This window comes from Arthrobacter sp. 754, assembly GCF_040548695.1.
GTDB lineage: Bacteria > Actinomycetota > Actinomycetes > Actinomycetales > Micrococcaceae > Arthrobacter.
In genome coordinates this window covers 1-115,343 of sequence record NZ_JBEPSC010000004.1, presented here as the reverse complement: position 1 = coordinate 115,343, position 115,343 = coordinate 1, and the positions used below count along the sequence as shown (strand labels likewise).

General features: G+C 65.9%; 100 protein-coding genes, 5 tRNA genes and 1 riboswitch (1 of these 106 running past the window's edge). Of the genes, 60 read left to right on the top strand and 45 right to left on the bottom strand.

The annotated features are described in order from the left end of the window. Together ABIA70_RS12620 and ABIA70_RS12615 are read left to right on the top strand one after the other, a co-directional pair. Positions 1-461 carry the 3' portion of an SDR family NAD(P)-dependent oxidoreductase gene (locus ABIA70_RS12620; protein WP_354147910.1) on the top strand. The gene continues 373 nt to the left of window position 1, outside the view, so only the last 461 of its 834 coding nucleotides appear in the window; the start codon falls outside the window, past its left edge; its stop codon occupies positions 459-461. Beyond that, positions 458-1,705, top strand: coding sequence for an acyl-CoA dehydrogenase family protein (locus ABIA70_RS12615; RefSeq protein ID WP_354147909.1), 1,248 nt, complete (start codon positions 458-460; stop codon positions 1,703-1,705). Before ABIA70_RS12620 ends, ABIA70_RS12615 begins: the two co-directional genes overlap by 4 nt. On the opposite strand, the gene ABIA70_RS12610 is transcribed toward ABIA70_RS12615, so the two are convergent. Together ABIA70_RS12610 and ABIA70_RS12605 are read right to left on the bottom strand one after the other, a co-directional pair. Further along, positions 1,702-2,556 (bottom strand): DUF1684 domain-containing protein, encoded by an 855-nt coding sequence (locus ABIA70_RS12610; RefSeq protein WP_354147908.1) that lies wholly within the window; start codon positions 2,554-2,556, stop codon positions 1,702-1,704. The two genes, ABIA70_RS12615 and ABIA70_RS12610, sit on opposite strands and share 4 nt — an antisense overlap. Next, positions 2,553-3,164, bottom strand: a complete 612-nt coding sequence (locus ABIA70_RS12605; RefSeq protein ID WP_354147907.1) for a TetR/AcrR family transcriptional regulator — start codon at positions 3,162-3,164, stop codon at positions 2,553-2,555. Before ABIA70_RS12605 ends, ABIA70_RS12610 begins: the two co-directional genes overlap by 4 nt. A gap of 127 nt (positions 3,165-3,291) precedes the next feature. Between ABIA70_RS12605 and ABIA70_RS12600 the strand changes: the two genes are divergently transcribed. The 3 genes from ABIA70_RS12600 to ABIA70_RS12590 all read left to right on the top strand — a co-directional run bounded on the left by ABIA70_RS12600 (position 3,292) and on the right by ABIA70_RS12590 (position 7,394). Further along, positions 3,292-3,972, top strand: coding sequence for an NADPH-dependent F420 reductase (locus tag ABIA70_RS12600; RefSeq protein ID WP_354147906.1), 681 nt, complete (start codon positions 3,292-3,294; stop codon positions 3,970-3,972). Positions 3,973-4,104: 132 nt separating this feature from the next. Further along, entirely contained in the window at positions 4,105-6,939 is a 2,835-nt protein-coding gene (gene ppc, locus ABIA70_RS12595; RefSeq protein ID WP_354147905.1) for a phosphoenolpyruvate carboxylase, read from the top strand. 149 nt (positions 6,940-7,088) lie between these two features. Next, positions 7,089-7,394, top strand: a complete 306-nt coding sequence (locus ABIA70_RS12590; RefSeq protein ID WP_354147904.1) for a hypothetical protein — start codon at positions 7,089-7,091, stop codon at positions 7,392-7,394. Between the two features lie 8 nt (positions 7,395-7,402). On the opposite strand, the gene ABIA70_RS12585 is transcribed toward ABIA70_RS12590, so the two are convergent. Together ABIA70_RS12585 and ABIA70_RS12580 are read right to left on the bottom strand one after the other, a co-directional pair. Then, the gene (locus ABIA70_RS12585) at positions 7,403-8,020 is read right to left on the bottom strand and encodes a DedA family protein (protein WP_354147903.1); all 618 of its coding nucleotides are present in this window, start codon (positions 8,018-8,020) and stop codon (positions 7,403-7,405) included. A gap of 53 nt (positions 8,021-8,073) precedes the next feature. Then, positions 8,074-8,694: a hypothetical protein gene (locus tag ABIA70_RS12580; RefSeq protein WP_354147902.1), complete on the bottom strand. Its 621-nt coding sequence runs from the start codon at positions 8,692-8,694 to the stop codon at positions 8,074-8,076. 171 nt (positions 8,695-8,865) lie between these two features. On the opposite strand from ABIA70_RS12580, the gene ABIA70_RS12575 reads away from it, so the two are divergent. Further along, positions 8,866-9,411, top strand: coding sequence for an O-acetyl-ADP-ribose deacetylase (locus ABIA70_RS12575; protein ID WP_354147901.1), 546 nt, complete (start codon positions 8,866-8,868; stop codon positions 9,409-9,411). Here the strand turns inward: ABIA70_RS12575 and ABIA70_RS12570 are convergent. Next, entirely contained in the window at positions 9,368-10,351 is a 984-nt protein-coding gene (locus ABIA70_RS12570) for an RluA family pseudouridine synthase (protein WP_354148303.1), read from the bottom strand. The genes ABIA70_RS12575 and ABIA70_RS12570 overlap by 44 nt on opposite strands. Before the next feature lie 159 nt (positions 10,352-10,510). Here ABIA70_RS12570 and ABIA70_RS12565 point away from each other — a divergent pair, with 159 nt between their 5' ends. Together ABIA70_RS12565 and ABIA70_RS12560 are read left to right on the top strand one after the other, a co-directional pair. Continuing rightward, a complete protein-coding gene (locus ABIA70_RS12565) occupies positions 10,511-11,182 on the top strand; it encodes a helix-turn-helix domain-containing protein (RefSeq protein WP_354147900.1) in 672 nt (223 codons plus the stop codon). Next, entirely contained in the window at positions 11,175-11,867 is a 693-nt protein-coding gene (locus ABIA70_RS12560; protein WP_354147899.1) for an SRPBCC family protein, read from the top strand. Before ABIA70_RS12565 ends, ABIA70_RS12560 begins: the two co-directional genes overlap by 8 nt. A gap of 29 nt (positions 11,868-11,896) precedes the next feature. Here the strand turns inward: ABIA70_RS12560 and ABIA70_RS12555 are convergent, their stop codons facing one another. Beyond that, complete coding sequence (locus ABIA70_RS12555; protein ID WP_354147898.1) at positions 11,897-12,472, bottom strand: TetR/AcrR family transcriptional regulator; 576 nt, start codon at positions 12,470-12,472, stop codon at positions 11,897-11,899. 79 nt (positions 12,473-12,551) lie between these two features. On the opposite strand from ABIA70_RS12555, the gene ABIA70_RS12550 reads away from it, so the two are divergent. Continuing rightward, positions 12,552-13,073: a DUF4188 domain-containing protein gene (locus tag ABIA70_RS12550; RefSeq protein WP_354147897.1), complete on the top strand. Its 522-nt coding sequence runs from the start codon at positions 12,552-12,554 to the stop codon at positions 13,071-13,073. Positions 13,074-13,154: 81 nt separating this feature from the next. Here ABIA70_RS12550 and yczR read toward each other — a convergent pair whose 3' ends face one another. After that, positions 13,155-14,777, bottom strand: coding sequence for a MocR-like transcription factor YczR (gene yczR / locus ABIA70_RS12545; RefSeq protein ID WP_354147896.1), 1,623 nt, complete (start codon positions 14,775-14,777; stop codon positions 13,155-13,157). A 61-nt stretch (positions 14,778-14,838) separates the two neighbouring features. Between yczR and yczE the strand changes: the two genes are divergently transcribed. Then, positions 14,839-15,576, top strand: coding sequence for a membrane protein YczE (gene yczE / locus ABIA70_RS12540; protein WP_354147895.1), 738 nt, complete (start codon positions 14,839-14,841; stop codon positions 15,574-15,576). A gap of 82 nt (positions 15,577-15,658) precedes the next feature. On the opposite strand, the gene ABIA70_RS12535 is transcribed toward yczE, so the two are convergent. The 4 genes from ABIA70_RS12535 to ABIA70_RS12520 all read right to left on the bottom strand — a co-directional run bounded on the left by ABIA70_RS12535 (position 15,659) and on the right by ABIA70_RS12520 (position 23,812). Continuing rightward, positions 15,659-16,573, bottom strand: coding sequence for an Fpg/Nei family DNA glycosylase (locus ABIA70_RS12535; protein WP_354147894.1), 915 nt, complete (start codon positions 16,571-16,573; stop codon positions 15,659-15,661). Then, entirely contained in the window at positions 16,566-21,632 is a 5,067-nt protein-coding gene (locus tag ABIA70_RS12530; RefSeq protein ID WP_502917210.1) for a DNA glycosylase AlkZ-like family protein, read from the bottom strand. Before ABIA70_RS12530 ends, ABIA70_RS12535 begins: the two co-directional genes overlap by 8 nt. Positions 21,633-21,800: 168 nt before the next feature. Then, positions 21,801-23,399, bottom strand: a complete 1,599-nt coding sequence (locus ABIA70_RS12525; protein ID WP_354147892.1) for an FAD-dependent oxidoreductase — start codon at positions 23,397-23,399, stop codon at positions 21,801-21,803. A gap of 62 nt (positions 23,400-23,461) precedes the next feature. After that, entirely contained in the window at positions 23,462-23,812 is a 351-nt protein-coding gene (locus ABIA70_RS12520) for a DUF4232 domain-containing protein (protein WP_354147891.1), read from the bottom strand. Here ABIA70_RS12520 and ABIA70_RS12515 point away from each other — a divergent pair. Beyond that, on the top strand, positions 23,805-24,128 hold the full coding sequence (locus tag ABIA70_RS12515) for a hypothetical protein (RefSeq protein ID WP_354147890.1): 324 nt from the start codon (positions 23,805-23,807) through the stop codon (positions 24,126-24,128). The two genes, ABIA70_RS12520 and ABIA70_RS12515, sit on opposite strands and share 8 nt — an antisense overlap. A 111-nt stretch (positions 24,129-24,239) precedes the next feature. Here ABIA70_RS12515 and ABIA70_RS12510 read toward each other — a convergent pair whose 3' ends face one another. Continuing rightward, on the bottom strand, positions 24,240-24,974 hold the full coding sequence (locus tag ABIA70_RS12510) for a YcnI family copper-binding membrane protein (protein ID WP_354147889.1): 735 nt from the start codon (positions 24,972-24,974) through the stop codon (positions 24,240-24,242). An 86-nt stretch (positions 24,975-25,060) separates the two neighbouring features. Further along, positions 25,061-25,681, bottom strand: a complete 621-nt coding sequence (locus ABIA70_RS12505) for a hypothetical protein (RefSeq protein WP_354147888.1) — start codon at positions 25,679-25,681, stop codon at positions 25,061-25,063. 179 nt (positions 25,682-25,860) lie between these two features. Between ABIA70_RS12505 and ABIA70_RS12500 the strand changes: the two genes are divergently transcribed. After that, positions 25,861-26,205 (top strand): hypothetical protein, encoded by a 345-nt coding sequence (locus tag ABIA70_RS12500; protein ID WP_354147887.1) that lies wholly within the window; start codon positions 25,861-25,863, stop codon positions 26,203-26,205. 106 nt (positions 26,206-26,311) lie between these two features. On the opposite strand, the gene ABIA70_RS12495 is transcribed toward ABIA70_RS12500, so the two are convergent. Beyond that, positions 26,312-26,401 (bottom strand) — tRNA-Ser (locus tag ABIA70_RS12495). A gap of 230 nt (positions 26,402-26,631) precedes the next feature. Here ABIA70_RS12495 and ABIA70_RS12490 point away from each other — a divergent pair. From ABIA70_RS12490 to ABIA70_RS12470, 5 genes are all read left to right on the top strand, one after another. Next, complete coding sequence (locus ABIA70_RS12490; protein ID WP_354147886.1) at positions 26,632-28,185, top strand: HNH endonuclease signature motif containing protein; 1,554 nt, start codon at positions 26,632-26,634, stop codon at positions 28,183-28,185. Positions 28,186-28,442: 257 nt separating this feature from the next. Next, entirely contained in the window at positions 28,443-29,600 is a 1,158-nt protein-coding gene (locus tag ABIA70_RS12485) for a zinc-dependent alcohol dehydrogenase (protein WP_354147885.1), read from the top strand. Positions 29,601-29,603: 3 nt separating this feature from the next. Then, the gene (locus ABIA70_RS12480) at positions 29,604-29,999 is read left to right on the top strand and encodes a 6-pyruvoyl trahydropterin synthase family protein (protein WP_354147884.1); all 396 of its coding nucleotides are present in this window, start codon (positions 29,604-29,606) and stop codon (positions 29,997-29,999) included. 2 nt (positions 30,000-30,001) lie between these two features. Continuing rightward, positions 30,002-31,150, top strand: coding sequence for a glycosyltransferase family 4 protein (locus ABIA70_RS12475; RefSeq protein WP_354147883.1), 1,149 nt, complete (start codon positions 30,002-30,004; stop codon positions 31,148-31,150). A gap of 99 nt (positions 31,151-31,249) precedes the next feature. Next, complete coding sequence (locus tag ABIA70_RS12470) at positions 31,250-32,431, top strand: DNA glycosylase AlkZ-like family protein (RefSeq protein WP_354148302.1); 1,182 nt, start codon at positions 31,250-31,252, stop codon at positions 32,429-32,431. A 9-nt stretch (positions 32,432-32,440) separates the two neighbouring features. Here ABIA70_RS12470 and tadA read toward each other — a convergent pair whose 3' ends face one another. Next, a complete protein-coding gene (gene tadA, locus ABIA70_RS12465) occupies positions 32,441-32,947 on the bottom strand; it encodes a tRNA adenosine(34) deaminase TadA (protein WP_354147882.1) in 507 nt (168 codons plus the stop codon). Positions 32,948-33,064: 117 nt separating this feature from the next. On the opposite strand from tadA, the gene ABIA70_RS12460 reads away from it, so the two are divergent. The 4 genes from ABIA70_RS12460 to ABIA70_RS12445 all read left to right on the top strand — a co-directional run bounded on the left by ABIA70_RS12460 (position 33,065) and on the right by ABIA70_RS12445 (position 35,667). After that, positions 33,065-33,856 (top strand): phosphatase PAP2 family protein, encoded by a 792-nt coding sequence (locus ABIA70_RS12460; protein WP_354148301.1) that lies wholly within the window; start codon positions 33,065-33,067, stop codon positions 33,854-33,856. 12 nt (positions 33,857-33,868) lie between these two features. Continuing rightward, a complete protein-coding gene (upp, locus tag ABIA70_RS12455; protein WP_354147881.1) occupies positions 33,869-34,504 on the top strand; it encodes a uracil phosphoribosyltransferase in 636 nt (211 codons plus the stop codon). Positions 34,505-34,568: 64 nt separating this feature from the next. Continuing rightward, positions 34,569-34,943, top strand: a complete 375-nt coding sequence (locus ABIA70_RS12450; protein WP_354147880.1) for a glyoxalase superfamily protein — start codon at positions 34,569-34,571, stop codon at positions 34,941-34,943. Between the two features lie 43 nt (positions 34,944-34,986). Further along, entirely contained in the window at positions 34,987-35,667 is a 681-nt protein-coding gene (locus tag ABIA70_RS12445) for an HAD-IA family hydrolase (RefSeq protein ID WP_354147879.1), read from the top strand. Here the strand turns inward: ABIA70_RS12445 and ABIA70_RS12440 are convergent. The 4 genes from ABIA70_RS12440 to ABIA70_RS12425 form a co-directional block, all read right to left on the bottom strand. Further along, a complete protein-coding gene (locus ABIA70_RS12440) occupies positions 35,648-36,091 on the bottom strand; it encodes a YdeI/OmpD-associated family protein (RefSeq protein WP_354147878.1) in 444 nt (147 codons plus the stop codon). The genes ABIA70_RS12445 and ABIA70_RS12440 overlap by 20 nt on opposite strands. A gap of 52 nt (positions 36,092-36,143) precedes the next feature. Next, positions 36,144-36,944 (bottom strand): aggregation-promoting factor C-terminal-like domain-containing protein, encoded by an 801-nt coding sequence (locus tag ABIA70_RS12435; RefSeq protein WP_354147877.1) that lies wholly within the window; start codon positions 36,942-36,944, stop codon positions 36,144-36,146. A 5-nt stretch (positions 36,945-36,949) separates the two neighbouring features. Beyond that, positions 36,950-37,109, bottom strand: a riboswitch (cyclic di-AMP (ydaO/yuaA leader). 91 nt (positions 37,110-37,200) lie between these two features. Beyond that, on the bottom strand, positions 37,201-38,733 hold the full coding sequence (locus ABIA70_RS12430; RefSeq protein WP_354147876.1) for a HAMP domain-containing sensor histidine kinase: 1,533 nt from the start codon (positions 38,731-38,733) through the stop codon (positions 37,201-37,203). Positions 38,734-38,740: 7 nt separating this feature from the next. Further along, complete coding sequence (locus ABIA70_RS12425) at positions 38,741-39,481, bottom strand: response regulator transcription factor (protein ID WP_354147875.1); 741 nt, start codon at positions 39,479-39,481, stop codon at positions 38,741-38,743. Between the two features lie 654 nt (positions 39,482-40,135). On the opposite strand from ABIA70_RS12425, the gene ABIA70_RS12420 reads away from it, so the two are divergent. From ABIA70_RS12420 to ABIA70_RS12410, 3 genes are all read left to right on the top strand, one after another. Next, positions 40,136-41,002 (top strand): winged helix-turn-helix domain-containing protein, encoded by an 867-nt coding sequence (locus tag ABIA70_RS12420; protein ID WP_354147874.1) that lies wholly within the window; start codon positions 40,136-40,138, stop codon positions 41,000-41,002. Between the two features lie 163 nt (positions 41,003-41,165). Next, positions 41,166-41,693: a SixA phosphatase family protein gene (locus tag ABIA70_RS12415; RefSeq protein ID WP_354147873.1), complete on the top strand. Its 528-nt coding sequence runs from the start codon at positions 41,166-41,168 to the stop codon at positions 41,691-41,693. A 50-nt stretch (positions 41,694-41,743) separates the two neighbouring features. After that, on the top strand, positions 41,744-42,748 hold the full coding sequence (locus tag ABIA70_RS12410; protein ID WP_354147872.1) for an EamA family transporter: 1,005 nt from the start codon (positions 41,744-41,746) through the stop codon (positions 42,746-42,748). Positions 42,749-43,283: 535 nt separating this feature from the next. Here ABIA70_RS12410 and ABIA70_RS12405 read toward each other — a convergent pair. From ABIA70_RS12405 to ABIA70_RS12385, 5 genes are all read right to left on the bottom strand, one after another. Beyond that, positions 43,284-43,937, bottom strand: coding sequence for a TetR/AcrR family transcriptional regulator (locus ABIA70_RS12405; protein WP_354147871.1), 654 nt, complete (start codon positions 43,935-43,937; stop codon positions 43,284-43,286). After that, positions 43,934-45,970, bottom strand: coding sequence for a YhgE/Pip family protein (locus ABIA70_RS12400; protein ID WP_354147870.1), 2,037 nt, complete (start codon positions 45,968-45,970; stop codon positions 43,934-43,936). The genes ABIA70_RS12405 and ABIA70_RS12400 overlap by 4 nt, the downstream gene beginning before the upstream one ends. Then, positions 45,967-46,659 (bottom strand): ABC transporter ATP-binding protein, encoded by a 693-nt coding sequence (locus ABIA70_RS12395; RefSeq protein WP_354147869.1) that lies wholly within the window; start codon positions 46,657-46,659, stop codon positions 45,967-45,969. Before ABIA70_RS12395 ends, ABIA70_RS12400 begins: the two co-directional genes overlap by 4 nt. Positions 46,660-46,726: 67 nt before the next feature. Further along, a complete protein-coding gene (locus ABIA70_RS12390) occupies positions 46,727-48,181 on the bottom strand; it encodes a dihydrolipoyl dehydrogenase family protein (protein ID WP_354147868.1) in 1,455 nt (484 codons plus the stop codon). Positions 48,182-48,305: 124 nt separating this feature from the next. Continuing rightward, positions 48,306-48,379 (bottom strand) — tRNA-Arg (locus ABIA70_RS12385). 275 nt (positions 48,380-48,654) lie between these two features. Between ABIA70_RS12385 and ABIA70_RS12380 the strand changes: the two genes are divergently transcribed. After that, a complete protein-coding gene (locus tag ABIA70_RS12380; protein WP_354147867.1) occupies positions 48,655-50,481 on the top strand; it encodes a phosphoenolpyruvate carboxykinase (GTP) in 1,827 nt (608 codons plus the stop codon). An 83-nt stretch (positions 50,482-50,564) separates the two neighbouring features. Here the strand turns inward: ABIA70_RS12380 and ABIA70_RS12375 are convergent, their stop codons facing one another. The 4 genes from ABIA70_RS12375 to ABIA70_RS12360 form a co-directional block, all read right to left on the bottom strand. Then, positions 50,565-51,725: a globin domain-containing protein gene (locus tag ABIA70_RS12375; protein WP_354147866.1), complete on the bottom strand. Its 1,161-nt coding sequence runs from the start codon at positions 51,723-51,725 to the stop codon at positions 50,565-50,567. 189 nt (positions 51,726-51,914) lie between these two features. Then, a complete protein-coding gene (locus ABIA70_RS12370) occupies positions 51,915-52,364 on the bottom strand; it encodes an RrF2 family transcriptional regulator (RefSeq protein WP_354147865.1) in 450 nt (149 codons plus the stop codon). Positions 52,365-52,384: 20 nt separating this feature from the next. Further along, positions 52,385-52,885: a hypothetical protein gene (locus tag ABIA70_RS12365; protein ID WP_354147864.1), complete on the bottom strand. Its 501-nt coding sequence runs from the start codon at positions 52,883-52,885 to the stop codon at positions 52,385-52,387. 7 nt (positions 52,886-52,892) lie between these two features. Next, entirely contained in the window at positions 52,893-54,311 is a 1,419-nt protein-coding gene (locus ABIA70_RS12360; RefSeq protein WP_354147863.1) for a phosphomannomutase/phosphoglucomutase, read from the bottom strand. 118 nt (positions 54,312-54,429) lie between these two features. Between ABIA70_RS12360 and ABIA70_RS12355 the strand changes: the two genes are divergently transcribed. Further along, complete coding sequence (locus ABIA70_RS12355) at positions 54,430-56,610, top strand: RecQ family ATP-dependent DNA helicase (protein WP_354147862.1); 2,181 nt, start codon at positions 54,430-54,432, stop codon at positions 56,608-56,610. Here ABIA70_RS12355 and ABIA70_RS12350 read toward each other — a convergent pair. The 3 genes from ABIA70_RS12350 to ABIA70_RS12340 form a co-directional block, all read right to left on the bottom strand. Further along, complete coding sequence (locus tag ABIA70_RS12350) at positions 56,534-58,015, bottom strand: MFS transporter (RefSeq protein WP_354147861.1); 1,482 nt, start codon at positions 58,013-58,015, stop codon at positions 56,534-56,536. The two genes, ABIA70_RS12355 and ABIA70_RS12350, sit on opposite strands and share 77 nt — an antisense overlap. A gap of 161 nt (positions 58,016-58,176) precedes the next feature. Then, a tRNA-Ser gene (locus ABIA70_RS12345) sits at positions 58,177-58,264 on the bottom strand. A 109-nt stretch (positions 58,265-58,373) separates the two neighbouring features. Then, entirely contained in the window at positions 58,374-60,725 is a 2,352-nt protein-coding gene (locus ABIA70_RS12340) for a prolyl oligopeptidase family serine peptidase (protein ID WP_354147860.1), read from the bottom strand. Positions 60,726-60,800: 75 nt separating this feature from the next. Here ABIA70_RS12340 and ABIA70_RS12335 point away from each other — a divergent pair, with 75 nt between their 5' ends. The 6 genes from ABIA70_RS12335 to ABIA70_RS12310 all read left to right on the top strand — a co-directional run bounded on the left by ABIA70_RS12335 (position 60,801) and on the right by ABIA70_RS12310 (position 68,599). Then, entirely contained in the window at positions 60,801-62,771 is a 1,971-nt protein-coding gene (locus ABIA70_RS12335) for an FAD/NAD(P)-binding protein (RefSeq protein WP_354147859.1), read from the top strand. A 501-nt stretch (positions 62,772-63,272) separates the two neighbouring features. Further along, a complete protein-coding gene (locus ABIA70_RS12330; protein ID WP_354147858.1) occupies positions 63,273-64,385 on the top strand; it encodes an ABC transporter substrate-binding protein in 1,113 nt (370 codons plus the stop codon). Between the two features lie 3 nt (positions 64,386-64,388). Continuing rightward, positions 64,389-65,273 (top strand): ABC transporter ATP-binding protein, encoded by an 885-nt coding sequence (locus tag ABIA70_RS12325; protein ID WP_354147857.1) that lies wholly within the window; start codon positions 64,389-64,391, stop codon positions 65,271-65,273. Then, positions 65,273-66,202: an ABC transporter permease gene (locus tag ABIA70_RS12320; RefSeq protein ID WP_354147856.1), complete on the top strand. Its 930-nt coding sequence runs from the start codon at positions 65,273-65,275 to the stop codon at positions 66,200-66,202. Before ABIA70_RS12325 ends, ABIA70_RS12320 begins: the two co-directional genes overlap by 1 nt. Before the next feature lie 49 nt (positions 66,203-66,251). Continuing rightward, on the top strand, positions 66,252-67,220 hold the full coding sequence (locus ABIA70_RS12315) for a TauD/TfdA dioxygenase family protein (RefSeq protein WP_354147855.1): 969 nt from the start codon (positions 66,252-66,254) through the stop codon (positions 67,218-67,220). After that, entirely contained in the window at positions 67,217-68,599 is a 1,383-nt protein-coding gene (locus ABIA70_RS12310; RefSeq protein WP_354147854.1) for an LLM class flavin-dependent oxidoreductase, read from the top strand. Before ABIA70_RS12315 ends, ABIA70_RS12310 begins: the two co-directional genes overlap by 4 nt. 304 nt (positions 68,600-68,903) lie before the next feature. On the opposite strand, the gene ABIA70_RS12305 is transcribed toward ABIA70_RS12310, so the two are convergent. Beyond that, a tRNA-Ser gene (locus tag ABIA70_RS12305) sits at positions 68,904-68,991 on the bottom strand. Between the two features lie 109 nt (positions 68,992-69,100). Here ABIA70_RS12305 and ABIA70_RS12300 point away from each other — a divergent pair. From ABIA70_RS12300 to ABIA70_RS12265, 8 genes are all read left to right on the top strand, one after another. Beyond that, the gene (locus ABIA70_RS12300) at positions 69,101-70,084 is read left to right on the top strand and encodes an NAD(P)H-quinone oxidoreductase (RefSeq protein ID WP_354147853.1); all 984 of its coding nucleotides are present in this window, start codon (positions 69,101-69,103) and stop codon (positions 70,082-70,084) included. A gap of 136 nt (positions 70,085-70,220) precedes the next feature. After that, positions 70,221-70,832, top strand: a complete 612-nt coding sequence (locus ABIA70_RS12295; RefSeq protein ID WP_354147852.1) for a PadR family transcriptional regulator — start codon at positions 70,221-70,223, stop codon at positions 70,830-70,832. A 253-nt stretch (positions 70,833-71,085) separates the two neighbouring features. Beyond that, the gene (locus tag ABIA70_RS12290) at positions 71,086-71,370 is read left to right on the top strand and encodes a DUF1540 domain-containing protein (RefSeq protein ID WP_354147851.1); all 285 of its coding nucleotides are present in this window, start codon (positions 71,086-71,088) and stop codon (positions 71,368-71,370) included. A 314-nt stretch (positions 71,371-71,684) separates the two neighbouring features. Beyond that, entirely contained in the window at positions 71,685-73,985 is a 2,301-nt protein-coding gene (locus tag ABIA70_RS12285) for a carbon starvation CstA family protein (RefSeq protein WP_354147850.1), read from the top strand. Beyond that, a complete protein-coding gene (locus tag ABIA70_RS12280) occupies positions 73,985-74,188 on the top strand; it encodes a YbdD/YjiX family protein (RefSeq protein ID WP_354147849.1) in 204 nt (67 codons plus the stop codon). Before ABIA70_RS12285 ends, ABIA70_RS12280 begins: the two co-directional genes overlap by 1 nt. 90 nt (positions 74,189-74,278) lie before the next feature. Then, positions 74,279-74,953, top strand: coding sequence for a bacterial proteasome activator family protein (locus ABIA70_RS12275; protein ID WP_354147848.1), 675 nt, complete (start codon positions 74,279-74,281; stop codon positions 74,951-74,953). Between the two features lie 8 nt (positions 74,954-74,961). Then, positions 74,962-75,438 (top strand): hypothetical protein, encoded by a 477-nt coding sequence (locus tag ABIA70_RS12270; protein ID WP_354147847.1) that lies wholly within the window; start codon positions 74,962-74,964, stop codon positions 75,436-75,438. Between the two features lie 62 nt (positions 75,439-75,500). Beyond that, positions 75,501-76,346, top strand: coding sequence for an aldo/keto reductase (locus ABIA70_RS12265; protein WP_354147846.1), 846 nt, complete (start codon positions 75,501-75,503; stop codon positions 76,344-76,346). Between the two features lie 42 nt (positions 76,347-76,388). Here ABIA70_RS12265 and ABIA70_RS12260 read toward each other — a convergent pair whose 3' ends face one another. Further along, complete coding sequence (locus ABIA70_RS12260; protein WP_354147845.1) at positions 76,389-76,574, bottom strand: hypothetical protein; 186 nt, start codon at positions 76,572-76,574, stop codon at positions 76,389-76,391. Positions 76,575-76,613: 39 nt separating this feature from the next. Beyond that, complete coding sequence (locus tag ABIA70_RS12255; protein WP_354147844.1) at positions 76,614-77,594, bottom strand: hypothetical protein; 981 nt, start codon at positions 77,592-77,594, stop codon at positions 76,614-76,616. Between the two features lie 205 nt (positions 77,595-77,799). On the opposite strand from ABIA70_RS12255, the gene ABIA70_RS12250 reads away from it, so the two are divergent. Further along, positions 77,800-78,555, top strand: a complete 756-nt coding sequence (locus ABIA70_RS12250; RefSeq protein WP_354147843.1) for a ZIP family metal transporter — start codon at positions 77,800-77,802, stop codon at positions 78,553-78,555. A 324-nt stretch (positions 78,556-78,879) separates the two neighbouring features. Here ABIA70_RS12250 and ABIA70_RS12245 read toward each other — a convergent pair whose 3' ends face one another. After that, a complete protein-coding gene (locus ABIA70_RS12245) occupies positions 78,880-79,782 on the bottom strand; it encodes a DNA/RNA non-specific endonuclease (protein WP_354147842.1) in 903 nt (300 codons plus the stop codon). A gap of 181 nt (positions 79,783-79,963) precedes the next feature. Between ABIA70_RS12245 and ABIA70_RS12240 the strand changes: the two genes are divergently transcribed. Then, positions 79,964-80,869: a CPBP family intramembrane glutamic endopeptidase gene (locus tag ABIA70_RS12240; RefSeq protein WP_354147841.1), complete on the top strand. Its 906-nt coding sequence runs from the start codon at positions 79,964-79,966 to the stop codon at positions 80,867-80,869. A gap of 596 nt (positions 80,870-81,465) precedes the next feature. Further along, positions 81,466-82,458, top strand: a complete 993-nt coding sequence (locus ABIA70_RS12235; protein ID WP_354147840.1) for a patatin-like phospholipase family protein — start codon at positions 81,466-81,468, stop codon at positions 82,456-82,458. 72 nt (positions 82,459-82,530) lie between these two features. Here the strand turns inward: ABIA70_RS12235 and ABIA70_RS12230 are convergent, their stop codons facing one another. Continuing rightward, positions 82,531-83,478, bottom strand: coding sequence for a DUF6454 family protein (locus tag ABIA70_RS12230; RefSeq protein ID WP_354147839.1), 948 nt, complete (start codon positions 83,476-83,478; stop codon positions 82,531-82,533). Positions 83,479-83,724: 246 nt separating this feature from the next. On the opposite strand from ABIA70_RS12230, the gene ABIA70_RS12225 reads away from it, so the two are divergent. Beyond that, a complete protein-coding gene (locus ABIA70_RS12225; protein WP_354147838.1) occupies positions 83,725-85,260 on the top strand; it encodes an alkaline phosphatase D family protein in 1,536 nt (511 codons plus the stop codon). 124 nt (positions 85,261-85,384) lie between these two features. Here ABIA70_RS12225 and ABIA70_RS12220 read toward each other — a convergent pair. The 4 genes from ABIA70_RS12220 to tmk form a co-directional block, all read right to left on the bottom strand. Beyond that, positions 85,385-85,457 (bottom strand) — tRNA-Thr (locus ABIA70_RS12220). A gap of 96 nt (positions 85,458-85,553) precedes the next feature. Continuing rightward, positions 85,554-87,122: an alpha/beta hydrolase gene (locus ABIA70_RS12215; protein ID WP_354147837.1), complete on the bottom strand. Its 1,569-nt coding sequence runs from the start codon at positions 87,120-87,122 to the stop codon at positions 85,554-85,556. A 22-nt stretch (positions 87,123-87,144) separates the two neighbouring features. Beyond that, positions 87,145-88,287 carry a DNA polymerase III subunit delta' gene (locus ABIA70_RS12210; RefSeq protein WP_354147836.1) on the bottom strand — a complete coding sequence of 381 codons (1,143 nt, stop codon included), beginning with the start codon at positions 88,285-88,287 and terminating at the stop codon, positions 87,145-87,147. Further along, a complete protein-coding gene (gene tmk, locus ABIA70_RS12205) occupies positions 88,284-88,940 on the bottom strand; it encodes a dTMP kinase (protein ID WP_354147835.1) in 657 nt (218 codons plus the stop codon). Before tmk ends, ABIA70_RS12210 begins: the two co-directional genes overlap by 4 nt. 65 nt (positions 88,941-89,005) lie before the next feature. Between tmk and ABIA70_RS12200 the strand changes: the two genes are divergently transcribed. Beyond that, complete coding sequence (locus ABIA70_RS12200) at positions 89,006-90,196, top strand: trans-sulfuration enzyme family protein (protein ID WP_354147834.1); 1,191 nt, start codon at positions 89,006-89,008, stop codon at positions 90,194-90,196. A gap of 9 nt (positions 90,197-90,205) precedes the next feature. Then, complete coding sequence (locus ABIA70_RS12195) at positions 90,206-90,559, top strand: DUF2516 family protein (protein WP_354147833.1); 354 nt, start codon at positions 90,206-90,208, stop codon at positions 90,557-90,559. Here the strand turns inward: ABIA70_RS12195 and ABIA70_RS12190 are convergent. Next, the gene (locus ABIA70_RS12190) at positions 90,544-91,416 is read right to left on the bottom strand and encodes a class I SAM-dependent methyltransferase (RefSeq protein WP_502917200.1); all 873 of its coding nucleotides are present in this window, start codon (positions 91,414-91,416) and stop codon (positions 90,544-90,546) included. The genes ABIA70_RS12195 and ABIA70_RS12190 overlap by 16 nt on opposite strands. Positions 91,417-91,495: 79 nt before the next feature. On the opposite strand from ABIA70_RS12190, the gene ABIA70_RS12185 reads away from it, so the two are divergent. Next, positions 91,496-92,242: a phosphoglyceromutase gene (locus ABIA70_RS12185; protein ID WP_354147832.1), complete on the top strand. Its 747-nt coding sequence runs from the start codon at positions 91,496-91,498 to the stop codon at positions 92,240-92,242. Between the two features lie 67 nt (positions 92,243-92,309). Here ABIA70_RS12185 and phoU read toward each other — a convergent pair whose 3' ends face one another. Then, complete coding sequence (gene phoU / locus ABIA70_RS12180) at positions 92,310-92,963, bottom strand: phosphate signaling complex protein PhoU (RefSeq protein WP_354147831.1); 654 nt, start codon at positions 92,961-92,963, stop codon at positions 92,310-92,312. A gap of 194 nt (positions 92,964-93,157) precedes the next feature. On the opposite strand from phoU, the gene ABIA70_RS12175 reads away from it, so the two are divergent. After that, the gene (locus ABIA70_RS12175; RefSeq protein WP_354147830.1) at positions 93,158-94,375 is read left to right on the top strand and encodes a sensor histidine kinase; all 1,218 of its coding nucleotides are present in this window, start codon (positions 93,158-93,160) and stop codon (positions 94,373-94,375) included. Continuing rightward, a complete protein-coding gene (locus ABIA70_RS12170; protein WP_108598564.1) occupies positions 94,372-95,052 on the top strand; it encodes a response regulator in 681 nt (226 codons plus the stop codon). Before ABIA70_RS12175 ends, ABIA70_RS12170 begins: the two co-directional genes overlap by 4 nt. Positions 95,053-95,176: 124 nt before the next feature. Here ABIA70_RS12170 and ABIA70_RS12165 read toward each other — a convergent pair whose 3' ends face one another. After that, entirely contained in the window at positions 95,177-95,722 is a 546-nt protein-coding gene (locus ABIA70_RS12165; protein ID WP_354148299.1) for a hypothetical protein, read from the bottom strand. A 270-nt stretch (positions 95,723-95,992) separates the two neighbouring features. Here ABIA70_RS12165 and ABIA70_RS12160 point away from each other — a divergent pair, with 270 nt between their 5' ends. The 5 genes from ABIA70_RS12160 (at position 95,993) to rlmB (ending at position 100,485) form a co-directional block, all read left to right on the top strand. Beyond that, positions 95,993-96,475, top strand: coding sequence for a CarD family transcriptional regulator (locus tag ABIA70_RS12160; RefSeq protein WP_026266570.1), 483 nt, complete (start codon positions 95,993-95,995; stop codon positions 96,473-96,475). A 153-nt stretch (positions 96,476-96,628) separates the two neighbouring features. Continuing rightward, positions 96,629-97,411, top strand: a complete 783-nt coding sequence (ispD, locus tag ABIA70_RS12155; RefSeq protein ID WP_354147829.1) for a 2-C-methyl-D-erythritol 4-phosphate cytidylyltransferase — start codon at positions 96,629-96,631, stop codon at positions 97,409-97,411. A 17-nt stretch (positions 97,412-97,428) separates the two neighbouring features. Continuing rightward, on the top strand, positions 97,429-97,911 hold the full coding sequence (gene ispF, locus ABIA70_RS12150) for a 2-C-methyl-D-erythritol 2,4-cyclodiphosphate synthase (protein WP_354148298.1): 483 nt from the start codon (positions 97,429-97,431) through the stop codon (positions 97,909-97,911). Positions 97,912-97,962: 51 nt separating this feature from the next. Further along, a complete protein-coding gene (gene cysS / locus ABIA70_RS12145) occupies positions 97,963-99,420 on the top strand; it encodes a cysteine--tRNA ligase (protein WP_354147828.1) in 1,458 nt (485 codons plus the stop codon). Positions 99,421-99,489: 69 nt separating this feature from the next. After that, positions 99,490-100,485, top strand: coding sequence for a 23S rRNA (guanosine(2251)-2'-O)-methyltransferase RlmB (gene rlmB, locus ABIA70_RS12140; RefSeq protein WP_354147827.1), 996 nt, complete (start codon positions 99,490-99,492; stop codon positions 100,483-100,485). Between the two features lie 165 nt (positions 100,486-100,650). Here rlmB and ABIA70_RS12135 read toward each other — a convergent pair whose 3' ends face one another. After that, the gene (locus ABIA70_RS12135) at positions 100,651-101,490 is read right to left on the bottom strand and encodes a carbon-nitrogen hydrolase family protein (protein ID WP_354147826.1); all 840 of its coding nucleotides are present in this window, start codon (positions 101,488-101,490) and stop codon (positions 100,651-100,653) included. Between the two features lie 137 nt (positions 101,491-101,627). On the opposite strand from ABIA70_RS12135, the gene glgX reads away from it, so the two are divergent. Genes glgX through ABIA70_RS12120 form a run of 3 tightly spaced genes read left to right on the top strand, consistent with a single transcriptional unit; the run spans position 101,628 to position 104,596 of the window. Continuing rightward, positions 101,628-103,739 carry a glycogen debranching protein GlgX gene (gene glgX / locus ABIA70_RS12130; protein WP_354147825.1) on the top strand — a complete coding sequence of 704 codons (2,112 nt, stop codon included), beginning with the start codon at positions 101,628-101,630 and terminating at the stop codon, positions 103,737-103,739. 15 nt (positions 103,740-103,754) lie between these two features. Further along, complete coding sequence (locus tag ABIA70_RS12125) at positions 103,755-104,231, top strand: ribonuclease domain-containing protein (RefSeq protein ID WP_354147824.1); 477 nt, start codon at positions 103,755-103,757, stop codon at positions 104,229-104,231. 8 nt (positions 104,232-104,239) lie between these two features. Continuing rightward, positions 104,240-104,596, top strand: coding sequence for a barstar family protein (locus ABIA70_RS12120; RefSeq protein WP_354147823.1), 357 nt, complete (start codon positions 104,240-104,242; stop codon positions 104,594-104,596). 5 nt (positions 104,597-104,601) lie between these two features. On the opposite strand, the gene glgP is transcribed toward ABIA70_RS12120, so the two are convergent. Continuing rightward, positions 104,602-107,220, bottom strand: coding sequence for an alpha-glucan family phosphorylase (glgP, locus tag ABIA70_RS12115; RefSeq protein ID WP_354147822.1), 2,619 nt, complete (start codon positions 107,218-107,220; stop codon positions 104,602-104,604). Between the two features lie 152 nt (positions 107,221-107,372). Here glgP and ABIA70_RS12110 point away from each other — a divergent pair, with 152 nt between their 5' ends. The 3 genes from ABIA70_RS12110 to ABIA70_RS12100 are packed head-to-tail and all read left to right on the top strand — an operon-like array spanning position 107,373 to position 114,947. Continuing rightward, the gene (locus ABIA70_RS12110; protein ID WP_354147821.1) at positions 107,373-109,454 is read left to right on the top strand and encodes an alpha-1,4-glucan--maltose-1-phosphate maltosyltransferase; all 2,082 of its coding nucleotides are present in this window, start codon (positions 107,373-107,375) and stop codon (positions 109,452-109,454) included. Beyond that, complete coding sequence (gene treS / locus ABIA70_RS12105) at positions 109,451-111,247, top strand: maltose alpha-D-glucosyltransferase (RefSeq protein ID WP_354147820.1); 1,797 nt, start codon at positions 109,451-109,453, stop codon at positions 111,245-111,247. The genes ABIA70_RS12110 and treS overlap by 4 nt, the downstream gene beginning before the upstream one ends. A 1-nt stretch (position 111,248) precedes the next feature. Then, positions 111,249-114,947 (top strand): 1,4-alpha-glucan branching enzyme, encoded by a 3,699-nt coding sequence (locus ABIA70_RS12100; protein WP_354147819.1) that lies wholly within the window; start codon positions 111,249-111,251, stop codon positions 114,945-114,947. Positions 114,948-115,343: the final 396 nt, after the last annotated feature.

Below are 115,343 nucleotides of genomic sequence, written 5' to 3'. Positions count from 1 at the left end.
TCAGCCGGGTAATCCAGGTCAACCTCATCGGCACGTTCAACGTGCTTCGCCTGGCTGCGGCGGCCATGGTTTCAACCGAGCCGGTCAGCACCGGACTGGGCGGTCCGGAGCGGGGCGTCATCATCAACACGGCGTCGGTGGCGGCCTTCGATGGCCAGATCGGCCAGCCTGCATACTCCGCGTCAAAGGGCGCCGTTGCCGCCATGACGTTGCCGTTGGCCCGGGAGTTCGCCCGCTCGCTGGTCCGCGTGGTGACCATCGCCCCCGGTATTTTCGAGACGCCGATGATGGCCACTCTTTCCCAGGCAGCCCAGGATTCATTGGGGCTCCAGGTCCCGCACCCGTCCCGCCTCGGCAAACCGGCCGAATACGCCAACCTGGTGGCCCACATCGTCGAAAACGCCATGCTCAACGGGGAAACCATCCGGCTCGACGGCGCCATCCGGATGGGCCCGAAATGAACATTGTTCCGGCCGAGGCGGCGGCGGGGCCGCGGCTCGAGGACCTGCCCACGGCCGACTTCTTCGAGTTCGAATCGCTCCTCAGCCCGCAGGAACGGACGAAGCTGGCCGAACTGCGCGGGTTCCTCGCCACGGAAATTGCGCCCTACGCCGCGGACTGGTGGAACAAAGCCGAGTTTCCTGCCCACCTTCTCCCCAAGCTCGCCGCCCTGGAGCTGAGCACCCCTGCGCAGCGCGGCTACAGCAACCTGTTTGCCGGCCTGGTCATCGCCGAGATGACGCGCGTGGACACCTCGATTGCCACGTTCTTCCTGGTCCACCATGATCTCTTTGTGGAGTCGCTTTTCGGTTTCGGCTCGGCGGACCAGAAGGCGCGGCTGCTGGCGGATGCCTCGAGCCTTCGCATCACCGGCGCGTTCGCGCTCACGGAGCCTGGCCACGGTTCCGATGTTGCCGGCGGGATGGAGACCACCGCACGGCGGATTTCCTCCCGGACAGGAGAACCCGGCGACGACGGCGACACCTGGGTGCTGAACGGCGCCAAACGCTGGATCGGGAACGGAACGTTCTGCGACTACCTGCTGGTGTGGGCCCGTGACGAGACGGGCGGCGGTACTGACGGCCAAGGTGCCATCCGCGGGTTCATCGTTGACGCTTCCTTGCCCGGGGTGACACGCAGCCGGATCGAGAACAAGATTGCCCTGCGGACGGTGCAGAACGCGGACATCGTGTTCCATGACGTCCGGGTCGCCGAAGCCGACCGCTTTGCCGGGATCAGCGGCTTCGAGGACACCAACCAGCTCCTGCGCGGATCGAGGATCATGGTGGCCTGGCAGGCCGTGGGGCAGCAGCTGGCCGCGTTCGACGTCGCCCGGCAGTACGCCGTCGAACGCCGGCAGTTCGGCCGGCCGCTGGCGAAGTTCCAGCTCATCCAGCAGCAGCTGGTCACGATGCTGGGCAACGCCGTCGCGAGCATGGGGATGATGGTGCGGATCGCCCAGCTGCAGGACGAGGGCGCCGCTGACATGGCGCAGGTGGCGCTGGCGAAGTCCTACACCAGTGCCCGGATGCGGGAGACGGTGGCGTTGGGCAGGTCAATCCTGGGCGGCAACGGCATTGTGACCGATTACCGGATGGCCAAGATTTTCTCCGACGCCGAGGCTATCTACACCTACGAGGGCTCGTTTGAAATCAACACCCTCATCGTGGGCAGGGCCGTCACTGGCGTCTCTGCCATCGTCTAGAAAAACGCGGGCTCTTTCTCGCCGGCCTCGATCCGGTAGTCCAGGCTGTTGTTCTTCACCGGCATGGGGCAGGTGCCGTACGGGGTGAAGGCGCTGGGGTAGTTGATGGCCCGGTTGAAATCCAGGATGACCGTCCGGTTCCCCAGTGCATCGACGCGGGGCCGGGGGGTGGAGACCTTCCGCCACTCAGCAGTTGCTTGTTCCGGCGGGGCTGCCCCGTTGGTCTCGTCGTGGAACGTCACAGTCAGGGCGCCGAGCTTTTCCTCCTCAGCCTGCAGGTGGAATTCGTGGTCCTTGCCCGGCAGCCGGAAAACCACCTCGCCCACCGAGTAGTGCACGCCGTCCACCAGGGGGTTGGCGGTGCCGATCGGGATGACTACCGGCTCGGGATAAGGCTTATATTCGGCCTCGATCACCAGTTCCGGGTTGTAGTCGAAGGTGGGTACGCCGTCGAAGCCGGTGAGCACCGGGGAGGCTGAATCGCGGGTGCGGATGGCGTACCGGTCCGCGCGCATGGCCAGCTCCACCACTACCTGCCGGCCGTCGGCGCCGCCGAACTGGACCCACATCAGGGACTCCTCATCGGCGAGGGTGGCAGTGATGGTCCCGTCAACCGCTCCGCCCGTCTCCACCTGCGTCAGGCCGTCCTCCGCAGCGGCGGTGAGGGTCGCCGTCGTACCGTCCGTTGACCACAGGCCCGGTGCGAGTTCGACGGCGGCGGGCCGGGTTTCGAGCCACTGGAAGGAGGTGAGGGTCAGCCAACCGTGGGGAGCCGCAAGGGCCTTCTCCCGGTTGGCGCGGAAACGCTGCCAGCGTTTCAGCTGCGCCTCGTCGGGTTCCGGTGCGTTCACGGTTTCGCTCCGAGGCTTACGGATACAAGCTGCGCTGCGGTGTTGCGGGCCGTCAGGGCGGACGCCGGGTCACCATCGAGCACGCCGCTGGCCAGGCCGCCGTCGAGCACCAGGGCAAGGCTGCGGGCCAGCTGTTCGGGTTCCGGGGCGCCGGCCTGGACGGCAAGGTCCCGGATCCAGGCGCTGATCTTCTTCTTGTGCGCCACGGTCCGGTCGTGGACGCGGGTTCCGCTGGGAGACTCAGCGGCGGCGTTGATGAAGGCGCAGCCGCGGTAGCCGTCGCGGCGGCAGGCGGTGGCCAGGGCATCGAACAGCCCCACGAGCTGGTCAGCGGGGTCGGGGCCGGCGGCTTCCGCGGCGGCGTGGAGCTGCCCGGTCCAGACGCCGTCCACCTTCTCCAGATACGCGAGGATCAGGTCATCCTTGGCCGGAAAGTATTTGTAGAACGTGGCCTTCGCAACCCCGGATTCGGCAATGATCGTATCGATCCCGGCGGCCCGGAGTCCCTGGGCATAGAACAGCCGGAAGGCGGTGGCGAGGATCTTGTCCTTGGCCCGGCCGGCCGGCGTGCGGGCAGGCTGTGGTGTCCGGAGGGCCGTCGACTTCATGGCTCCATGGTACACAGACAAGTCTGTCCATACCTTCGAAAACCTTGCCGTAGACAGATCTGTCTGATAGCGTCATGGCCAACCGGTAGACGGACCTGTCTACCCCACCGCTCGGAAAGAGGACCACATGAAGATCGCCGTACTTGGAACCGGAAGCGTCGGACCCGCCATGGCAGCTGCATTGTCAGAGCTCGGCCACGACGTCGTGATTGGAACCCGTGATCCCCAGGCCACGCTGGCGCGCACCGAGCCCGGCGCGACCGGCGGGCCGGCATTCTCCGAATGGCACGCATCCCACCAGGAGATCGGCGTCGCCACCCTCGCCGAGGCAGCGGCGGCCGGCGAGCTGGTTGTCAACGCCACCAACGGCACGGCCTCCCTCGAAGCCCTCACCGCCGCCGGGGCCGAGAACCTTGCCGGGAAAATCGTGATGGACATCGCGAACCCGCTTGATTTCTCCAAGGGCTTTCCGCCGTCGCTTAATCCGGTCAATGACGACAGCCTGGGCGAGCAGATCCAGCGCGCCTTCCCGGCAGCCAGGGTGGTCAAGACGCTGAACACCATGACCAACACCGTCATGGTTGATCCCATGCATGTGGCCGGAGGAGACCACACGGTGTTTGTTTCCGGCAACGATGCCCAGGCCAAAGAGGAAGTGACGCATCTCCTGAAGGCGCTCGGCCACACGGATGTTCTCGACCTCGGCGACATCACCACCGCCCGCGGCGCCGAAATGATCCTGCCCCTTTGGCTGCGCGTCTGGGGAGCGCTGGGGACCGGCGAGTTCAATTTCAAGGTGGCCCGCTAAGGACCGCGTCACATGATCTGAGACAGATTCCGCACGGGGGCCACGTGCGGGTAGCATCGAAAGCCAGTAACGTGGCTCACAGTATCCAGCGCAGTGTACGAGCCAAGTCCGAACCCTCGAAAGACAGTTTCCATGGCTAACACTGCAATGAATCCCGCTACCGACCTCGCCTCCGAACTCAGGGCCGATGTCCGCCGTGTCTCCACACTGCTGGGTGAATCCCTGGTACGGCAGCACGGTCCAGAGCTTCTTGGGCTCGTCGAGCAGGTCCGCCTGCTGACCAAGGAATCCAAGGAGGCCGCCCGCGGCGGGGCGGACGCCACCGGGCCGTGGAGTGCGCACGACGTCGTCGAACAGGTCCGTGAGCTGCTCGGCTCCCTGCCCATCGAGCAGGCCACGGACCTGGTCCGGGCATTCGCGTTCTACTTCCACCTGGCCAACGCAGCGGAGCAGGTCCACCGCGTCCGCGGGCTGCGGACCAGGCAGGAGAAGGACGGGTGGCTGGCCAAAGCCGTCACCGAGATAGCCGCCAAGGCGGGTCCCGGGGTTCTCCAGGAAGTGGTCAACGGACTGGACGTCCGCCCCATCTTCACCGCCCACCCCACCGAGGCCTCCAGACGTTCAGTGCTGGATAAGATCCGGAAGCTTTCCGACGTCCTTGCCCAGCCCACCAAGGAAGGCACCACCGCGCGTCGCCGCCAGGACCGGCAACTCGCGGAGGTCATCGACCAGATGTGGCAGACCGACGAACTCCGCCAGGTCCGGCCCACCCCTGTGGACGAGGCCCGCAACGCCATCTATTACCTGGGCGGCATCCTCACCGACGCCATGCCCGAAATGCTGACGGAACTCTCCGAACTGCTGGATGAGCACGGCGTGAGCCTGGCCTCCCAGAACGCCCCCATCCGGTTCGGGTCCTGGATCGGCGGGGACCGCGACGGCAACCCCAACGTCACGGCCGCGGTCACCAGGGAAATCCTCCAGATCCAGAGCCAGCACGCCATCCGCATCAGCATCGGGATGATGGACGGACTGATTTCCATCCTCTCCAACTCCACCGCGCTCGCCGGAGCGGACCAGAACCTCCTGGACTCCATCGAGGCCGACCTGAAAAAACTTCCGGGCCTTGACCGCCGGGTCCTTGAGCTCAACGCGCAGGAGCCCTACCGGCTCAAGCTCACCTGCATCAAGGCCAAGCTGATCAATACCGGTAAGCGCATTGCCGCGGATTCCAGCCATGAGCACGGCCGCGACTACAGCGCTACCGATGAGCTGCTGGCCGATCTCGAACTGCTCGAACTCTCACTTCGCAACCATTCAGCCTCGCTTGCCGCGGACGGCGCCCTTGCCCGGGTCCGGCGTGCGGTGGCCTCTTTCGGCCTGCACCTGGCGACGCTGGACATCCGCGAACACGCCGACCACCACCATGACGCCGTCGGCCAGCTGATGGACCGGCTCGGCGGCCCCGGCCTCCGGTACGCCGAACTGAGCCGCCACGAGCGCTTCGACGTTCTCGGCTCTGAGCTTGCCTCGCGCCGGCCGCTGTCCGGCCACCCGATTAAGCTCGACGGCGTCGCTGACGGAACGTACGACGTCTTCCGCGAGATCCGCCGCGCCCTGCGAACGTACGGCCCGGACGTCATCGAGACGTACATCATTTCCATGACCCGCGGCGCCGACGACGTCCTGGCCGCGGCAGTCCTGGCCCGCGAGGCCGGCCTCATCAACCTGTTCGGGGCTGCACCGTACGCCAAGATCGGCTTCGCGCCGCTGCTGGAGACGGTGGAGGAGCTGCGTGCGTCGGCGGAGATCGTGGATCAGCTGCTGTCCGTTCCGTCCTACCGTGACCTGGTCCGGCTGCGCGGCGACGTCCAGGAAATCATGCTGGGCTACTCGGACTCCAACAAGGAATCGGGCGTCATCACCAGCCAGTGGGAGATCCACAAGACCCAGCGGAAACTGCGGGACGTTGCGGCCAAGCATGGTGTCCGCGTCAGGTTGTTCCATGGCCGCGGCGGTTCCGTGGGCCGCGGCGGCGGACCCACCTATGATGCCATCATGGCCCAGCCCAACGGCGTCCTCGAAGGTGAAATCAAGTTCACCGAACAGGGCGAGGTCATCTCGGACAAGTACTCGCTGCCGGAACTGGCCAGGGAAAACCTGGAGCTGTCGCTGGCCGCCGTGCTCCAGGGTTCGGCCCTCCACCGGGATCCGCGGACGTCGGATGACCAGCGCGAACGGTACGGGCACGTTATGGAGATCATCTCCGACGGCGCCTTCGAGAGGTACCGGAAGCTTATTGACGATCCGGACCTGCCCGCGTACTTCCTGGCCTCCACGCCGGTGGAGCAGCTGGGCTCGCTGAACATTGGCTCCCGCCCGTCCAAGCGCCCGGATTCCGGAACCGGCCTTGGTGGCCTGCGCGCCATCCCGTGGGTGTTCGGCTGGACCCAGTCCCGGCAGATCGTCCCCGGCTGGTTCGGCGTGGGCTCCGGCCTGAAGGCGGCCCGTGAGGCCGGGAACTCGGCCCAGCTGGTGGAGATGATGGAGGGCTGGCACTTTTTCAAGTCGGTCCTGTCCAACGTGGAGATGACGCTGGCCAAGACGGATATGGACATCGCGGGATATTACGTGTCCACCCTGGTCCCGGAGGAGCTGCACCACATTTTCCGGGCCATCCGTGAAGAGTACGAACTCACGGTCACCGAGGTCCAGAACCTTACGGGTGAGCACGTCCTCCTCGACGCACAGCCCACGCTGAAGCGCTCGCTGGAGATCCGGGATCAGTACCTGGATCCGATCAGCTACCTGCAGGTGGAACTGCTCCGCCGCGTGCGGGCAAACAACCCGGCAGAAAAGCGTGCCGAAAGCGAAGGCATCAGCGGCGCCGAGATCGACGAGCGCCTCCAACGGGCCATGCTGATCACTGTCAACGGCGTGGCCGCCGGCCTGCGCAACACCGGCTAGCCGGGACGCTCTGGCACTTCCCGCGGGTTTTCCGGCGATGCTCTCGCACTTTCCTGAAGAAAGTGAGAGAGGGTTAGGAAGTTTCCTGCATCAAGTGATAATCGTTTGGAATCTTGGGGACGGGAAACCTGCCCGGTAGGGTTGGCGGCATGCCTTCGTTCCAGACCCGCCTGAAAATCACCGGACTGAAGCCTGGCAACCCGCCCGAAGCGGTGATGGCCGCTGCCGTGGAGGCGCTGGAGACCCGCCACCATGTGGAGTCCAACCAGCTGGAGCTTGCCGGCGGAGTCCCGCAACTGAACCTCCGGTTCCTCGTCGAGCCCACCGAGTACAGCGGCGAAAACCAGCAGGCCCGCGAGTCGGCAGCGATGATGCGCGACGCCGTCGAACGCGTTGCGCTGACCGGCTCCCTGACGGTTCTCCGCCGCAACCGCGGCCGCTGGGCGCCCGTGTAGCCGGCGGTTCAGTCTTCGGGGGCCGGCTCGTCCACCGGTGAGCGGTTACCCCGCCGGCGGGTGACAATGATGCCGACGACGATTCCGATCACCAGCCCAAGTCCCACCCCGATCAGCGAACTCGCCCAGAACGGCAGTTTGGTGGCGGATCCCGTGAAGTAGCCCAGGCCCACCAGCCAGCTCGCCCACAGGACGGCGCCCAGGCCGGCGCACAGGCTGAAGCCCCGTGCGGAGACGTCGGCGATTCCAGCTGCCGCGGAGGTTGCCAGCCGTCCGCCGGGGATGAAGCGTGCCCCGATGATGGTTCCGTAGGTGGAGGAACGGCCGGCTTTGGCGATGGCCTCATGCATGCCTACGTGGATCCTGTGCCCCCAGCGCCAGCGGTCAAGGACGTGGCTGAGCCGGCGCTTGAAGAGCTGGAAGACCACGATGTCGCCGAGCCAGGAAGCCAGTGCCGATAACGCTGCCACCAGGAAGACGTTGGCCCTGCCATCGGCCGAGAGGGCGCCGCCGGTGATCACCACCATCTCGGAGGGGATGGGCGGGAAGATGGCGTCGCCAAGGACTACGGGGACGATCCAAAAGTAGATCGCCGCTCCCCAGCTGTCGGCATTGCCAAAGTCCATGGCCACAAAGTACCGCACTTTCCGCGGTAGGACGGCCCCAGCCTGGCGGCAGCTTACCGACGATGGCTGAGGTGCCGGGCAGCCAGCAGATACCAGTAAGGCCACGCAACCCAGGCAGCGGCCCCTACAGCAATGCCGGCCCCGCCGAGGCCCCAGCGGATCCAGGCCGGTGCCTTCTCGACGGCGGCCAGCGCGGCAACCGGCAAAGCAGCCACCAAGGCACCGCCGATCGCCTGTCCGAGCTTCGCCAGGTCGCGTGGATACTCCCGTGACTCCAACAGGGAGCGGTGGGCCAGCAGGAACCACCCTGCCTGGACGGTCATCGCACCGACGCTGATTGCGGTGGAGGGAGCGAAATCCAGCTTCTTGAAAACCAAGAGGAACGAGCTGGCGGATCCCGCGGCGCTGGCGGCGATCACCAGCCGGAGGGCGGCCTCGGAGCCCGGTGTGCGGCGAAGGCGGCGGTGGACCTGGACAACAACCGGAATGATCACCAGGTTGAAGACGCCTCCCGTGACGTCATTGATGGTGCCAAAAACGTAGGGTCCCTTCTTCGGCACCTCGATGGCGTACATCGCGCCGAGCGTTGCCACACCGGCCACGCCGACGCCGGCCGCGGCGTACGCGAACCTGGCGGCCCTCCGGTCCCCGGGGATTTCGCTCAGTGTGTCCATGATGCTTCCTCGCTCGATTGCGGAGGGCTGATAACAATCGTGGCACTTGGACGCATCAAGTCAAGCCATCAGTGCTAACCTCATCCCCGCGGTGTGAGGTGCGGAGGCCTATAACCGGCGGGGCGGATGCAGGGCCTTTGAGTCAGCCTCCGTCAGTGGGAAACTGACCGCATGCGGATCACCATCCTGCAGGGCGACATCACCACCCGCACCGTGGACGCGATCGTGAACGCGGCCAATTCAGCCCTGCTCGGCGGCAGCGGCGTGGACGGTGCCATCCACCGGGCCGCGGGACCTGAACTGCTGGCTGCCTGCCGGACGCTGCGCGATACTGATTTGCCGCACGGGCTGGCGCCGGGGGCCGCCGTCGCCACTCCGGGTTTCCAGCTGGCTGCGCGTTGGGTCATCCATACGGTCGGGCCCAACCGGCGTGCCGGGCAGACCAACCCGGCCTTGCTGGTGTCCTGCTTCAGCGAAAGCCTGCGGCTGGCGGAGTCGCTGGTGGCGGGGTCACTGGCGTTTCCGGCGGTGGGCGGGGGAGTCTACGGGTGGAGCGGGCGTCAGGTCGCGGAGGCCGCGTACGACGCCGTCACCGGGTTTGGTGCCTCGCATCCGTCCAGCGCTCTGGAGTTGGTGGAGTTTGTGCTGTTCAGCCCGGACATGGAGGAAGCCTTCAGGGCCGTGTTTGGGCAGCCCGGGCTGGACCAGCCTCGCTGAGCTCGCGCCGGCTGCGGTATTCCACTGGCAGGTTGCTGATGGGGTCCACGAAGCGGATGCCGCGGGCCAGGAGCTGCAGGGGCTTGGTGTAATCGTCCGGGGCCTTGTCCAGAAGGTCGGGGTAGAACGCGTCGTTCACGATGCCGAGCCCCAGCGAGGCCATATGCACGCGGAGCTGGTGCGTCTTGCCGGAGTGCGGTTCCAGCCGGTACCGGGCCAGGCGGCTTGGCGCGCCGGCGATAGGGGCACCATGCTGAGTGCCGCCGTCGAACGTTTCCAACCGCTCAATCCGGGTCTCCGCGTTGGGTTCACCCTCGATGACTTCTGCCAGCAGGTAGCTGCGGGACTTGGTCATGCGGTTCCGCACCACCACGGGGAATTCGACAGCTGGGAAGCCCGGTGCCGTGTCAGCGGCGGAGACGCACTCGTACTCCTTCTGCACCCGGCGCTTCTCAAACAGCACCTGGTACTTGCCGCGGGTTTCGGGATTCGTGGACAGCAGCAGCACGCCGGCAGTCATCCGGTCCAGGCGGTGCATGGGGATCAGATCAGGGAGATTCAGTTGGTTCCGCAGCCGCACGAGTGCCGACTCCTGGATATACGTGCCGCCAGGGGTTGTGGGCAGGAAGTGCGGCTTGTCCACCACCAGCAGGTGCTCGTCCTGGTGCAGGATGTCCAGCTCCACGGGAATCCGGATCTCCGGCGGGAGGGTGCGGTAGTACCAGATGAAGGTGTGGTCCTCGAGCCTGGTGGCCCGGTCCAACGGCGCGCCGCCCTCACCGACGATCTCGCCGGCGTCGAACCTGTCCTCGATGCCCTGGGGGTCGATGTGGCCCCAGCGGTGCATCATGTAGTCCATCGCAGTGGTCCAGGGTCCCTCATCCGGAAGGCGCAGGCGGGTGGCGTTGACGCCGTCGCGCACGGGAAGGGGGGATTGCATCACCGGTCCATTCTACTTTGCGGCTGCTCCTGCCCGTTTCGACGGTTCCCTGCGCACTCGACGTCGCCGACCATCGAGCCGGCAGGGAACCCTCGAAACGGGCAACCGACGGAAAAAAAGTTCTTGACAAGAAAAGTTGTCGGTTGGCAAGATTGAAGCATGTTGGACATCGAAGTGATCGAGGACCCGGCTGCCGCGGAGGCTTCGCTGGACCCGATCCGGACGCGCATCCTCCGGGAGCTTGCCGAGCCGGGGTCAGCAACGCAGCTCGCAGCGAAGGTGGGGTTGCCGCGGCAGAAGGTCAACTACCACCTCAAGGCCCTCGAGCGGCACGGCCTGGTGGAGTTGGTGGAGGAGCGGCGCAAGGGCAACGTCACCGAGCGCGTCCTCCAGTCGACGGCGGCCTCGTACCTGATTTCACCCGTTGCACTGGCGTCCGTAGCCCCGGATCCGCGCCGGTTCTCTGACCGCTTTTCGGCCTTCTGGCTGCTGGCGCTCGCGGGGCGGATGGTCCAGGAGGTGGGCAAGCTGATCGCCGGGGCGGCTGCGGCCAAGCAGAAGCTTGCCACGTTCGCGATCGACGGCGAGATCACTTTCCGCACAGCGGCGGACCGGGCCGCCTTTGCCGAGGAGCTCGGCGTCGCCGTGACCCGGCTGGTGGACAAGTATCACGACGGCGGTGCGCCACTCCCGGGGGCGGCCCCGGGTGGCCCACCCTCGGCAAACGCGCCGGCGAGTGGCGGCCGGAAGCACCGGCTCATCGTCGCGCTTCATCCCGTACTCAAGACCCCCAGCAAACCCCTTTCAAAGAAGGAGCAGAACAATGACTGACAACCGTGAATTTGAGATCGTCTACGACACCGAACTGCCGGGCACTCCCGAGCGGGTCTGGGAAGCAGTCACCAACGGGACGCCGGCCTGGATGTTCCCCACGGACCAGTGGCCCGATGTCAAAACCGTGCAGGAATATCCCACCCACCTCGTGTCCCGAATGGACGGGCCGGACGGCTGGTTCAACCAGCTGGAACACGTTCTGGAACCCCTCGACGGCGGCCGCGCCCGACTCCACTATGTGCACAGCGGGATCCTGACGGACAACTGGGACGAGCAGTACGACGGCGCCACCCGGCACACCGAGTTTTACCTCCACACGCTGGGAGAGTACCTGCAGCACTTCGACGGCAAGCCTGTGGTGTTCACCGATATCCAGGCCCCGGCGGCGTCGCAGACTGCCGACGGGTTTGAGCGGCTGAAGAAGGCCCTCGGCGTGGACGCGGCTGCGCAGGGTGCTGCCGTGGATGTGGAGGTCGACGGCGTGGGGCGGCTGTCGGGCGAGGTGGACTTCGCCAACGAACACTTCCTCGGGCTGCGGACTGCTGATGCGATGTACCGGTTCTTCGGCCGCAACGCGTTCGGCGCCCCGGTGGGAATGACGGTCCACGACTTCAGCGGCAGCGGCGATTCCGAGGCTACCGCCAGGGCTTGGGCCGGATTCCTCGGAAAGGTCTACGCGTAGATCACCGCCCGGCTCCGCCGGCCGTGGCGTCAGGCTGCCCAGCCACGGCCGGCGGCATCGAGGGCTGCGCTGTAGGCGCCGGCCCAATCCGTATCCGGCGGCCCCACCTTTGCCAATTCCAGGCTGACCAGCCCGTGGACCTGTCCCCAGATTGCGAAGGCCACCATTTCCACCGGCGCCTCCAGCAGGGTGCCGGCTTTCTGGGCGGAAGCGACGGCATTCATCAGCGGAGCCATGGCGTCGGCGGCAGCCTCCGGGCTCGGCTGGCAATCGACGTACGCTGCCAGCGCGCCGCCGAACATCAGCCGGTAGAGGGCCTGGTGCTCCAGCGCCCAGAGCCGGTAGGCCACGCCGAGTCCCTGCAGGCCGCCCGCCGCCGCGGCCGCCTGTGAGTCGTGGAAGGACCGGAACCCGTCGTCAACCACGGCGGTCAGAAGCTGGGACTTGCCACCGAAGAGCGAGTAGACGGCTGAGGTTGACGTCGACGCAGCAGCTGCAACGTCCCGCAGCGTCACCCGGGCCGGACCGTCACGGTCCACCAGTTCGGCGGTGACGGCCAGCAACTCCTGCCGCAGTGAATCGGTATGCACAATAGGTCTTGCCATGGGGTCAATTGTTTCATAACCTTGTTTCGTAACGCTGTTATGAAACAAGGTTTATGGAACGTGAACCCAAGGAGTTGCCATGGCGCAGAAGGTATTCCCCGGCCGGTACACCGCTGACCCGCACCGGGAATCCGTGACAGTCTTCCTGATCGGCATGCGGGCGAACCGCTGGTGGAAGGTTGGCAACGTGGGCAAGGTGGCGGCCGCCATGCCCCGGATGCTGCAGCACCTGGCTGCCGATCCGGCGTCGGGAATGCTCGGCTATGAGCAGTGGTTCGGGCGGACCACCATGCTGCTCAGTTATTGGGAAAGCCCTGAGCACCTGCGGAAGTTTGCCGCCGACCGGGAGTCTCCCCATTTGGCGCCTTGGCGGCGCTTCATGAAGGAGCTTTCCGGTACCGGGGACGTCGGAGTATGGCATGAGACCTATCAGGTTCCGGCCGCCGGGATCGAAGCTGTCTACAACGGCATGCCGCTCTTCGGGCTGGCGAAGGCCACGGCACACGAGCCCATCGGTGCTGGGACCTTCACGGCCAAGCAGCGGATGGGCCGGAACGCAGGCGGTGGCGGTGCAGCCTCCCGGAAGAGCGCGGCTGCCTGAAAGCGCGGTTGCCTGAAGGCGCGGTCTTCAGGTAAGTCGGCTCTGACGGGAATTGCGGAATGCCCGAACAGGCGCGCTGCATCAGGCGATGGCCACGGCGGGGGCCTTCTTCAGGGTCCGGCGGAGCTGCGGGGCGGCGTCGAGCCTGTCCTGGGCTGACCGCAGGGCTTTGACTGCGGTTTCCAGCTGCTCCGCGGGCAGGGTGTAAGGCACCCGGAGGTAGCGTTCGAAGGCTCCGCCGATTCCGAAGCGTGGCCCGGCGGCCAGGCGGATGCCGAAATCGGGGGCGATCACCGTCAGTGCCGTGCTGATTGGCGCCGCGAGGCCGCACCAGACCGACAATCCGCCTGCGGGACGTGCCGTTTTCCATTCGGGAAGATGCCCGTCCAGTAGTTCCAGCAGGACCGCTCGGTTCTCCCGCAGCTGGGAAAGCCGTAAGGGAAGCGGCTCGTCCAGGGATCGGACCAGGTGGGCTGCCGCCAGCTGTTCCATGGCCGGTCCGCCCAGATCCAGGGATGTCCGGGCTGCCGCGAACCGCTGGATCATGGCTTTCGAAGCCCGGATCCACCCCGTTCTAAGCCCGGCCCAGTGGGATTTGCTGAGTGAACCGATGGTCACCACATCCGGACTGAACGCCGCCACATGACTTGTCTCGGCGCCGTCGAGGTTCAACTCCCGGAGTGTCTCATCCACCACCAGGACGGTTCCGCTGGCAGTGGCCGCCCGGACCAGCCGGCGCCTCTGGACGTCGGGCATCAGCTGGCCTGTCGGATTGTGGAAGTCAGGCACCATGTACGCCATCTTGGGCCGCTGGTGCAACATGGCGGCCTGCAGCGCCTGCATGTCCCACACCAAGGCGTCCGGACGGCCGCCGGTTCTGGTTGAGCCGGCGTTCGTTAAACCGGTGCCGGGGGAGGGTGCGAAGGCCACAGGGATGGCACGGCAGCCCGCCGCACGGATGGCATCCAGGGCGTTCGGGTAGCTCGGGTGTTCCACCAGTACCCTGTCCTGCCGTCCTGCCAGGGCGCGGATGATGATGTTCAGGGCATGCTGCGCACCCGACGTCACCAGGATCTGTTCTGAAGTGGTGGGAACGCCGGCCGCGGTGTAGCGCGCTGCAACCGCCTCCCGGAGGGGAAGCAGGCCGATGGCGTCGTATCCGAATCCCGGCAACAGCGCGGGAAGCTCGGTCAGCGCTGCCGCGAACGCACGATGCACCACCTCGCCGCTGGCGGACAGCGATGCGTAGGCGAGGTCAATAAGCCCCTCCGGTGCCGCGAGCCCTGGTGCCGCGAGCCCTGGGGCTGCAAGGCCCGGAGCGGTGAGGCCCCGCGCCCTTGGGCCGGGAAGTGAAGATGCACGTGCCGTGGTTGGCTCGCGGCCGGCAGTGGATCCGATTTCCGGAAGCACCGTGGTGCCCATCGCCGTCAGGTGCGGAATCCGTGTGCGGCCCCTGCTGCCCTGCCCGCTGCTGAGGAAGCCTTGCTCGCGGAGGTGGCCGTAGGCAGCGGTCACTGTGGTCCGGCTGACGCCCAGGGCTTCGGACAACCCCCGCTCGCTGGGTAGGGCAGTGTCCAGGGGCACCCGGCCGTCCAGGACCAGAAGGCGTACGACGTCGGCCAGTTCCCGGTAGGCAGGGGCGTTGCCGTGGCTCCACTGACCCAGGAGACGGGCCAGCGCGGACGGGTTGAGGGAGCTGGACATGATGCCAGTATCTCAAACTGGCTATGTAATTCAATGCCAGTTATCTGCCAGAGTTGTCGGTATGTTGACCCGCAGACTCCTCCAGCTCTTTATCGGCCTCGCCATGTACGGCATTTCCCTGGCGATGTTTATCCGCGCCGGGCTGGGCTTGGACCCGTGGGACGTCTTCCATCAGGGCGTGGCCGGGCGGACCGCACTGAGTATCGGCGTCGTGGTCATCATTGTCAGTTTCCTGGTGCTGCTCCTCTGGATTCCACTGCGGCAGTGGCCAGGGTTCGGCACCCTCTGCAACGCCGTCCTGGTTGGCGTGTTTGCCGACATCGGCCTGGCTCTGATTCCTGCTTTCTCGCATCTGGGCGGCCAGGCAGGAATGCTCGCCGGAGCCGTGATCCTCAACGGGATTGCCTCCGCCTGCTACATCGGCGCACGGTTCGGTCCTGGTGCCAGGGACGGCCTGATGACCGGGCTGGCGCGGCGCACTGGCTGGTCCGTCCGGGTGTCCCGCACGTTGATCGAGGTGGTGGTGCTGGGTGCCGGTTGGCTGCTTGGCGGTTCGGTGGGAATCGGCACCGTGGTGTACGCCCTCGCCATCGGACCCCTGGTCCAGTTGCTGCTCCCGTGGTTCATGGTCCCGGCAGTGATTGCGGCGGAGGATGCTTCAGCGGAACCTGGCGCGGCTGCCTTGGACTCCGAGGTGCGGGATCCTGAGGTGCTGGATTCCGAGGTGCGGGGTCCTGAGGTGCTGGATTCCGAGGTGTCGGATTCCGACGTGCCGGAACCAGCGACCCGTAACGCCTAGGTCAGAGCTGGTTCTTTCGCAGGCGGATTCTTCTCAGGCCACCTCTTTCTCAGGGCTGCATCTCTATCAGGTTTCTTCGGCGTCAGGGCAGGACAGGCTGGCACTGGGGGCAGAAGTAGATGTCTCGCTCCTCCTCGCCATTGGGCTTGCCCAGCAAGCCGCGGCGGATAGGCGTCCCGCATTTCAGGCAGGGCTGGTGCTCGCGGCGGTAGACCCAATAACCTGGCCGGCCTGCCATCCTTCCCACCGGCATCCCGCGGGGGTTCAGGATGGTGACCCGACGCCCGGGGCCCAGGTTGGCTTCCAGGAGCTGCTTGGCATCCGTCATCAGGGTCTGGAGATCGACGACTGCGGAAACGGGCGACGCCGGGTGGATGCCGGAGAGGAAGCAGGCCTCGCAGCGGTAGATGTTGCCGATGCCCGCAAGGTTGCGCTGGTCAAGCAAAGCCACCCCCACAGGGACATCCGGCGCGGACAGTATCCGTCGCCCGGCTTCGGCCGGATCCCAGTCCGGACCGAGCAGATCAGGCCCCAGGTGTCCCACGATTTTGTCCTCATCCGCGGTGCGGACCACTTCGACAATTCCCAGCGAAAAGCCGACGGCGTCCGCCACCGCAGTGCGCAGTACGCACCGTGCGGTGAATCCCGGCTTCCGCCAGCGCCCGCCCGGTGGATAGACCTGCCACGCGCCCTCCATTTTCAGGTGCGAGTGGATGGTGAGCTTCTGGTCGTCCTGACGTGACCCGCCTGACCCGCTTGGCCCGTCTGACCCGCCTGACCCGCCTGCCATGCCCGGCCCTCCCGGACGTTGCCGGCCCGGACCCTGAACGCGCATCAGCAGGTGTTTGCCGCGCGGCACCACCTCGTTGACTGTCCAGCCGGCCAGGTTGAGGGTGGCGAACCGGGGAACACGGAAGTCGGACGCGATGAGCTGCTGTCCCGCCAGGGCCTGGTGCAGCTGGTTCGCGGCCCGCCATACGGAGTCTCCCTCAGGCACGGATCCTCAGTCCTTTCGGCGTGGAGTAGGCGCCCGCTGCTGCCAGCGCCGCGGCCACCGGGGTGTCCAGGATGCCGTGCCCGTTGACCTTTTCCATGATCAGTTTGTCGATGGCCCCGCGGGTGACCACACTCACCAGCGCTGCGCCCGCGGCCGACAAAACTGCTTCGTCCTCGCTGAAGGCGAGCAGGGTTTTTCCGCCTCGTTCCACGTACAGGATCAGGGCGCCGTCGACGAGAACCACCAGTGCCCCTGCTTTCCGCCCGGGCCGGTGACCGGTGCCGGCCTCCACGTTGAGGGCAGGCCAGGGCAACGCCGCACCATACGGGTTGGCAGGATCTGTTGCGGCAAGGGCCAGCGCCACAGGTTCGGACTTCGCCAGCTGCGTGTCCTCCGCGTACGACCTGAGCCGGTCCACCGTTGCCGGAACCGCAAACTGGGCGGCCCCGAGGTGCTCGATGAAATACCCGCGACGGCACCGGCCCGCCTCCTCCAGCCGGGCCAGAACCTTGTACATCAGGCCAAAGCCGCCAAGAATCTGCTCTGCCATCACCGACCCGCGTGTCACCACGCCGTAGCGGTCCAGCAGCAGTTCAGCAGTGGCACGTGCGTGGATGGTGGCGTCCAGTTCCGGCAGTGGCAGGGCCGACCAGCGGCCTGCGGCCAGCGGGGGAGTGGCCGCGGCCCCGGAAGCCGAACCGTACCTGCCGCTGCCAAATCCCGAAGAGCCCAGGCCGGATGCCCCGAGCAGGCCGGTGCCATGTGAGCGGCCCAGCCGGCTCAAGCGGGGGGCGCGCGCCCGGGGTGCCCGCGCCACTTGGCGGTGGGCGGTGTGGCCGCCGGCGATGAGCGCGCGGACCGGCGCGAATGTATCGCCGGTGATGCGGCCGGCCCAAGCCAGGTCCCAGAGCGCGGTCACCACGTCCTGGTCGCTGAGTACCGTGTCCATACCGCCTGCCACGTCCGTCAGCTGGCGGAAAAAGTAGCCGCCGCCGTTGTTGCGGAGGTGGTCGAGAAGCCGCAGCTGCGCGTCTCCGGGCTCATATTCGATGGCTGGATTCAGGGTAAGCTCGGCGGAATCGGCCAGATGGAGGCTGACCCAGCCGTCGTTGCCGGCCAGCGCGCCCGCACCGGACCAGAGCACTTCGCCGGCAGCCATCAGCTCATCGAGCATTGCGGGCTGGTAGTTGGAAACCCGGCTCGCCAGGACCAGCGGCTCCCAGGCCGAAGCGGGCACCGGGACGCCGGACAACTGGTCGATCGCCGTGACAATCCCGTCCAGCCCGCGCAGTGATGGCTGCCCGCGTCCGCCGCCCGGAGTGCGGACGTGCTGCCAGGCCGGAAGGAAGCGGCCGTACGCGGCCGCGTCAACGGGCTCCACTTCGGCGCGCAGCGCTGCCAGGGAACGACGGCGCAGCTTGCGGAGGACTTCGGCGTCGCACCACTCACTGGTGGTGGTGCTGGCGGCCGGACGGCCATCGGGGAGGTCCGGCGGCGCCTCCCCTGCCGGCGCCACGGCTTTTTCGAACGCTTGGGTCTGCGGCGCAGCGGCATGGGGCCTGAACTCGCCTTCCACCACACGGCCGTCTGCGGCGAGCCGTTTCAGCGCGGTACCAACGACGGCGACCCCCAGGCCCAGCCGGGCCGCAGCCTCGGCGGCTGTGAAAGGTCCGTGCGTCCGGGCGTACCGCGAGACGAGGTCGCCCAGGGGGTCTGCCACCGGTTCGATGAAGGCAAGCGGAACGCCCATGGGCAGGGGAACGCCAATGGCATCGCGCAGGCGGGCGGCATCCTCGACGGCGGCGTAACGCTCGGCCCCGCCGATGTTGACTTTGATGGCCCGGTTGGCCCGCTGCAGCGCGGTCAGGTGTGAAGCGGCGAGGGCGGTGTCGGCATGCGGTGTTTCGACGTGCTCAACAGTCGGGATTTCGTCCGGCTCATCCACGCCGCCCGGCTCACCCATGCTTGGCTCAATCACCGGCACTTCCACGGCCGAAACCGCCGGAGCAGCCTCAACCGCTGCGGCCGGCTCCAGCCGCGACGCGACCTCTTCCGGGGTGAGCGGACCCAGCAACCGGAGCAGGTCCGCAACGCCTTCCATCCCACGGGCCCGGCGGTCCTGTGCAAGCCGCTGGAGTTCGAGCTCCGTGGCCTCAATGACTTTGGCATCCAGCAACTCGCGGAGCTCAACCCGGCCGAGCAGTTCATTGAGCAGCGTGGAATCCAGGGCCAGGGCAGCGGCCCGGCGCTCGGCCAGGGGTGAGTCGCCTTCGTACAGGAACTGGGCAACGTACCCGAACAGCAGGGACTTCGCGAACGGCGAGGGCTGCTGCGTGGTGGTCTGCACGATCCGCAGTTCCCGGCGTTCCACCGATGCCGCGATGTCCTTCAGGGCGGGAAGATCGTAGACATCCTGGAGGCATTCACGGACCGTCTCCAGCACAATCGGGAACGTGGGATATTTCCGTGCGACGTCGAGCAGCTGGGCGGAGCGCTGGCGCTGCTGCCACAGCGGCTGCCTCTTGCCAGGGGTCTGGCGGGGCAGCAGCAATGCCCGCGCAGCGCATTCCCTGAAGCGGGAGGCAAACAGCGCGCTGCCGCCGACCTCGGCAGTGACAATCTGCTCCAGCTCTTCGGGATCAAACAGGAAAAGCTCCGCGCCGGGGGGCTCGTCCTCCATCATGGGGACGCGAAGGACAATGCCGTCGTCGGCGGCCATGGCGGAACCGTCCATGCCGTACCGCTGGTGCAGGCGCTGCCCGACGGCCAGGGCCCAGGGAGCGTGGACGGGCATCCCGAACGGGCTGTGCAAAATCACCCGCCAGTCACCAAGCTCATCGTGGAACCGCTCCACGATGAGCGTGGTGTCGCTGGGCACCACCTCGGTGGCGAGCTTCTGCTCCGTCAGGTACTGGATCAGGTTGTTCGCTGCGAAGTCGTCCAGACCGCTGGCCTTGCAGCGCTCAATGGCAGGGCCGACGTCGGACGCTGCCAGTTCGCGCACGAAGGCGCCCAATGCGCGGCCCAGGTCCACCGGCCGGCCCAGCGAGTCGCCTTTCCAGAAGGGCAGTTTGCCCGGCTGGCCGAAGGCAGGGGAGACCAGGACGCGGTCGTGGGTGATGTCCTCGATCTTCCAGCTGGTGGCGCCGAGGGCGAAGATGTCGCCCACACGGGACTCGTAGACCATCTCCTCGTCGAGCTCGCCCACCCGCCGGCCGCCTTTCGCCGGAGAAGCTGCAGGTTTCCCGTCCGAGCCCGGTGTACCGGAACCCTCCACCTCGGTGCCGATGATGTACACGCCGAACAGGCCGCGGTCCGGGATGGTGCCGCCGGAGGTCACGGCCAGCCGCTGGGCGCCGGGCCGGCCTTCGATGGTGCCGGCGTTGCGGTCCCAGATGATGCGCGGGCGCAGTTCCGCGAATTCGTCGGAAGGATAGCGCCCGGCCAAAAGGTCAAGGGTAGCTTCGAATGCAGAACGGGGGAGGGACGCGAAAGGCGCTGACCGCCGGACGGTGGCGAACCATTCCTCCACGTCGATACTGCCCAGCGCAGTGGCCGCGACGGTCTGCTGCGCGAGGATGTCCAGCGGATTCGCGGGTACAAAGAGCCGCTCGATCTTTCCCTCGAGCATCCGCTCCACGGTGATGGCGGTGTGTACCAGGTCTGCCCGGTGCTTCGGAAACAGCACACCCTGGGAGATCTCGCCCACCTGGTGCCCGGCACGGCCCACCCGCTGCAGCCCGCTGGCCACCGACGGCGGGGACTCGACCTGAACCACCAGGTCCACGGCGCCCATGTCGATCCCGAGTTCCAGCGATGAGGTAGCCACAACGCAACGCAGGCGCCCGGACTTCAGGTCATCCTCAATAAGGGCGCGCTGGTCCTTGGAAACCGAGCCGTGGTGCGCACGCGCAAGTAGCGGGTCAGCCCCTGCTGTGCTGCCGGCCTGTGCCATCATATGGGCGGGCGTTGCTGTGGACGTTGCGACGCCGGGCGGCAGCCCCGGTTCTACGCCAACGGCGGGATCCCAGCCGCCACCGACGGCGACCAGTTGCCGCTCGGCGTAGATTTCGTTAAGCCGGGCGGTGAGCCGCTCGGCCAGCCTGCGTGAGTTGGCGAAGACGATGGTGGACTGGTTGGCCAGCACCAGATCAACGATCTTCTCCTCCACATGGGGCCAGATGGAGGCCTGCGGCTGCAGCCCGGACGCGGGTCCGGAGTCGAACGCGCCGGCGGCAGCGGGCAGGTCCGACATGTCCTCCACAGGCACTGACACGGTGAGGTCCCAGTTTTTGCGGGAGGGCGGGGCCACGATTTCCACGGGTGCGGAGCCGGCCAGGAACTGTGCCACCAGCTCACGCGGTTCCACGGTGGCGGAGAGCCCGATCCGCTGGGCGGGCTTGGGAAGCAGTGCGTCCAGCCGTTCCAGCGAGACCGCCAGGTGGGCGCCGCGTTTGGTGCCCGCGACGGCGTGGACCTCGTCGACGATGATGGTGTCCACCTCCGTCAGCGTTTCCCGGGCCCGGGAGGTGAGCATCAGGAACAGCGACTCCGGGGTGGTGATCAGGATGTCCGGCGGGTTGCTGAGCAGCGAGCGGCGGTCCGCCGTCGTCGTGTCACCGGATCTGACCCCCACTGTGATCAGCGGTGCGGGCATTTCGAGCCGCTTGGCCGTTTGGGTGATGCCGATCAGCGGGGCGCGCAGGTTCCGTTCCACGTCCACGCCGAGGGCCTTCAGCGGGGAGATATAGAGGACCCGAGTTTTGCGTTTGGGGGGCCGAGGACGCCTTCCCTTGCCGGTCCCTTTGGACCCAGCGGCAGACCCGCTGACAGGGGCAGCCTCGATACCTGGCAACTCCGGATCCGCAGCGGGCACGGCAACCAGCAGCCGGTCCAGTGCCCACAAAAAGGCGGCGAGCGTCTTGCCGGAACCGGTGGGCGCCACCACCAGGGCATGTGAACCGTGCGAGATGGCGTCCCAGGCACCCTCCTGCGCCGGCGTGGGCTCCGAAAAGGCGCCGAGGAACCACTCCCGGGTTGGCCGGCTGAAACGGCCCATGGGAGTCCCCGGACCGGAGACGCGGCCGGATGCCGGTACTGCCCCCGTCCCGGTTTCCGCTGCCTGGTCCTCCTGCATGCCTCCATCATGCCCTAACCCTCCGACAGGAATGCCGGCGCCGTCAGATGCCTGGGGATTGGGATCCATTTCGGCTGGCTTTGCCGCCGCTCAAGCGGTGTCTGTACCGGTGCTGTTCGCTCCGGCGCCCGTCATCCCGGGGGTGTCAGCCCGGGGGAGGTCCTTGGTTGCCGGGCCCTCGAGGAGCTTTCCTTCGCTGCTGAAACGTGAACCGTGCAGCGGACAGTCCCAGCTCTTCTCGCTGTCGTTCCAGTGCACGATTCCACCCAAGTGGGTGCACACAGCCGAAAGGCGGCACACGGTTTCGCCGACTGTGGAGACCGCCACGGGATGGATACCGTCCCGGTACACCCGGCCCTCGCCGTCGGCCGGTGCCGTTCCGGAGGCCGCTGCAGAAGCCGAGGCAGTCGGGGCAGGGGCAGTGGCAGCGCCACCTGTTCTGGTCCGCCCCTCTGCCGCGACATGTCCCCACCCTGTGGCAAGCTTCGCAGCCACCCCGGCATTGAGGGCGACGGCGGAAAGGGCTCCTGCGGGCGACGTGACGCGGTGGTGGATGGTGTCAGCCCAGGGCAGCTGCCCGCCCAGGATGTCCGAGGCGATATCCACGGCTGCGGCCACCCCGTTGGTCATCCCCCACTTGTTGTAGCCGGTGCCGAAGTAGATATGTCCCCGGCCCCGGGGCAGCTTGCCGAAGAACGGCATCAGGTTGGTGGCCTGATAGTCCTGGGCGGACCACGTGTGGGTGGTCATGGCCCCGGGATAGTGCCGGCCCGCCCACTCCAGCAGACCGGCCAGATGCGCCTTCTCCGATGTCGCCCGGCCCACGGGGTGGCCGTGGCCGCCCACAAGGAGCAGCCTGCGGCCGTCCCGCTCGTAGTCGCGGAGGGAGTGCGTGGGCTTTTCAACGGAGATGTAGATGCCGGGCGGGGGAGACTGGCCCTCAGGAAGTTCCAGTGCAGCGGCGTAGGAACGGTTCGGCTTCAGCTTGGCAAAGTAAAGCCCCCGGTCGAGGACCGGGGTGCCTGTGGCCAGGACAACCTGGTTGGCCGTAACAGTGCCCTGGTCCGTGTGGATGGTGGCCGGACGGCTGCCGGAAACGTCACGCAGCCGGACGCCGCTGACAATTGTGCCGCCGTGCTCGCGGACATCGGCCACGAGGTTGTCCAGGACGTCCATCGGATTGATCTGCGCCTGGTCGGGCAGCCGCAGCGCACCATGGACGGGAAACGGCAGGCCCGTGTCACGGAGGTACTCGACGTCGAGTCCTGCTGCGTTTGCGGCTGCCTGTTCGTCCCGGAGCATTGCCGTGCCCTGCGCAGACGCCGCATAGGTGAAGGCATCGCGGCGCTGATAGGGCACGTTGTGTTCGTCGAGGTAACGGAGCAGCCAGGCCTGCCCCTCCCGGTTCGCCTCCACATAAGCGTGGACCTGCTTCTTTGAATACTGTTTGGCCAGGGCGGAGAGCACAGTCCCCTGCAGCAGGGTGACCTTGGCCGTGGTGTTCCCCGTGGTGACAGCACCCGGATATCTGGCCTCGAGGACCAGTACGCGTTGACCCGACCGGGCCAGCAGGAGCGCGGTGACCAGCCCGGTCAGCCCGGCCCCGGCCACCACCGTGTCGTAGCTGCTGCCAGCTTCGAACGGGTCAGAACTGAATGATTGCCCGCGGTCCAGCCAAAGGGAGGTCATGGAAGATAAGTGTACTTATCATCCGCGGTCACGCCCAGAGGCTGGTGGCCAGACCCGCAACCTTATGCGGGCTGGAAGGCCCCGATGCTCAGGAGGGCGATGTTCGCGTTGCTGCAGGCATTGACGGGCTGGGGCAGGAAAAGTGACGCCGTATCTTCCGGCGGGTAGATGCGGTAGCCGGCGGCGGCCACCATGGTGCAGTCACTGTAGTTGCCCGCCTGCGTGTAGCGGAGCACTGCGGTTCCGGTCTGGCCAGGCGCGAGCAGGACGTCCGCCACAGGGTTTGTCTCGTCGCGCGTTGCCGGGGCACCGATCGGTTCGCCGTCGGCGTTGGCGGTCAGCGATACGCCCGGGAAACCCTTCAGGAGGCATGGTGCCGTGCCGGTATTGGTGAGGTTCAGCTTCATGTACACGCTGCCGGCCGCTCCGCCGCCGGACGCATCCGTGGCACCTGAGAGCGTGGCCGCTTTGCAGAGCGCGGTACTGCCCGGTGCGGTGGTTCCGGGGGTTTCGGGGGTGGAGGACGACGGCGACGGCGCCGCCGACGCGCTCGCGGACGCGCTGGAGGTCGCCGGTGAAGGGGACGGGCTGGTGGAGTTGCTGCCGGACGTCGGCGTCCCTTGCGGCTGCGCCTGGCTCGGTCCGCAGGCGCTGAGCATCAGCACCGCCGCAGCGGCCGCCGTCGTAAGAACAAACACCTGTGACATTCCCTGGGACTTCATGGCATAACCATTGCGGCCTGTGTGGCTGGAGTCAACGATGCCACGGCACCGCGCGCGGATTTGATGCCCGGATCGTGATCATCCGGGCATCAGATCCCAGTTCGCTAATGGGCAGCCGCTACTTGGCAGTTGCCTCCCGGCGCCTTGATCCACTGCGGGCCAATGCGGCCCCGCCCAGTGCGAGGCCACCAAGTCCGGCCGCGAGTCCCGCCCAGCTGCGGACATCTGCGCCGCTGTCGGTCGCTGCCGCCTGCGCGGTGGTGTGCGCCGCCGTTTCCGTTGCCGCTCCGTGGCCGTCCGTGCCTGCTGCAGCGGTGACTGTGACGGACGGCGCAGGAGCCTTCAGGGAGTGCGCGTCCTGGCCGTCCGTAGCGATTTCCGACCAGTCAGTCTGACCCGTTTCGCAGGTCTGCAGGGTGGGGAAATACAGCGTCGAGCCGGCGGCGTCAGGCAGTTTGACGGACAGCACCAGAGCATCCCGCAGTTCGTGGTCCAGCGGTGTCCTTGCTGTGTAGACGATCTGGCTGGTGCGTTTGGTGATGGACGTCCCGTCCGCCAGTTTCCTGGGCTCGGCGAGCTGTTCGGTAACCTTTTCCACCGTCCAGTTCGGGTTCACCGTTGGCTGGGCGTCGTTGAGTTCGGCCGGCAGCGTGATGGCCACCCTGGTGGTGCCTGAATCCCCGCAGCCGTGGGGGATGCCGAACGTCAGCAGGGCATAGGAGTTCGCTCCCGTCTTGTCAGGTGTGACGCCTACATGGGCGGAGGCGCCCGCTGCGGCGGTGAGGATCATGACGGCGGCGGCGCCGGTCGCTGCTGCCGCGGTGAGGGTGCGGCGAAGGAAGGTCGTGTTCATGGGTGTGCCTTTCGGACGCACGCCGGAAAGGGGCGTGCGGAAGTACGGATTTGTCGCCCGTCGGCAGTGAAATCAGGCGGGGCAGGTCAGGGAAGCACGACGGCGGATGGCGGGCCGCGCCGGCTGTCGGGCCTGAGGTTCCGCCAGGGACGGAACGGGAAAACCGTCGGTGGGCCGGGCACCGACGGCGCCGGACCGGCGTCGGGCGTTACCGCTGCCGGTAACTGGGCCAAGGGCCTTAGCCACGCGGCGAGGGCCCACAGGGCGTCCTCCCCTTTGGCGAGGAGCAGGGCGCACGCGGCCGTGGCCACGATGTGCGCCACGAGCATCACGATTCCGGTGGGGGACTCCTGGCCGTGCAGGTGTGCCGCGGTTTCGAGGGCAGGGGCGGCTGGGCCGGAAAGGTGGTGGGTGCCGGCTGCCGCGGCCCCGTTCGCCAAGGCAGGAGCGCTGAAGGCGGTGAAGACTTCATGGAGCGCAAACTGGCCGGCTCCGAGCAGGGCAGCCATCGCGGGGATATTGAGTTTCAGGCGGGTGGCCGCGGTTGCCGTCAGCCCTGTCAGCGCCAGCACAGCCAGCAGGATCGGCGCGGCTGGAAGGTCTCCGCCGCCAAATACGTGCGCACCTGCGGCGAGGGTCAGGATGCCTGTGGACACTGCGGCAGCGCGGAGGAAATGGAAGGGAGCCCGGCCATGGTGCGTCCGCACGGGTCCTCCCTCGTTTTTTCAGTGTGTCTGTTTGCTGCCGCCGGGGCGGCGCGACCCTCAAATTCTACTGCGCGTAGTAGGACCGATGTACTGGGACTGTGTAGTGGGCCCTATGTACCGGAACTGGGGTCGCGGCTAGACTGCTGGCGTAAGTCGCCAACAACCTCAGGGAGCACACAATGAACTACTCAGGGACTGGCAACGAGAAGGCAACGCCGGCCAGCGAACTCAACCGCACTCACATCGGGCACACAGTCAGTTTTGAGCCCGATGAGTTCACTTTGGTGTTCGGGAAGATCGCAGCCGTTGCGCGCAAAGAAGGTGGCGTGACCATCGCACTCCAAGGGGTGCAGGGAAGCGGCGGCCTGCAGGCGAGCTACAGCATTCCTGGAAGCCAGCAGGTCTACCTGCAGCCGGACATGCTTACGAACACTGAATCCACCATTAAGGACCTCTTCGGCAAGGTGCAGGAAAACCTGCGCGGCACCAGCCACAAGGGCGAGGATAGGACCGACAAGCTTTAACTGCCTGGCTTTGGCGACTGCCATGCTTTCCGTGAGGCCATAGCAGTCCAGTTAAAGCAAAGGCCCCTGGCGTCCTTCTGTGAAGGACGCCAGGGGCCTCGCTATTTGGCGGTGACGGTGGGATTTGAACCCACGTTGGCTTTGACACCAAACAACATTTCGAGTGTTGCACCTTCGGCCGCTCGGACACGTCACCAACCTGAATAGGTTACCGGAGCATGCCGCGCATCCCCAAAACGGCAGGTGACCGGGCTATGCAGGAACAGGATATTTACCGGCTTGCCTGTGTCGCTCGGCTCGGATCCGGAACTGCCGAGGGCTGAGTTCCCTTGCAAGGGGTCGCGACGGCTGCCAGGTGCCGCCGAGTTATCCACATAGGCCTTTGTCCACGCCGTTTTTGTCGGTGCCCCGCAGCATGATGGGGGTATGGAAAGCACGACGGCGGACGAGGTTCTGGAGCGAATCATGGCGCCCGCCGCTGCCGCTGTAGCTGCGAGCATCGGTGGCGCCGCCGGCGATAACGAGGCTCAGGCCAAAGTACTTTTCCCGTCGGATCCCATGCGCCTGCGGAAGGATCTTTGCCTGGACCGTCTGGCGGAGATTGCACGTCGCGAGGCACGGACGGCGGCTGAGAAGGTCCGGGTCCTTGCGGACTTGGTCGAGGTCTGTGCAGCGTCGGACCCACCGGGGCAGTCGCCGCAGGAGGCCACCGCGCAGGAGATGGCGTTGGTTGCCGAGGTCGCGTGTGCACTTACCATCGGTGAGCGGACCGCCGGGGCCCTGCTGGCTGAATCCCAGGCCCTGACCACTGTCCTGCCGTTGACCCTCTCCGCGCTGACGGACGGCTCGGTCTCCTGGCAGCACGCCCGGGTCATGGTGGATGAGACCGCCAACCTCGACGCTTCTGCTGCTCAGGCTCTGGAGGCGCACTTCCTGGACCCCAAGGCGGAGAACCCCAACCGGGGCTGCCCGGCCGGGGAGCTGGTCGCCTCCCGGTTCCGGCACAAGGCCAGGATCTGGCGGGAACGCCACCACCCGGTCAGCATCGAAGAACGCCACACCAGAAGTGTTGCGGACCGGCGGCTGGAATACCGGCCGGACCGGGACGGGATGGCCTGGCTCTCGGCGTACCTGCCCGCGGACCAGGCCGCGGGGATCTGGAACCGCACCACCGCCGACGCCCGCGCCTTGCAGGGCCCGGACGAGGACCGGACCATGACCCAGATGCGTGCCGACATCGCCGCGACCCTGCTCCTCTGTGGGGACTCGGACACCCTCGCCGCCGGCTCCGGCGGCACGGGGGAAATGGCCAGCGAGACGGGCGGGGGCGGTTCCACGGGTGGCGGCAAGGAGGGAAGTGCCGCGGGGCGGGTGCCGTCACCCAGGGCGCTGGTCCTGGTCACCGTGCCCCTCATGTCGCTGCTCGGTGCCACGGATGAGCCGGCGATGCTGGATGGGTTCGGGCCGATCCCTGTCACCATGGCACGCAGGCTCATCGCAGACGGCGCCACCTCCTTCCACCGGGTCCTCATCGACCCCAGGGACGGGGCACCGCTGGAGATCGGACGGACCAGCTACCCGGTCACCAAAGCCCAACGCCAATGGCTGCGGATGCGGGACGGAAAATGCCCGTTCCCCGGCTGCCACAACCAATCCCTGGATAACGAAGCAGACCACCTCCTCGCCTGGGCACACGGCGGCACCACCGGAATCACCAACCTCGCCCAGCCCTGCCCAAAACACCACAAGCTCCGGCACACCGGCGGCTGGAACCCCGGCACGGCCACCCAACACGCACCACCAGGCTGGATCTCACCCACCGGCAGACGCTACGCCAGCGAACACCCCGACTGGGAACCACCACAACTACCGGAATACTGGTCAGGAATCCCGCCTGAAGTAGCAACCTTCGTTGATAAAGATTTGCTCGAAGACCCGATTGCTGATGGTCGCCTGCCCGTGGATCACAGCAGTGTCTGATGACGTGTAGCGGTTCGAGCCGCCAGTTCTGTGCTGGCTCTCTGTGCCGGCGTCCGGCCCTTCCTCCCCAATCCGTCGAGCTAAGCGTGGTCTTTGGAGTCCTGACGCGGGAAGACCCTGAGGGAAGACCGTGAGGGAAGGCCCCGGAGGGAGGTCCGTGTGAAGGAGTTCCGCGGGGCGAGGTGCGGGGTCTCGGCGCTCCGTGGGCACCGGTGGCTTTCGCCGTGTCCATCCCTGGGACTAGATTCATAAGCAAGATGACTAATTCAGGCAAAGCAGCTCAGGCAACCGCATATTGGACCACCGGGCCGGAACACGGCGAGCTCCGGTCCGAGTCCCTGCCCATCCCCGGGCCGGGTGAGGCTCTCATCCGTACGCTTTACTCCGGCATCAGCAAGGGCACCGAAATCGTGGTCCACAAAGGTTCGGTTCCGCGACGGGTGGCGGAGGAGATGCGCGCTCCACACCAGGAGGGCAGCTTCCCTTCTCCCGTGAAATTTGGCTACCTGTCCGTCGGCATCGTTGAACAGGGACCAGAAGAGTGGATCGGCCAGAAGGTCTTCTGCCTTAACCCCCATCAGGACCGCTACGTGACCGCTACGAAAGAACTCACCAGGGTTCCCGAGGACGTTCCTGCCCGCCGCGCGGTGCTCACCGGAACCGTTGAAACGGCTGTCAACGCGCTGTGGGAGGCGGGCCCCCGGCTGGGGGACCGGATCGCCGTTGTGGGGGCTGGCCTGGTGGGCGGCATGGTTGCCACGCTCCTGCGCACATTTCCGCTGGCCCGCCTGCAGCTGGTGGACCTTGATCCGGAGCGCGAACACCTGGCGGACATGCTTGGCATCGAATTCGCCAGTCCTGACGACGCCCTGCCCGACTGCGACATCGTGTTCCATTGCTCCGCGTCCCAGGCAGGGCTGGAGCGCAGCCTGCAGCTGACCGGCGACGAGGGTGTTGTCATCGAGATGTCCTGGTACGCCAACCGCGAGGTCACAATACCGCTGGGTGAGGACTTCCACGCCCGCCGCCTGTCCATCCGGGCCAGCCAAGTGGGTGTAGTGGCCAGGGCCAGGCGGCACCGGCGCACCAACGCGGACAGGCTGGATTTGGCGGTGTCGCTCCTGAAGGATCCGGTCTTCGACGCATTCCTCACCGGAGCGTCTCCGTTCATAGAGCTGCCGGAAGTCGTCCAGAAGCTGGCCGACGGAACACTCGAAGCCCTGTGCCACGTGATCGAGTACCCCGACGCTGTCAGTGCCCCAGCCCGGGACGGGAACGCGACCGCCCGGGACGGGAACGCAGCCGCCCTTGGTAACCAAGCCGCGACAGCCCGCGTTGCAAACAAGTCAATCGGCCCCACAGACAAGACAACCGGCCCCACAGACAAGACAACCGACTCCGAAGACAAGAGGTAGCCAGTGTTCAGCCTGACCGTCCGCCGCCATTTCATGATCGCCCACAGCCTCCCCCGCGAGGTGTTCGGACCTGCCCAGGCCCTGCACGGCGCGACCTTCGTCGCTGAGGTGACGTTCCGCCGTCGTGCATTGAACCAGGACGCAATCGTTCTGGACATCGGTGCCGCCGGCGGCATCATTGAAGACGTCCTGGCAGGGCTCAACTACAGCAATCTGGACGACCACCCGGACTTCGCCGGCAAGCTCACCACCACGGAGGCGCTGGCCGAGTACATTGCACAGTCGGTTTGGGCGAAGGTCAAGGACAGCGACGACGGCCGCGAACTGACGGCCATTGACGTTACCCTCCGGGAAAACCCCGACGCCTGGGCCACCTGTTCGCTGGACCTCACCGCCTGACCGTGCACGTCACGTTCCTGGTCCCCGGCAATATCCTCCACAACTCCGGCGGCAACGTCTTCAACGATCGGCTCACCCAGGGCCTCAGGGCGCTGGGCGTCGACGTGGACGTTGTGCCGGTTGAGGGCTCGTGGCCCGAAGCAAACGCCAAGGAACGACGGCGGCTGGGGGGCCTGCTGGGGGCGTGGAAATCGAGTGCGAAGTCCCCGTCAGGAACGGTCACCCTGGTGGATGGCCTGATCGCGGGCGGCGCTCCCGACGAGATTGAGTACGCTGCGGCCGCAGGACAGCGCACCTGGGTCCTGATGCACATGCCCTCGCCAAGCCATCCCGACGGCGAGAAACGGGCACTGCGGGCGGCTGCCGGCGTGATCTGTACCAGTTCGTCAGCCGCAGCCCACATCACGGACCAATACGGGCTCGCGGGCCGCGTTGCCCTCCCGGGCACGGATGCCGCACCCTTGGCGCCCGGTTCGGAGCCACCGCACATCATCGCCGTTGCCGCGCTCCTGCCCAACAAGGACCAGTTGCTGATCGTTGCGGCGCTGGCCAGGCTGAAGGAGCTGCCCTGGAGTGCGTCGTTGGTGGGAACGGACGACGCCGACCCCGCCTATGCTGCGAAGGTGCGGTCGGCCATCGCTTCCCAGGGATTGGAAGACCGGGTGCGGATGACAGGCGAGCTCGCCGGGAAAGCGCTGGCGGACGAGTGGAACCGGGCCGACCTGAGCTTGCTGGTGTCCCGGGCCGAATCGTTCGGTCTGGTGGTCACCGAGTCTTTGGCCCGCGGGATCCCGGTCATCGTCCGGGCGGGGACAGGGGCGGTTGATGCGCTGGGCCTGGCCAGCAGTTTGCCTGCTCCTGCCAGCGACGAAGTGGCTCTGCCAGGCCAGGCAGCCGCACTGCCTGGAACCGCCGTCGGGCTGGACGGTCCTGAGAGCAACCGTCCGGACGTGCTCGCAGCGGTGGTCCGGCAGTGGTTGGCGGAGGCCGCCCTTCGTGCAGACTGGCGTTCGGCCGCCGTCGCCGCCCGGGAAAGGCTGCCGGGCTGGGATGTCACCGCGCTGAACGTCCTGGAGATCCTCACGGCGTCAGCAACGGCAATGTCCGCTGAGGATATGCCTACCGCGGAGGGACCCTCCGGTGCACAATGAGGCATGACAACGGACGCCGCCCCTGATGCCGGCCTGAGCCCGCAAGGGCACGCGCCGGCCCCTGTTCTGCAGCAGCCGCTCCCGCCGATCCCGCCGGAAATGCTAACGCCTGAGCTGCTCCGCGCCTGGGCCTGGCATAAGCAGGGCCTCGACGGTTCGTTGCTGGGCGCGGACGCCGCAGACGTTTTCACTTCAGTGGGTTGGGCTCGCTCCGTGGGAGGCGCCAACCCGTACCTCACCCTTTTCGCCCGGGCAGGAACCAGCCGCGAGGAGGCGGACGCCGACGTCCTGTCCGTGAAGATCCATGAATTGCCGACAGCCCGCGGGTGCACGTACGTTCTGGGCCACGAGGACTTCGCCTGGGGCCTGCAGGTGGGCCGGGACGCTGCCGTGGCGCCCTTCCGGGTGCTCGCCAGGATGGGGGTCGAGCGAGGCGAAATCACGCTCCTTGAGGAGGAGATCCTCCATGCGCTGGCCGAGGCGGGCGGCCCGCTGGACCCCAAGCAGCTCAAGGAGTTGCTGGGCAATTCAGTCCGGAACCTCGGCGAAGAAGGCAAGAAGAAGGGCGCCGCAACTACCCTTCCCACCGCCCTGGGCCTCCTGCAGGCGGACGGCCGGATCCGCCGGGTACCCGTCAACGGCCGCCTCGATCAGCAGCGTTATGCCTACGCCCTGTGGAACCTGCCGACCACCGCCATGGATGACGCCGCCGCCCGCAGCCTGCTTGTGGAGCGCTACCTCGGCTGGACCGGCGGAGCAACCATCAAGCAGTCCCAGTGGTTTACCGGGTTTACCTCGGCCCACACCAGGGCCGCGCTGGCCGCCGTCGCGGCTGTGGAGGTGACCGCCGGTAACGGCGAGGTGCTGTGGATGCTGCCCGACGACGTCGAACGCCTCGCCGCTTTTGAGGCACCGGCAGGGGAGCAGATCCAGTTGCTCGCCGGCACCGACTCCCTCGTCCTGCTTCGGCGGAACTCAGCGGACCTGTTCGCGGAACAGGACAAGGACAGGAAAGTCCTGGGCTCAGCCCTTGCCCTGCAAGCGGATCTTCCCGACCACCCCATCCTGGACCGCGGCCGGATCATCGGCCTTTGGCAGTACGACCCCGGGAAAGGCAGGATCTCCCACTGGCTCTTCGACGGCGCCACGGCAGCGGTAACCCGGCGGATTGGCGAGGTGGAGGCATGGATACGGGACGAACTCGGTGATTTCCGCTCGTTCAGCCTGGACTCGGCCGGCTCCCGCCAGGACCGGATCGACGCTTTGGATTCCGCGGACTAGGGTCCTGAGCTAAAGCCGGCTGCGGTGGGTTGCGAAGAAATCCCTCAGCAGGGCACCGCATTCCTCTTCCCTGACACCGCCGTAGACCTCCACCCAGTGGTTGAGGCGGCGCTCTCGAAGGACGTCGAAGACGGAGCCCGCAGCCCCGGCTTTCTCATCCCAGGCACCAAAGACCACCCGGGGAATCCTGGCCAGGACAACAGCTCCGGCGCACATCGCGCACGGCTCCAACGTGACAACCAGCGTGCAGTCCGCAAGCCGCCAGCCATCACCGGTGCCGCCGCCGATCCTGGCCAGCTCACGCAACCTGTCCGCGGCCCGACGGATGGCAACCACCTCCGCGTGGGCGGTGGGGTCGCCCAGCTCCTCACGCTGGTTCCGTCCCGAACCGAGCACCCCGCCGTCGGGACCGATCACCACCGCGCCGATGGGTACGTCCTCGGTATCGAGCGCACTCCGGGCCTCGGCCAGGGCAAGGTCCATCCACTCGCTGTGTTCCTTTTCTGACTGGACCATGGCTCAATGATAGTTTCGAAGGATATCGCGCCAGCAAAGCATGGACGCCGGGGAGGCAACGTGGACACGGACACCCTCAGGGACCGTCTGGGACAGTGGTTCAAACCGTACGCCGCTATGTGGATCACCCTTCTGGTCGGTGGTGTACTGGTTGTTGCCATGGCGCTGCTGGGTGCCGAGGTGTACGACAACGTGGTGGATGATGCCGGGCTGGCGAATCTGGACCAGCCGGCTCTTCAGCTTGCCGAGGAGCTCCGGAACCCGGTGCTGGACTCGGCTGTTACCGGGTTCACGAACTTAGGCGGGGGCATCGGCATGCCCATCCTCGCCTCCCTCCTTACGGCCTGGCTCACCTTCCTCAGCAGGACGTGGCGGCCTGTCATCCTGGTGGGCGGCGCGGCGGCCGTATCAACAACGGCGACCACCTTCGGCAAACGGCTCGTAGGCCGGACCCGCCCGGACCACGCCGACGCCGTCCCGCCCTACGAAACCTCGCCGTCGTTCCCGAGCGGCCACACACTCAACACCACGGTGGTGATTGGGGTGCTGGTGTACATCATCTGCCTCCAGTTCGAGGTGGTCTGGGCGCGCATCACGGCCATCACTGCCGGCGCCATCTTCATCATTGCGATGGGCCTGAGCCGGGTGTTCCTGGGTCATCACTGGCTGACGGACGTGATGGCCGGCTGGTTCCTTGGCCTTGCCTGGGTGGCCATGGTGATACTGGCGCACAGGCTGTTCCATCTGCTGCGCAAACGTGAGCACGCGGGTCCGTCCCCAACCTTCGAACACCCGGTCCTCCGGGACGACCACACGGAAGACGGCGCACGCGTGCAGGGCTCTGCCGGGGGCTCTGCAGAGCGCGCTGCGGAGAGCGGTTCCGCGGGCGGTGGCCCTGCGCCCGGGTGATAGTTTTGACCCATGCGCACTCTCGTTGTGGACCACCCGCTGGTCGCCCATAAGCTCACCGTCCTTCGGGACAAGAACACCCCGTCACCGGTCTTCCGGCAGCTGACGGAAGAGCTGGTGACCCTCCTGGCCTACGAGGCCACCCGCGAGGTCCGCACGCAGCCTGTCACCATCGAAACCCCTGTGAGCACCGCGGTAGGAACTGCCTTCACCAAGCCCACCCCGTTGGTGGTCCCCATCCTCCGCGCCGGCCTGGGCATGCTCGAGGGCATGACCAAGCTTGTTCCCACCGCCGAAGTCGGGTTCCTCGGCATGGCCCGGGACGAGGAGACGCTGGACATCATCACCTACGCCGAACGTCTCCCGGACGACCTCACGGACCGGCAGATCTTTGTGCTGGACCCCATGCTGGCCACCGGCGGCACCTTGCGCGAAGCCATCAAGTTCCTGTTCAAACGGGGCGCTTCAGACGTGACGTGCATTTGCCTCCTGGCCGCACCGGAGGGACTGGCCAAGCTGGAGGAAGAACTCGCCGACGCCAACGTGACAATCGTCCTGGCATCGATCGACGAAAAGCTCAACGAGAAGTCCTATATCGTCCCCGGACTCGGCGACGCCGGCGACCGCCTGTACGGCATCGCAGGCTAACTGCCGGTACAGCCCTGTTGCCCACGGCCTTCCGGATTCACTTTCCCGCGGCTAACCTGTGCGGATGGACTGGAAACTAGAACTCGTTTTTGTGCCAGTATCCGACGTTGACCGCGCCAAGGACTTCTACGTCAACAAGGTGGGATTCAACGCGGATTTCGACGAGCGGCCCACCGACTCCATCCGTTTTGTCCAGCTGACACCGCCCGGTTCGGCCTGCTCGATCAGCATCGGCGAGGGGCTCACGGATGCCCCGCCAGGCAGCGCGCCGAACCTGCAGCTGGTGGTCAGCGACATCCAGGCCGCGCACGACCAGCTGAAGAACAACGGCGTGGACGTCAGTGATATCGGCGTGCAGGACTGGGGGCACTTCGTCTATTTTGCTGATCCGGACGGCAACAAGTGGGCCGTGCAGTACATCCCCGGGCGGGACTCATAGGGGAGGCCCTGCCAGGCAGAACCGGAAGGGCAAAATGGGGAGCATGAATCTCCCCGCGCCTGCCGCCACACGCACGCTCATCTGCCGAGCCGTCCTGTTCGACATGGACGGCACCCTGGTGGACTCGACGGCCGTCGTGGAGGAGGTATGGGGCGAGCTGGCCGACCGGTACGGGATGGACATCGACGAAATCCTTCGGACCTCGCACGGCGTACAGGCCGTCGACACCGTGCGCCGGTTCGCTCCCGCGGGGGCGGATGTCGCAGCACTCACCACCGAGCTCGGTGCCATGGAGCGGGTGCGGACGGCCGGGGTCATCGCCATCCCTGGCGCGGCAAGGCTGCTCGCGAGCCTTCCGGCCGACCTCGTGGCGCTGGTGACTTCGGCGGACCGGGTCCTGGCGGGCATCCGGATGGAAGCCGCCGGCCTGGCGATGCCGGAAACGTCCGTGACGGCAGAGCTTGCGTCCCGGGGCAAGCCGCACCCCGAGGGCTACCTGACGGCGGCCCGCCTGCTTGGTGTGGAACCCTTTGACGCCGTGGTCTTTGAGGATGCGCCGGCCGGAATCGCTGCCGGTGTGGCCGCAGGCATCAGGACTGTGGCGGTGGGGCCCAGGACGGGCGCGCTGCCGCCAGGGGTGCTGCACATCCCGGACTACGCAGCGGTTTCTGCCTCGGTGACGTCAGATGCGCAGGGGCAAAGGATTATTTCTTTCCGGCTTTGAGGTCGGCAACCACCTTGGCGATCCGCCGGGACCGGGTCTCCTCCGTTTTGGCATCTGCAAGTGGCTCCACGTAGCGCCGCTGGCTGCTGTAACTGAGGGTGGCATAGAACGCCTGGGCATCAGGATCGGCGGCCATGGCTGCCGCGAGGTCATCCGGAACCTCGACAATGCGCGGCTGGGTGTCCAGTTCGACGTCCACCTCGACGGTGTCGCCGGCGGAGACCCCGGTGAATTCGCGGTTGTGCTCGCTGACCCCGATCAGGTTCTGGCCGCCCATCACGGCTATGCTGCTGCGGTAGCTCTTACCGTTGATGGTCACGACGACGGGTGGCCGCTTGCCTGCGCCCAGCCCGGCGACCACCTCCGCCGGGACCTCGATACCGGTCTTGTTGCCGCTGCCAAGTATGGTGGTGGTGAATTTCATGGCCCCAGTATGCCCCGGACGGCTCAAAGCCAACAGGGACGGAGGCTTGTGCTCAGTACCAGTTGTGCGAGAGGTGGAAATTCAGCGCACCACACGGCGACTGGTAGCGCTCCTTGACGTAGTTCAGGCCCCAGTTGATCTGAGTGCGGTAGTTCGTCAGGTAGTCAGCTCCGGCGCTCGCCATCTTCTCAGCAGGCAATGACTGGACGATGCCGTACGCGCCGCTGCTGGCATTGGTGGCTGTGGTGGTCCAATCGGATTCCTTCGTCCAGAGCGTCGTCAGGCATTGCATCTGGTCAGCGGCCCAACCGTATGACGCCAGCTGCCCGGCAGCATACGCCTGGGCGCCGGCCGGGTCATTGACTGCCACTGCCGGTGCCGGTGCCGGTGCGGGGGCGGGTTCGGGCGCCGGGGCTGGCGCAGGCTCGGGCGCCGGTGCGGGGGCCGGGGCTACGGGAGGCGCCGGCTCGGCAGCCTGCGGGGCAACGCTGATCCCTGCCGGCGCGGCTTCCGGAGCGGATTTCGCCCGGACTTCGGCCGTTCCGAAGCTGAGGTTGGAGCCCGCCTCGGCGGAGGCTTCGGCAGTTGGCTGGGTCTCGCCGGCCGACAGCAGTGAGCTGGACTCGGACGCCTGGCCTGCAGCACCCACACCGATGAGGAGCGCACACGCTGCGGTGAATACGGCTGCACGCCGGCCGATGGACGGAAGCTTGGCCAGCCGTGCGGTGGGGTTGGGCGTGGACCCGGAGGTCGCTGTTGCCGGGGCCGCTGACTCCGCTTCGGAAGATTTCCGGCGGCCGTGCGGTTTGGGTGTCCCGTTCTCCGGGCGCGTTTGTACCTTGAATTCAGACATGATGGATCGCCTCTCACACCTGCGGAGTTAGCTGTCGGGTTCGGATGAGGGCATCCGGCCACACGGAAAGTTCACGTGCTGGCTTAACCCCAAGGGCACTCTTGGGCCCGGGACCGTGGGTCCCCCGCCTCTGCCTCTGAACGCGGAATCCGGGGAGCGGCAGAGCTTGGCGTCATCCGGATATGCAGCCCAAAGGAACTGCACCCAATCGACGGTACAGGAGTCACACCCTTAAGTCACATTTTGGTAACAGAGATCACGACGCCGGTGTGTCCGCTTGTGTATTCGGGGCACTGGAGGGGAAGCGAAGTCTAAAGGCCGTGTGGCCGGGGCCGGATGTCACCGTGACAGTGCCGCCGTGCGCCTCGACGATGGACTGCACTATGGACAGGCCCAGGCCACTGGTGCCCTCGGATGCGGCGGCTCCGGAAGGGTGCGCCGTGCCCGCCCGCGAAGCGTCTGCGCGGGCGAACCGCGAAAAAGCCTTGTCCACGAATTCGGCGGGCATGCCGCCGCCGTCGTCCGTTACTGTCACCTCGGCGCTGCCGTCAGCCGCCCTGCTGACCCCGGTCACCACGGTGGTTCCCGGCGGAGTGTGCTTGCGGGCGTTGGAGAGCAGGTTCACCAGGACCTGGCGCAGTTGCGATGCGTCACCGGTGACAGCGATCGGCTCGTCCGGCAGTTCGAGGCGCCAGGTGTGGCCTGGGGCGATAACTTTTTCGTCACTGACCGTCTCGATCACCAGCTGGGTGAGGTCCACCTCGCTGAGTTTGAGCGGCTGGCCCTCGTCGAGCCGGGCAAGCAGGAGCAGGTCCTCCACCAGGGTGGTCATGCGCTCCGACTGGCTCTGCACCCGCGCCAAGGACTTCCGGCCGTCAGGCGTGAAGTTCTCGGTCATCCGCATCAGTTCCGTATAGCCTCGGATGGCTGTCAGCGGAGTCCGGAGTTCGTGCGAGGCGTCGGCCACGAACTGGCGTACTTTGGTTTCGCTCTTCTGCCTCGCCTCCAGTGCATTGGCCACGTTGTCCAGCATCAGATTGAGGGCGTGGCCCACGCTGCCCACTTCGGTTCCGGGGTTGGAGTTCGACGGCGGAACGCGCACCGCTAGTGCCACCTCGCCCGCATCCAGGGGTAGCCGCGAGACCCGGGTGGCAACCTCTGAAAGCTGCTCCAGCGGCTTCATGGTGCGCCGGATGAGCACTGTCCCGGCAAGCCCGATCAGTGCCAAGCCGCCGAGGGAAACGAAGGTGAACGTCCACACCAGGGAGGCGAGGGTGCTCTCCTTGCCGGCGAGTGGAAGCCCCGTTACCAGGACGTCGCCGAAGCCGGTTTCCACGGCCACGATCCGGTAGTCCCCGTTGGAGAGTGAGCGGTCCACCGGGTTGCCGTTCCGCGCCAAGGCGAGCAGGGTCTGCTTGTCCTCAGAGCTGAGCGCAGAGCGCGTGGTGTCCGAGTCCAGGTAGCCGCCGCTGTTGATCTGTCCGTTCACGATGCGGGCGTTGAGGGTTCCCACACTCTGGCCGCGGGCGTCCAGCGGGTCCCTGCCGTTGAATCCTCCGCCCGAGGGAGGCCGGCCGGGATCGTTCGAACGGTTCGCGGCCTGGCTCAGCTGGTCATCGAGCTGCCGCGTCAGGAAGGAATCCATGGATGCGTAGCTGAACAGGCCGACGGCCCCGCAGATGGCCACCAGCAGCGCCATGGCGAGCAGGACAAGGCGGGTACGCAGATGCCAGGTGGCGGGCTTCAGCCAGCTCCGGCGGTGTGGCTGGGTGGCCAGTGATGAGGACATGAAAGGGCTACTCCGCCGGTTTGATGACGTAACCGGCGCCCCGCACGGTGTGGATCATGGGCGGGTGCACGGAATCGACTTTCTTGCGCAGGTAGGAAATGTAGAGTTCGACGATGTTGGCCTGGCCGCCGAAATCGTAATTCCAGACGCGGTCAAGGATCTGGGCCTTGCTGATCACACGTTTGGGGTTCTCCATCAGGTAACGGAGCAGCTCGAACTGGGTGGCAGTGAGCTGGACGTCATCGCCGGCGCGGGTGACCTCGCGGGTGTCGATGTTGAGGACCAGATCGCCCACCACGAGTTCAGCGGTATCCATGGCGGCAACGCCGGACCGCTGGACCAGGCGGTGCAGCCGCAGCAGGACCTCCTCCATGCTGAACGGCTTGGTGACGTAATCGTCCCCGCCGGCCGCCAGGCCCACAATCCGGTCCTGGACGGCGTCTTTAGCGGTCAGGAACAGCGCAGGAACCTCCGGGGCGAAGGCCCGTATCCGGCCGAGCAGCTCCACGCCGTCGAACCCGGGCAGCATCACATCAAGTACCAGGACGTCCGGGCGGAACTCCTTGGCCAGCTTGACGGCCTCCGGGCCGTCAGCGGCCACGGCAACAGACCATCCGGCCATGCGAAGCCCCATGCTCATGAGCTCTGAGAGGCTGGGCTCGTCGTCAACCACCAGGGCCCTGATGGGGGAGCCGTCCGGGTGGGTCAACTGCGGAAGGTTGTTGGTCATGGAGTGCGAAGTGGCCATGGGACAACTCTCCGATCTTCTGGTTAGCGCGCGCTATGGGCTTCCTGTGTGCACGCTGTGAATCCCAGCCTAGTCAGCTGGACGGGGTGAGGGCGCAGGATTCCCGGCCGCGCTGAAGGGGCGCTGCGGGGCGGGGGGAGCCCGCAGCTACAACGCTGTTCCGGGCCCTCAGGGCTGGACACGCGGCCCAAACAGCGGCCCAATTTCGGTAAAGGATTCACGGATGAATTTAAAATCCGAAGGATCCATTTCACCCGAAGCATCTTCGAAAGACGGGCGCAATAGGGCGTCCGATGCGAAAGCCAACCGGCAATTCGCCGCCGATCCAGAATCGTGATCTACACCACAAAGAGCCACTTTGTCTCACAATGCGGAACTAAAGGCCCTTTGTTACTTGCAAGTTTTCATTGTTACGTTGCACACTTCAATTGTGAACAAGAACTCAACAGCACCTGCAGCCGCAGAATATTGGCCCAGCACACCAGCTGCCGCCGACATGCGCTGTTGTCGAATGCACGCCTGACCTTCAGACCCCACGAAGTTCTTAGGCATTCGCCCCCCCAGCCCAGCGTAGGGCGCCCTCCCCACCTCTTCATTGCGGGGAACCCAGCATTCGAGCCGCGATGACGGCCATTCACATTGAGGTAAGCAAACATGACCGTTGCATCCGGATACGTCCACATCTCCGTCCGTAACGCAGGCAAGGCCGGCCAGGCTTCAGGCCTCCGCCAAGGTTTCGGCGCCCGCCCGGCATTCGCCCCCGCGGCCCCCGGCACCAGTTTCCCCGCCCCCGGCTATACGCCCCAGGGCTACAACCCCAACTCCTACGGCCAGCTCCGCGCTGTCCAGCCCGCCGAGGCGGCGCCGCTGACGGCTCCGACGCCGGTCGTGGCCGGTCCCAACGCCGTACGGCCCGTTGCCAACGAGAACCTGGCCCGCGGCTTTGTCCTGTACATGGGCATCGACGAAGAAACCGCCGCGGCCGCCGGAACCTCCATCGCCAAGCTTGCCCAGGAAATCCGCGCCTACGCACAGTCGCTCGTGACCGGCGCCGAAAGCTATGCTGCCGTGGCCGTGGCCCCGGCCGGCACACCCGGTTCCGCGCTCGACGTCGTGCGTTCCACGTTCGGTGACCCCACCGTGAATGCCCAGAAGCGCACCGAGACCGCGCGGCTGCAGCAGCCCCAGGACCCGCGTCCCTCCGGTGTCCTGATCGACCTGGCCCGACGCGAAGTCCACCTGGACGGCGAGTCCCTCAACCTGACCTTCAAGGAATTCGAACTCCTGAACTACCTCGTGGAAAACGGCACCCGCACCGTGGGCCGCGACGAACTGCTCGAGGGCCTGTGGCGCAACGCCGAGGAAGTCCCCAACGAGCGCACCATCGACGTCCACATCCGCCGTCTCCGCTCCAAGCTGGGCCGCCTCGCCAACACCGTCCGCACCGTCCGCGGCCAGGGCTACCGCTTCTACGAGCACCCCGAAGTTGTTGTCTGGGCCGCTCCGGAATACTCGATCTAGTCCTTACGCGACGCGCAACAGCGGCTTTCCGCCGTGCCTTAGACACCTCCTTCGTTCCTCAGTCGGCGATGCGGCACTACGCGGAAAGTCGCTTTTGCGCGTTCGGGACCAGCGAGCAGGTGCCTCCGCGGCTATGGTGATGCGGCGGCGTTAGGCTTGGGGGATGAGCGAGCATCACATCAAGCGACTGGTGATCATGCGCCACTCCAAAGCCGACTGGCCCGGCGGGGTTGCTGATCATGAACGGCCGTTGGAGGAGCGCGGGCACCGGGAGGCGCCCCTTGCCGGGAAGTGGCTGCTCAAGCACAACATCGTTCCGGACTTCATCCTGTGCTCCAGCGCCCTCCGCACCCGCCAGACGTGCACCTGGGTGTGCTCGGAGCTGGGGGATAAGGCTCCGACGCCGAAACTGGAAGACGGTCTGTACGCCGCCTCCGCGCTGCGCATGCTCACAGTGGTCAACCATGTGCCGGACACCGTCACCACCCTGATGCTCATTTCACACATGCCAGGAGTCCAGGACCTCGCCATGCACCTTGCCTCACGGGACTCGAACCACGACGCCTATATGGATGCCGCGACCCGCTTTCCCACCAGCGCCCTCACAGTGCTGGAAACGGAGAAGTCCTGGGCCGAGCTGGACGGCCAGGATGCCCGGCTGACCAAGTTCAAGGTGCCACGGGCGCACTGACCCCGCGGGCAGGGGGACCCCGGCCGCCACCGTCTGCAATAGTTGGACGGGTGAACCTCCGCCACTCCTTCCTTGCCCTGCTGGTCGCCGTTCTCTGGGGCCTGAACTTCGTGGCAATCGACCTGGGCCTGCACGCGGGCGACCGTGAGGTTCCGCCCCTTCTGTTCGTGGCAATGCGGTTCGTCCTTGTGGTCTTCCCCCTGATTTTCTTCATCAGGAAGCCCGACGTCAGCTGGAAGGCGATCATCGGCGTCGGACTCTTTATGAGTGCAGGCCAGTTCGGTCTCCTCTACGTGGCCATGGCGCTGGGCATGCCCGCTGGCATCGCCTCCCTGGTTCTGCAGGCACAGGTTCTGCTGACGGTCCTGCTGGCTGCCCTGTTCCTGGGCGAGCGGCCCAGCCGCCGCCAGCTGGCCGGCGTCGTACTGGGCATTGCGGGACTGGCCGTGGTGGCTGTTGGCCGCAGTGCAGTGGCGCCGCTGCTCCCGCTCGTCATCGTCCTCGGAGCTGCACTGTCATGGGCGGCAGGAAACGTCATCGCCCGTCAAGCCAAAGCGGCCTCAGGGCTGGGGCTGGTGGTGTGGTCCGGCGCCGTTGTGCCGGTACCCCTGGCCGGGCTGTCGTTTCTGGTCGACGGACCGGACGCGGTGCTCGGGGCGCTTGGGGACCTTCAGCCCGTAACGCTGCTGAGCGCGCTGTACACGGCCATCTTTGGGTCGCTGGTGGGGTACGGGATCTGGAACTGGCTGCTGGCCAAATACCCTTCGTCGGCCGTGGTTCCGTTCACCCTGCTGGTGCCGGTGGTGGGAATGACCGCTGCGTGGCTCGCTTTGGGGGAGGTGCCGACGCCGGCCGAACTGCTGGGCGGGCTTCTCCTCCTGGGCGGTGTGGCGACGGCGGTGCTCACCGGAAGCCGCAGGCCCGGTCAGCGGCGGGACGGGGCTTTCGAGCCCGGATTGGGCGCCGCCTTGCGCACGGGTGAGGCCGGGGATGAGGGCCGCGTCGCTGCGGCGCCGGGCAGCCGCGCCGGCGCGCGGGACCCGGACGAGCGCTGACCGGCAGCGCTCCGGGTTGCTGAACCACGGGCAGCAGGAACCCTGGCCGGCGGCCGGCGGGCTGGAGAAGCGGGCCGCAGCCTGGCCGGCGAGGGCTTCCTCGGGGGAGCCCCAAGCCTCCTGACGGCGGGCCATGCCGCGCCAAGGAACACGACCATGAGTGTGCCCACCGCGGAGCCGGCGGCGAGGTAGAAATAGTCATCCGGATCGCCGGTGGGGAGCGGAGTGCCGATGATCGAGGACTGGTTGGCGTACGCGAGCTCCCACGTGCTGACAAAGGCCAGGGAAAAGGCGAGCGTCAGGCAGGTCCCCAGGCCTGTGGCGACGGCCACCGCATGCCGGCGTCGGGATAAGACCTCGTACAGGGCGGCAACGTAGGCAAGGGCCACCAGCCCAAGGAACGCGAAGAGAACCGGCTCCTCGAGGGTGAGGGCCGTCAAAACGAGCAGGAGCAGCGCGACGACAGCCGCGATCAAGGCGAGCTTTCCGCTGTTCCCCATGTGGCGCATGGGATCAATCATCCCTGAGGCCAAAGCTACTTGGCCACGTAGCCGCGCATGATTGCCATGATTGCTGCAACGCTTTGGTCACGGGTGCGCTCCGGGTTGTAGGTCTGGCGGTCCAACCCCACCACAAAGCAGGCACCGAAGATTGCCGTTTCCAGGCTGCCGCGCGAAATGCCCGCATCCACAGGATAAACAGCGGCCACCTTGTCGATGGCTGCACCGATCACTGCCAGGAGCTCCGCCCGGAGCACGGCGAACGTGTCCTGCCATTCGCTGGGGATGCGCCAGTTCTCGCTCACCCACAGCCGGGCGAAGGACGGGTACTCGGCCATGAAATCCATGGCCTGGCCGATCATCGACTCCATTGACACCAACGGATCGGCAGCGTCCCCCTGCTCGGTCAGCAGGCGTTCCTTCAGGATGTCCACGCCATGCCGCAGGAGCTGTGCAATGAGATCCGATTTGCTGCCGAAGTTGTAGTAGACGGTGCCCTTTGACACGCCGGCTGCCGCGGCGATCTCGTCCATCGTGACGCCGGCGGCGCCGCGTTCGCCGATCAGTTCCATCGAGGCTTCGAACAGCTTCTGCCGCGTAGCATTCGTTCGTTCCGGCCGCAGCTTCTTGTCCGCAGGAGCCCGCTCCGGCTCTTCCCTCCCCAAACCGGGGCCCACACCGGCGCTCATACCGCGATCTCCGGCTTCAGGGTCTTGAGGGTCCAGTACTTGTTCTTCCGCACCGCGAGCGTGGACATCGCGGCCCCCAACAGCGTGTAGCCGAGCAGCCCAGCGACAGTGGGCACGATCATGGACAGGTCCGCACCGTAGATGAGGTGACGCATGCCGGTCACCACGTAGCCCATCGGCAGGATCTGGTGCACCACGTGCAGCGGCTGCGGCGTGGTCTGCCAGGGGAAGGTTCCCCCGGAGGACACCAGCTGAAGCACCAGCAGGATGAGCACCACGAGCTTTCCGGGCGATCCCAACAATGCCACTACGCCCTGGATGATGGCGCTGAACGCCATGGCTGCGGCCAGCATAAAGAGCCACATCAGCACCGGATGCGCCGGATTCAGGCCCAGGGCCAGATCAACCACGAGGGTCAGCAGGCTGGCCTGCACCACCGAGACGGCAAGGAACGGAAGCCAGCCCCCGACGGCGATTTTCCAGGCGGGGGCGTTTGACGCCAGGGCCCGCTGGGTGATGGGACGCATCGCCTGGATCAGCATGAAAATGCCAATCCACAGGGCGAGCGTCAGGAAGAACGGGGCAAGGCCGGCGCCGTAGGACTCAGCCTTGGCCTGGGAGACATTGCTGACCGAAACGGGATCGGCGATCACCTGCGAAAGGCTGCTCTTCTGCGACTCGTCCGGGTGCGGAACCTGCCCGGCTCCCTTGGCAATTTCGTCAGCCAGCGTCCGGGAGCCCTCCGCTGCGGTGCGGGCCCCCGCCTCAAGCTGCGCCGCGCCGGCATCGAGCGTCCGGGCTCCTTCAGCAAGCCCTCCGGCGCCGTCGAGGGCTGCCTGCTGCCCGGTGGCCAGGGTGGCTGCGCCGGTGTGGAGCTGATCTGCGCCGGCTGAGGCCTGGCCAATGGCGTCCTTGAGGGCGGGGGTGGCCGCAGCAAGCCGGGCCGCGCCCACGCTCACGGCTTCGGAACCGTCCGCGAGCTGCTGGATCTGCGCCGCGTCCGCCTGGATGGTGGATTTCGCTGCGGCAACCGGGCCGGAGGCGGCAGCGGTGTCAACGTCGGCCAGGATTCTGTCGGCCTGCGCCTGCGTGATCACCTGCTCGGCGACCAGGCGGGCGTTCGATTCAATGACCCGGGTCCGGAGCCCTTGGTCCGCGGCATCCAGTTGCGTCACGACGCCCTGGATCTTCGTGTTCAGCTGGGCGTTTCCGGCAGCCACCTGAGCCGCGCCATTGGCGAGCGTCCGGGTGTCGGTCGGCAGCGTGGCCGTTTTGTCCTTGAGCACGGAGAGTCCGCTGCTGAGCTGCCCGGCGCCGTCGGTCAGCTGGTTTGCGCCATCCCGGAGTTTCAGTTGCCCGGCGTAGAGGTCCCCTGCCCCTGCGGCGAGTTCGCCGGTGCCCGCATGCAGGGTAGTGGCGCCGTCGCGGAGGGAGGCAACGCCGTCGGCAAGCTGCCCCGCGCCATCGGCTGCCTTGACCATCTGGGCGTGGATGGTGCCGAAACCGGAGAGCAGCTGGTTGGCGGTCTCCTCGCCCACCTCCCTAGCCACGGTGGTGTGGACGGCGGTAGTCAGCTTGTCCACGATGGTGCTCAGCAGGTAGTTGTTGGCATCGTTGGTGGTGACGTTCAGCATGGCCTGGCTGGCTGAATCAAAGCTGCCGGGGGAGACGAGGTTGGTGGAGAAGTCCTTCGGAATTTTCAGCGCGAAGGCGTACTTGCCGCTGCTGACTCCCGCATCTGCCTCGGCCGTGGTGCCCACCGGCGTCCAGTGGAAGACGTTGCCGTCCACGAGACCGTCCGCCACTTTCCTGCCGGCCTGAAGTTCGGTGCCGTCACCCGACGTGGCGCCATTGTCTTCGACCACCAGGGCGGCGTCGATCTGGTTCAGGTTCCCATAGGGATTCCAGTTGGCGTACAGGTACACGGCGCCATAGAGGAGCGGCACCATGATCAGCGCCAGGATGGTCAGCTTGGGCAGCAGCCCGCCGGTCATCCGCTTGAGTTCGGAACGGGCCAGCCGCAGAACAGTCACTTGGCATCCTCGGTTTCGAGTCGGAAGTCGCTTTCGGGGGCCTCGGCCGGAACACCCTGGGGTCTGTGGACAGAGTTGCCGATGACGGCCGCCGGGCCGCTCCACCCTGCCGGGAGGGCAGCGACGGTGACGACGACGGCGAGCGGCCGGCCGCCGTCGTACGCCAGCTCCTCTAGTCTCGGGAGCCAGTCCGCTGCGTGGGCGCTGTGCCTGTCGGGGGAGTCCACTACCAGGAGGTCCGTGTGCGGGTTGGCCAGTGCCAGGGCGGTCAGCAGTTCAAGGCGACGGTCCGGCGGCAACTGCTCGGTCCACAGGTCCGCGATGTCCTCGAAGCTGTTGACTTTCAGCCATGGCTTGCTGAGCAGCGCCCCGCGGTAGCGGCGGGGGATCAGGGCAAGGTCCTCGGTGACCAGGTCGCGAACGCTGAGGTGTTCCTCCGGTTCGTTCACACCAGGGGAATCGACCAGCGCGCTGGCGAGGCGGAGGGTTTTGATGCGGTCACTGCCATCCCAGGCCATCCGGCCGCCCGTGGGTTTCATGCGTCCGCTGATGGCGAGGGCAAGCGCGGTCCGCTGGTCCTGGCGCTCGCCGACGACGAGCAGCAGCCCGCCGCGGCCGGCACGCAGGGAAGTGGGCGGAAGGAGGTCGCCGCGCCGGCCTTTCACATGGAGTTGCTGGGCGGAGAGCAAAGAGGACCTTTCGCAGGAAACTGTCTGCCCACAGTCTAACTAAACTGACCGGTCAGTTCAAATAGACCTACAGGCCGTACTTCTCGAACAGCCTCAGCCAAACCTCGCTGACAGTGGGAAACGACGGCACCGCGTGCCAAAGCCGGTCCAGCGGCACCTCGCCCACCACGGCAATGGTGGCGGCGTGCAGCAGTTCGGCCACGTCCGGGCCGGCGAACGTGGCGCCCAGCAGCACCCTGCGGTCCTCGTCCACCACCAGCTGCGCCCAGCCCTCGTAATTCTCCGAGTGGAGGGATGAGCCGGACACTTGGATGGGAAGCTCCACGGAAGAGGCGTTGTACCCGTCCTTCGCGGCCTGCGCCACCGTGCGACCCACTGTGGCGAGCTCGGGATCGGTGAACACCACACTCGGGACCGCGTGTTCGTTGGCCGTGTGGGCGTAGCGGCTCCAGGCTTCCGGGGCGCCGCGGAGTTCGCCCTTGGCCCGTGCTGCAATGGCGTCACCGGTTGCCCGGGCCTCGTACTTGCCCTGGTGCGTGAAGAAGTTCCTGCCGGCCGCGTCGCCCACGGCGTAGAGCCAGGATTCGTCGCCGGGTGTCCCTTGGACGAGCCCAGTGGAATCGGCGGTGAGCGTCAGTGACTTGCCGTCCTCCGCCGCGAAGCCGAGGCTTTCCAGTCCGAGCCCTTCCAGTGCGGGGTGCCTTCCGGTGGCCACCAGGACCTTGTCTGCAGTGACCGCGTCCTGGCCGCCCAGCGACAGCGTGAAGGTGCCGTCAGGGTTCTCCCGGATGCTTTCGGTGGACGTGTTGAGATGGATCTCCACCCCGTCCGCGCGCAGTCCTGCCGCCACGAGCTTTGACGCTTCTGCCGGAAAACTGCCCAGCAGGCCGCTCCTGGCCACCAGTACTACGTCCGAACCCAGCCGGGCGAAGGCCTGTGCCAACTCGGTCCCGGCAACCCCGCCACCAAGGACTGCCAGACGCGCAGGGACCTCGTTGGCGGAGGTGGCCTCCCGGGTGCCCCAGACCTGGAGATCGGCAAGGCCCTGGATGGGCGGCATGGTGGGGGTTGAACCGGTGGCCAGTACGACGGCGTGGCGGGCCTTGAGCTGGTAGGAGTTGCCGTCCAGCCCGGCTACTTCGACCGACCGCGCTCCCGTGATCCAGCCGTGGCCTCGAATGAGCTCAATGCCCGTTTCCTCCACCCACTTCACCTGGCCATCGTCCTGCCAGTTGCCGGTGAAATAGTCCCTGCGCTTGAGGACCGCAGCCACGTCCAAAGTCCGGGTGACTGCTTCCGCTGCCCCGGGAACCGTCTGGGCGCCATGCAGGGCAGTGCCGGAGCGGAGCAGGGCCTTGGAGGGGATGCAGGCCCAGTACGAGCATTCCCCGCCCACCAGCTCGGCTTCAACGAGGACCGCGGTGAGTCCGCCCTGGACCACGCGGTCCGCCACGTTTTCTCCCACTGCGCCCGCGCCTATCACGATGACGTCAAATTCGCGTTCCAGAGCCTGAGGGGTCATTGGTCCAGCGTACGCCGGGGCCGCGTGGTTCCAGGGTACGCCGGGGCCGCGGGGTTCCACGGGCGGCTGGTGGTGTCTTAAAGCAGGAAGGCCGCACCGGCGAACCGGTGTGGCCTTCATTCTGTGCGCCCAGAGGGATTCGAACCCCCGGCCTTCTGTTCCGTAGACAGACGCTCTATCCAGCTGAGCTATGGGCGCATATTCTGTTTCGCGGAGTATCTCGCTCCCCGAACCTCGAATTACTTTACGCGAGGCCGGTGCCTCCTGCCAAATCGAACGGCATGTAATATGGGTGACTAGACCGGTATAGGTGACCTTCGTCACTTAATTCGACCGTTTTGCACGTTGTTTCCTTGATTTTGCGCGGTTTCTCCTCCAAACGCTCACGAAGGTGCATCGGTGCTACAGAAAATGAGGCCCGGTCGGCCCATAGCATTTAGGACACACCGATGAACCCGAGGAAGGGAACCGCAATGGGCGATCTGGCACAACAGCCGCTGCTTGAGAAAGCACCCACCACACATGCTGCGCTGCTCGCATGGGTCGAAGAGGTTGCTGAGCTCACGCAGCCGGACAGCATCCACTGGGTTGACGGCTCTGAAGAGGAAAACACCCGCCTGACGGACGAGCTGGTCGCAGCGGGCACCCTGACCCGGCTGAACCAGGAGCTCTTCCCGAACTCCTTCGCCGCATTCTCCGATCCCGCCGACGTTGCACGCGTGGAAGAGCAGACCTTCATCTGCTCCGAGAATGAACGCGACGCAGGCTTTACCAACAACTGGATGGCCCCGGCCGAGATGAAGGACAAGCTGCGAGGCCTGTTCTCCGGCTCCATGCGCGGCCGCACCATGTACGTGATCCCGTTCGTCATGGGCCACCTCGATGCTGAAGATCCCAAGTTCGGCGTCGAAATCACGGACAGCGCCTACGTGGTCGCTTCCATGCGCATCATGGCCAATATCGGCACGCCGGTTTTGGACAAGATCACCGAGACCAACGCCTTCTTTGTTCCCGCGCTGCACTCGTTGGGCGCTCCGCTCGCCCCGGGCCAGAAGGACGTGGCCTGGCCCTGCAACCCGGACAAGTGGATCGTCCACTTCCCCGAAGAGCGCTCCATCTGGTCCTTCGGTTCCGGCTACGGCGGAAATGCGCTGCTGGGCAAGAAGTGCTACGCCCTGCGCATCGCCTCCGTGATGGCCCGTGATGAGGGCTGGCTGGCAGAGCACATGCTCATCCTCAAGCTGACCTCCCCGGAGCAGAAGAAGTACTACGTCTCCGCTGCTTTCCCCTCCGCCTGCGGCAAGACCAACCTTGCGCTCCTCGATCCCACCATCGAAGGCTGGAAGGTTGAGACCCTGGGTGACGACATCACCTGGATGCGGATCGGCAAGGAAGGCGAACTCCGCGCCACCAACCCCGAGGCCGGCCTGTTCGGCGTAGCCCCCGGCACCGGTTGGGGCACCAACCCCAATGCCATGCGCGCCATCGCCAAGGGCCACAGCATCTTCACCAACGTTGCCCTCACTGACGACGGCGGCGTGTGGTGGGAGGGCATGACCGATGAGGTCCCCGCCCACCTGACCGACTGGCAGGGCAACTCCTGGACCCCGGACTCTGACAAGCCCGCGGCCCACCCCAACTCCCGCTTCTGCACGCCGATCTCCCAGATCGACATGCTGGCCGAGGAATACAACAGCCCTGATGGCGTGGAACTTTCTGCCATCCTCTTCGGCGGCCGCCGCAAGACCACGGTGCCCCTGGTCACCCAGTCCCGTGACTGGACCAACGGCATCTTCATGGGCTCCACGCTGTCCTCCGAGACCACGGCAGCTGCTGCCGGCCAGGTGGGCGTGCTCCGCCGCGACCCGATGGCCATGCTGCCCTTCATCGGCTACGACGCCGGGGACTACCTCAAGCACTGGATCAGCGTTTCGTCCAAGGCCAACCCGGCACGCCTGCCCAAGATCTTCCTGGTCAACTGGTTCCGCCGGACCGCTGACGGCGGGTTCGCGTGGCCCGGCTTCGGTGACAACGCCCGCGTCCTCAAATGGGCTATCGAGCGCATCGAGGGCAAGGCTGCCGCTGTCGAGACCCCTATCGGCTTCGTTCCGACCGGCGACTCTCTGGACCTGACTGGACTAGACCTGACCCACGCCCACGTGGAGGACGCCGTGCGCGTCGACCCCGAGGAGTGGGCCGCTGAACTGGCTTCCATCGAAGAGTGGTACGCCAAATTCGGTGACTCCCTGCCCGAGGCACTGACGGCCGAGCTTGCCGCTTTGAAGTCACGCCTTAGCTGAACCGCCTGAAGTACGACGACGGCCCCGCACCTTTGTGAAAAAGGTGCGGGGCCGTCGTCGTAGGCGGAGGAGGCGGTGGGTACTTAGCTGGCCAGCCAGATGTCCGGGCCGAAGACCTCGTAGTGGATTTTCGTGGCCGGGATGCCGGCGTTGATGGCCTCGTTGCGGATGCTCTTCATGAACGGCAGGGGACCGCAGAGGTACAGCGAGGCGTTGGCCGGCAGGTCCACTTCACGCAGGGACATAAACCCCTCCTTGGTTCCCTCAACCGGGCGCTCGAGCCAGAGCTGGAGATCGGCCCCGTCGAGGCGCTCGACGTCGTCGGTCATCTGGCTGCGCAGCGCCCAGCTCTCCAGATCGCTTTCAGCGTGCAGGACCAGTACCTGGCGGTCCGAGCCGGAGTCGGCGAGGGAGCGCAGGATGGACGCGGTCGGGGTGCAGCCGATACCCGCTGAGGCCAGGACAACCGGTCCGTCGCCTTCCTTGAGCGTGATCTCGCCGTAGGGGTTGGAGATTTCCAGGATGTCGCCAACCTGGACGCTGTTGTGCAGCACGGGGGAAACTTCGCCGCCGTCGTCCTTCTTCGTGGTGAAGCTGCGGCTTGTGCCGGCATCGCCGGAGAGCGAGTACTGGCGGACCTGGCGCAGGCCGTCCGGCAGGGTCACTTTTACGCTGACGTACTGGCCCGGGAGAGCGGGGGTGATGGGGGTGTCGTCGGCGGGTTCCAGAGTGAAGGTCATGGAACCGGTGCCGGCGGCCGTCTTGGCTGCAACCCTCCACGGGCTCCACATCTTTCCGTTGGCCTGTGCCGCGTAGAGCCCCTTCTCCAACTTGATAAGTGCGTCGGCCATGAGCCAGTAAACCTCGGTCCAGGCCTCGGCGATTTCCGGCGTGATGACCTCGGCGAGGTCCTCGGCGATGGCATCGAAAAGGTGCTTGTAGACCACTTGGTACTGCGGTTCGGTGATGCCAAGGGATGCGTGACGGTGGGCGATGCGGGCGAGCACCGTCTCGGGCAGTGTGCCGGGGTTGTTCACCAGATGGGTGGCGAAGGCGGCAATGCTTCCGGCCAGGGCCTGCTGCTGGTTGCCGTTGCGCTGGTTGGAACGGGAAAAGAGGCCGTCCAAGAGTTCGGGGTGGGCGGCAAACAGCCGGGAGTAAAACTTGGGGGTGATGGCTCCGATCCGCGAGCCGACGAGCGGCAGCGTTGCCTCAATGACTGGGCGGGACTTGTCCGAGAGCATGTGTACTCCTGATGTAGGGACCGGGGTCTTCATCCGGCCTGGCTCAAATACTCATATCCGAAATGCGAGTATTCATATCCCAAGTTCTACACCTTGTAGAACTTGGGATCAAATCGATGACGGAGTGGGTCCGGGGGAGCCTCAAGGCGAGCCTCCGCCGAGCCTGAAAGCCGAGCCTGAAAGCCGGGCCTAAAGCCCGGGGCGCAGGCCGATCATGGCGAAGACAGGGGCCATTTGCCGGTAGTTGGGAAGTTCAGCAATAACCACCGGATCGAGTTCACGGTAGAACGCCTCCCGGGCGCGTGCCAGGGCGCCCCGCAACCTGCATTCGTTGATCAGCGGGCACTCGCCGTTCAAGGTATGGCAGTCGGCCGGGTCTGCCCGCGTATTCAACAGCCGCAACAGCTGGCCCACAGTTGCCGTCCGGCCCGCGACGTTAAGCCTCGAACCGCCGTTGCGGCCCCGTTCGACGTCAATCATGCCCAGTTCGCGGAGCCTGGCCATGGCCTTGCTGACGTGGTTGTAGGGAGTGCCCACGGCGTTGGCGATGCTCTGCGTGGTCAGCAGGTTGCCGTCCGGTGCAGCTGCCAGCACCATCATGGCCCTCAGGCTCACGTCCGCAAAGGCATTCAGTCTCATGTCATAAACCTAGTTGAGGTCTAGTCCACCCAGATGGCGGGTTCATTGGAATCAGCTGCAAGCCGGCCGAACTCCCATTCGCGGGATTCTGTGTTGGGTTTGTAGGGCAGGACAGCCGCGAAGAGGGAACCGTCGCGGTGTTCGGCGGCCACGTGGATGGCGTCCGAGTCCTCTTCGACCAGGAGGATGTCACACACCACAGCGGCGGCACGGAAGTCAGCGCGGTTCTGGCGGAGGAGTTCGGTGAGGTCGCCGATCATCGAATCCGCGTCGAAGTCTGCATCCGAACCGTCCTTGGCGTCGGCGGGGGTGACGGCCATCAGGCGGACTTCGCCATCGTTCTCCACGACCAGGGCGAAGGGCAGGAACCCGCCGTTTCGTTCCAGCTGCTCCTGCGCCGCGCCGATGCCTGTGCCGAGCAGGTTTTCCAGGTCAGTGGCCGTGGCCTCGGGAACGCTGTCCCGCCAGGAAGGGCCTTCCGCGGCGTTTGCCGACTGGCTGCCGGCGGTTCCGTCCTCCATCCGCGGGTTAGCCCCGGACATTGGACAGCACGCGGTCGCGCACCCGTTCCATGGTGGGCCGGTCCGTTGCTTCCACGTTCAGGCGGAGGAACGGCTCGGTGTTGGAAGGACGCAGGTTGAACCAGTAGCTGCCGTCGTTTGCCGTGAACGTGCTGCCGTCCATGGTGTCGATGGTGATGTCCTCGGCAGCGAAATCTGCGCGGACCCGCTCAACTGCTGCTGCCTTGTCCTCGATTTCTGAGTTGATCTCACCCGAGGAAACATAGGGCTCGTACTCGCGGCCGAGCTCCGACAGCGGTCCGTCCTGTTCGCCGAGCGCCGCGAGTACGTGCATGGCGGCCAGCATGCCGGTGTCTGCGTTCCAGAAGTCGCGGAAATAGAAGTGGGCGGAGTGCTCGCCACCGAAAACCGCGCCTTCCTCTGCCATGACTGCCTTGATGAAGGAGTGGCCAACACGCGTGCGCACCGCACGGCCGCCGTCGTGCTCTACGAGCTCCGGCACCGCGCGGGAAGTGAGCAGATTGTGGATGATGGTGGGCTTCGCCTCACCCTGTGCCTGGGCGCGGGCAATTTCACGGCGGGCAACCATGCCCGTGATGGCCGACGGCGAGACGGGCTCGCCCTTTTCGTCGATGACGAAGCAGCGGTCGGCGTCACCGTCGAACGCCAGGCCGATGTCGGCGCCGTGTTTGAGGACTGCGGCCTGCAGGTCGCGGAGGTTCTCCGGCTCGAGCGGGTTCGCCGGGTGGTTGGGGAACGAACCGTCCAGCTCGAAGTAGAGGGGGATGATCTCGAACGGAAGCTTGTGCAGGAGGGCGTCACCGAGTACCGCCGGGGTGGTGAGGCCTGCCATGCCGTTGCCGGCGTCGACGACGACCTTCAGCGGGCGGGAGCCGGAAAGGTCCACCAGCTTACGCAGGTAAACGGCGTAATCCTTCAGGACGTCGTGGACGCCGATCAGGCCGCGCGTGGTGGCTGCGGGGATGGAGCCGGTGTTGAGGTATTGCTCGGCCAGGGCCTGGATTTCCTTGAGCCCGGATTCAGAGGAGATGGGCTGCGCACCCGCCTTGGACATCTTGATTCCGTTGTATTCGGCGGGATTGTGGCTGGCGGTGAACGTGGCGCCGGCCGCGTTGAGGGAGCCGCAGGCGAAGTAAAGCTCGTCGGTGGAGATCAGGTCCAGCAGCTGGACGTTGGCTCCGCGGGTAGCGGCGCCGTCTGCGAACGCTTTGGTGAATTCGGGGGACGACGGACGCATGTCGCCGCCCACGAGGACGGTCTGGCCTTCCAGTTCAAGGACGTCGACGAAGGCAGCTCCGACGGCTTCGACGATTTCGGCCGTGATGGAATCACCCACGATTCCCCGGACGTCGTAAGCCTTGAAGGATGCCGAGAGGTCAAAAGTCTTTGTCTGTTCGCTAGTCACGGGTCTTATCTTACGTGGAAGCGGACAGACGCCTGTTGAGGGAAAGTCAAGCGCGGGCTGTGTCCACATAGCCGGCTTCGGGGTCTTGGCTGTCAGTGGGGGCTGGGATACTGAATCAATGGCCGATACTCAGAACACCGCCCTTCGCCCCGCCTCATCTTCGGACGCGACTTCCACAAAAATCCAGGCGCTGGAGGTCCTCCGGGAACTCGTGGGGCATCCGGAGGCGGACTTCCATGACGGCCAGTTCGAAGCGATCGAAGCACTGGTCGACGGCGGCCGGCGGGCTTTGGTGGTCCAGCGCACCGGTTGGGGAAAGTCGGCCGTGTACTTTGTCGCCTCCCTGCTGCTCCGGCGCCGCGGTGCAGGCCCCACGCTGATCGTCTCGCCGCTGCTGGCGCTGATGCGTGACCAGGTCGCCGCCGCCGCCCGTGCCGGTGTGCGGGCCGTGGCCATCAACTCCGCGAACCAACTCGAGTGGGACACCGTCCGGGAACAGCTCGCGGCCGACGAGGTGGACGTGCTCCTGGTTTCGCCGGAACGGCTCACCAACCCCTCCTTCCGGGAAAACCAGCTGCCCGAGCTCATCCGCCGAACGGGTCTGCTGGTGATTGACGAGGCACACTGCATCTCTGACTGGGGCCATGACTTCAGGCCCGACTACCGGCGGATCGCGGACCTGATCACCCAACTGCCGGAATCGGTTCCGGTGCTGGCCACCACCGCTACGGCCAATTCGCGCGTGGTCCACGATATCGAGGAACAGCTGGGCGCCGGTGTCCTGACCATCCGCGGCACCCTGGGCCGGGATTCCCTGCGCCTGGGTGTCCTCGCACTGCCCAATTCCCGCGAACGGCTGGGCTGGCTCCTGACCCATCTTGCCGACCTCCCCGGCAGCGGCATCATTTATACCCTGACCGTCTCGGCCGCGGAAGACACGGCCCGGCTTCTCGCCGAAGCAGGGCACGAAGTGCAGGCCTACACAGGCCGTACTGATCCCGCGGACCGTGAACGGGCAGAGCAGCTGCTCAAGAACAACGAGGTGAAGGCGCTCGTGGCCACATCCGCCCTGGGCATGGGTTTTGACAAGCCCGACCTCGGATTCGTTGTCCACCTGGGCGCTCCGTCGTCCCCGGTGGCTTATTACCAGCAGGTGGGCCGTGCCGGCCGTGGCGCCGCAAACGCAGATGTCCTGCTGCTGCCCGGATCGGAGGACCGCGATATCTGGCAGTATTTCGCGACGGCCTCCATGCCCTCCGAGGAAAAGGCCAACGCCGTCCTGACAGCTTTGGCCGAGGCCGGCACCGCGGTGTCAACGGTGGCCCTGGAGGCCCGGGTTGACCTGCGCCGCACCCCGCTGGAACTGCTGCTCAAGGTCCTGGCCGTGGACGGGGCCGTGGAACGGGTGGGCGGTGGCTGGCGTTCCGCCGGCCAGCCCTGGTTCTACGATGCTGAGCGGTACCGCCGCATCGCCGAAGCCAGGGTGGATGAGCAGGACTCCATGGTGATCTACCAGGACACCGCGGGCTGCCGGATGGAGTACATCACATCGGTTCTCGATGACGAGACGGCGCACGCCTGCGGCAGGTGCGACAACTGTGCCGGCCGCTGGTTCCCGGCAGAAATAGCCGAGGACGCCACGGCCGCTGCCGGTGAGACCCTCAGCCGCGCCGGCGGCGTCCTGGAGGCCCGCCTTCAGTGGCCCAGCGGCATGGACCGCCTGGGCATTCCGGTGAAAGGCAAAATCAAGGCGGACGAATCGCTGACGGACGGCCGGGTGCTGGCCAGGCTCACCGATCTGGGCTGGGGCGGGGCGATGCGTGAACTTTTCGCGGCCGGAGCCGCGGACCGCCCGGTCGATCCGGCCATGCTGCAGGCATGCGTGCAGGTCCTGCGCGAATGGGCAACCCCTGCCGGCCGCAACCCGGGCTGGAGCGGTGCAGGCAGGCCCGCAGCAATCGTCAGCATGCCCTCCCGCAGCAAGCCCGAGCTGGTCCGCTCGCTGGCCCGGGGGATCTCGGAAATCGGCAGGATGCCTTACCTGGGTGAGCTGGACCTCGGCCATGGCGGACCAACTGGAAACCGCGGCGGCAACAGCGCGTACCGGTTGGCCGGCGTCTGGGACCGCGTGGTGGTTGGCCCGGAACTGGAGGCTGCCCTGGCTTCACTGGACGGTCAGGGCGTGATGCTGATAGACGACCTGGTGGACAGCCGCTGGACACTCACCGTGGCTGGACGCGCCCTCCGGCAGGCGGGGGCGGGGGCTGTTCTTCCGCTGGTTCTTGGCCAGGCCGGCTGACAGCGGCACCGGCATGCCGATGAAGTGCCAGGCTGTCCGCCGTGCTGAGGAGCATCAGGACGGCCATGGTCAGTAAAGCCCCCCGGTACGGGCCAGCGGCATCGGCCGGGAAAGCGCCCACGCCGTCGAATATGCGGATCAGGAGCGCCCCCACAGCGATGCCGGCACCGGCAGCGAGCTGAACCAGCGTCGCCGATACGGTGTTGGCGGAGGTGAGCTGGGCGGGCACGATGTCCGCGTACTGCACGGAGGCGTAGGCGGAAAAGCCGATTGAACGGAATGCCCCGCTGCAAACCAGCAGTGCGAAGATCAGGACTTCCGGCGTCTCAGGCGTCATCAGGGCGCATACGGCGAAGGTCACCGCAGAGGCCAGCGAACCGAAGACCAGCATGGCCCTGAACCCGAAGCGCCTGATCAGCGGCGTGGTGGCCGGCTTGATGCCGATGTTGCCGACAAAGACCGCGGCCACCATGATTCCGGCGTGAATCGGCGACCAGCCGAAGCCTGCCTGGAACATCAGCGGCAGGAGGAAAGGCACCGAAGTGATGGTCAGCCGGTACACAAACCCGCCGGTCGCCATGGCCCGGAAAGTGCGGGTGGAAAAGACTGTCAGGTCAAAAAGCGGTGTACTGGCCCGCTTCATCCACAACACGGCTGCTGTCAGGCCCGCGGCCCCGGCGACCGCACTGATGGCACCCCATGGCCTGTCGGGGTGGGCGGTGGCCAGCTCCAGGCCAACAACCAGGGCGCCCACACCGGCGCTGGTAAGGACCAAGCCAAGCCAGTCCAGCCTGCGGTGGCGGTCTCCTGCTGCTGTCGGCACCAGCCGCAGGGCAGCAATGAAGGCGGCAATGCCGAGCGGCAGGTTGATGAGGAAAATCCAGTGCCAGGACAGGTACGTGGTCAGCGCGCCGCCAACCAGAGGCGCCAGGACCGGCGCGAGCAGTGCAGGCCAGACCAGGAAAGCCGTGGCGCGCAAAAGCTCCGACTTGGGTGTTCCGCGCAGCACCACCAGCGTCCCTACCGGAACCATCATGGCCCCGCCTGCGCCCTGGAAGATCCGGCTGAGGGTCAGCATGGTGAGGTCGGTGCTTAGGGCACAGGCCAACGAAGCCAGGGTGAACAGCGCGATCGCCAGACAGAATACCCGGCGTGCCCCCATGCGTTCGGCGAGCCAGCCGCTGAACGGAATGCCCATGGCCACGGTCATGAGGTAGGCGGTCATGGCGATGTTGACGTCGGCGGCAGGCAGGCGAAGGTCCGCGGCGATGCTGGGGATGGCGGTGGTCAGGATGGTGCCGTCGAGGATCTCCATAAAGAAGGTCGCGGCTACCAGCAGGGCTAGCCGGGGATTCCAGACCTGGTGCGTACCGGTGTCCGCGTCCGCGCTGTTGCTTGCTGCCATTGAACCATCCTGCCACCGCGCGGCCCTGTTGAGCGCCGTGTGTCCGTACCCCGGACCGGCTGATAACCGGACCGGCCGGACCCCAGGCAGAGGAGGCCCAGGGGTGGCAGCGAACCATCCCGGGTACGCAAAAGGCCCCGGTCCAGGACCGGGGCCAAACGCGGAGACGGGGGGATTTGAACCCCCGGTGGAGTTGTGCCCCACACTTCATTAGCAGTGAAGCCCATTCGGCCGCTCTGGCACGTCTCCAATTGCTATTCCTAGCCCACCAAGAATACGCAGAACGGGGCATGCAGCGCAAAACGGCCACCTGCGGCTGCCGGACCACCGTCCGGCACCGACCCGGAGGTCGGTATGCCTACGCGGCTGCGCCCGCGAGCGTCCGCCACAGGAAGTGCTGGCTGCGTGCCTGGAGTGCGGCCGCCTGCCGGTTGTCCGAGGCACCCGCATGCCCTCCTTCGAGCGCCTCGTGGAACCAGACATTGGGGATACCCATGGCCTCCATCCGGGCAGCCATCTTGCGCGCCTGTACCGGCCCCACCCTGTCATCGGAGGTTGCGGTCCAGATGAAGGTTTCCGGATATTCCACGCCGTCCTTGAGGAGGTGGTAGGGCGAGAAGGTTTTGATGTATTCCCATTCCTCAGCCACGTCCGGGTCACCGTATTCGGCGATCCAGGAGTGCCCGGCGGAGAGCCTGGTGTAGCGCCTCATATCCAGCAGCGGCACTCCGCACGAGATCGCACCAAAAAGTTCCGGGTAGCGGGTGAGCATGTTGCCCACCAGGAGTCCGCCGTTGGAGCCGCCCACACAGCCAAGACGCTCACGCGACGTGACCCCGCGCGAGATCAGGTCCTTTGCCACTGCCGCAAAGTCCTCGAAGGCACGGTGCCTGTTCTCCTTCAGGGCAGCCCGGTGCCACGACGGACCGTACTCGCCGCCGCCGCGGATGTTGGCCACAACGTAGACCCCGCCGCGGGAGTGCGATGCTTCGCCGGAGCCGGCAGGAGCCCCGGTCCGTCGCTCCAGCCAGGCCCTGCCCACAGTCCCGCTGTAAGCAGGGGTCCTTGAAATCTCGAAGCCGCCGTAACCCGAGAGCTGCGTGGGGTTCTGCCCGTCCAGGACCAGGTCCCGCGAGGCAACCTGGAAGTAAGGCACCCGGGTGCCGTCCGCCGACACCGCGAAGTGCTGCTGCACCTCGTAGCTCTCCTCATCAAAGAACGACGGCGACGACTTGACGGTCGTATGGCTGCTCACCACCCCAGCCGTCCCGGCACCGCCCGTCCCGGCGCCTGCACTGCCCGTTGCGTCGAGGGCCGCGTCGCCGGCCCCGTCTGCCGCTGCGGCGCCTGCGTCGGCGCGGTGGGCGCCCGCGCCGTCCCCGATGAGGGTTCCGCGCATCAGCGTGCTGGGGGTGGTGAAGCCGGTGGCGACAAGCCAGAAATCGTCGCCTGCACCGCCGTCGGACGGTCCCTCATCCTCGTCGTCCACCGCGTAGGCGTTCACGTCGTGCAGCGGCGGGCAGGCATCCAGCAGCGAGTAAGCCCAGGCCGTCCCGCCGGCTGCCGGCCCCGGCTTGGAAGGGTCCAGCACCCGGATCTCGGACGAGACGTCCCGGAGAAGGTTCAGCAACAGGAAATTCCGTGTCCAGCTCCAGGACTGCAGCGAGGTGTGGGTATCCGGAGTGAACAGCACGGACAGTTCGCGCGTCCCGGCAACGTAGTCATCGAACCTGGCCGCGAGCAGCGAACCGGCAGAGTACGTGGTGCCGTCTATTGCCCAGTCCCGCTGGGGCCTGAACAGAAGCCAGTCACGGTGGGCGCTGAGGTTCACATCGGTGGGGGCGTCGATCTCAACGAGGGCGCCGTCCCGCTGCACAAACGTGCGGCGGTTGAAGAAGTCGATGTAGTCAACGGCGAAAGTGCGTTCGTAGCCCGGGGTGGAGTCGTGCGCGGCCACGGCCATCATGTGGTCTTCCGCCACTTCAAACAGCCGGTCAGCGGCGGACAGAGCTTCGCCGCGCCGCAGCGTAACGGCGGTCCGGGCATAGGACGACGCCGTCTTGGGCAGGTCCCCGGCGGTGGAGGCAACCAGCAGCGTGTCCGCATCCAGCCAGGAGACGTTCCCCTTCGCCGTCGGGAGGTCAAAACCGCCGTCAGCAGGGTCAACAAAGGTGCGGGTTCCGACGTCGAACTCGCGGTACCGGTTGGCGTCGCCGCCGTCGGGGGAGAGCGCCAGCAGCGCCAGTCTGTACGGTTCCCCGGCTGCCGGCCGCAGGAAGGTGGCACCGTGGAAAACCCATTCCTCGCCTTCGGCGGCAGCGAGTGCGTCCACATCCAGCAGGACGTCCCATTCGGGGGAGTCCGTCACATAGCTTTCCCATGTGGTCCGGCGCCACAACCCTTTGGGGTTCGCCTGGTCCTTCCAGAAGTTGTAATACCACTCGCCGCGCTTGCCCACCATGGCGATCCGGTCCGTCGAGTCCAGCACCTCCAGGATGCTTCCCTCCAGTGCCGCATAGTCGGCGTCCTCCAGCAGGTCCTCCGTGCGGGCGTTCTGTTCCCGGACCCAGTCAAGCGGAGCATCTCCGTAGATTTCCTCCAGCCACACGTTCTCGTCGGTGGGTTCAGGGGCCACCCCGGCGGCGGAGGCATTGGCGGAAGTTTCAGGGGAGGAAGAACCGGGCGCTTGATCAGCTGCTGTGGTGGTCATGCGCCCCATCCAAACAACATCCGAGCGCAGCGTGCAAGTCAAGCGGCCCAGGTGCATGCCGATACTCTGGATGCCGTGGGTAAATCGCAGAGCATCCGGACAGCCATCATCGGCGCCGGCCCCCGGGGGACCAGTGTGCTGGAGCGCCTCCTCGCACACGCCGCGGCCCACCCCGGCTCCGCGCTCCATATCGACGTGATCGACCCCTACCCTGCGGGCGCCGGACATGTGTGGCAGCCTGGGCAGTCCCGGCTTTACCTCATGAACACCCAGTCCTTCTATCCCACCGTCATCCCGGAGGACCCCCGGCTGGCCAGGCCCATCGCCGGCATGTCGTTCGACCGGTGGCGTGCCCGCCAACAAACTGATCCGCACCCGTCGCTGACACCTGAGGAGCGGTCGGAGCTGGAAGTCCTGGGATCCCGCGACTTTCCCAGCCGCGCGCTGTATGGCCGCTACCTGCGCTGCACCCTCGAGGAGCTGACGGCAAAACTCCCCGACGGCGTCACCATCAGTTTCCACGAGACAGAAGCCGTGTGGGTCCGCCGGGCAGGCGTGGGAGAGCCGGGCACCGGAGAGTCGGGCGCGGGTGAGCCGGGCACCGCAGCGTTCGACGTCGGACTGGCCGGCGGCGGCTCGCTCACGGTCGACTCCGTTGTCCTCGCCCTGGGGCACCTGGGCTCCCGGCTCAACCCCGAGCAGCGTGAACTGCAGTCATCGGCAGGCCAGCTGGGCCTGCGGTACTTTCCGCCCGCCGTTCCCGCGGACGTTGACTGGTCCGCCATTCCTGCAGGCGAACCGGTTCTGGTCCGGGGGATGGGGCTGAACTTCTTCGACGCCATGGGGCAGCTCACAGAGGGCCGTGGCGGGAAATTCATCGACGCCGGGGCCGCGTTGGAGTACCGGCCCTCCGGACAGGAGCCCGTGATCATTGCCGCCTCCCGCCGGGGCACCCCCTACCGGGCCAAAGCCGCGCTGGGCGGGTACTACCCGTCGTCGGTCACCCTCCGGTATCTGACGGAGGCGGCGCTGGCCCGGTTCGAAGCGGCCGGGATCACCCCTGGCTTCGATCACGACCTCTGGCCGCTCCTGCACCGCGACACCCTCTGGGCCTACTACTCCACCCTGGTGCGCTCGCAGAAGGGTGCGGTCCCGGACCCTGCGGCGTTCCTGGACGCACTGGATGACGCCCTTCGGCCCCATGCCCACAGCGCAGCCAACTGGGAAGCCGGCGTGGACAGCGTCCTGGCCGTGCATGTCGGGCCGCGGCACCGCCTGGACCTGCTGGGCCTGGCCTCCCCGTTGGCCGGACGGACCTTCTCGTCCCGGGTTGAACTGGATGCCGCCGTCGTAGATTACCTCCTTGACGACGCCCGCCGTTCAGCCCTGGGCGAGGAGGACCCGGTGAAGATGGCCATCGGTGCGCTGCATCACGGGCGGGCGGTGCTGAAGACAGCAGTGGCCGACGGCGGCATCACGGACGAGTCGTGGGTCGCCGGCCTCCGTGGCTGGTTTGAGTCGTTTGTGGAGGGACTTGCCAGCGGGCCTCCGGCCCTGCGTGCGGAGCAGTTGGCCGCCCTGGCCCGTGCCGGGGTGGTCAGTTTCGTGGGGCCCGATCCCCGGTTCGGGGTGGACCGCGCGGCCGGCAAGTTCACCGCCGTGTCGCCCTGGGTGGGCGGTCCGCCGGTCACCGCAACGACGATGGTGGAGGCGCTCGCTCCCGCCAACCGGGTGTCCGCCAACGACTCGCCGCTCCTGCAACAGCTGCTCGCGGACGGAATGGTGCGCCCCCGGCTGATGATGACGGCCGAAGGTGCCCCGGTGCAGGCCACCGGCCTTGACGTCGTTCCGCACCCTTACCGGCCGGTTGCGTCCAATGGCGCGGTCCGGGATGGGCTGTACGTGCTGGGCCTGCAGCTTTCCGCCGCCCAGTGGGGTACTGCCATCGCCGCCGAAGCGATCCAGCCGGGTGGCCCGAACTACCAAAGCGGGCAGCGCACGCTTCGCGACGCCGACGAGATCGCCCAAGCCATCCTCGGTAACTGACCTCCCCTAAACCAACGCGGAGTCACTTCTTGCCCTAAATTCCCTCCGCATTGGGCAACGAGTGACCCCGCGTTGCTTTGGCGAGGCGGAACACAGCGCGCAATAATCCGCGGCGTCGGGAAGAAATATTGCCTCCTCGACACGGCTCACAGCGCCCCGCAGTACACACCCTGAGTCGCGGGAAGTAGCCGGGGCGTTTCATCCGGCGTCGGAATGTTGAGTGCTGTGGTGTGGCGTTGCCCCTCATGACGTTCCGCAGCCCCGCCCCCTGACGCTGTGTTACCCCATGTTGTGCACTGTTGTCCGGAGATGACGCTGCGTTGACCCCTGAGTCCCGTATTGCCGCACAAGACGCGCTGTAGACCCCCGTGACCTGCAGTTTCTTCCTGTGAACGCCGCACTTCTGCCGCGGATTCTTCTCTGCTCTAGTGGTTGCCACGAGCCAGCCGGCCCGGAGCCGCATCAACGGGTTCCACCCAACAAGTGCAGAAAGAATCCGCCATGAAATTCCGAAACCAGCCCACAGCAACAACCTCCGCCGCCCGGACGACTGGAGGCCTGGCACGGCGTTTGGCCGCCGCCGCAGCGTCAGCCGTAGCCCTGTCCCTGGCGCTGACGGGTTGTGGCGGCGCTGCAACGGCACAGTCAGTCGGGGCCCAGGGTGCCGGCGGCACGGAAGTGAAGACCGTCCGCTACCAGGGTTCACCCAACACCGTCGCGCTGGTGGAGGTGGCGGAGGACCTCGGATACCTGGGGGACGTCAAGCTCGAATGGGTCAGCAACACCACCAGCGGGCCCCAGAGCATCCAGTCCGTGGCCACCGACCAGACAGACATCGGCGGAGCCTTCACGGGTGCCGTCATCAAGCTGATCGAGGCAGGCGCACCGGTCCAGGCCGTCATCAATTACTACGGCGAGGACAAAGACACCTTCACCGGGTACTACGTGGAGGAAGGCAGTTCCATCAGGACCGCCCGGGACCTGATCGGCAAGAAAATCGCCGTGAACACCCTCGGTGCCCACCACGAGGCAGTCATCAACACCCACCTGAAGAACAGCGGCCTGACGCCGGAGGAAATCAAGCAGGTGCAGCTGGTGGTGGTGCCGCCCAACGAAACCGAAGTGGCCCTGCGGAAGAAACAGGTCGACGTCGGAACGCTCGGCGGAGTGCTCCAGGACCGTGCGCTCGCCGAGGGCGGCGTCCGCGCCCTCTTCACCGACGTCGGCGTAATCGGCGGTCCCTTCGACGCCGGCCAGTACGTCCTGCGTAAGGACTTCCTGGCCAGGAACCCGGAAACCAGCCGCACACTGGTCACCGGCGTCGCCAAAGCCATCGAGTGGGAACGGACCACCCCGCGGGATCAGGTGATCGCCAAGTTCGAGGAAATCATCGCCAAGCGCGGCCGGAACGAGAGCACCGAAGCGCTGAAGTACTGGAAGAGCGTGGGAGTTGCATCGCCCGGCGGCCGGATCCAGGACAACGACTTCACGCGATGGGCCGACTACCTCAAATCTGCGGGAATCATCAACGGCGACCTGGACACCAGGAAGCTCTACACCAATGAGTTCAACCTGCTGGAAACCCCGGCCCCGGCAGCAATCTCGAAAGGATAGGACATGACCCCGAAAATCAGTCTTCGAAACGTCACCAAGGAATTCACTGTCCGGCCGGGCAAGGGATCAGGCATCCGCCGCCAGGGTGAACCGTCGGTCCTCACGGCCATCGAGGATCTCAGCCTGGACGTCGCTGCCGGTGAGTTCCTCACTTTGGTGGGCCCCAGCGGCTCCGGCAAGACCACCCTCCTGGACCTGCTGGCCGGGCTGTCCCGTCCCACGTCGGGGAAGGTCCTGGTGGACGGAAAGGAAGTTGCCGGGCCCGGCCAGGACCGGGCGGTGGTCTTCCAGCAGTACGCGCTGTTCCCGTGGCGGACTGCCTCGGCCAACGTATCGATCGGCCTGGAGAACAGTGGCCTGTCAAGGAAGGAAAGGGCGGCGAAGGCCAGTGAATTCCTCGATCTCGTGGGCCTGGCCGGATTCGAGGACCGGTATCCGCATGAACTGTCCGGCGGTATGAAGCAGCGCGTGGCCATCGCCAGAAGCCTCGCCTATGAGCCGGACGTACTCCTGATGGACGAACCCTTCGCCGCCCTGGACGCCCAGACCCGCGAACAGCTCCAGGACGAGCTCCTGCGGATCTGGAAGGCGACAGGCAAGACCATTGTCTTCATCACCCACGGGATCGACGAAGCGGTCTACCTCGGCCAGCGCGTGGCAGTGCTCAGCGCACGCCCGGGAAAACTCAAGGAAATCGTGGACATCACTATCCCGGACCGCGACGGCGAGGCGGACATCCGCTCTCACCCCGCCTTTGTGGAACACCGCCACCAGGTCTGGTCCCTGCTGCACGACGAAGTCCGCCTCGCCCAGGACTCCGGCCACCGGAAGATCCTCCCTGACGGCACCGCCCCCGATGAACAGCCCCTCGAAAGGAGTGCCGCCTGATGAGCACTGTGTTGACCCGACCATCAGAGGCGGCTGCCGCCGTCGACCCTTCCCTGAAGTCCGGAGGAGGACCGTCAGGAGCCGGGCAGGCCGGAGGGCCCGGGACCCCAAGCGGACAACGCACGACGCCGGCGGCGGGGCTGCGTGCCGCGGCCCACCTCGCCGCGCGGGCCAGCTGGAAATCCCTGGCCGTCATCCTGTTCCTGGCGCTGTGGGAGTTTGGTCCGCAGTACCTTGCCACGCCCGCCACCCGGGTTTTTCTCCCGCCGCTGCATGAAGTGCTGGCGGCCGGAGCCAGGCTGGTGGAGAACGGGCAGCTGCAAAGCCATCTGCAGGCCAGTCTGACCCGCTCGGTGTCCGGCTTCGGGATCGCCGTGGTCTCGGCGGTCGTGCTCGGGCTCCTTATCGCCTGGTACGGCTGGCTGAACTCGTTCCTGAATCCGTTGCTGGAACTTTTCCGTAACACCGCCACCCTGGCCCTGCTGCCGGTGTTCACCCTGCTCCTGGGGATCGGCGAGGAATCCAAGATCACCATCGTCGCCTACGCCGCGTTCTTCCCGGTCCTGCTCAACACCATCGCCGGTGTTCGGACCGTGGACCCGCTGCTGATCCGGGCGGCCAAATCCCTGGGCCTGAATAGCTTCAGGCTCTTCCAGAAGGTGATCCTGCCGTCAGCGGTCCCCACCATTTTCACAGGAATCCGGATGGCCGGGACATCATCCATTCTGGTGCTCATCGCCGCCGAAATGGTGGGCGCCAAGGCCGGGCTGGGATACCTGATCGTCAACTCGCAGATGAGCTTCCTCATCCCGGACATGTATGCCGGCATCCTGACTGTCTCCGTGCTGGGCCTGGCCGTCAACGCCCTGCTCGTGTCCCTGGAACGGCACTTCTCCCGCTGGCGCACCGCCGTCGGCTCCACGTCCTGATCCCCTCCTAGCAACTGAACCGTACCTACTGAACTGCAAAGGAAATCCCATGACCGTCATTACCGAAACCAAGCTCCAGTTCACCAAGCTCAGCGCCCGCATCGGCGCGGAAGTCCGCGGCCTGGACCTCAGCGGTGACCTGTCCGCAGACACCGTGGGCCAGATCCGTGCCGCCCTGAACACCCACAAAGCCCTCGTCTTCCGCGAAGCGAATATCCGGACCGACGAGGACCAGGTACGCTTCGCCAGCCACTTCGGCCCGCTCACCAAAGCCCACCCCACCGTGGCGTCCGTGGACGGAAAACCCGCAGTACTGCCCGTGGACAGCGAGAACGGGAGCGCGAACAACTGGCACACCGACGTCACGTTCGTGGTCAACCCGCCCCAGGCCTCCACCCTGCGAAGCATCACCCTGCCCGGCTACGGCGGCGAAACCCTGATCGCCTCCTCGGCGGGCGCATACCAGGACCTGCCCGAGGAACTGCGCAACTTCGCCGACACTCTCTGGGCCATCCACACCAATGACTACGACTACTCAGTGCCCAAGAACCTGGAGCACGCCAACGCGGATGAACGCCGCAAGGAATTCACCAGGATCCACTTCGAATCAGCCCATCCGGTGGTCCGCATCCACCCGCTGACGGGGGAGCGGGGCCTGTTCATCGGCGGGTTCGCCCAGCGGCTGCGCATCGTGGGTTTGTCCAATACAGAATCCAAGGACATCCTGCGCCTGCTCCAGGCGTACGTCACCCGGCCCGAGAACGTGGTCCGCGTGAACTGGGAGCCGGACCAGCTGGTGCTCTTCGACAACCGCATCACCCAGCACTACGCACCGGACAACTACGACGGCCAGCCCCGCCAGTTGAACCGCGTCACCATCGCCGGCGACATTCCCCGAGGCGTCGACGGCCGCAGCAGCACCTCCATCAAGGGTGACTCGTCCGCCTACTCCGAGACCGTCGTCGTGCCTGAAAGTTCCCAGGCCCCCGCTTTTGCAGCAGGCGGAGTGAACCAGTGAGCGCGCGGGAGAACGGGGCGCGGAAGCTGCACCTGAACGCCTTCCTGATGAGCACGGGCCACCACGAGGCGTCGTGGCGGCTGCCGGAAAGCAACAGTTTTGCCGGCACGGACGTGGCCCATTTCCAGCGGCTCGCGCAGACCGCCGAGCGCGGAAAGCTGGACTCGATTTTCTTTGCCGATTCGCCGGTGCTGCACGGAAACGTGGGACAGCGGCCGTACACCAGCCTCGAACCCACTGTGCTGCTCGCCGCCATCGCAGCCGTGACGGAGCGGATCGGGCTCATTGCCACCGCCTCCACGACGTACAACGAGCCATACAACCTGGCCCGCCGATTTGCCTCGCTGGACCACATCAGTGGCGGCCGGGCGGGGTGGAACGTAGTAACCACGGCGGGTGACGCGGCCGCCAGGAATTTCTCCCTGGCCGGGCAGCCCGCGCATTCGAAGCGGTATGAGCGGGCTGCGGAATTCCTGGATGTGGCGAAGAAACTCTGGGACAGCTGGGAAGACGGCGCCGTGCTGGCGGACAAGGGTGCGGGTGTGTGGGCCGAGAGTTCCCGCGTGCACCCGGCCAACCACGAGGGGCAGCATTTCCGGGTGGAAGGCGCCCTGGACGTGCCCCGGTCAGCCCAAGGGCACCCGGTGATTGTCCAGGCGGGCTCCTCCGAGGACGGAAAGGATTTCGCTGCCCGGTATGCCGAAGCGGTCTTTACCGCGCACCAGACCCTGGCGGACGCGCAGGACTTCTATGCCGATTTGAAAGGGCGGACGACGGCGGCGGGCCGGGACCCGCAGTCCATCAAGATCCTGCCCGGCATCGTTCCGGTCATCGCGTCCACGGAAGCTGAAGCACTTCGGCTGGAACGGGAACTGGACGGGCTGATCCTGCCCGAGCACGCCCGCAAGCAGCTGGCCAACGTCCTGCGCGTTGACCCTGAATCGCTGAAGCTGGACGCCCAGTTGCCGGCCGACCTTCCTTCGGAGGACGAGATCGAGGGGGCCAAGAGTCGGTACACGCTGATAGTAAACCTGGCACGCCGCGATAACCTCACGGTGCGCCAGCTGATCGGCAGGCTCGGCGGCGGCCGCGGGCACCGCACGTTCGCCGGGACACCGGAGCAGGTGGCCGATGCCATCGCGCACTGGTTCCAGTCCGGCGCCGCGGACGGGTTCAACATCATGCCGCCGGTCCTGCCGTCCGGCCTGGACATCTTCGTGGACCAGGTAGTGCCCCTCCTGCAGGACCGCGGGCTGTTCCGGCGGGAGTACACCGGGCGGACCCTCCGCGAGCACTACGGGCTGGCCAGGCCAGCCAACACGTTCGCGGAAGCCGAGGCCCCGGCCCAGACCCCGGACCGGATCCCGCAGCCTGCCTAACGCGCCTCCTTAATGCAACGCGGGTTAAAGCAACGCGGGTTAAAGCAACGCGGGGTCACTCCGCGCCTGATATTCCCTTCGGAATGGGCGTGGAGTGACCCCGCGTTGCTTGTGGTGCGAGGCTCCTAGCCGCGCAGGCAGCGCTGGTACTGGACGGAAGTCCAGCCTCAAGCGGACCTGGTCTCAAGGGCGGTGGAGACAGCGCTGACCCTATGCCGTGGCACTGACGGTTTCAAAGGAACGCAGTATTAAAACTAAGAAACCCCGGTTGGCCAGCACTGCTGGCGAACCGGGGTTCCTATCGCGGAAGGTAAGAGATTCGAACTCTTGGTACGGGGTTACCGCACACTAGTTTTCAAGACTAGCTCCTTCGGCCGCTCGGACAACCTTCCCTAACGAGTAGTGTTTCATAGGCAGTTGGCTGCAACAAAACGTCAGTCCGGCGTACGCCCGGTGCACACTGGTTCTGGTGCACTAATCAGCTACAAACGGGAGTTCGCGATGAAAGCCGTCTACATAACAGAGCCTGGCGGGCCGGAGGTGCTGGAGGTCCGTGAAGTGGCCGCGCCGGTGCCGGGCCAGGGCGAGGTATTGATCGACGTTGTCGCAGCAGGCCTGAACAGGGCCGACGTCCAGCAGCGCCGAGGCTTCTATCCGCCGCCACCGGGTGCGTCCGAGGTTCCGGGGCTCGAGGTATCAGGCCGTATCTCGGGTTTTGGCCCAGGTGTCACCAAAGCGTTCTCCATCGGCGACAAAGTGGTGGCGCTGCTGGCCGGGGGAGGCTACGCGGAACAGGTTGCCGTGCCGGCGGAGCAGGTGCTGCGGATCCCCGACGGCGTTGACGTGGTCACCGCAGCGGCCCTCCCGGAAGTCGCAGCCACCGTGTATTCGAATCTGATCATGACCGCGCAACTGCAGGCGGGGGAGACGGTCCTGATCCACGGCGCCACCGGCGGAATCGGCACCATGGCCATCCAATTGGCCAAGGCCTTCGGTGCCAAAGTGGCCACCACAGCGGGAACGGACGAGAAAGTCAGCACGGCGAAGGCTTTCCTCGGAGCTGACATTGCCATCAACTACACCGAGGAAGATTTCCCTGAAAGCCTGCGGCGGCAGAACGGCGGCAAGGGTGCCGACGTCATTCTGGACGTGGTGGGGGCCAAATACCTGGCACAAAACGTTGATGCGCTCGCCGACTACGGCCGGCTCGTGGTCATTGGACTGCAGGGCGGGACCAAAGGCGAACTTGACCTGGGTCTGCTCCTGAAGAAGCGTGCGGCAGTGGTGGCCACTGCCCTAAGGCCCCGGCCGGTGGCAGAGAAGGGCGCCATCATGAACGCCGTCCGGGAGTCCGTGTGGCCGCTGATCTCCGACGGCCGGATCCGCCCCCTGGTGGCGAAGACTTTTCCGCTGGACCAGGTCCAGGCTGCACACAAGTACTTCGATTCCGGTGACCACGTGGGAAAGATCCTGCTCGTCATGTAGCCCCCCGAAAGCGGCAGAGCATAAATACTGAGTATTGTGCCCCGGACAGGATTGCGTTAGCCTTCAGTCCATACGCGGTATGCATCGTCCTTGGGGATCGCCGCATACCGACGCTGACGCCGTCGCAAGGAGCATGATGTCCATCCGCCACAGCCTCCTCGCCCTGCTGCAGGACCAGCCGCGTTACGGCTACCAGCTCAGGGTCGAGTTCGAGAACCGCACCGGCTCCGCCTGGCCCCTGAACATCGGTCAGGTCTACACCACCCTGGACCGCCTGGAGCGTGACGGCCTCGTCAGCAAAGACGGCAGCGACGGCGAAGGCCATGTCATCTACAGCATTACCGCTACGGGCAAGGCGGATGTGCAGGGCTGGTTCGCCGCACCCGTGGAGCGCAACAACCCGCCGCGGAACGAGCTCGCCATCAAGCTGGCGCTCGCAGTGACGCTGCCCGGGGTTGATGTGCAGGCCGTCATCCAGGCCCAGCGCGTGGTGTCCATCCGGGCGCTGCAGGACTACACCAAGGCCCGGCGGGACACTACGGCCAGTGCGCGGTCGGCGGACACGGCCTGGCTGCTGGTTCTGGACTCGTTGATTTTTCAGACCGAAGCGGAGGTGCGCTGGCTGGACCTCTGCGAAGCGCGGATGATTCAGCAGGCACAGTCCGCGGGCAAGGCTGCAGCACGTAAACCGTCCAATGGGGTCACTGCGGACGAGGCTGCCCCGCTCATCGCGGACAACCGCAAGTAAGCGTCCAGGTGCCGCAGCAGGTCCTGGAGCTCGCCAGAGTCTGCCGGAATTTCGGTGACGGTCCGACGCGGCCCTGGCCTGGATCTTCACGCAGGCAAGGCTTCCGATGTCCCGCCGCGGCATCGGAGCGCGAACCCGGTCCAAACCCTAATTACGTCACACAGTTGGGTCTTTTCGATTGGGCGGAACAGGCCTAGCGTGGGACACAGGACGCTGTCCGGCCCGGGCAGCCGAAGTACGGAGGAACCTTCTTATGACAACTCATGTTGCAGACTGCAGTGTCACCCGTTGCTCGTTCAACGACCATGAAGGCTGTACCGCCCACGCCATCACGGTCGGGGGCAGCGAAGACCACGCCAGCTGCGCCACTTTCATTGACACCGGGATGCACGGCGGCCTGCCCAAGGTCCTGGCCGACGTCGGAGCCTGCCAGCGTGCCGAGTGCGTCCATAACGACCATCTGATGTGCAATGCACCCGAAGTCCATGTTGGCCCCGGCGCTGACAACGCTGACTGCCTCACCTACGCACACGCGTAGGCGCCACCCACGTAGACACGGCACGTGCCGCCCTGGCACGTGCAACCGCTGCTTCCGCCAGGGCGTAGCCCTTGAGAAGGCCTCTGCCCGGGAACGCCCCGGCGGGGGCCTTCCCTGCGTCCGGCAGCGCAAGCATCACAGGCAGCCGGCCGGCGTCGTCCGTAACCGCGCGTTCGGCTCCCACAGCGCACCGTTCACCGCATGGACACACGGCGCGGTCCCGAAGCCGCTCTCCCGCTGGTGCGGCATTGGTAGGGTGCCTTTGAGCCAAACACCGAGCAAACGACTCAAGCACTAATTCTCGAGGAGGAGACATGGCCAACAGGTCTGATGAACCGGCAGGTTCAGCGCAACGGGGCGGTCACTTGACCGCCGATCCGGCGCTGCCGCCAACGGCTGTGGATGCAGCCGTCAGCGAGGCCGAGGACAGGAAATGGACACCGGCCAAAATCGCCTTGTGGGCGGCAATCGCGCTGCTTGGCGGTGTTGCCTGGTTCATGCTGGCAATTATCAGAGGCGAGACCGTTAACGCCATCTGGTTCGTCTTCGCCTCGGTCTGTACTTACCTGATCGGGTATCGGTTCTACTCCAAGGTGATCGAACGCTACATCACCAAGCCTGATGACCGCCGGGCAACACCCGCGGAGTACAAGGCCGACGGAAAGGACTACGTCCGCACAGACCGCAATGTCCTTTTCGGTCACCACTTTGCCGCCATCGCCGGCGCCGGACCCCTCGTGGGCCCGGTCCTTGCGGCCCAGATGGGCTACCTGCCCGGCACCATCTGGATCATCATCGGCGTCGTGCTGGCCGGAGCGGTGCAGGACTACCTTGTCCTGTTCTTCTCCATGCGCCGCGGCGGCCGCTCCCTGGGCCAGATGGCCCGTGAGGAACTCGGCGTGATCGGCGGAACCGCCGCCCTGGTTGCCACCCTGCTGATCATGGTGATCATCGTGGCCATCCTGGCCCTGGTTGTGGTGAACGCGCTGGCCGAGAGCCCCTGGGGTGTCTTCTCCGTCGGCATGACCATTCCCATCGCCCTCTTCATGGGTGTCTTCCTTCGCTACCTCCGCCCCGGCAAGATCATGGAGGTCTCCCTGATCGGCTTCGTGCTGCTCCTTGCCGCCATCATCGGTGGCGGCCTGGTGGCGGAGACCGAATGGGGTGCTACTTTCTTCACGCTGGACAAGGTCACCATCGCCTGGGGCCTCATCATTTACGGCTTCATTGCCGCGATCCTGCCCGTCTGGCTGCTGCTGGCTCCCCGTGACTACCTCTCCACGTTCATGAAGATCGGCGTGATTGTCATGCTGGCGCTGGCCATCATTGTGGTCCGCCCCGAAATCAACGTTCCCGCCTTCAGCGAGTTCGCGAGCAGGGAGAACGGTCCGGTGTTCCCCGGGGCACTGTTCCCGTTCCTCTTCGTCACCATTGCCTGCGGGGCACTGTCCGGGTTCCACGCCCTGATCGCGTCAGGCACCACCCCGAAGCTGATCGAAAAGGAACGCCAGACCCGCCTGATCGGGTACGGCGGGATGCTGATGGAATCGTTTGTGGCCATCATGGCCCTGGTTGCAGCCATCTCCATTGACCGCGGCCTCTACTTCGCGATGAACGCCCCGGCCGCGCTGACCGGCGGAACCGTGCAGACCGCCGCCACCTGGGTCAACAGCCTCGGCCTTGCCGGCGTGAACCTCAGCCCCGACCTCCTGTCTGAGACGGCCAGGAACGTGGGCGAACAAAGCATCGTGTCCCGCACGGGCGGTGCGCCTACGCTGGCCGTGGGCTTGGCCCACATCATGCAGCAGTTCATCGGCGGCACCGCCATGATGGCCTTCTGGTACCACTTCGCCATCATGTTCGAGGCCCTGTTCATCCTGACCGCCGTGGACGCCGGCACCCGTGTCGCCCGCTTCATGCTGCAGGATTCCATCGGAAACTTCGTTCCCAAGTTCAAGGAACACTCCTGGCGGCCGGGCGCATGGCTCTGCACCGCCGTGATGGTCGGGGCATGGGGCGCTGTGCTGCTGATGGGCGTCACAGACCCGCTGGGTGGCATCAACACCCTGTTCCCGCTGTTCGGCATCGCAAACCAGTTGCTGGCAGCCATCGCCCTGTCCGTCTGCCTGGCCATCGCGGCCAAGCGAGGCTCGTTCAAGTACATCTGGATTGTGGCACTGCCGCTTGCTTTCGCGGCAGTAGTGACCATCACTGCTAGCTTCCACAAGATCTTCTCGCCGGTTCCCGCAGTGGGGTACTTCGCCAACAACGCGGCGTTCTCCAAGGCATTGGCCGACGGCAAGACCGAATTCGGAACGGCGAAGTCCGTGGTGGCCATGGAGGCCGTGGTCCGCAACACTGCAATCCAGGGCTGGCTGTCCGTCATATTCGTGGTCCTGAGCATCATTGTTATTGCCACGGCGCTCGTTGCCACCTACAAGGCGTACCGGAACCATGCCGCGGGAATCCCCAACGACGACCATGAGGACCCGGTCCTTCCTTCACGGGTCTTTGCGCCGACCGGTTTCATCCCCACGCCCGCGGAAAAGGAGTTGATGGCCGAATGGAACAAGCTGCCGGCGGAACCGCGGTACGAAAGGCCAGGTCACCACTGATGAGTCCCCGTCTTGCCGTAGTGGCAACTGGTTTCCGCGGGTTCGCCCGCTACCTCGGCGGTGTCCTCGGCTCGGACGCCTACGCCAAGTACCTGGAGCACCACCGCGCAACCGGACATGGCCTGCCGCCCCTGAGTGAACGTGAATTCTGGCGGGACCGGACAGACCGCCAGGACTCCAACCCGCAGGGCAGGTGCTGCTGAGCTGGTTCATCGTCTGCACGCCGGGTCAGCGGATCGGGCCGCGCTTCATCAAGTGGTCGGGGCATCGCCGGCTCGTGAGAGTATGAACGCATGAGCGATCCGAACGACACTCAGCTTGACGACGTCCCCGTCGAGGGCAAAACCCTGGACAACGCTGGGCCTGTGCCGCCCGCCGCCGGAAACCCGGCGGCGGGCGGCCGTGCGCCCGGTCCCGGTCCGGCCGGAGGGGCAGCGACCGCCGCAAAGTCCAAGGGCAGCAGTGTCCAGGACCTCGTGGACGAACCTGCCAAAGTCATGCGGATCGGCACCATGATCCGGCAGCTTCTCGAAGAGGTTAAGTCCGCCCCGCTGGACCAGGCTGCACGCGAACGCCTGGCAGAAATCCATGAGCGCTCAATCAAGGAGCTGGAGGACGGGCTTGCCCCTGAGCTCGTTGAAGAACTGGAGCGGATCAGCCTGCCGTTCCCGGAGGATGCGACGCCGTCGGACGCTGAGCTCAGGATCGCGCAGGCCCAGCTGGTGGGGTGGCTGGAAGGTCTCTTCCACGGCATCCAGACGGCGATTGCGGCCCAGCACGCCGCGCGCGAGCATACAGCCGCGCAGCTTCAGATGAAGCAGCTGCCGCCGGGCACTGTGATAGCACCCGGCGTGGTGATCGGCGAGAACGGTGAGCCGCAGCGTGCCACGGCCGGCAGGCCGCAGTCTGGTCCGGGATCACCCGGCCAGCCGGAGGATCCGGACCACGGCCCCGGCCAGTACCTCTAGGCTCCCGGGTGGGGTTCTTCACCGCCGCCCGCCAAGGGCGCAAGGACGACGCCGAACTGGGCAAGGGCCTTTGGCGGCGCGCACATGACCGGTTCCACCGTGGCCTTGACCGCTACCACCAGGTCCTTGAGGGTGTCGAGGACGAGGTGCTCTACGCTGAGCTGGTGGAAGTCGCCAACGAGCTTTCGGAGCTTCTGGAGCGTGTCCGCGCCGTCTGCGTCGAAGCCCAAAGGCGTTCCCCCAGCGAGGGGCTGGACATTCCCGGACCCCTTGCCGGTGTTCACCGGGCACTTTCGAAGGCCGGCAACTCGCTGGCCACCACAGCCGAGGCGGCCGCCATGCTCCGGCTCGCGGTCGGGCCTGTCCCCGTGGGAGCGGTTTCCGTCCGGCGCCGTGCCGAATCGGTGCTGGAGCAGGTGACTGACGCCGAACGCCGCCTCGCCGAGGATTCCGCCAGCGGCCAGCCCGAAAGTATTCCAGGTTAAGCGTCTGGCTTAGCGGCGCCGTTCATCGCCGGGCAGGGCCTTTCCTTTGGCAGGATGGGTGGATGACTTCTACACCGACACTCACTTTCAATGACGGACGCACCATCCCCCAGCTCGGTTACGGCGTGTGGCAGGTTGCGGACGACGTCGCCGAAAAGGTGGTGCGCCAAGCCTTCGAAGCGGGCTTCCGCCACGTGGACACCGCCATGATCTATGGCAACGAGGCTGGCGTAGGACGCGCCATCGCCAGCTCCGGGCTCAGGCCGGAGGAGCTCTTCATCACCACCAAGCTGTGGAACGCGGACCAGGGCTACGAGTCCACGCTGGCGGCGTTCGAGGAATCCATGGACAGGCTGGGGCTGGAAACCCTTGACCTTTACCTGATCCACTGGATGCAGCCCAAGCAGGAAAAGTTTGTAGACACCTGGAAGGCGCTGATTGAACTTCAGAAGCGCGGCCGGGTCCGGTCCATCGGCGTCTCCAACTTCACTGTGGAAGGGCTGCAGCGCCTCATTGACGAAACGGGCGTGGTCCCTGCCATCCACCAGATCGAGCTGCACCCCTACTTCAGCCAGCGTGAACTGCGTGAGTTCGGGGCCGCGCAGGGGATTCTGACGCAGGCCTGGTCCCCTCTGGGCCAGGGCGGCGAGCTCCTCGAGGATCCGATCGTTACAGCGGTAGCCGCCAAGCACCAGGCAACTCCGGCGCAGGTGGTCATTGCGTGGCACCTGGCCATCGGCAACGTGGTGATCCCGAAGTCCGTTACCGAAGCCCGCATCCATGAAAACTTCGCCGCGCTGGACGTTGCCCTCGACAGCGACGACGTGGAAGCGCTCAACGGCCTGGACCGGTCAGCCCGCGGCGAGGGCCGCATCGGCGCGGACCCGGCGGTGTCCGACTTCGCTTAAGCAGGCAGTCCGTCAGGCGGCCATTTGTCAGGCGGCTGTTGGTCAGGCGGCGATTCGGGTCTGTTCGACGGTGACCTCGTCGATCAGGGCCCAGGATTCTTCGCCGATGCAGTTCCGGCCGGCGAAGCGTTCGGCGTCCTGCCGGGACTCGAAGCTTTCGCTTCGGATCCGGCCGCATTCCGCGTCGAAGTAGGTGACGTGATATTCCTGTGCGGTTTGGTTTTCCATAAATCCAGTGTGCAACCGGGGTCTGACATTAACCGTGCATCAGTCCCGCGTGTTGCCAAGCCGCAGCACCCGCTCCTGCGCGAGCATGGCTGAACGCTGTGCCTTCTCTGCCGCCCGCGCTGCCTGCTTGGCCTCTGCTGCCAGCGTTCCCAGCTGTTTCCGGGAGCGCTCAAGCTGCCCCTCAGCGGCTTGAAGCCTGGCGCGGAGCTCCCGCGTTTCACGGGTAAGGTCCATTACTTCGGCTTCTGTATCCTCCAGCTGCGTCCGCAGCTCCTCTGCAAGGAGAACGGACTCCTCCTCAGCCGCCTTGGCCTCGGCCAGGGCGGCTTTGGCCCTCTCCAGGGCTGACGGGGAGGCTGGCCGCGGGGTCTGCCGGACTGCCTTGAGGCGGGGCTGGTCAGCCTCCGGGCGTGTGGCGCGTTCCGTCGTCGTGCGCTCTTTCTCTTTGGCTGCGGCGCCCGCGGAGGGGCTGACTGCAACCGGCGGTGAGGTGCGCCGTACCGGCACAGCCCCGGGCACCGCAACTGCCCCGTTCAGGTCGACCGTGTCCACACCATCGGCGGACAGTGCCTGCACCAGCAGGCCGCTTTGGACTGCTGCTGCCGCGCCTTCGTCCGCAGTCAGCGCCCGGAGGGTCTGCTCGACGTCGGAGGCTATGGTTGCGCTGATGCCGCGGCCCCGCCGTTCCGCCTCAGACCGGGTGGCGTCGACGGCGGCGGCGAGCAGGGTGCGGCGTTCCCGGCCCAGCTCCCGCAGCGCGGCGGCGTCCAGTGAGGATTGGGCGGCCCTCATCTTTTCGCCCAGGCCGGCCAGCTCATCCAGCACTTCCGGCTGATGAATGGCGAGCATGTTGATGGCCCAGGCCGCAACTGAGGGCTTGGGCAAGGACTTGACTGCAGCCGGGAGTTCCTTCCCGGAGCCCGCGGACGCCTTGGCGGCGGCTGCCCGGGCGGCGACGAAATCATCGAAAGGCAGGGCATACAGCTCCAGAGCGATGGCTGCCAGCGCCTTGTCATCCATGCTCGCCATCTTAGGGGAGGTGCCCGGGATGCCAGGTTGAAGGCGCGGGCCGAGCGGGAATCCCGAACGCGGCGGGAATCTCGAACCGGGCGGGAACTCCAACCCAAAGGCTGGGGCACGCCCGGAGCGCGAAAGCACTGTATTCTCCCTTGAGGCCGGTGCGAATGTCCGCTGGCAGTCAGCGACCGGACCGGAGAGGTAATTCATGCCGATGTGGATGCAGGCGCTGATCTGGGGAACAGTCGCGGGCGCAGCACTGATTCTGGGATCCGGGATCGCCTGGGCCTGGAAGGTCCCGAAGAAAGTCGTCTCAACGGTCATGGCCTTCGGCGCGGGTGTCCTGATCTCAGCTTTGGCTTTTGAACTTGTGGATGAGGCTGTCCAGGGCGGCGGACTTCTGCCAACCGTCGTGGGTTTCCTGGCCGGTGCGCTGATCTTTGTCGGCTCGAACATCCTGCTCAGCCGGGCCGGGGCGAAGCACCGGAAGCGGTCAGGGCAGATGCATCCGTCGGAGCAGGAGTCTCCCGGCAGCGGCACAGCGATTGCCATCGGGGCCCTGATCGACGGCATACCCGAATCGGTGGTTCTCGGCCTGGGACTGGTCGCGGCCGGAACGGTCAGCCCCGCAATGCTTGCCGCCGTTTTCATCTCCAACGTTCCGGAGGGCCTGTCCAGCACCGCGGGGATGAAGCGGGCAGGCCGAAGTCCGGTCTACGTCTTTGGTGTCTGGACGTCCATTGCCGTGTTCTGTGGGATTGCCTCCCTTCTCGGCTACACGACTCTCGAGAACGCCCCGGCGGAACTCGTGGCATTCATTACCGCCATAGCCGCAGGTGGGATCCTCGCCATGCTCGCTGACACGATGATTCCGGAAGCCTTTGAGGAGCACCACAACCTGACAGGCCTGACAGCGGCAGTCGGCTTCCTTACTGCCTTCACGATCCATCATCTGGGCGGCTGAACGGCGGCTAACGGGCGGCTGGCGGCGGTTGGCCCGGCTAAGCGGCGGCGCGAACGTGGGTGCGGAGGAGACGAAGAATGGAGTGAGGGACCGGTGACGGCTGGGGGCGGGTGCGCGCGGTCTCGGTCGCGCACCTTTCGTCACCGGCCCCGGTCTCCGTGCCCCTGCCCAGCCAGGGGAATCGGGGCTGACCCCGAAGCCGACAGCCCCGGCGTGACCTGGACTGTCCAAACAGCCTAAAAGAAACCAACGGAAGGCGCCCGAGTAGCCAGTACCTGCTTTCGTCGACCTGTGCTACGCGGGCTGCAAGTCCACCGGGTTCTTTTATTCGACGCCGTTCAGGTCGAAATCCAGGTCAAGGTCCTCTGGGGAGCCGATCTTCCGCCACGTGGAGGTCACTCGGGCGGTAGGCAGTTCCGCGGCGATTGGCATGCGGTCGGCGGCCACGAGCTGGTCTAGATCCAGGCCCGTGAGTGCGGCGATGTCCCGGATGGGGACCTGGTAGGTCCGGAACGGGCCCAACGGGGGCGCCTCGTCGACGGCGCCCGGCCGCGGAACGTCGGGCAGTTCGGCCAACTGGGGTGTCTGATCCACGATGTAGCCGGTGGCTGCGAGCTGCCCTTCCTGCAGGAACGCGGCGACCTTGAAGAACATCAAGGGGATGTCCACGCCCCGGTACACCGGATCGTGCTTCCCGAAAATCGGTCCCGTGAAGACGACGAGCCGCCAGCCATAATCTGCGGCGTGCTCCAGCAGGTAGGACTCCATGCCGAGCCAGAGGTCCATGCCCTGGTTGAACTTCGCGGCCTGCGGCGCGGCGTTCGTGTAGTGGAACGTGTCCTCGTTGGCCTGCGCTGCCTCGGCCCGGGACTCGCCCCAGACAGCTGAGGCACGCCGGACCAGGTGTCCCCGGTCAATGTCATTACGGGCATAGACCCGCTCGCCGGTCTGCTGATCGTCCGCCAGCCTGGGGTCCAGACGCCATTGGATGCCGGACCGGTCCATGTCCATCAGCTTCTCCCCGTCGATTCCGAGGGCAGTGACAGCGGCAAGGCGTTTATCCAGCCGCATGAGCACCGAGAAGTGCGTGTAAGGGAGCAGGACAGTCTCAGTACTGGCCAGAACTGGAACACTGACCTGCAGGCCGAGGAAGTCGACGTCGAAGCCGCCCCTTCCCGTCAGGTCACGTAAAGCGGCAGAACCCGGTACAAGCAACAGTTCATCCATGCGCGGACAGTAGCAGCCGCGGGTGACATCGGAATGAACTTGGGGTGTCCACACGGACAATGGCGGGCGTGCCGGGATGGGACCTTTGTCCCTTGTGCCGCCCTCGCCTGCGGCAGACGCTTGATCTCGGGGGAGGTGCCATCGGGGAGACGGCACGGCAGGTGTTTGCGAGGAGGCCGGGATGGCAACCGCTAACCAACGACGGCGGGACACAACGCTTGAGCCCGGGGTTCCGACGGGGGCCGGGAACGGAATCAGATCGTTCCTAAGCCGTCACCCCGTGGTTTCCTACTACATGCTGGTGTTCGCCATCTCGTGGGGTGGAATTGTCCTCGTCATGGGGCCCGGCGGGATGTTCAGCACCGGAGCAACAATGCCAGTCGCCGGGGGAGCGCTGCTGACCGCCGGCCCAAGCGTCGCCGGCCTCGCAATGACGGTTCTGGTGGACGGGAGGGAAGGCCTGCGCCGGCTCGGCTCAAGGTTGCGGCGCTGGCAAGTTGGAGTTCGCTGGTACCTCGTGGCATTTCTGACGGGACCGGCCGTGATTGGGGCGACAACGTTAGGGCTTTCCCTCGCGTTCCACGAGTTCCGTCCCAACTTCGTTCCCGCTGCCGACACTTTTGGCATCGTGGTGGCCGGGGTTGCCCTGGGACTCATGGTCAGTCTGCTCGAAGAGCTGGGCTGGACGGGATTTGCCCTGCCCCGGCTGCGGCGGCGTTTCAGCGTTCTTGCCACCGGGCTCGTCATGGGACTGCTCTGGGGCGCCTGGCACTTCCCGATGTTCGGCGGGACGACGGATCCTTCTGGCACGCTGCCGAACCTTCTCGTGGTCGCGGTGTTCCTGTTCGCGTGGCTTCCTCCATACAGGGTCCTGATGGTGTGGGTTTACGACCGGACGCAGAGCCTGCTCCTTGCAATCCTGATGCACGCGCCAATCTCCGCAACCACGTTCGTCCTCGCAGCGCTGGGCTCAGAGGCCACATCAGGAATCCCGCTCGTGGCACCGGTGCTCATATGGGCTGCCCTGCTCTGGCTGATCGTCGGCGTGGTGGCATGGGCGAACGGCGGACGGCTTACGCACAGGTGACCGATGCACTGCCTGCCTTAGCGGTGAGTGGTTATCAGCCGGGATGTGCGCCGGCGTACGGCCCGGACTTTTCGTGGTTTTCCGGTCACATGCCTCCGCCTCAGGCCGGTGGCCCTCTTTCGGGGCTCCCTGATTCCTGCGCGGCGTTCAGCGCGGCCGAGAAGGGCAAGCATGCTGGAGGTGATCACGACCCAGAGCACTGCGGTAGCAAGGACGATGAAAATGGAGGTCAAGGTGTCCATGTGGGTCTTCCAGAGGGATAACTCGGTGACGGGAAAATTCGCCGGTACCGGTAGTAGGTGTCCCTTTGTCTGGAGACTTGCCTGCATGATCTCAGATTCCGCGTCCAGCCGGAAGTCCCCCGCGGCAAGGGATATTTCGGTCCATTTCAGCGGTCCCGCGTACAGGTCCTCCCGCCCATGGCGCACCGCGACGCCGTCGTGATAGCTTTCCGGTAATCGTGATCAATTCGGCAGGAGGTGAGACCCATGAGCGCAGTATCCAAAGTGGGTGCTCCCTTGCAGTCCACGATCGCGCGCGGCTGAGGTAGTCGCAGCCGGGAGCGCCTGACAGGCAATTCGCGAAAGGCGACTCCCATGAACACAACACCTTTTTCACCCCTGCAGTTAACCCCGACGACGGCCTCCGACCTGCCGGGGTCCGGGCAGGACCGGCCGCAGATCGACGCCACAAGGCGGATACGCGCCGGGGGCGCGCGGGCTTTGGTCCTCGGCGGCGGCGGATCGACGGGCAATGCGTGGCTGATCGGCGTCGTCGCCGGCCTTTTCGACGCCGGGCTGGACGTGACCACAGCGGACCTGACCGTCGGGACCTCAGCCGGGTCTACGGCCGCTGCCCAGATCGCTGGCGCGAGCCCCACCCAACTGCTGGCCGACGTCCTTTCCGCTGCGCCCCCGCCACGGACCACTCCGGCGGGGTCCGGCCGGGAACCCGTTCGCATCCCGCCGCCGGACCATATGGAGAGAACGAGCCGGATCATCGCCGCCGCCGAGGATGCGGCTGACATGCGCCGCAGAATGGGTGCCGCGGCACTCGAGCTGGATGCGGCGTCGGACGGCTCCTGGCAAACGCGGTGGCGCGCTACCGTCGCCGCCCGGCTCCCAGGCCAGAGCTGGCCGGAACGAACGGTGATCTTCACTGCTGTTGATGCCTGCACCGGCGAACCGGTCGTGTTCGACCGGCACAGCGGTGTCGACGTGGTGGACGCCGTGGCCGCCAGCTGTGCCAGCGGCCTTCCCTACAGGATCGGGGACAACCGATATATCGACGGCGGCTTCCGATCCAACGCCGATAACGCCGATCTGGCGGCCGGATATGCACGTGTGCTGGTGCTGTCACCATTCGGCGGCAGGTCACGGACTCCCGCGGACTGGGGCACGCATCTGGCGACACAAGTCAAAGACCTTCGGGCCGGCGGCAGCAGAGTCGAAACAGTCTTCCCGGATAACAACTCCGAGCACCTGTTCGGCGCCAATTCGATGGATCCGTTACTGCGTCCGCCCGCGGCTCGTGCCGGTTTCAACCAAGGCAGGGCTCTTGCCATGCAGCTCATGGAATTCTGGCGCTGACGGGGAAGGCGCCTGAGGGGCAGCACTTGGTGTTAAGAGTACTGCCCCCCACATGGCCGCGTTACTGCCTGCTTAGGGGCGGGCTTCAAACACGAAGAGTTCGGTTCCAGCGACTTCTTCGCCGTCGTCGGGCGCGGCGAACAGGCGCAGCACACCGCCGTCGGATTCCAGGGCAACCGGGTTGCGGGTCATCGAGTGCCCGGCGGTGGAGAACTTCTGGAAGGGGACTTCGTGGACAATCGTTGCGTCTGTGAGGTCGGTCAGGGCGAGGCCGCCGAGCTCGAACGGCTTCCCGTCAGCAGTCTTGAGGCCCGTAACACCCGTGCAGAGCTGGTGCCCGGCTCCGGCGTACTCGCAGTCCTGGTAGTCGATGAAGTGGCTGGGGTTGGCCTGCGTGCCCAGGAGGCTGCCCTGGGTGTTCCAAGTGAACAGTTTGCGCGAACCCCAGCTGACGCCGCTGATCCGGTTGGTCTTGCGGTCGGCCACGACCCCGCCAACGTGGTCCGCCTGACGGAACTGCTCCGTGACCTCGTACGTATCCGGGTTGATGGTGTACACGATGGAGCTGCTGTTGGGCCGGTACTCGGCCACCGGAACCCAGACCTTCCCGCCGTCGAAGTCCGTGCCGCCCGGGTGGTAGATCGTGTCCTCACCCAGGACGATGTCTTTGAGCAGCTTTCCCTGCCGGTCAATGACGAAGACGTGGCCGCGGCCCTTGCCGGTTGTGCGGTCGTAACCGTCGACGGGCGAGGGGTAGCGCACCGTCGGTTCAAGGATCTCGACGCTGCTGAGGAATATCTTGTCGCCGACCAGCGACATGCCCTGCGGGTGGAAGGTCGGGAAGTCCAGCTTGAGCTTCTGGACCTGGTCCCACTGGGTGTTGCGGTCCACCCGGGTGAAAGCCTCTGCTTCTGCCGTCAGGCCCTTAGGGGTTTGCCCGTTGGTCGCCACAGCGGAGGTTCCGGCTGTCAGGGTGGCCGCGGCGACTGCTGCGATGGCCAGGACGCGCTTCATCTTCATATCTGCTCCAGGTGCGTGATAGGGGTGCCCGGTGACCGGGCGCGATCCAACCTAGCCGCCCGGGATGGCAGGACAGACAACGGCAGGTGTCGGGACGGTGAAGCATGCGGCCCGGACCGTGGAGACCCGGCGATGGACGCCCGCATCCGTGCGAGTTGGCAGCGCGTTCACCACGGGTTCACTGTCTCCTCAGATCACACTGGCTGAATGGGGCGGGACATCAACCGAATCCTTTGAGGAGACATCATGTCCCGTTCCTTTGCCACATCCCGCCGCCGGTTCCTCGCCCTATCCGGGGGCGCGGCCGCGACAGCGGCCATCTACGGCTTCTCCACGGCCCCCGCATGGGCTGAACCGCGCTTTCCGCAGAACCCCTTCACCTTGGGCATCGCTTCGGGTGACCCCACACCCGACGGCGTCGTGCTGTGGACCCGTTTGGCTCCCGAACCCCAGGCAGCAGACGGGCTGGGCGGCATGCCCCCGTATACGGTCCAGGTGAGCTGGCAGGTCGCCATCGACCCGGACTTCCGCACAGTAGTCAAGGCGGGCAGTGAGAGCGCCACCCCTGAACTGGCCCATTCCGTGCACGCCGAAGTCGGCGGGCTGCTCCCCTCTGCGGACTACTGGTTCCGGTTCCGCGTCGGCAGTGCGGAAAGCCCGGTCGGGCACACCCGCACTGCACCGGCCGCCGGGTCGGACCCGGGCAAGATCACCTTCGCGCTGGCTTCGTGCCAGTCGTGGGCCGGCGGCCGCTATGCCGCGTACCGCACCATGGCACAGGAGGACCTCGATCTGGTGGTGCATGTGGGTGACTACACCTATGAAGGCAGGAACCACGAGACACTGGCCGACTTCCGCAACAACCACGCGAAGTACAAGAGCTCGCCGGACCTGCAGGCCGCGCACGCCAGGTTCCCGTTCGTCGTGACCTTCGATGACCACGAAGTCGAAAACAACTGGGCGGACGGTGTGTCCCAGCCGGACAACGAGGCGTCCAATGACCCGCAGCGGTTCCTCCAGCTGCGCGCCAACGCTTTCCAGGCCTACTACGAGCACCTGCCGCTGCGTCGCCCCCAACGGCCCACCGGCCCGGATATGGTCCTCTACCGGGGACTGGACTACGGCAACCTGGCAAAATTCCATGTACTGGACACCCGCCAATACCGCTCGGACCAGCTGACCGAGAACTTCCCGGGCGGCCCGCAGCACCCCGGCGTGTACGACCCCTCACGCACGCTGATGGGGGACGCGCAGGAACAGTGGCTCTTCCAGGGGCTCGCATCCTCGTCCGCACGCTGGAATGTCATCGCCCAGCAGACCATGATGGCCCAGTACGACTATGACCCGTCCGAGATTCTTTCGGTCAACCACGACCAATGGGACGGCTACGTGGTTTCGCGGAACCGCCTCACCAACTTCATCAACCAGCAGAACCCGGCCAACCCTGTGATCCTGAGCGGCGACTGGCACTCCGCGTTTGTCAACGATGTCCTGCTCGACCACGCGGACCCGGCCTCCAAGGCCGTTACCACGGAGTTCGTCGGAACCTCAATCAGCTCCGGATGCGGCTGGGCCCAGGCCATCAAGAACGGGCTGCCAGCCAACCCGCACACCCGCTACATCAACCCGGACAAGCGGGGCTGGACCCGCTGCACGGTGACCCCGGACGAGTTCCGCAGCGATTACCTCGTAGTGGCTTCTGCCGCCGACACCGCTTCACCGGCCGTCGTCGACGCTTCCTTCGTGGTCCGCAACGGCGAGCCCGGCGCCCAGCGGGCCTGACACCAGAAGGGCGGGGCGGCCAGTCCAGCGATGCTGGCCGCCCGGCCTCGAAGCCAGGGCACAGCTTAACCAGCGAAAAACCCCGGAAACCCCTGAATCCAGGGGCTGTCCGGGGTTTATCCCGAGCTTCCTATCAGAATCGAACTGATGACCTTTTCATTACGAGTGAAACGCTCTACCGACTGAGCTAAGGAAGCACCGCATAAGAACTCCCGGCTAACCGGGCGGTTCATGCAAGAGTCAACTGTAATAGAGTCCCGCCGCCCGGGTCAAAATGGACCCGTAGCAGGCCCTCAGCAGACCGTGTTGTCGGCGGGAACCTTGCCGTTCACGAGGTAGCCGTCCACCGCGTCCTCGAGGCAGCTGTTGGCGCGGCCGTAGGCAGTGTGCCCTTCCCCCTGCCAGGTGAGCAGGGACGCGTTCCCCAGTTGCTTGCGGAGCGACGAAGCCCACTCCACCGGAGTGGCCGGATCCCCTGTCGTTCCGATGACGACGATGGGGGATTCGCCGGTGTACTCCACAGGCGCCGGCGTCCGGACGCTGTCAAAGGGCCAGTCGACGCAGTTGGTGCCACCGTAGGCAAAGAAGTAGCCCAGCGTCGGCGAGGCCTGACGCAGCCTCTCTTCTTCGGCGCGCATGCTGGCCGTGTCGGAAACCATGGGGTAGTCCAGGCAGTTGATGGCGTTGAAGGCAAAGGTCGAGTTGGACGTGTACTGCCCGTTGGGTGCCCTGTCCGCGCCGAGGTCAGCCAGCCTGAGCATCAGGCTGACATTGCCCGCGAATGCGGCTTCAAGGGACTGGGTCAGCGCCGGCCAGCTCTCGTCGTTGTACAGCGGGGTGATGAGGCCGCTGACGAACGTATTGGCGTTCACCAGGCGGCCGTCCTTGGCCGTCCGGGGCGTCTCCTGGACCGACTTGATGAGGTCCTGGATCTGTCCAACGCCGTCATCGACGCTCCCGCTGAGGGGGCAGGCTTTTTCCTTGAGGCAGTGGGCGACGTAGCTTCTGACCGCCTTTTCGAAGGCAACGGCCTGGCCGCTGGTCAGTTCCTCGCTGCTGATGGACGGGTCAAGGGCACCGTCGAGGACCATGCGGCCCACGTTGTCCGGGAAGAGGGAGGCGTAGGTGGAACCCAGGAATGTGCCGTAGGAGTATCCCAGGTAATTGAGCTTGGAGTCGTTGACCACCGCACGCAGGATGTCCAGGTCCTTGGCCGAGCTGACCGTGTCGATGTGGCCAAGGACGGGTCCGGTCTGCTCTGCGCACTGCGCCGCAATGGCTTTGTTGTCGGCCAGCGCCGACGCCAGCCCGGCGTCGGTATCAAGGGCATAAACCTTGGCACGCGAAGCGTCCCGCTCCGCATCGGTCATGCACTTGACGGGGGCGGAGCGCTTGACGCCGCGGGGATCGAAGCCCACGACGTCGTAGCTGGCGCGGACCGGCTGGGAGAAGTGCGTTGCGGCGGCGTCCTTGACGAAGTCGTAGCCGGACCCGCCCGGACCGCCGGGGTTCACCAGCAGTGTCCCCGTCTTGCTGCCGGTGCTGGGGGCCTTCAGCGCTTCTATCCGGATCTTCTCGCCCGCGGGCTCCGCGTAGTTGAGCGGCACCGTCACCTTTGCGCACTGGAAGCCGCCGCCTTCGCACGCTTCCCAGACGACTTCCTGGGAATAGTAGGAATCCAATCCGGCAGGTGCTGACGCCACGATGGAGGGGTCCGCCTTTGCCGTGGCAGGGGCCTTGTCCTCGGTGCTCCCGTTGAGGATGCTGCACGAAGCCAGCGTCAGGGCCAGGACAAGGGCGCCGGCAGCCCGTAGTCCAATCACCAGGGATCTGGAACGCGCGGGCAGGGGGCGAGCAGTCATCGAGAGGTCTCCTTGTAAGGGGCTAGATCAGGCTGGCTGCCATGGACTCAATAGTCAACAGCGGAGCAACGTTGGTGGTGGTGATGCGTTGGCGTGCTTTGTTGATGGCGTCCATCCGGGCCAGCGTTGCCTCCGGGGTGGTCCGGCCGGCAAATTCCTCCAGCTCACCCCTTAGCTCAACGTTCACCAGCTCCACAGCATTCCCAAGCTGGATAATCAGCACATCCCGGTAGAACGACAGCAGGTCCGTCAGTGTCCTGTCCAGCGAATCGGTGATGGACCGTTTGGCCCGGCGCTTCTGGTCATCTTCGAGCTGCCGGACCTGGCTGCGCATGGCAGGTGGGAGCGTTCCGGACTCCGGGGCGCCCAGGGTGGCCAGCAGCGCAGCCTTCTCGGCGGCGTCGCGCTCTTCATTGGAGCTGTTGGCCTCTGCGGTGGCGATCTTCACCAGCTTGTCCGCCATCATCACCGCTGCGGTCACGCCGCGCAGCCCCAAGGGGAACCTGACGGTTTCCAGCCGGCGTTCCCTCGCCTCGGGGTCCCGCGCCAGCCGCCGGGCGATCCCCACATGGCTCTGGGCAGCCCGGGCCGCGCGTTCGGCCAGTGCGGGGTCCACCCCGTCGCGCTTGACCAGCAGCGCTGCGACGTCGGCGGCCGGCGGCAGGCGAAGCGCCACGGCGCGGCACCGGGAACGGATGGTCACCAGAACGTCGGCGGGCGATGGCGCGCACAGCATCCAGATGGTCCGGGGCGTGGGTTCCTCGATGGCCTTGAGCAGTACGTTCGTGGTGCGTTCGGCCATCCGGTCCGCATCCTCGACTACGATGATGCGCCAGCGTCCGGACGAGGGCCGGTTGCCCGCCGTCGACACCAGCTCGCGGGCTTCATCAATGGTTATGGTGACCTTTTCGGTACGGACGAACGTGACGTCCGAATGCGTCTCCCCGAGGATCGTCAGGCAGGCCGGACACTCCCCGCACCCGCGCATGTTGACGTCTTCCTGATCGCAGTTCAGCGCTGCGGCAAAAGCCTTGGCGGCATTGGAACGCCCCGATCCGGGCGGGCCGGTGAACAGCCAGGCATGGGTGAGCCCCTCACCGGAAGTTGCGTGCCGGAGCTGTTCGACGACGGCGGACTGGCCCTGCAGGTCGTCCCAGACCGTCACGCGGCGCCCCTGCCGGCAGACGCAAGAAGGGCGTCGACGCGGGCCAGGATCCGCCCGGCAATCTCTTCGACCGGCAGGTGGGCGGGGATGACGAGGTAGGTGTCCGGCCGGCTGTCCGCCAGGTCGAGGAACGCTGCGCGGATGGTGGTGTGGAACTCGTCAGCCTCTGATTCCAGGCGGTCTTCAGCAGCATCACCGGCGGTCCGGCGGCGGCGCCCGTCGGCAGGATCCACATCCAGGAGCACCGTGAGATCAGGCTGGAGCCCGGAAGTGGCCCACTCGTTCAAGGACCGGACCGCATCGGCGCCGAGGCCACGGCCGGCGCCCTGGTAAGCCACGGAGGAGTCGATGTAACGGTCAGTCAGGACCACCTCGCCGCGCTCGAGCGCCGGGCGGATCACCTGGCTGGCGTGGGCAGCACGCGAGGCTGCGAAAATCAGGGCTTCTGTGTGGGCATCGATGTGGCCATGGCCGTGGTCCAGGACCAGGGAGCGGAGCTTTTCGCCAATGGGAGTGCCACCGGGCTCGCGCGTCCGCAGGACCGTGAGGCCGCGCGCCTCGAGCGCGGTGGCAAGCCGGCCCGCCTGCGTGGACTTGCCGGCACCGTCGCCGCCTTCAAAGGCGATGAAAAGTCCGGGGCTTTGCGTGTTCACTGCTCAAGACTACCGACTTCCAAGCCAACTTCGGGCCCCGCCTTACGGCCAAGTACGCTTTCCCCATGAGTCTTTCGGAGCAGCATGCAGCGTCCCTGTCGGCCGAAACGGTGGTGGTTGCCGCCGGCCGGCCGCCACGGAAGCGGGACGAGCCCGTGAACCCACCTATTGTGCTGTCCTCGACGTATTTCGGAACCGGCGCACTGGCTGATGGCGACCGCGGCTACGGCCGCTATGCCAATCCCACCTGGGATCCCTTCGAAGAGGCACTGGGCCAGCTGGAAGGTTCGGAGCTTCCCGGGCTGCTTTATGCTTCAGGGCTTGCCGCTGTGAGTTCCGCCCTGTCCCTGCTGCCGGCGGGCGGCGTCCTGGTCATGCCTTCCCACAGCTACTCGGGCTCGCTGGTGATGGCCACAGAGCTGGCACAGAAGGGCTTCCTGGAACTCCGGACGGTGGACATTGCCGACACTGATGCCGTGAAGGAACAGCTGGCCCCGCAGGGACAGAACGCCAAGGCGGCCAGGATGCTCTGGCTCGAAAGCCCCACCAACCCCATGCTCGGCATTGCCGACATCCGCGAACTCACGGCAGCGGCCCACGCGGTGGGAGCCATCGTCGTCACGGACAACACCTTCTCCACCCCCCTCGTGCAGCAGCCCCTGTCCCTGGGTTCGGACGTCGTGCTGCACTCCGTGACAAAGTACCTGGCCGGCCATTCCGACGTCGTTCTCGGCGCCCTGGTGACCTCCAACCCGGACATCCGGGCAGCTTTGCTGCACCACCGCATCATCCACGGCGGCATTGCCGGCCCGTTCGAAGCGTGGCTGGCACTTCGGGGGCTCCGCACGCTGGCTCTGCGCGTGGAACGTTCGCAGGCCTCGGCTGCGGTCCTGGCCGAACGCCTCAGCACGCACCCCCTGATCGAAGCCATCCGCTTTCCGGGACTCCCCTCCGACCCTGGCCACGAACGGGCAAAGTCGCAGATGACCGGTTTTGGTTCCATCGTGTGCGTGGAGATCGCGCCGGCGGCCGGCCTGAACGGGGCGGACGCCGCGGACAAACTGGTGCAGGGGCTGCGGCTCTGGCTGCCGGCCACGTCCCTGGGCGGCGTGGAATCGCTGATCGAACGGCGCCGCAGGCACACTGCTGAGCCGCTGAGTGTGCCGGAGAACCTGGTGCGCCTGAGTGTAGGCATCGAGAATGTCGAGGACCTCTGGGCCGATTTGAAGCAGGCGCTGGACTCACTGGGCCGCTAGGCTTGGATGGTGGACGGTGAATTGATTATTCGGCCTGTTGAGACGGCCCTGTTTTTTATCCTTGCCCTGGTGGCACTGGGACTTGAAGTTTGGGCCCTGCTGGATTGTGTCCGGCACAAGCCCGGCGCCTTCGAAGCCACAGGCAAACGGACCAAGACGTTCTGGCTTGCGCTGACAGGTGGTGCCACCCTCGTTGGTGTCATCTCGTTCTTCGGCAGCGGCGGCGGAATCTTCGGCACCCTCGGCCTGTTCGGGCTGGCCGCCGTCGTGGCCGCCTCCGTCTACCTGGCAGACGTCCGCCCGGCAGTCAAGGACGCCGGCCGCGGCGGCAACCGCAGCACCGGGCCCTACGGCCCCTGGTGACCCAGCGGCGCCACCGCTGCCCAATCCACAGTGAGCTCACCCAGGCGCCACCGCGACGGCCCGTCCTGGACCGGCCACCCGCCGTCGAGCAGTGCCCTGCACATGGCATGCCACCGCTGCCTGTTGCCGAACGGGGCCAGCGGCGCCGACTCCAGCCAGGCCCGGTCCATGGCCTGCATCAGTTTGTGGACAGGTTCGCCCGGGACGTTGCGGTGGATGAGTACCTTCGGCAACCGCTCCGCAACTTCCGACGGCAGGTCAAAGCTGCCGAACCGCACGGACATGCTCAATGACAATGGCCGCTCCGCATCGAGGGCAACCCACGTCACGCGCCGTCCGATCTCATCGCACGTTCCGTCAATAAAGAGCCCGCCGGGAGCAAGCCGGCCCTGGACCAGCCGCCAGATACCGGCCACATCCGCTTCCTCGTACTGCCTCAGAACATTGAAGGCCCTGACCAGGACGGGCCTGTCGGCCAGGGGCAATTCGAAGCCGCCCACCCGGAAGGTCAGCCCCGGCCGTTCCAGGGCTTTGGCCACCCGGACCCGCTCGGGTTCGATTTCGATCCCGCAGACCCGCACATCGTGCCGGACAGTGCGGAGGCGGTCAAAGAGTTCGACGGCGGTGGCGGGCGTCGCGCCGTAGCCCAGGTCAACCACCAACGGGTCTTCGGCCGCCCGCAGCCGCCAGGCCTGCGGACCGGTGAGCCAGCGGTCCAGCCTTCGCATCCGGTTGGGGTTGGTGGTGCCGCGGGTGACGTTACCGACGGGCCGGCCAGACCTCCCCTTAGGGGCCATCCTGACCGGGCTGTTGCCGGAGATCTGGGCGGACGCCACCCGTTCAGCTTTTTGCACCACCGCCCAACCTTATCCTTGCGACAGTGCAGGGCTTGTAATGCTGGGCGGGCTGCAACGCCGCTCAGCTAGGATGAAAATCATGACTTACAAGCTGATTCTGCTGCGCCACGGCCACAGCGAATGGAACGCCAAGAACCTGTTCACCGGCTGGGTGGACGTAGACCTGAACGACCAAGGGCGCGAGGAAGCAGCCCGCGGCGGTGAGCTCCTGGTGGAGCACAACGTCCTGCCGGACATTCTGTACACGTCGCTCCTGAAGCGGGCCATCAACACGGCGAACATCGCACTGGACAAGGCCGACCGTGGCTGGATCCCGGTCAAGCGCGACTGGCGCCTGAACGAACGCCACTACGGCGCCCTGCAGGGCAAGGACAAGGCCCAGACCCTTGCCGAGTACGGCGAAGAGCAGTTCATGGAATGGCGCCGCTCCTATGACACCCCGCCGCCGCCGCTGGACGATGACTCAGAGTTCTCCCAGGTGGGGGATCCCCGTTATGCGGACCTCGGCGACGCCATGCCCCGCACCGAATGCCTCAAGGATGTCCTCGTCCGCCTGCTGCCTTACTGGGAATCGGACATCAAGGCAGACCTGAAGGCAGGCAAGACCGTCCTGGTCACCGCCCACGGAAACTCGCTCCGCGCGCTGGTCAAGCACCTGGACGGGATCAGCGACGACGCCATTGCCGGCCTGAACATCCCCACCGGCATCCCGCTGGTCTATGACCTGGATGAGGACTTCCAGCCGATCAAGGCCGGCGGAACGTACCTTGACCCGGAAGCCGCCGCGGAAGCCATCCTGGCCGTGGCCAACCAGGGCAAGAAATAGGGTAAAACGACGACGGCGGGCCGGTCACCTCAGGTGACCGGCCCGCCGTCGTCGGTGGAACAGTGGGCTAGAGAGCCTGCGGCTGCCATTCGCCGGTGACGAGGTAGGTCACCTTGCGGGCCACCGACACCCCGTGGTCGGCGAAGCGTTCGAAGTAGCGGCTGGCGAGTGCCACGTCCACGGTGGTGGCGGGTGTCTCGGCCCAGTCCGGGGAAGCGATCGCCTTGAAGACGCTCAGGTGAAGGTCGTCGATGGTGGTGTTGGCCTTGAGGATGTCGCGGGCAACTTCCAGGTCACGGGTTTCCAGCAGCACAGTGAGCTTCTCGGCAATCAACCGGTCCAGTTCGGCCATTTTCTCGAACGTGGGAGTCATGGAGGCCGGGATCACGGTGGACGGGAAGCGCAGCCGTGCGAGCTGCGCGATGTGGCGGGCAAGATCACCCATCCGCTCGAGCGAAGCGCTCATGCGCAGGGCGCCCACGATCATCCGGAGGTCACTGGCCACCGGTCCCTGCAGGGCGAGGATGTCGATGGCACGCTCATCCAGGCTGTTCTGCAGGAAATCGATGCGGGCGTCCGCAGCAATAACGTCTTCGGCCAGATCCACGTCGGCAACCTGGAAGGAGGTGGTGGCCTTCCCGATGGCCTCGCTGACCAACCCGGAAATCTCAACGAGCTGTTCACCCACCTGGGTCAGCTCTTCCTGAAAAACCTTACGCACGTGGCGTCCTTTCCTTGGAACTCCGCACCGCCCATGTGGCAGACGGAACTCATGTCGCCGTTCGGCACTCCGACGGGTAACTCTGTCAGCGGGCGATGAACTCTTTATCGTTTATAGGTGAACGTTAGCTGAACCGTTCGTGCAATGGCCCGGGATGCACCGGTATGCCACTAGTCACAGCATAAGCTGGAGCCGTGGATTCTACGCTCATCGGTGTCATTGCCGGCCTGGTTGGCCTGGCGTTAGGCACCTTCGGCGTGCTCGCGTTCAGGGTCAGTGAACAGCAGCGGCAGCTTGTCGACGTCGACGACGACGAACTCACCCTGCCGCCGGGTGCGGCGGAGGTGCTGGCGGTCGTCGGGCGGGCTTTTGTGGTGGTGGACGCCGTGGACGGCGTGGTCCGGGCAAGCCCTGCCGCCTACGCTTACGGGCTCGTCCGCGGCCATACCGTAGTCCACAAGCAGCTGCTGGACATGACGGCCGGGGTGCGCCGCGACGGTGTCATCCTGGAAAAGCGGCTCGAGCTACCGCGCGGCCCGCTGGGCCAGGGGACAATCATCGTGCAGGTGCGTGCAGCCATGCTCGGCGAGGAATACATCCTGCTGCTTGCCGATGACCGTACCGAAATCACCCGCACCGAAGAGATCCGGAACGACTTCGTTGCCAACGTCTCGCACGAGCTGAAGACCCCGGTAGGTGCAATTTCCCTGTTGGCCGAGGCGCTGGAGTCCTCGGCAGACGACCCCGAGGCTGTCCGGCGGTTCGCCAAGCGGATGCACAAGGAATCAGGCCGGCTTGCGGCCTTGGTGCAGGACATCATCGAACTCTCACGCCTCCAAGGTGCCAGCGTCTCCCAGGAAGGCACGGCGGTGGACATCAACGCCGTGATCTCCGAAGCGGTGGACCGGTCCCAGCTCCCCGCCGAAAGCAAGAACATCCGGATAGTTGTCGGTGACCGGGTCGAGGCCAAGGTATTCGGTGACCGCGACCTGCTCGTTACGGCGCTGCGGAACCTGATCGACAATGCCATCCGCTACTCGCCTGAAAACACCAAGGTGGGTGTCGGTGTCCGTTCCAAGGAAGGGCTCATCTCTGTCTCCGTCACGGACCAGGGGGAGGGCATGAGCCTGGAGGACCAGGAGCGCGTCTTCGAGCGGTTCTACCGGGTGGATGCCGCACGGTCGCGCCACACGGGCGGGACGGGCCTTGGCCTCAGCATCGTCAAGCACGTCGCCTCCAACCACGGCGGTGAGGTGACCCTGTGGTCCCGGCCCGGCCAGGGTTCCACGTTCACCCTGAGGCTGCCCGAGATGGAAACGCAGGACGAACCGGAACCTGCAGGAGTCAAAGAACGAGCTGTACACGAGCGCGTTAAAGAACGCGGCGTACATGAGCAAGGAGCCAGCGCTTGAGCCGTATTTTGATAGTCGAGGACGAAGAGTCGTTCAGCGACCCCCTGTCGTATCTGCTGGGCAAAGAGGGGTTCGAAGTCGAGGTTGTGGATAACGGCCTGGACGCCATCACCGAATTCGACCGGAACGGTGCGGACTTGGTGCTGCTGGACCTCCAGCTGCCCGGCCTGTCAGGCACGGAGGTCTGCCGCCAGCTGCGTCAGCGCTCCAGCGTCCCGGTGATCATGCTGACCGCCAAGGATTCGGAAATTGACAAGGTGGTCGGCCTCGAACTTGGTGCCGACGATTACGTCACCAAGCCGTACTCCTCCCGCGAGCTGGTAGCCCGCGTGCGGGCGGTGCTCCGCAGGCAGGGCGAGCCTGAGGAACTGATCTCGGCCACCGTCCAGGCGGGCCCTGTCCGGATGGACATCGAGCGCCACGTAGTGAGCGTGGGCGGCGAACAGGTCCTGCTTCCGCTGAAGGAATTCGAGCTCCTGGAAATGCTCTTGCGCAACTCCGGCCGGGTACTGACCCGCGGCCAGCTGATCGACCGGGTCTGGGGGTCCGATTACGTGGGGGACACCAAGACCCTGGACGTCCACGTCAAGCGGCTCCGCGGCAAGATCGAACCGGACCCCTCAGTGCCCCGCTACCTGGTCACCGTCCGCGGCCTCGGCTACAAGTTCGAGCCGTAGACAGAACCCAGCCGGGCAGGCAACAACAGGCAACATGCAAAAACGGAGGGCCTCCCGCCGGGAGACCCTCCGTTTTTGCATTTTCAGTTTCGCCGGTGCGGCACCGCTTTCGCGGAAGGACCGTCTAGTGGCCTGCACCCGTGGCGGTGGCCGACGGTGACGGGGTGGGCGAGCCGGAGGTGATGGGTTCGCTGCCTGCCGGCAGGTACTCCTTGTACTCGGCCAGTGTGCCGTCCAGGACCGGCACGCGGACCGTCTTGGTTACGTCGGTGCCGTCCTCAGTGACCTTGAGGTCCACGAGTGAACCGGCAATGCCGCCGGAGGTGCTGAGGATGGCTTCGTCGGCGGAGTCGTTGAGCAGGGTGTAGGAGTTGGCTTTCACCGCAACCTGCGTCCTGGAACCCTGCGCACCATTGACCGTGAGTTTAACGTCCTGCGAAGAGGAGTTGTACACGGCGCCAAGCAGGCGGCCGGGCTTGTCTTCGCCACCGGAAACGATCAGCATGTTCCGCAGCTGCAGCGGTCCGACGTCGGCGCGGATGCCGTCGGACGAGGCGTACTGGTGAGTGGTCTGCTGGGGATTGATGTAGCCGCAGCCGGTCATGGTCGCCAGGCCCAGGGCCAGGGCTCCTGCTGCCAGTGCCAGTTTGCCGCTCTGGGCCCGGTTCATCGCAGTGAAACGCACGTCACGTACTCCTCGAGAGTCTTGAAACATTATTCAGCCATAGCCTAGCGGCAATCGGCTCCAAACAAGGATTCCGGACGGTCACATTGTCCTTGGCAGGGGCCTGCAGATGCACTATTATCTGCATCCGTCAAGAGGGTGAAGGGGGTTGATTTGGCCCATTTTCCGCGGATTCATGCGGTTCCGGGCCCCTTTACGGGCCAGTCATATGCCTGAATCGTGATAAACTGGTCTGCGGGAAAGGGGAATGTCCACATGGTATTTGAGGTCGGCGAGACAGTAGTTTACCCTCACCACGGTGCAGCAAAAATTGAAGAAATCAAGATGCGCACTGTCAAGGGCGAAGAGAAAATGTATCTCAAGCTCAAGGTGGCTCAGGGTGATCTGACCATTGAAGTTCCAGCAGAGAACGTTGACCTTGTTGGGGTCCGTGACGTAGTGGGCAAGGAAGGTTTGGAGCACGTTTTCGATGTGCTCCGGGCTGAGTTCACTGAAGAACCCACCAACTGGTCACGCAGATACAAGGCAAATCTGGAGAAACTTGCTTCCGGTGACGTTATCAAGGTTGCAGAGGTCGTTCGCGACCTCTGGCGCCGCGATCACGATCGGGGCCTTTCCGCAGGTGAGAAGCGAATGCTGGCCAAGGCCCGGCAGATTCTGATTTCAGAACTGGCGCTGGCTGAAAAGACTGATGAAGAGAAGGCTGCAAGCGTTCTCGACGAGGTCCTGGCTTCCTAAGAATTGAGCCCCGGGGGTACGTGAGTACCGCCGGGGTTTCTTTTTGCCCTTTTTTCGACCGGCGGGTGCCGTCCGGAGCAGTTGCCCGCCTCTGTCCGGTTCAACCCCGCCGGTTCCACCACGCGCGCGTGTCCGGGACGTAGGCTGGACCGCATGAACAACGGACTGCCCCGCCCCGTCACCGCCGTCATCATCGTCGCTGCCGGTTCCGGCGAGCGGCTGGGCTACGGTTTGCCCAAAGCCGCTGTGCCGCTGGGCGGAGAGCCCATCCTCATGCACGCGCTGCGCGGAGTGGTCGCATCCGGAGTCGGCAGCCAGGTCTGCGTGGTGCTGCCCGCCGGAGCCGACGGCCTCCGGCAGCTTTGCGAGGACTTCAGGCAGGAACTGGCCGACGGCGGCCCCGTCCTCACCGTTCTCGACGGCGGCGCCACCCGGGCGGACTCCGTGCGGGCCGGCATCGCGGCCCTGATGGAAGGCATTGAAGCCGTGCTGGTGCACGATGCCGCCAGGGCTCTGACCCCCGAGTATGTCTTCCATCGGGTGGTTGACTCCCTGGCTGCCGGCGCCGTCGCAGTGATCCCTGCCGTGCCGGTGGTGGACACGGTCAAGATGGTTGCCCGGACCAGCGGGGATGACGCCGCCATCGCCCCGGAACTCGTCACCGGGACTGCCCGGCGGGAAGAGCTGCGCTCGGTCCAGACACCCCAGGGTTTCCGGCTGTCCACCCTGCAGGAAGCCCACGCGGCGGCGTCGGGCTTTGATGAGCAGCAGGCTGCGGCGGTCACCGACGACGCCATGCTGGTGGAAATGCTGGGAGTCCGGGTGCACGCTGTCCACGGTTCCACCCAGTCCCTGAAAATCACCACCCCCCTGGATCTGATCATCGCCGAAGGGCTGCTCGAAGGCCCGCTGGGAATCCGCTGGGTGGAGGGCTAAGCGTGGGCGAGCCACAAATGATCCTGCCCCGCACCGGCATCGGCATGGACGTCCATGCCTATGCGTCCGAGGACCAGCCCCGTCCGCTGTGGCTGGGCGGGCTGTTCTGGGAAGGCGAGCGTGGACTTGCCGGACACTCGGACGGAGATCCGGTTGCGCACGCCGCGGCGGACGCACTGTTCTCGGCTGCCGGCATCGGGGATCTGGGGACGCACTTCGGCACCGACCGGCCGGAATTCGCCGGGGCCTCCGGCACCACCCTGTTGGCGGAGGCGGCCAGGATTGTCCGCGCAGCCGGGTTCGAGATCGGCAACGTAGCGGTGCAGTTCGTTGCCGGCCGTCCCAAGTTCGGTCCCCGGCGCCAGGAATCGCAGGGTGTCCTGAGCGAGGCAGCGGGAGCGCCCGTCAGCGTCACAGCCACCACCAGCGACGGACTGGGTTTCACCGGCAGGGGCGAGGGCATAGCTGCCGTTGCCACCGCCCTGGTGTATCCCCGCTGATCCTCCTCGGTACCGGAGCAGGCCTGGACGCCTTTCGTCTATTCTGGAGCGGTGACTCTCCGCTTTTACGACACAGCATCCGCCGAAGTCCGTGACTTCGTTCCCCTCATCCCGGGAAAAGCGAGCCTGTACTACTGCGGAGCCACGGTGCAGGGCATGCCGCACGTGGGCCATATCCGCTCAGCCATCGCGTTTGACCAGCTGACCCGCTGGCTTGAGTACCGGAACCTGCGTGTCACGGTCGTCCGCAACGTCACGGACATCGACGACAAAATCCTTGCCAAATCGGCCGAGTCTTTCGATCCGGGTTTCCAGGAGGGGCCGGACGCTGTCCGCGAGGAGGAATGGTGGGCGCTGGCTTACCGCTTCGAACAGGCATTCCTCCAGGCTTACGACACCCTCGGTGTTTCGCGTCCCACCTATGAGCCGCGGGCAACCGGCCACATTCCCGAAATGCACGCGCTCATCCAGTCGCTCATCGAGCGCGGGCACGCCTACCCGGCCCTCGACGGTTCCGGCGACGTCTACTTCGACGTGAGGTCATGGGACAAATACGGCTCCCTGACGCGCCAGAACATCGACGACATGCAGGGTGCCCCGGACGCGGATCCCAGGGGAAAGAAGGACCCCCGCGACTTCGCGTTGTGGAAAGGCCATAAAGAGGGGGAGCCGACGACGGCGAGCTGGGCATCGCCGTGGGGCGCCGGGCGGCCGGGCTGGCACCTGGAATGCTCGGCGATGGTCACCAAGTACCTCGGCACCGAATTCGACATCCACGGCGGCGGGCTGGACCTCCGCTTCCCGCACCACGAAAACGAGATGGCCCAGTCCCAGGCCGCAGGGCATGCCTTCGCGAACTTCTGGATGCACAACGGCATGGTTACCTACGAGGGCGACAAAATGTCCAAGTCGATCGGCAACACCATCAGCCCGTCGGAGATGCTGGAACTGGCCTCCCCGCGCGTCGTCCGGTACTACCTCGGGCAGGCGCACTACCGGTCGGTGCTGGACTACCGTCCAACGTCGCTGCAGGAGGCTGCAGCCGCCGTCGAACGCATTGAGGGCTTCATGGGCCGCGCCGTGCAGGCGCTGTCCGACGGCGGGAGCTACGCGTTCTCCACCTACGGCCAGGTGCCCGGGGAGTTCGAACGCGCCATGGATGACGACCTGAACGTGCCCCAGGCCCTCGCCGTGGTCCACGAAACAGTACGGTCCGGCAATACTGCACTGACGGAGGGGCGCCTGGAGGATGCGCAGCAGGCGCTGCACAGCCTTCACGACATGCTTCGCGTCCTCGGCCTGAACGATGTGGCTTCGGGCGTGGTCACCGATACCCGGGAATCGGCCGCCCTCTCCGTCCTGGTCGAGGCCCAGCTCGCTGCCCGCGCGCAGGCCAGGGCCTCGAAGGACTGGGCTGCCTCCGACGCCATCCGGGACACACTGAAGGCCGCCGGCGTCGCTGTTGAGGACGGCCCCGACGGCGCTACGTGGAGCCTGCAGCGGGACTGAAACGGCGATTTTACTTGATTCAGTAGACTGGTAGGCAGACTCAGTCAAACAATCAAGGGTGGAACTCTCATGGCCAACAATGGTCGCCGGTCGGTAAAAGCGAAGAAGGGCCCCACCGTCGGAACCGGCGGTCACGGCCGTAAGGCACTGGAGGGCAAGGGCCCCACGCCCAAGGCGGAGGACCGCCCGTACCACAAGGCACACAAGAGCAAGCAGCTCGCGGAACGGTCCGCGGCGAAGCGTGGCACGAACACCGGTGCCCGCAGCGCGGGTGCTTCCCGCTCCGGCCCCAAGGGCCGCGCCACCGAGGAAGTCGTCACGGGCCGCAACTCGGTTGTCGAAGCCCTGCGTGCCGGCATCCCGGCCAAAGCCCTGCACATCGCCATCCGGATTGAGATGGACGACCGCGTCAAGGAGTCGCTGAAGCTCGCCGCAGAGCGCGGCATCCCGTTGCTCGAGACGGGCAAGCCCGAGCTTGACCGCATGACCGACGACGCCGTCCACCAGGGCCTCGTCCTGCAGATCCCGCCGTACGAGTACCAGGATGCCTACGACCTCGCCGAGGAAACCGTGGCGGCCTGGAAGAAGGGCCACGTACCCAACGCTCCGCTGTTCGTTGCGCTGGACGGCATCACGGACCCGCGCAACCTTGGCGCCATCATCCGCTCGGTCTCAGCTTTCAGCGGCCACGGCGTCATCGTTCCGGAGCGCCGCTCCGTTGGCGTCACCGCTTCTGCGTGGAAGACCAGCGCCGGCGCGGCCGTGCGTGTTCCGGTGGCCCGTGCGGCCAACCTCAACAGCGCCCTGAAGCGGTTCAAGAACATGGGCATTTTTGTCCTCGGGCTCGACGGCGACGGCGACGTTTCGCTTCCGGACCTCACCCTCGCCACGGAGCCTGTGTGCATCGTGGTTGGCTCCGAAGGCAAGGGCCTGAGCCGCCTGGTCCGTGAGAACTGCGACCAGATCGTTTCCATCCCGATTGACTCCGCCATGGAATCGCTGAACGCCTCCATGGCAGTCGGCATCTCGCTGTACGAAGTCTCCAGGCAGCGCGCCGCCAAATAGTCCCGTTGAGTGGTTGGCGCGGCCAACATCCTCCGCGTGCTGCTCCTTCGTCGCTTTGACGCACGCTTCCGGATGCCGGCCGCGCCACAAACGCTCTGGCACTACCTGCAGGAAAACCGGCAACCCTCTCGCACCCGGTGAGAGAGGGTTGCCGGTTTTCCTGCGTTAAGTGCGAGAGCGTTCCGGGGGCTGGAAGGCGCGGCGGTTGGCCAAAACGGGGAGCCGCTGGCGGGCCTCCCTGACCACGGCGGCGTCCAGGTCGGCAAAGAGCAGGCCCGGGGCGCCGTCGAGCTCGTCCAGCACCTCGCCCAACGGCGACACGAAGACGGAATGCCCTACCCCCGTGGGTGAACCGGCTTTGGCGCGGACGCCCTGGGTGGCGGGGTCACCCTGCCCGCAGGCGAGAACGTAGGTGGTGGAGTCCAAGGCACGCGCACGGGCCAGCAGCTGCCACTGCTCAACTTTGCCCGGCCCGGAGGCCCACGAGGCACAGACGATGTTCGCCTCCGCGCCCCGTTCGGCGTTTGCCGTGAACAGGGCAGGGAAACGGATGTCGTAGCAGGTGGACAGGCCAAAGGTGAGGCCGCCGGCGTCGAACGTTACCGGTTCAGTGCCCGGATCAACGGTGTCCGATTCAAGGAAGCCGAACGCGTCAAAGAGATGAACCTTGTCATAGTGCGCTTCGACGCCGGGACCGGTGGCCAGGAGCGTGTTCCGCACTTTTCCGCCGCCCGGACCCGGACCGGCAGGCGACCCCGGAGTGAACATCCCCGCCACCACAACCATGTCCAGGGAGGCCGCGATGCTCCGGACCCGCGAGGCCCACGGTCCGTCCAGCGGTTCGGCGATATCCAGCAGCGAGTTCCCGAACGCCCGCATGGACGCTTCGGGAAAGACCACCATGTCAGCACCGCCGGCCTTGGCTTTTTGCGCCTCCCGTTCCAGGGTGGACAAGTTGGCGGCCAGGTCCCGGCCGCTGATGATCTGAGCCAGCACAACCCGCACTTCGTACCTCCGCCTCGACGTTTCCTTCCAGTATGCAACCAGGGTCCGCATGAGGCGGTATGAGGTCCGCGGCGGCTTGCCGGTGTCACAATGGCGGGTGTGCGGATGAAACGGCGCCGGCGGCTACCATTGACGTGATGGTCATGCCGCTTTTCGACACCGCTTCCACCATGGATGCCTCATCTGCACATCCACTCGGTGTCAGCGTTCCGCGCCCGGGTCCCGGCGCGGAGAATGTGCTGCACTCCACCGCCAACGTCGCTGTTTATGCGCCCGGCGTCCTGACCCTCGAGATCGCCTACAAGGCCCCCGGCGGGGAATGGCGGCTGCAGACGCTGCCCAACGTCACCCACGGTGTGCACCACGGTATAGTCGATGATTTCCCGTACGGATCGCGCTACGGCTTCCGTGCCACCTCCAAAGCGGAGCCGCTGCCCCTGTCAGTGCCAACCATGGACCTGGATGACGACGGCGGCCAGCCTCTGTTGCTTGACCCCTACGGCCGTGCCGTGGACCAGCGGGAAGGCTTCCTGACGAACGTCAGGATGGCCGGCGATTTCGACTGGGGCCAGGACGAGCGGCCGCGGCTGCAGTGGCGGAACACCATCATCTACGAGGCGCATGTCCGTGGCCAGTCCATGCTGCATCCGGACGTGCCGGAGGAACTGCGCGGAACGTATGCGGGCATGGCACATCCGGCGATCATCGAGCACATCAAGAGCCTGGGTGTTACCTCGATCCAGCTGCTCCCGGTGCATTTCCACCTGGACGAGCCGCACCTGCAAAACCTCGGCATGACCAACTACTGGGGCTACAACACGGCCGCATTCTTCGCGCCGCACCCGGGCTACGCAACGAAATCTGCCCAGGAGGCCGGCCCGCAGGCCATCCAGGACGAGTTCAAGGGAATGGTCAAGCTCCTGCACGCGGCCGGACTCGAAGTGATCCTTGACGTCGTCTACAACCACACTGCCGAGGGCGGCGCCGACGGGCCCACCATCAGCTTCCGCGGGCTCGGCGAGAACGCGTACTACCGCATGGATGGCCATGGAAAATATGTGGACACCACCGGGTGCGGCAACAGCCTGAACTTCGGGAACCCCCGCGTCGTCCAGCTTGTCCTGGACTCGCTCCGGTATTGGGTGGATGAATTCCACATCGACGGGTTCCGTTTTGACCTGGCAGTGACCCTGTGCCGGAACTCCCACAACGAGTTTGATCCCCGGCACCCGTTCCTGGTGGCAGTGGCTGCAGATCCTGTGCTTTCGGATGTGAAACTGATCGCCGAACCCTGGGACGTCGGCTACGGCGGCTGGCAGACCGGCAAGTTCCCGATGGGCTGGGTGGACTGGAACGACCACTTCAGGGACAGCGTCCGGTCGTTCTGGCTCTCCGACCGCGCGGCCATCGAGGCGGGCGGCCATGGCGGGTCAGTCGCCCGTTTGGCAGATGCGCTGTCCGGTTCTGCGGCGCTTTTTGAAGGCTCAGGCCGTTCGAGGCTGGCGTCGGTTAACTTCGTCACGGCCCATGACGGCTTCAACCTGAACGACCTCGTTTCCTACGACCGCAAACACAATGAGGCCAACGGCGAGCAGAACCGGGACGGGCACGGGGACAACCGCAGCTACAACCATGGCTTCGAAGGCCGGACCGAGGATGAGGAGATCCTGGCGCAGCGGGCCCAGTCCCGGCGCAACCTCATGGCCTCCATGATGATCTCCCTGGGTGTGCCCATGATCACCGCCGGTGACGAGCTGGCCCACACCCAGCAGGGCAACAACAACGCCTACTGCCAGGACAACCCCTTGGCCTGGATCGACTGGACGCGAACGCCCGAATCCTCCGAGATGCTCCGCAGCACCAAACGCCTTATCAGGCTGCGCAAGGAGTTCCTGGCGAGCCAGCCGCACGACTTTCCCGCCCGGGACGAGCAGTCCTACCTCTACTGGTTCGACCATTCAGGCCAGCCGATGTCCATGGAGCGCTGGAATGATCCCCGGCACCGGGTGATGCAGCTCCTGCTCGGATCGGACGACGGCGCGCTGGCAGGGCTCGTAGTGGTGAACGGCAGCAACTCAGCGGTAAGAATCACCCTTCCCGAGCTCACGAACGACGACGGGACGCCGCGCCGGATGTTCGAACTTCGGCTCACCACGTCGCCGCTGCACGAGCTCCGCCAGGGCGGCCGCGTCGCGTCCGGTGAGACGGACCTCGTCGAGGCGAATTCGATCAACATCTACCGTACGTAGCGGCCGGGGAACTGAATGCGCAACCGTTCCGTTGCTGCCTTGCTGCTGACCGGGCTGGCAGTGCTGGCAGTCCTCGCTTTCGGCGGCACCGGCTTCCTTGAATCGCTGACCGGAAGTCCGACGCCGGCAGTTAGTTCCAGCGCGGAGGCGGGCCAGGGGGCCGCCGGCCAGGGGTCTCCCGGCGCGGCCGCTCCGGCGAACCCTTCGGGTCTTGCGGCGGTGAACGAGTCGCGGCTCCCGGCGGAGGCGCGCCAAACCCTGGCATCGATCCGCGCGGGGGGACCCTACCGCTACAGCCAGGACAACAAGACCTTCGGCAATTTCGAGCGCATCCTCCCGCGCCGGGATTCCGGCTATTACCGCGAGTACACCGTTCCCACACCGGGGGAGTCAGACCGGGGAGCGCGCCGGATCATCACCGGCTCCGGGGGAGAGAAGTACTACACCGAGGACCACTACGAATCGTTCAAGTTCATCGCAGAAGGAAGCTGAACAAACCCATGAAGATCTACTCCGCCGATACCTGGACCATGGAAGAGCTGCAGGCACAGGTGGCCGACGCCGGCCGGCGCAGCCTGGTGGTTCCGGCCGCCGACAGCAAAAGGGCGGTCTTGGAGACCTTCGGCGAAGTCCTGGCGTTCCCCGAACACTACGGAGTGAACCTTGACGCCCTGAACGACTCCCTGCATGACTTCGCCGACAGCATCACCGACAACGGCGGTGCGCCCGTCACCGTGCTTTGGGAGGTCGCAGCCCGGTTCCGCGCCGACCGGTCCTTCGGGATCATCTGCGAGGTCCTGCAGGACGCTGAAAGCTACGCCGGCAGTGACCTGGCCGTCGCGGCCATACTCCTCTAAACGGATCAGGCGTTGACGATCAGCCCCAGCTCGGCCTTCGAAGCCAGTGCCTCGTGGCGGGGCAGGACGCGGACCGTGTAGCCGAAGGCGCCGGAACGGTCGATGACGAGGGAACCGCTGAACAGGTGCCGCCCGTTGCCGAGGTCTTCCTTGGGCTGCAGCTCCATCATCGTGACCTCGGTCAGGGTGTCACTCTCCTCGGCGCGCCCGTAGGCAACCTCCACCGACACATCCTCCGGTGTCAGGGTGTGCAGCGCCACGTAGGCGTTCACCTGCAGGATGTCGCCGATCTGCGGGTCCTCGGACACTCCCACGGAATCCACGTGCTCCACATGCAGCAGCGGCCACGCGGACCGTACCTTCGCGGTCCATGCCGCCAGGAGGCGGGCCTGGGCGTAGGAATCAGCGACGGCACGGCGGCCTGCTTCCGCTGCGGGCCGGTACAGGACGTTGACGTAATCGTGCAGCATCCGTTCCGCGGAAACGGCCGGCCCCAGGTGGGACAGCGTGTGCTTGATCATGGAGACCCAGTGGGTGGGGACTTTCTCCGCCCCGGTGGTTGAGGGTCCGGCCGCTCCCGCGCCTTCGGACACCGTGCTGCCGTAGAAGCGCGGCGCAACCTGCGTTTCCAGCAGCTCATACAGCGCTGCCGCTTCGATGTCGTCGCGCTCCTCGGGGGAGGCGTCATTGTTGGCGGTGGGGATGGCCCAGCCGTTCTCGCCGTCGTACATCTCGTCCCACCAGCCGTCCATCACCGAAAGGTTCAGCGAACCGTTGATGGCGGCTTTCATGCCGGAGGTTCCGCAGGCTTCCAGGGGACGGAGCGGGTTGTTCAGCCACACATCGCAGCCTGGGAAGAGGGTCCTGGCCATGGCGATGTCGTAGTTGGGCAGGAAGGCGATCCGGTGCCGGACCTCGGGGTCGTCAGTGAACCGGACCAGGTCCTGGATCATCTTCTTCCCGGCGTCATCGGCAGGGTGGGACTTTCCGGCGATCACCAGCTGGATCGGGTGCTCCGGGTGCAGGAGCAGGGCCTTGAGCCTGGCAGGCTCGCGCAGCATCAGGGTCAGCCGCTTATAAGTGGGGACGCGGCGGGCGAATCCGATGGTGAGCACATCGGGGTCCAGAACGTTGTCCGTCCAGCCGAGTTCGGCGTCGGCGGCACCGCGTTTCTTCCATGCGGCCCGGAGCCGGCGGCGGACGTCCTCCACCAGCGCTGTGCGCATTTCGCGCCGGAGCGCCCAGACATCGGCGTCGCTGACGTTGTAGGCAAGGTCCCAGCGGCCCATGGCCTCGGCCTCGGTACCGAATTGCTCGCGGGCCAGCTTTGAGATGCGCCCGTCAACCCACGTGGGCACATGCACACCGTTGGTGACCGACGTGATGGGAACCTCGGAGTGGTCGAACCCGGGCCACAGGGCCGAGAACATCCCGCGCGAGACTTCCCCATGGAGCTTGGCCACGCCGTTGGCCCGCTGCGCCAGGCGCAAGCCCATGACCGCCATGTTGAAGACCGACGGGTTGCCGTCAGCGTAGTTTTCCCGGCCCAGTTCCAGGATGCGGTCAACCGGGACGGCGGGGGCAAGCCCGGCCTGGAAGAAGTGCTGGATCTGGGAAATCTCAAAGCGGTCAATGCCGGCCGGTACGGGCGTGTGGGTGGTGAAGACCGTGGATGCCCGGCCCGCGGCGAGGGCCTCGTCGAAGCTCAGGGCAGCTTCTCCCGCCATCAGTTCCTGGATCCGCTCGATCCCCAGGAAACCGGCATGGCCTTCGTTCGTGTGGAAGACCTCCGGCGCGGGGGTTCCGGTGAGCTGCTGGTACGCGCGCAGTGCCTTGACTCCGCCCATGCCCAGCAGGAGTTCCTGCTGGAGGCGGTGGTCTCCGCCGCCGCCATAGAGACGGTCGGTGATGCCGCGGGCGGCGTCGTCGTTGCCGGGAACGTTGGAATCCAGGAGCAGCAGGGGCACACGTCCGACGTCGGCACGCCAGATGTGTGCCAGCAGCCGGCGGCCGTTGGGCAGCGGGAGGGAGACCTGCACTGGCCGGCCGTTGCCGTCCGGGGACGGCTCGCGGAGCAGGGTGAGGGGGAGTCCGTCCGGGTCAAGGACCGGATAGGTTTCCTGCTGCCAGGCGTCGCGGGAGAGTGACTGCTTGAAGTAACCGGCCTGGTAGAGCAGGCCGACGCCGATCAGGGGCACGCCCAGGTCTGAGGCGGCCTTGAGGTGGTCGCCCGCGAGGATGCCGAGGCCGCCGGAGTACTGCGGCAGGACTTCGGTTATGCCGAACTCGGGGGAGAAGTAGGCGATCGCGGCCGGGGCGTCCTGGCCCAGGCTCTGGTACCAGCGCGGTTCCTCAAGGTAGCGGTCAAGGTCCTCCGCGGCCGCCCGCACCTTCTCAACCACCGCCTGGTTTGCGGCGAGTCTCTGGAATTCTTCGCGGCTGACCCGGCCGAGGAAACTGACGGGGTCCTGCCCGCATTCCTCCCAGATCCGGGCGTTCAGGCCAGCGAACAAATCGCGGGTTGGCCGGTGCCAGGACCAGCGCAGGTTGGTCGCCAGCCGGGCCAGCGGCCGGATGGGTTCCGGGAGAACAGTTCGGACGGTAAATCTGCGGATTGCCTTCACCTGCGCCACACTAACTGACAACAAGGACCGCCGGAACTGGTTTGGCTTTCTTTTAGGTAAATGACAGTTGACGTGCCGGAAAAGTCGAAACCGCGGTCGAAAAACATGAGCAGGCTTAGCATTCTGGGCCATTTCTCGCTAACGTCGAGCATGTGACGACTAACTCAGGAACCATCGCTTCTTCCAGGAAAAAGCCGAAAGGCAAAATCACCGACGGGCTAAAGTTTGGCCGTTTTCCGATCACCGGTGTGCAACCAGTGGTGGAGGACGGAAAATTTCCGGCCAAGGCCACCCCGGGGGAAGGGATTGTGGTGGGGGCCACCGCTTTCCGGGAAGGGCACGATCAACTCGGCGTGACCGCAGTGCTCCTGGATCCCCGCGGAAAGGAGCGCCAGCGCGTCAGGCTGGCGCCGCCCCGGGGCGAACGCGGGATGGGGACCGACCGCTGGGAGGGCGTCCTCACGCCGTCGACCGTTGGAAACTGGACTTTTTTCATTGAGGCCTGGCACGACCGCTACGGAACCTGGCACCACAACGCGGAAGTCAAGGTGGCCGCCGGCATCGACGTCGAGCTGATGCTCGCCGAAGGCTCGGCCCTGCTGTTGGACGCCGCCGACGACGTCTTCCGCACAGCGGCGGACCGGCGCACCCTGCGCATGGCTGCGGCTGCGCTCGTTGACAAGTCCCTCAGCGAGGAGGAACGCCTCGGCGCCGGATTCAGCGCAGACGTGGCCGCGATCGTGGACCGCCAGCCGATCCGGGAACTGGTCACTGCGTCGGAACAGTATCCGCTGCTGGTCGAACGCGATCTCGCGGGCCGCGGCGCCTGGTACGAGTTCTTCCCCCGTTCCGAAGGTGCAGTACGGGACCACACCACCGGGGCGTGGACTTCCGGTAACTTCCGGACGGCGGCGAAACGCCTGGACGCCGTGGCGGACATGGGCTTCGACGTGATCTACATGCCGCCGATCCACCCCATCGGCATCCAGCACCGCAAGGGCCCCAACAACACCCTCATCGCAGGCCCCCACGATCCCGGCTCACCCTGGGCAATCGGCGCCAAGGAGGGCGGGCACGACGCCATCCACCCGGACCTGGGAACCTTCGAGGACTTTGATGCCTTTGTTTCCAGGGCGAAGGAGCTGGGGCTGGAAGTTGCCCTGGACCTGGCCCTGCAGGCCGCGCCGGACCATCCCTGGGTCCAGTCCAACCCGGAATGGTTCACCACCCGGGTCGATGGCAGCATCGCCTACGCCGAAAACCCGCCCAAGAAATACCAGGATATTTTCCCGCTCAATTTCGACAACGATCCCGAGGGGCTTTCCAAGGAAATCCTGCGGATCGTTCTGTTGTGGGTCAGCCATGGCGTGAAGATCTTCAGGGTTGATAATCCACACACCAAGCCGGTGTGGTTCTGGGAATGGCTCATCGGCCAGGTCAACAAGAAGGCCCCCGGCGTGGTGTTCCTTGCTGAAGCATTCACCCGTCCCGCCATGATGCACGCCCTGGGCCGGGCCGGCTTCCAGCAGTCGTACACCTACTTCACGTGGCGGAACACCAAAAAGGAACTGGAAACGTACTTCAACGAGGTCAGCCACGAGTCTTCGGCTTACTTCCGTCCCAACTTCTTCGTCAACACCCCGGACATCCTCACTGAATACCTTCAGTTCGGCGGTCCGGCGGCCTTCAAGATCCGTGCGGCACTGGCTTCCACGGCCAGCCCGCTCTGGGGCGTCTACGCCGGCTACGAACTCTACGAGCATGTTGCCCGGCCCGGGGCGGAGGAGTACATCGACAACGAGAAGTTCGAGTACAAGGCCCGCGACTGGGACGCTGCCGCCGAATCCGGCCGTACGCTGGCGCCTTACCTGACCCGGCTCAACGCGATCCGGCACGCGCACCCGGCGCTCCAGGACCTGCAGAACCTCACGGTCCACCACAGCACGGACGACGCCACGGTGGTGTACTCCAAGCACAAGACCCTGCCGGACGGCACCAAGGACACCATCATTGTGGTGGTCAACGTTGACCCGCACGGCATCAGGGAGAGCACCGTTTCGCTCGACCTTGCCGCCCTCGAACTGGACCCGGAGGACCTCTCGCCCAACGGCGGCTTCCTGGTCGATGACCTCATTTCCGGAGAATCCTGGGAGTGGGGCGAATACAACTACGTCCGCCTGGACGCGCACGTCGAACCCGCGCACGTCCTGAGCGTGAGGAGATTGAATCAGTGAGCTTTAACCCGCAGAGTTCCAGCCAGCATTTCACCCCCAAGAGCACCTTTGAACTAAATGCCCCTGGCCTACCCCATGATCCACTTTGGTACCGGAAGGCCGTGTTCTACGAGGTTCTGGTCAGGGCCTTCGCGGACGCCAACGGCGACGGTTCGGGCGACTTCAGCGGCCTGATCGACAGGCTCGACTACCTCCAATGGCTGGGGGTGGACTGCCTGTGGCTCCCGCCGTTCTTCCAATCACCGCTGCGTGACGGCGGCTACGACATCTCGGACTACAACTCTGTCCTGGACGAGTTCGGGACCATCACGGACTTCAAGAGGCTGGTGGCCGAGGCCCACGCCCGTGGTGTCCGTGTCATCATCGACCTTCCGCTGAACCACACCTCGGACCAGCACCCCTGGTTCCAGGAATCGCGCAAGGACCCGGACGGGCCGTTCGGCGACTTTTACGTCTGGAGCGACACCGACGAGAAGTACCAGGACGCCCGCATCATCTTCGTGGACACCGAAGAGTCCAACTGGACCTTCGATCCCATCCGCCGGCAGTTCTTCTGGCACCGCTTCTTCGGGCATCAGCCTGACCTCAACTTTGAGAACCCGAAAGTCATCGAGGCCCTCTTTGACGTGGTCCGGTTCTGGCTGGACCAGGGCATCGACGGCTTCCGTGCCGATGCCATCCCCTACCTTTTCGAGGAGGAGGGGACCAACTGCGAAAACCTTCCGGCCACCCATGACTTCCTCCGTAAGCTGCGGGCCATGGTGGACGAAAGCTACCCGGGCCGCGTCATCATCGCCGAGGCCAACCAGCCGCCCAACGAGGTAGTGGAGTATTTCGGAACAGCGGAGGAACCGGAATGCCACATGGCCTTCCACTTCCCCATCATGCCGCGGCTCTATTACGCCCTGCGGGACCAGAAGGCCGCTCCCATCATCGAGACCATGCAGGACACTCCCGAGATCCCCGAAGGGGCCCAGTGGGGGACGTTCCTGCGGAACCACGATGAACTCACTCTCGAAATGGTCACAGCTGACGAGCGTGCGGCCATGCTGGGCTGGTACGCCCCGGATCCCCGGATGCGCGCCAACATCGGCATCCGTCGCCGGCTGGCGCCGCTGCTGGATAATTCCCGGGCCGAGATCGAACTGATCAACGCCCTGCTGCTGTCGCTGCCGGGCAGTCCGTTCCTGTACTACGGGGACGAGATCGGCATGGGCGACAACATCTGGCTCGAGGACCGCGACGCCGTCCGTACTCCCATGCAGTGGAATCCGGACCGGAACGCGGGCTTCTCGCATGCCGATCCGGGCAAGCTGTACCTCCCCGTCATCCAGTCGCTGGTGTACAACTACTCCATGGCCAACGTGGAAGCCGAAGCCGCCCACTCCGGTTCCCTGCTCCGGTGGACCCGGCAGATCCTGAGCGTCCGCAAGAACCATCCTGCATTCGGGCTGGGTGCGTTCAAACACGTGGAGGCGGACCACGACTCCGTTGTGGCATATCTGCGGGAACTCTCGGATGACAACACGGCGGGTGAGGACGGCGAGACCATCCTGTGCGCCTTCAACCTCTCGCAGCACCCGGTGGCGGCCAAACTCCGGATTCCCCAGTTCGCCGGCCGCGGACTCCGCGATGTGTTCGGGGGCCAGCCCTTCCCGGGAATCGACGGCGACGGGACACTGACGCTGACCCTGGGAAGCCACGACTTCTTCTGGCTGCGCATCCGTTCGGCAACGTCGAATCCGTCCTCGCCCTACACGCAGGCACTTCCCGTCCTGTCAATCGAGAACTGACATGAACGAACCCACCCTCACAGCCATGTTGACCCCGGTCCTGCGCGAGTGGCTCCCGCTCCAACGCTGGTTCCCCGTCAAGACAGCCGATTTCTCGCTGGAACAGGCGGGGAGCCTGCGGCTCGAGGACGCGGCAGGGCAGGCAAGGCTGGAGATCTTCCTGCTGGCCGTTTCGTACCCCACGGCCGACGGCGGACGCCGGACGGACGTCGTCCAGGTTCCGTTGAGTTACCGGGAGTTCCCGCTCGCCGGTGCTGAGCGTGGATTGGTCGGGCGAAGGCCTGACGCCGGGATGCCCTGGATCTACGATGCTGTCTACGACCCGTCGTTTGTGGCGGCCTGGCTGGAGCTGATCCGGTCGGAAGGGTCCGTCAGCGGTTCCGCGACGGGCCACCGGACCCGGTCGGACCACCGCCTGCCCACTGCCCACGGCGTTGTCAAGGTCCTGTCCGGCGAGCAGTCCAACAGTTCGGTCATAGTGGACGACGGCGAGTCGGCGGCGATCGTGAAATTCTTCCGGGTCCTCTCGGAAGGAGTGAACCCTGAGGTTGAGGTGGGAGCAGCCCTGACTGCCCAGGGCACTTCAGAAGTTCCGGCCACCCTCGGATGGGTGCGCGGGCATTGGATCGCGCCCTCTTCTGAGGCGCCCGGCCAGGTGCCGCCGGATTCCCGCCGCGTCCAGGGTGAGCTGGCCGTGGCCCACGAATTCCTCGCGGGAGGCCGCGATGCGTGGCGCCTCGCGGTGGACGCCGCCCGCACCGGAACCGACTTCACCGCCGAGGCCCGTGGCCTCGGTGCAGCCACGGCAACCGTCCACCGGAGGCTTGCGGACGCCCTGGGCATGACCGGTGAGTCCGTCCCGGGCCAGATCATTGCCCCCGGAGTAGCCCAGCGGGTCCGTCAGGCATGGGCTGAAGCAGGTGCCGCCGTCGGGCCTTACGAGGACGAGTTGAACAAGCTGCTTGGTGAGCTTGACGGCGCCCCGGCCGGGCCGCTGCAGCGGATCCACGGCGATCTGCACCTGGGCCAGATCCTGCAGGTTCCCGGCCGCGGCGGCGACGCGGACCGCTGGGCCATCCTGGATTTTGAAGGTGAACCGCTGCGGCCCATCTCCGAACGGAACTTTCCCGATGTCCCGCTCCGGGACGTTGTGGGGATGCTGCGGTCCTTTGACTACGCCGCGGGTGCGGCCGAACGCGAGTACCAGGGCGCACACGTTCCCTCGTCCTGGGTTGATGATTGCGCGGACGCGTTCCTTGCCGGCTACGCCTCAGTTACGCCCGGCACGATCGACCGCGGCTCACCGCTCTTTGTGGCATTGTGGCTGGACAAGGCGCTCTATGAAGTGGTTTATGAATTGCGGAACAGACCTGATTGGCTGGCCATTCCTGCGAATGCGTCCAGACGGCTCCTCAGCAGTAAAGGCCCCGACGATCATGCCGGGGCAGCAGCGGAAGGTATTGACATGACAGGCTCAGCACGAACAGACAGTCCCGGTGTGCCGCTCCACGTGGACGCGGACACGCTCGCCCGGGTGGGCAACGGCGAACACCACGCGCCGCACTCGGTGCTCGGCGCCCACCTCGACGACCACGGACACGTGACCGTCCGGACAGTGAAGCACCTCGCTGACGAGGTCAGCGTAGTGACTGCCGCCGGAGCGGTTCCCATGACCCACGAGGCCAACGGTGTGTGGGTGGCTGTACTGGAGCCGCTCCAGGCCGGCCACGTGCCCGACTACCGGCTGGAAGTCACTTACCCGGGTATGGCACCCCAGACCATGGACGAGCCCTACCGTTACCTTCCAACGGTCGGTGAAGTGGATCTTCACCTCATCGGCGAAGGCCGGCACGAGAAACTTTGGGAAGTGCTCGGCGCCCACGTCCAGCACTACAAGTCCTCCCTCGGCGACGTGGACGGGGTGTCCTTCGCTGTGTGGGCACCGAACGCCCAGGCCGTCAGGATCAAGGGCGACTTCAACGCCTGGGACGGCCGCGAGAACTCGCTCCGCTCCCTTGGCTCCTCGGGGGTGTGGGAAGTCTTCCTGCCTGGCGTTTTAGCAGGGGCGTGCTACAAATTCGAAATCAAAACCAGGGGTGGCTACTGGGTTGAAAAGGCCGATCCACTGGCATTCGGCACAGAGGTCCCTCCGCTGACCGCGTCCAAGGTGGTGGAACCGTCCTACGCCTTCAAGGATGACGAGTGGATGGAAGCCCGCGCCCAGCGGGATCCCCACAATTCGGCGATGAGCGTCTACGAAGTCCACCTCGGATCCTGGCGCCTCGGCCTGGGCTACCGGGAGCTCGCCAAGGACCTGGTGGAGTACGTCAAGTGGCTGGGATTCACCCACGTGGAGTTCATGCCCGTGGCCGAACACCCCTTCGGCGGCTCCTGGGGCTACCAGGTGACGTCCTACTTTGCGCCCACCTCACGCTTCGGCCACCCTGACGAGTTCCGGTACCTGGTGGATGCGCTGCACCAGGCGGGCATCGGCGTGCTTCTGGACTGGGTCCCGGCCCACTTCCCCAAGGACGCCTGGGCGCTGGCACAGTTTGACGGCGAACCGCTGTACGAGCACGCCGATCCGAACCTGGGCGAGCACCCCGACTGGGGAACGCTGATCTTCGACTTCGGCCGGACTGAGGTGCGCAACTTCCTGGTAGCCAACGCGCTGTACTGGCTCGACGAGTTCCACATCGATGGGCTTCGGGTGGATGCTGTGGCGTCAATGCTCTACCTGGACTACTCGCGTGAGGAGGGGCAGTGGTCCCCGAACCGCTTCGGCGGCCGCGAGAACCTGGAAGCCATGTCGTTCCTCCAGGAAGTGAACGCCACTGTCTACAAGACCCACCCGGGCGCGGTGATGATCGCCGAAGAGTCCACGGCTTTCCCCGGCGTGACGGCCCCCACCAGCCACAACGGCCTGGGGTTCGGTCTGAAGTGGAACATGGGCTGGATGCATGACTCCCTCAAGTACATTTCCGAGGACCCGGTAAACCGGAAGTGGCACCACGGAACCGTGACGTTCTCCTTGGTCTACGCGTTCACTGAAAACTTCCTGCTGCCCATCAGCCATGACGAGGTAGTGCACGGCAAGGGCTCCATGCTCCGGAAGATGCCGGGCGACCGCTGGCAGCAGTTGGCCAACCTGCGCGCGTTCCTGGCTTACCAGTGGGCGCACCCCGGCAAGCAGCTCATCTTCATGGGCACCGAGTTCGGCCAGGAAGCCGAGTGGTCCGAGCAGCACGGACTCGACTGGTACTTGGCAGATATCCCCGCGCACCGCGGCATCCAGCTCCTCACCAAGAGCCTGAACGAGCTGTACAGCTCGACGCCGGCGCTTTATACCCGGGACAACGAACCCGGTGGCTTCCAATGGATCAACGGGGGCGACGCTGACCACAACGTCCTGAGCTTTGTCCGCTGGGACAATGACGGCAACCCGCTGGTGTGTGCCATCAACTTCTCCGGCGGTCCGCACGTTGGTTACACCCTGGGTGTTCCGGCCGCCGGGGCCTGGACTGAAGTCCTCAACACCGACGCCGTGGCCTACGGCGGATCGGGCGTCCTGAATGCAGGACCGCTGACTGCGACGGACGAAGGGCGCGACGGCCAACTGGCATCGCTGACCGTAACGCTGCCTCCCCTGGGTGCGGCTTACTTCAAGCCCGGCGCACCGGCGGCAGCCATACTGCCTTAGTGTGAGCCCGCTCTCTTAAGTCGGCCGCGGAAAAGCCCGGAATCCCCTGAGATTCCGGGCTTTTTGGTCTTTCGGGGGCGCGGCCGCGGGGGCCGGTTTGCAGGCTCGGTAGTCATCCCGAAAAAGTGGTGGTAGAGTTTATTTCCGCGCTGCTCCACGGAGTCAGACGGAAAAATCGACACGAAAGCCTCAGGCTGATGAAGGTCGCGGACGCCGGTTTGACAAGTTAGAAGCCAGCCGGTAAGTTTGGAAAGTTGCTCCGGAGCGATCCACGGCTGAGAAGTGTTGTGGTGGTGCCGGGTGTGTCTGTTGTTTGAGAACTCAATAGTGTGCCAAGTTTGTTGATACCAATTGTTTTATTGATTGGTTGTTTTGGCCAGGCCTGTCCACCCCGTG

Coding starts and splice junctions, on each gene's coding strand:
- ABIA70_RS12615 (WP_354147909.1), top strand. CDS start 458: ATGAACATTGTTCCGGCCGAGGCGGCGGCGGGGCCGCGGCTCGAGGAC.
- ABIA70_RS12605 (WP_354147907.1), bottom strand. CDS start 3,164: ATGAAGTCGACGGCCCTCCGGACACCACAGCCTGCCCGCACGCCGGCC.
- ABIA70_RS12600 (WP_354147906.1), top strand. CDS start 3,292: ATGAAGATCGCCGTACTTGGAACCGGAAGCGTCGGACCCGCCATGGCA.
- ppc (WP_354147905.1), top strand. CDS start 4,105: ATGGCTAACACTGCAATGAATCCCGCTACCGACCTCGCCTCCGAACTC.
- ABIA70_RS12590 (WP_354147904.1), top strand. CDS start 7,089: ATGCCTTCGTTCCAGACCCGCCTGAAAATCACCGGACTGAAGCCTGGC.
- ABIA70_RS12585 (WP_354147903.1), bottom strand. CDS start 8,020: ATGGACTTTGGCAATGCCGACAGCTGGGGAGCGGCGATCTACTTTTGG.
- ABIA70_RS12580 (WP_354147902.1), bottom strand. CDS start 8,694: ATGGACACACTGAGCGAAATCCCCGGGGACCGGAGGGCCGCCAGGTTC.
- ABIA70_RS12575 (WP_354147901.1), top strand. CDS start 8,866: ATGCGGATCACCATCCTGCAGGGCGACATCACCACCCGCACCGTGGAC.
- ABIA70_RS12570 (WP_354148303.1), bottom strand. CDS start 10,351: ATGCAATCCCCCCTTCCCGTGCGCGACGGCGTCAACGCCACCCGCCTG.
- ABIA70_RS12565 (WP_354147900.1), top strand. CDS start 10,511: ATGTTGGACATCGAAGTGATCGAGGACCCGGCTGCCGCGGAGGCTTCG.
- ABIA70_RS12560 (WP_354147899.1), top strand. CDS start 11,175: ATGACTGACAACCGTGAATTTGAGATCGTCTACGACACCGAACTGCCG.
- ABIA70_RS12555 (WP_354147898.1), bottom strand. CDS start 12,472: ATGGCAAGACCTATTGTGCATACCGATTCACTGCGGCAGGAGTTGCTG.
- ABIA70_RS12550 (WP_354147897.1), top strand. CDS start 12,552: ATGGCGCAGAAGGTATTCCCCGGCCGGTACACCGCTGACCCGCACCGG.
- yczR (WP_354147896.1), bottom strand. CDS start 14,777: ATGTCCAGCTCCCTCAACCCGTCCGCGCTGGCCCGTCTCCTGGGTCAG.
- yczE (WP_354147895.1), top strand. CDS start 14,839: ATGTTGACCCGCAGACTCCTCCAGCTCTTTATCGGCCTCGCCATGTAC.
- ABIA70_RS12530 (WP_502917210.1), bottom strand. CDS start 21,632: ATGGGCCGTTTCAGCCGGCCAACCCGGGAGTGGTTCCTCGGCGCCTTT.
- ABIA70_RS12525 (WP_354147892.1), bottom strand. CDS start 23,399: ATGACCTCCCTTTGGCTGGACCGCGGGCAATCATTCAGTTCTGACCCG.
- ABIA70_RS12515 (WP_354147890.1), top strand. CDS start 23,805: ATGTACACGCTGCCGGCCGCTCCGCCGCCGGACGCATCCGTGGCACCT.
- ABIA70_RS12510 (WP_354147889.1), bottom strand. CDS start 24,974: ATGAACACGACCTTCCTTCGCCGCACCCTCACCGCGGCAGCAGCGACC.
- ABIA70_RS12500 (WP_354147887.1), top strand. CDS start 25,861: ATGAACTACTCAGGGACTGGCAACGAGAAGGCAACGCCGGCCAGCGAA.
- ABIA70_RS12490 (WP_354147886.1), top strand. CDS start 26,632: ATGGAAAGCACGACGGCGGACGAGGTTCTGGAGCGAATCATGGCGCCC.
- ABIA70_RS12485 (WP_354147885.1), top strand. CDS start 28,443: ATGACTAATTCAGGCAAAGCAGCTCAGGCAACCGCATATTGGACCACC.
- ABIA70_RS12470 (WP_354148302.1), top strand. CDS start 31,250: ATGCTAACGCCTGAGCTGCTCCGCGCCTGGGCCTGGCATAAGCAGGGC.
- tadA (WP_354147882.1), bottom strand. CDS start 32,947: ATGGTCCAGTCAGAAAAGGAACACAGCGAGTGGATGGACCTTGCCCTG.
- ABIA70_RS12460 (WP_354148301.1), top strand. CDS start 33,065: ATGTGGATCACCCTTCTGGTCGGTGGTGTACTGGTTGTTGCCATGGCG.
- upp (WP_354147881.1), top strand. CDS start 33,869: ATGCGCACTCTCGTTGTGGACCACCCGCTGGTCGCCCATAAGCTCACC.
- ABIA70_RS12450 (WP_354147880.1), top strand. CDS start 34,569: ATGGACTGGAAACTAGAACTCGTTTTTGTGCCAGTATCCGACGTTGAC.
- ABIA70_RS12445 (WP_354147879.1), top strand. CDS start 34,987: ATGAATCTCCCCGCGCCTGCCGCCACACGCACGCTCATCTGCCGAGCC.
- ABIA70_RS12440 (WP_354147878.1), bottom strand. CDS start 36,091: ATGAAATTCACCACCACCATACTTGGCAGCGGCAACAAGACCGGTATC.
- ABIA70_RS12435 (WP_354147877.1), bottom strand. CDS start 36,944: ATGTCTGAATTCAAGGTACAAACGCGCCCGGAGAACGGGACACCCAAA.
- ABIA70_RS12430 (WP_354147876.1), bottom strand. CDS start 38,733: ATGTCCTCATCACTGGCCACCCAGCCACACCGCCGGAGCTGGCTGAAG.
- ABIA70_RS12425 (WP_354147875.1), bottom strand. CDS start 39,481: ATGGCCACTTCGCACTCCATGACCAACAACCTTCCGCAGTTGACCCAC.
- ABIA70_RS12420 (WP_354147874.1), top strand. CDS start 40,136: ATGACCGTTGCATCCGGATACGTCCACATCTCCGTCCGTAACGCAGGC.
- ABIA70_RS12415 (WP_354147873.1), top strand. CDS start 41,166: ATGAGCGAGCATCACATCAAGCGACTGGTGATCATGCGCCACTCCAAA.
- ABIA70_RS12405 (WP_354147871.1), bottom strand. CDS start 43,937: ATGAGCGCCGGTGTGGGCCCCGGTTTGGGGAGGGAAGAGCCGGAGCGG.
- ABIA70_RS12390 (WP_354147868.1), bottom strand. CDS start 48,181: ATGACCCCTCAGGCTCTGGAACGCGAATTTGACGTCATCGTGATAGGC.
- ABIA70_RS12380 (WP_354147867.1), top strand. CDS start 48,655: ATGGGCGATCTGGCACAACAGCCGCTGCTTGAGAAAGCACCCACCACA.
- ABIA70_RS12375 (WP_354147866.1), bottom strand. CDS start 51,725: ATGCTCTCGGACAAGTCCCGCCCAGTCATTGAGGCAACGCTGCCGCTC.
- ABIA70_RS12370 (WP_354147865.1), bottom strand. CDS start 52,364: ATGAGACTGAATGCCTTTGCGGACGTGAGCCTGAGGGCCATGATGGTG.
- ABIA70_RS12365 (WP_354147864.1), bottom strand. CDS start 52,885: ATGGAGGACGGAACCGCCGGCAGCCAGTCGGCAAACGCCGCGGAAGGC.
- ABIA70_RS12355 (WP_354147862.1), top strand. CDS start 54,430: ATGGCCGATACTCAGAACACCGCCCTTCGCCCCGCCTCATCTTCGGAC.
- ABIA70_RS12350 (WP_354147861.1), bottom strand. CDS start 58,015: ATGGCAGCAAGCAACAGCGCGGACGCGGACACCGGTACGCACCAGGTC.
- ABIA70_RS12340 (WP_354147860.1), bottom strand. CDS start 60,725: ATGACCACCACAGCAGCTGATCAAGCGCCCGGTTCTTCCTCCCCTGAA.
- ABIA70_RS12330 (WP_354147858.1), top strand. CDS start 63,273: ATGAAATTCCGAAACCAGCCCACAGCAACAACCTCCGCCGCCCGGACG.
- ABIA70_RS12325 (WP_354147857.1), top strand. CDS start 64,389: ATGACCCCGAAAATCAGTCTTCGAAACGTCACCAAGGAATTCACTGTC.
- ABIA70_RS12320 (WP_354147856.1), top strand. CDS start 65,273: ATGAGCACTGTGTTGACCCGACCATCAGAGGCGGCTGCCGCCGTCGAC.
- ABIA70_RS12315 (WP_354147855.1), top strand. CDS start 66,252: ATGACCGTCATTACCGAAACCAAGCTCCAGTTCACCAAGCTCAGCGCC.
- ABIA70_RS12300 (WP_354147853.1), top strand. CDS start 69,101: ATGAAAGCCGTCTACATAACAGAGCCTGGCGGGCCGGAGGTGCTGGAG.
- ABIA70_RS12295 (WP_354147852.1), top strand. CDS start 70,221: ATGTCCATCCGCCACAGCCTCCTCGCCCTGCTGCAGGACCAGCCGCGT.
- ABIA70_RS12290 (WP_354147851.1), top strand. CDS start 71,086: ATGACAACTCATGTTGCAGACTGCAGTGTCACCCGTTGCTCGTTCAAC.
- ABIA70_RS12285 (WP_354147850.1), top strand. CDS start 71,685: ATGGCCAACAGGTCTGATGAACCGGCAGGTTCAGCGCAACGGGGCGGT.
- ABIA70_RS12280 (WP_354147849.1), top strand. CDS start 73,985: ATGAGTCCCCGTCTTGCCGTAGTGGCAACTGGTTTCCGCGGGTTCGCC.
- ABIA70_RS12275 (WP_354147848.1), top strand. CDS start 74,279: ATGAGCGATCCGAACGACACTCAGCTTGACGACGTCCCCGTCGAGGGC.
- ABIA70_RS12265 (WP_354147846.1), top strand. CDS start 75,501: ATGACTTCTACACCGACACTCACTTTCAATGACGGACGCACCATCCCC.
- ABIA70_RS12260 (WP_354147845.1), bottom strand. CDS start 76,574: ATGGAAAACCAAACCGCACAGGAATATCACGTCACCTACTTCGACGCG.
- ABIA70_RS12255 (WP_354147844.1), bottom strand. CDS start 77,594: ATGGATGACAAGGCGCTGGCAGCCATCGCTCTGGAGCTGTATGCCCTG.
- ABIA70_RS12250 (WP_354147843.1), top strand. CDS start 77,800: ATGCCGATGTGGATGCAGGCGCTGATCTGGGGAACAGTCGCGGGCGCA.
- ABIA70_RS12245 (WP_354147842.1), bottom strand. CDS start 79,782: ATGGATGAACTGTTGCTTGTACCGGGTTCTGCCGCTTTACGTGACCTG.
- ABIA70_RS12240 (WP_354147841.1), top strand. CDS start 79,964: ATGGCAACCGCTAACCAACGACGGCGGGACACAACGCTTGAGCCCGGG.
- ABIA70_RS12235 (WP_354147840.1), top strand. CDS start 81,466: ATGAACACAACACCTTTTTCACCCCTGCAGTTAACCCCGACGACGGCC.
- ABIA70_RS12230 (WP_354147839.1), bottom strand. CDS start 83,478: ATGAAGATGAAGCGCGTCCTGGCCATCGCAGCAGTCGCCGCGGCCACC.
- ABIA70_RS12225 (WP_354147838.1), top strand. CDS start 83,725: ATGTCCCGTTCCTTTGCCACATCCCGCCGCCGGTTCCTCGCCCTATCC.
- ABIA70_RS12215 (WP_354147837.1), bottom strand. CDS start 87,122: ATGACTGCTCGCCCCCTGCCCGCGCGTTCCAGATCCCTGGTGATTGGA.
- ABIA70_RS12200 (WP_354147834.1), top strand. CDS start 89,006: ATGAGTCTTTCGGAGCAGCATGCAGCGTCCCTGTCGGCCGAAACGGTG.
- ABIA70_RS12185 (WP_354147832.1), top strand. CDS start 91,496: ATGACTTACAAGCTGATTCTGCTGCGCCACGGCCACAGCGAATGGAAC.
- ABIA70_RS12165 (WP_354148299.1), bottom strand. CDS start 95,722: ATGAACCGGGCCCAGAGCGGCAAACTGGCACTGGCAGCAGGAGCCCTG.
- ABIA70_RS12160 (WP_026266570.1), top strand. CDS start 95,993: ATGGTATTTGAGGTCGGCGAGACAGTAGTTTACCCTCACCACGGTGCA.
- ispD (WP_354147829.1), top strand. CDS start 96,629: ATGAACAACGGACTGCCCCGCCCCGTCACCGCCGTCATCATCGTCGCT.
- ispF (WP_354148298.1), top strand. CDS start 97,429: ATGATCCTGCCCCGCACCGGCATCGGCATGGACGTCCATGCCTATGCG.
- rlmB (WP_354147827.1), top strand. CDS start 99,490: ATGGCCAACAATGGTCGCCGGTCGGTAAAAGCGAAGAAGGGCCCCACC.
- glgX (WP_354147825.1), top strand. CDS start 101,628: ATGGTCATGCCGCTTTTCGACACCGCTTCCACCATGGATGCCTCATCT.
- ABIA70_RS12125 (WP_354147824.1), top strand. CDS start 103,755: ATGCGCAACCGTTCCGTTGCTGCCTTGCTGCTGACCGGGCTGGCAGTG.
- ABIA70_RS12120 (WP_354147823.1), top strand. CDS start 104,240: ATGAAGATCTACTCCGCCGATACCTGGACCATGGAAGAGCTGCAGGCA.
- ABIA70_RS12100 (WP_354147819.1), top strand. CDS start 111,249: ATGAACGAACCCACCCTCACAGCCATGTTGACCCCGGTCCTGCGCGAG.